This window comes from Pedobacter sp. 05T44 (genome assembly GCF_056395985.1).
Window position 1 is genome coordinate 272241 of the sequence record NZ_JBFTKO010000001.1, and the last position, 115343, is coordinate 387583.

At 37.8% G+C, this 115343-nt stretch carries 93 protein-coding genes and 4 tRNA genes (2 of these 97 cut by a window edge); 39 read left to right on the forward strand and 58 right to left on the reverse strand.

What is annotated here, in order from left to right; translation table 11 throughout:
- Positions 1-395, reverse strand: partial view of a glycoside hydrolase family 43 protein gene (locus AC1DDK_RS01075; RefSeq protein ID WP_172663828.1) — the start only. Its footprint begins 670 nt before the window's first position; the window shows 395 of its 1065 coding nt (coding positions 1-395); its start codon is at positions 393-395; its stop codon lies off the left edge, out of view.
- A 206-nt stretch (positions 396-601) separates the two neighbouring features.
- On the opposite strand from AC1DDK_RS01075, the gene AC1DDK_RS01080 reads away from it, so the two are divergent.
- Positions 602-3004, forward strand: a complete 2403-nt coding sequence (locus AC1DDK_RS01080; RefSeq protein ID WP_337715196.1) for an ABC transporter permease — start codon at positions 602-604, stop codon at positions 3002-3004.
- An 8-nt stretch (positions 3005-3012) separates the two neighbouring features.
- Here AC1DDK_RS01080 and AC1DDK_RS01085 read toward each other — a convergent pair whose 3' ends face one another.
- From AC1DDK_RS01085 to AC1DDK_RS01095, 3 genes are all read right to left on the reverse strand, one after another.
- Positions 3013-4212 (reverse strand): polysaccharide deacetylase family protein, encoded by a 1200-nt coding sequence (locus AC1DDK_RS01085; protein ID WP_288882315.1) that lies wholly within the window; start codon positions 4210-4212, stop codon positions 3013-3015.
- Positions 4213-4279: 67 nt separating this feature from the next.
- Positions 4280-5206 carry a metallophosphoesterase family protein gene (locus AC1DDK_RS01090; RefSeq protein ID WP_337715198.1) on the reverse strand — a complete coding sequence of 309 codons (927 nt, stop codon included), beginning with the start codon at positions 5204-5206 and terminating at the stop codon, positions 4280-4282.
- Between the two features lie 18 nt (positions 5207-5224).
- Positions 5225-6193 (reverse strand): metallophosphoesterase family protein, encoded by a 969-nt coding sequence (locus AC1DDK_RS01095; protein WP_477633758.1) that lies wholly within the window; start codon positions 6191-6193, stop codon positions 5225-5227.
- Between the two features lie 336 nt (positions 6194-6529).
- Between AC1DDK_RS01095 and AC1DDK_RS01100 the strand changes: the two genes are divergently transcribed.
- Positions 6530-7372 (forward strand): metallophosphoesterase family protein, encoded by an 843-nt coding sequence (locus AC1DDK_RS01100; protein WP_288882311.1) that lies wholly within the window; start codon positions 6530-6532, stop codon positions 7370-7372.
- A gap of 89 nt (positions 7373-7461) precedes the next feature.
- The gene (locus AC1DDK_RS01105; protein WP_288882310.1) at positions 7462-8052 is read left to right on the forward strand and encodes a 2OG-Fe(II) oxygenase; all 591 of its coding nucleotides are present in this window, start codon (positions 7462-7464) and stop codon (positions 8050-8052) included.
- A gap of 2 nt (positions 8053-8054) precedes the next feature.
- Here the strand turns inward: AC1DDK_RS01105 and AC1DDK_RS01110 are convergent, their stop codons facing one another.
- From AC1DDK_RS01110 to AC1DDK_RS01120, 3 genes are read right to left on the reverse strand one after another with little or no spacing between them, the layout of a single operon-like run.
- A complete protein-coding gene (locus tag AC1DDK_RS01110; protein WP_337715200.1) occupies positions 8055-10412 on the reverse strand; it encodes a GH92 family glycosyl hydrolase in 2358 nt (785 codons plus the stop codon).
- A gap of 1 nt (position 10413) precedes the next feature.
- Positions 10414-11778: a sugar porter family MFS transporter gene (locus tag AC1DDK_RS01115; protein WP_477633759.1), complete on the reverse strand. Its 1365-nt coding sequence runs from the start codon at positions 11776-11778 to the stop codon at positions 10414-10416.
- A gap of 45 nt (positions 11779-11823) precedes the next feature.
- On the reverse strand, positions 11824-13668 hold the full coding sequence (locus AC1DDK_RS01120; RefSeq protein WP_172663837.1) for a class I mannose-6-phosphate isomerase: 1845 nt from the start codon (positions 13666-13668) through the stop codon (positions 11824-11826).
- Between the two features lie 229 nt (positions 13669-13897).
- On the opposite strand from AC1DDK_RS01120, the gene AC1DDK_RS01125 reads away from it, so the two are divergent.
- On the forward strand, positions 13898-14629 hold the full coding sequence (locus AC1DDK_RS01125) for a GntR family transcriptional regulator (RefSeq protein WP_477633760.1): 732 nt from the start codon (positions 13898-13900) through the stop codon (positions 14627-14629).
- A gap of 2 nt (positions 14630-14631) precedes the next feature.
- Here AC1DDK_RS01125 and AC1DDK_RS01130 read toward each other — a convergent pair whose 3' ends face one another.
- From AC1DDK_RS01130 to AC1DDK_RS01155, 6 genes are all read right to left on the reverse strand, one after another.
- Complete coding sequence (locus tag AC1DDK_RS01130; RefSeq protein WP_477633761.1) at positions 14632-17775, reverse strand: GH92 family glycosyl hydrolase; 3144 nt, start codon at positions 17773-17775, stop codon at positions 14632-14634.
- Positions 17776-17787: 12 nt separating this feature from the next.
- On the reverse strand, positions 17788-19092 hold the full coding sequence (locus tag AC1DDK_RS01135) for a glucosidase family protein (RefSeq protein WP_288882306.1): 1305 nt from the start codon (positions 19090-19092) through the stop codon (positions 17788-17790).
- Between the two features lie 190 nt (positions 19093-19282).
- Entirely contained in the window at positions 19283-21289 is a 2007-nt protein-coding gene (locus AC1DDK_RS01140; protein ID WP_288882304.1) for a sialate O-acetylesterase, read from the reverse strand.
- A 115-nt stretch (positions 21290-21404) separates the two neighbouring features.
- A complete protein-coding gene (gene fbp, locus AC1DDK_RS01145; RefSeq protein ID WP_172663840.1) occupies positions 21405-22490 on the reverse strand; it encodes a class 1 fructose-bisphosphatase in 1086 nt (361 codons plus the stop codon).
- 21 nt (positions 22491-22511) lie between these two features.
- On the reverse strand, positions 22512-23003 hold the full coding sequence (locus AC1DDK_RS01150; protein WP_288882302.1) for a metallophosphoesterase family protein: 492 nt from the start codon (positions 23001-23003) through the stop codon (positions 22512-22514).
- A gap of 55 nt (positions 23004-23058) precedes the next feature.
- Positions 23059-23763: a tRNA1(Val) (adenine(37)-N6)-methyltransferase gene (locus tag AC1DDK_RS01155; RefSeq protein WP_172663842.1), complete on the reverse strand. Its 705-nt coding sequence runs from the start codon at positions 23761-23763 to the stop codon at positions 23059-23061.
- Positions 23764-23841: 78 nt separating this feature from the next.
- On the opposite strand from AC1DDK_RS01155, the gene purL reads away from it, so the two are divergent.
- The 8 genes from purL (at position 23842) to AC1DDK_RS01195 (ending at position 37549) form a co-directional block, all read left to right on the forward strand.
- Positions 23842-27507 carry a phosphoribosylformylglycinamidine synthase gene (gene purL / locus AC1DDK_RS01160; RefSeq protein ID WP_337715202.1) on the forward strand — a complete coding sequence of 1222 codons (3666 nt, stop codon included), beginning with the start codon at positions 23842-23844 and terminating at the stop codon, positions 27505-27507.
- A 118-nt stretch (positions 27508-27625) separates the two neighbouring features.
- Positions 27626-28216: an RNA polymerase sigma-70 factor gene (locus AC1DDK_RS01165; protein ID WP_477633762.1), complete on the forward strand. Its 591-nt coding sequence runs from the start codon at positions 27626-27628 to the stop codon at positions 28214-28216.
- 91 nt (positions 28217-28307) lie between these two features.
- Positions 28308-29462 (forward strand): FecR family protein, encoded by a 1155-nt coding sequence (locus AC1DDK_RS01170; protein ID WP_477633763.1) that lies wholly within the window; start codon positions 28308-28310, stop codon positions 29460-29462.
- A gap of 112 nt (positions 29463-29574) precedes the next feature.
- The gene (locus AC1DDK_RS01175) at positions 29575-33051 is read left to right on the forward strand and encodes a TonB-dependent receptor (protein ID WP_477633764.1); all 3477 of its coding nucleotides are present in this window, start codon (positions 29575-29577) and stop codon (positions 33049-33051) included.
- A gap of 29 nt (positions 33052-33080) precedes the next feature.
- A complete protein-coding gene (locus AC1DDK_RS01180) occupies positions 33081-34649 on the forward strand; it encodes a RagB/SusD family nutrient uptake outer membrane protein (protein WP_337715204.1) in 1569 nt (522 codons plus the stop codon).
- A 62-nt stretch (positions 34650-34711) separates the two neighbouring features.
- Positions 34712-35431, forward strand: a complete 720-nt coding sequence (locus AC1DDK_RS01185) for a 3-keto-disaccharide hydrolase (RefSeq protein ID WP_172663848.1) — start codon at positions 34712-34714, stop codon at positions 35429-35431.
- Positions 35432-35461: 30 nt separating this feature from the next.
- A complete protein-coding gene (locus tag AC1DDK_RS01190) occupies positions 35462-36829 on the forward strand; it encodes a Gfo/Idh/MocA family protein (RefSeq protein ID WP_337715206.1) in 1368 nt (455 codons plus the stop codon).
- A gap of 12 nt (positions 36830-36841) precedes the next feature.
- Positions 36842-37549: a 3-keto-disaccharide hydrolase gene (locus AC1DDK_RS01195; protein ID WP_288882294.1), complete on the forward strand. Its 708-nt coding sequence runs from the start codon at positions 36842-36844 to the stop codon at positions 37547-37549.
- On the opposite strand, the gene AC1DDK_RS01200 is transcribed toward AC1DDK_RS01195, so the two are convergent.
- A complete protein-coding gene (locus AC1DDK_RS01200) occupies positions 37546-38121 on the reverse strand; it encodes an acyl-CoA thioesterase (RefSeq protein ID WP_337715208.1) in 576 nt (191 codons plus the stop codon). The genes AC1DDK_RS01195 and AC1DDK_RS01200 overlap by 4 nt on opposite strands.
- Before the next feature lie 107 nt (positions 38122-38228).
- Positions 38229-39089 (reverse strand): energy transducer TonB, encoded by an 861-nt coding sequence (locus AC1DDK_RS01205; protein WP_337715210.1) that lies wholly within the window; start codon positions 39087-39089, stop codon positions 38229-38231.
- Between the two features lie 448 nt (positions 39090-39537).
- Between AC1DDK_RS01205 and AC1DDK_RS01210 the strand changes: the two genes are divergently transcribed.
- Together AC1DDK_RS01210 and AC1DDK_RS01215 are read left to right on the forward strand one after the other, a co-directional pair.
- Entirely contained in the window at positions 39538-41724 is a 2187-nt protein-coding gene (locus tag AC1DDK_RS01210) for a glutamine synthetase III family protein (protein ID WP_172663853.1), read from the forward strand.
- A gap of 140 nt (positions 41725-41864) precedes the next feature.
- Positions 41865-43046: an AIR synthase related protein gene (locus tag AC1DDK_RS01215; protein ID WP_172663854.1), complete on the forward strand. Its 1182-nt coding sequence runs from the start codon at positions 41865-41867 to the stop codon at positions 43044-43046.
- Positions 43047-43177: 131 nt separating this feature from the next.
- Here AC1DDK_RS01215 and AC1DDK_RS01220 read toward each other — a convergent pair whose 3' ends face one another.
- From AC1DDK_RS01220 to AC1DDK_RS01245, 6 genes are all read right to left on the reverse strand, one after another.
- Positions 43178-43873: an SGNH/GDSL hydrolase family protein gene (locus tag AC1DDK_RS01220; RefSeq protein WP_288882291.1), complete on the reverse strand. Its 696-nt coding sequence runs from the start codon at positions 43871-43873 to the stop codon at positions 43178-43180.
- A 26-nt stretch (positions 43874-43899) separates the two neighbouring features.
- Positions 43900-45138, reverse strand: a complete 1239-nt coding sequence (gene fucP / locus AC1DDK_RS01225; protein ID WP_172663856.1) for an L-fucose:H+ symporter permease — start codon at positions 45136-45138, stop codon at positions 43900-43902.
- A 49-nt stretch (positions 45139-45187) separates the two neighbouring features.
- Entirely contained in the window at positions 45188-47455 is a 2268-nt protein-coding gene (locus AC1DDK_RS01230; protein WP_477633765.1) for a GH92 family glycosyl hydrolase, read from the reverse strand.
- Positions 47456-47914: 459 nt separating this feature from the next.
- Entirely contained in the window at positions 47915-50077 is a 2163-nt protein-coding gene (locus tag AC1DDK_RS01235) for a S46 family peptidase (RefSeq protein WP_477633766.1), read from the reverse strand.
- 47 nt (positions 50078-50124) lie between these two features.
- Positions 50125-50916 carry a PhzF family phenazine biosynthesis protein gene (locus AC1DDK_RS01240; RefSeq protein WP_288882288.1) on the reverse strand — a complete coding sequence of 264 codons (792 nt, stop codon included), beginning with the start codon at positions 50914-50916 and terminating at the stop codon, positions 50125-50127.
- 15 nt (positions 50917-50931) lie between these two features.
- Positions 50932-51438, reverse strand: a complete 507-nt coding sequence (locus AC1DDK_RS01245; RefSeq protein WP_477633767.1) for a GNAT family N-acetyltransferase — start codon at positions 51436-51438, stop codon at positions 50932-50934.
- A 95-nt stretch (positions 51439-51533) separates the two neighbouring features.
- Between AC1DDK_RS01245 and AC1DDK_RS01250 the strand changes: the two genes are divergently transcribed.
- Positions 51534-52973 carry an aminotransferase-like domain-containing protein gene (locus tag AC1DDK_RS01250; protein WP_288882285.1) on the forward strand — a complete coding sequence of 480 codons (1440 nt, stop codon included), beginning with the start codon at positions 51534-51536 and terminating at the stop codon, positions 52971-52973.
- Positions 52974-52981: 8 nt separating this feature from the next.
- Here AC1DDK_RS01250 and AC1DDK_RS01255 read toward each other — a convergent pair whose 3' ends face one another.
- The 7 genes from AC1DDK_RS01255 to AC1DDK_RS01285 all read right to left on the reverse strand — a co-directional run bounded on the left by AC1DDK_RS01255 (position 52982) and on the right by AC1DDK_RS01285 (position 58354).
- Positions 52982-53749: a LytR/AlgR family response regulator transcription factor gene (locus AC1DDK_RS01255; RefSeq protein ID WP_172663861.1), complete on the reverse strand. Its 768-nt coding sequence runs from the start codon at positions 53747-53749 to the stop codon at positions 52982-52984.
- Positions 53730-54833, reverse strand: a complete 1104-nt coding sequence (locus tag AC1DDK_RS01260; protein ID WP_246269748.1) for a sensor histidine kinase — start codon at positions 54831-54833, stop codon at positions 53730-53732. The genes AC1DDK_RS01255 and AC1DDK_RS01260 overlap by 20 nt, the downstream gene beginning before the upstream one ends.
- 31 nt (positions 54834-54864) lie before the next feature.
- A complete protein-coding gene (locus tag AC1DDK_RS01265; RefSeq protein WP_477633768.1) occupies positions 54865-55848 on the reverse strand; it encodes an NAD-dependent epimerase/dehydratase family protein in 984 nt (327 codons plus the stop codon).
- Between the two features lie 14 nt (positions 55849-55862).
- Positions 55863-56657, reverse strand: coding sequence for an SDR family NAD(P)-dependent oxidoreductase (locus AC1DDK_RS01270; RefSeq protein WP_337715216.1), 795 nt, complete (start codon positions 56655-56657; stop codon positions 55863-55865).
- Positions 56644-57117: a hypothetical protein gene (locus AC1DDK_RS01275; RefSeq protein ID WP_288882279.1), complete on the reverse strand. Its 474-nt coding sequence runs from the start codon at positions 57115-57117 to the stop codon at positions 56644-56646. Before AC1DDK_RS01275 ends, AC1DDK_RS01270 begins: the two co-directional genes overlap by 14 nt.
- Before the next feature lie 97 nt (positions 57118-57214).
- Positions 57215-58009, reverse strand: coding sequence for a ThuA domain-containing protein (locus tag AC1DDK_RS01280; protein ID WP_172663866.1), 795 nt, complete (start codon positions 58007-58009; stop codon positions 57215-57217).
- Between the two features lie 162 nt (positions 58010-58171).
- A complete protein-coding gene (locus tag AC1DDK_RS01285) occupies positions 58172-58354 on the reverse strand; it encodes a hypothetical protein (RefSeq protein ID WP_172663867.1) in 183 nt (60 codons plus the stop codon).
- 494 nt (positions 58355-58848) lie between these two features.
- Between AC1DDK_RS01285 and AC1DDK_RS01290 the strand changes: the two genes are divergently transcribed.
- Both AC1DDK_RS01290 and AC1DDK_RS01295 read left to right on the forward strand, forming a co-directional pair.
- On the forward strand, positions 58849-59091 hold the full coding sequence (locus tag AC1DDK_RS01290) for a DUF6266 family protein (RefSeq protein ID WP_288882394.1): 243 nt from the start codon (positions 58849-58851) through the stop codon (positions 59089-59091).
- Positions 59092-59135: 44 nt separating this feature from the next.
- Positions 59136-59306 (forward strand): hypothetical protein, encoded by a 171-nt coding sequence (locus AC1DDK_RS01295; protein WP_288882277.1) that lies wholly within the window; start codon positions 59136-59138, stop codon positions 59304-59306.
- A gap of 160 nt (positions 59307-59466) precedes the next feature.
- Here the strand turns inward: AC1DDK_RS01295 and AC1DDK_RS01300 are convergent, their stop codons facing one another.
- Entirely contained in the window at positions 59467-62610 is a 3144-nt protein-coding gene (locus AC1DDK_RS01300; protein WP_172660482.1) for a TonB-dependent receptor, read from the reverse strand.
- Positions 62611-62935: 325 nt separating this feature from the next.
- On the opposite strand from AC1DDK_RS01300, the gene lpdA reads away from it, so the two are divergent.
- The 3 genes from lpdA (at position 62936) to AC1DDK_RS01315 (ending at position 65663) form a co-directional block, all read left to right on the forward strand.
- On the forward strand, positions 62936-64324 hold the full coding sequence (gene lpdA, locus AC1DDK_RS01305; protein ID WP_048904475.1) for a dihydrolipoyl dehydrogenase: 1389 nt from the start codon (positions 62936-62938) through the stop codon (positions 64322-64324).
- Positions 64325-64393: 69 nt separating this feature from the next.
- Entirely contained in the window at positions 64394-65242 is an 849-nt protein-coding gene (locus AC1DDK_RS01310) for an MBL fold metallo-hydrolase (RefSeq protein WP_288884411.1), read from the forward strand.
- Positions 65243-65333: 91 nt separating this feature from the next.
- Entirely contained in the window at positions 65334-65663 is a 330-nt protein-coding gene (locus AC1DDK_RS01315; protein ID WP_172660485.1) for a YegP family protein, read from the forward strand.
- A gap of 226 nt (positions 65664-65889) precedes the next feature.
- Here the strand turns inward: AC1DDK_RS01315 and AC1DDK_RS01320 are convergent, their stop codons facing one another.
- Entirely contained in the window at positions 65890-66093 is a 204-nt protein-coding gene (locus tag AC1DDK_RS01320; RefSeq protein WP_172660486.1) for a helix-turn-helix domain-containing protein, read from the reverse strand.
- 363 nt (positions 66094-66456) lie between these two features.
- On the opposite strand from AC1DDK_RS01320, the gene AC1DDK_RS01325 reads away from it, so the two are divergent.
- A complete protein-coding gene (locus AC1DDK_RS01325; protein WP_008242129.1) occupies positions 66457-67317 on the forward strand; it encodes a sigma-70 family RNA polymerase sigma factor in 861 nt (286 codons plus the stop codon).
- Positions 67318-67452: 135 nt separating this feature from the next.
- Positions 67453-68895, forward strand: coding sequence for a glyceraldehyde-3-phosphate dehydrogenase (locus tag AC1DDK_RS01330; protein ID WP_288884419.1), 1443 nt, complete (start codon positions 67453-67455; stop codon positions 68893-68895).
- On the opposite strand, the gene AC1DDK_RS01335 is transcribed toward AC1DDK_RS01330, so the two are convergent.
- Positions 68892-69158 (reverse strand): hypothetical protein, encoded by a 267-nt coding sequence (locus AC1DDK_RS01335; RefSeq protein WP_048904470.1) that lies wholly within the window; start codon positions 69156-69158, stop codon positions 68892-68894. The genes AC1DDK_RS01330 and AC1DDK_RS01335 overlap by 4 nt on opposite strands.
- Before the next feature lie 123 nt (positions 69159-69281).
- On the opposite strand from AC1DDK_RS01335, the gene AC1DDK_RS01340 reads away from it, so the two are divergent.
- Positions 69282-70214: a M20/M25/M40 family metallo-hydrolase gene (locus tag AC1DDK_RS01340; RefSeq protein ID WP_172660488.1), complete on the forward strand. Its 933-nt coding sequence runs from the start codon at positions 69282-69284 to the stop codon at positions 70212-70214.
- Between the two features lie 7 nt (positions 70215-70221).
- Here AC1DDK_RS01340 and AC1DDK_RS01345 read toward each other — a convergent pair whose 3' ends face one another.
- The 4 genes from AC1DDK_RS01345 to AC1DDK_RS01360 are packed head-to-tail and all read right to left on the reverse strand — an operon-like array spanning position 70222 to position 73434.
- The gene (locus AC1DDK_RS01345; protein WP_288880930.1) at positions 70222-71790 is read right to left on the reverse strand and encodes a S41 family peptidase; all 1569 of its coding nucleotides are present in this window, start codon (positions 71788-71790) and stop codon (positions 70222-70224) included.
- A 46-nt stretch (positions 71791-71836) separates the two neighbouring features.
- A complete protein-coding gene (locus AC1DDK_RS01350) occupies positions 71837-72451 on the reverse strand; it encodes an HAD family hydrolase (RefSeq protein ID WP_172660490.1) in 615 nt (204 codons plus the stop codon).
- Positions 72451-72780 carry an ATP-grasp domain-containing protein gene (locus AC1DDK_RS01355; protein ID WP_172660491.1) on the reverse strand — a complete coding sequence of 110 codons (330 nt, stop codon included), beginning with the start codon at positions 72778-72780 and terminating at the stop codon, positions 72451-72453. The genes AC1DDK_RS01350 and AC1DDK_RS01355 overlap by 1 nt, the downstream gene beginning before the upstream one ends.
- A 3-nt stretch (positions 72781-72783) precedes the next feature.
- Entirely contained in the window at positions 72784-73434 is a 651-nt protein-coding gene (locus AC1DDK_RS01360) for an ABC transporter ATP-binding protein (RefSeq protein WP_172660492.1), read from the reverse strand.
- A 121-nt stretch (positions 73435-73555) separates the two neighbouring features.
- Here AC1DDK_RS01360 and AC1DDK_RS01365 point away from each other — a divergent pair, with 121 nt between their 5' ends.
- From AC1DDK_RS01365 to asnS, 6 genes are all read left to right on the forward strand, one after another.
- Positions 73556-74185, forward strand: coding sequence for a hypothetical protein (locus tag AC1DDK_RS01365; protein ID WP_172660493.1), 630 nt, complete (start codon positions 73556-73558; stop codon positions 74183-74185).
- Positions 74185-74481, forward strand: coding sequence for a winged helix-turn-helix domain-containing protein (locus AC1DDK_RS01370; protein WP_172660494.1), 297 nt, complete (start codon positions 74185-74187; stop codon positions 74479-74481). Before AC1DDK_RS01365 ends, AC1DDK_RS01370 begins: the two co-directional genes overlap by 1 nt.
- Before the next feature lie 377 nt (positions 74482-74858).
- A complete protein-coding gene (locus AC1DDK_RS01375; RefSeq protein WP_288880927.1) occupies positions 74859-76478 on the forward strand; it encodes a DUF4153 domain-containing protein in 1620 nt (539 codons plus the stop codon).
- A gap of 16 nt (positions 76479-76494) precedes the next feature.
- On the forward strand, positions 76495-77250 hold the full coding sequence (locus AC1DDK_RS01380; protein ID WP_288880925.1) for a ferritin-like domain-containing protein: 756 nt from the start codon (positions 76495-76497) through the stop codon (positions 77248-77250).
- Positions 77251-77291: 41 nt separating this feature from the next.
- Positions 77292-78482, forward strand: a complete 1191-nt coding sequence (gene sucC / locus AC1DDK_RS01385) for an ADP-forming succinate--CoA ligase subunit beta (RefSeq protein ID WP_172660497.1) — start codon at positions 77292-77294, stop codon at positions 78480-78482.
- 589 nt (positions 78483-79071) lie between these two features.
- Positions 79072-80520: an asparagine--tRNA ligase gene (asnS, locus tag AC1DDK_RS01390; RefSeq protein ID WP_477633769.1), complete on the forward strand. Its 1449-nt coding sequence runs from the start codon at positions 79072-79074 to the stop codon at positions 80518-80520.
- A 62-nt stretch (positions 80521-80582) separates the two neighbouring features.
- Here the strand turns inward: asnS and AC1DDK_RS01395 are convergent, their stop codons facing one another.
- Positions 80583-82247, reverse strand: coding sequence for an FMN-binding glutamate synthase family protein (locus AC1DDK_RS01395; RefSeq protein WP_172660498.1), 1665 nt, complete (start codon positions 82245-82247; stop codon positions 80583-80585).
- A 76-nt stretch (positions 82248-82323) separates the two neighbouring features.
- On the opposite strand from AC1DDK_RS01395, the gene AC1DDK_RS01400 reads away from it, so the two are divergent.
- Both AC1DDK_RS01400 and nhaA read left to right on the forward strand, forming a co-directional pair.
- Positions 82324-82944 carry an L-threonylcarbamoyladenylate synthase gene (locus AC1DDK_RS01400; RefSeq protein WP_172660499.1) on the forward strand — a complete coding sequence of 207 codons (621 nt, stop codon included), beginning with the start codon at positions 82324-82326 and terminating at the stop codon, positions 82942-82944.
- Positions 82945-84126: a Na+/H+ antiporter NhaA gene (nhaA, locus tag AC1DDK_RS01405; RefSeq protein WP_477633770.1), complete on the forward strand. Its 1182-nt coding sequence runs from the start codon at positions 82945-82947 to the stop codon at positions 84124-84126.
- Here nhaA and trpA read toward each other — a convergent pair.
- The 6 genes from trpA to recR form a co-directional block, all read right to left on the reverse strand.
- Positions 84116-84883, reverse strand: a complete 768-nt coding sequence (gene trpA / locus AC1DDK_RS01410) for a tryptophan synthase subunit alpha (RefSeq protein WP_172660501.1) — start codon at positions 84881-84883, stop codon at positions 84116-84118. The genes nhaA and trpA overlap by 11 nt on opposite strands.
- 5 nt (positions 84884-84888) lie before the next feature.
- Positions 84889-86070, reverse strand: coding sequence for a tryptophan synthase subunit beta (gene trpB / locus AC1DDK_RS01415; protein WP_288880917.1), 1182 nt, complete (start codon positions 86068-86070; stop codon positions 84889-84891).
- Between the two features lie 32 nt (positions 86071-86102).
- Positions 86103-86732 carry a phosphoribosylanthranilate isomerase gene (locus AC1DDK_RS01420; RefSeq protein WP_288880914.1) on the reverse strand — a complete coding sequence of 210 codons (630 nt, stop codon included), beginning with the start codon at positions 86730-86732 and terminating at the stop codon, positions 86103-86105.
- A complete protein-coding gene (trpD, locus tag AC1DDK_RS01425) occupies positions 86732-87721 on the reverse strand; it encodes an anthranilate phosphoribosyltransferase (protein WP_172660504.1) in 990 nt (329 codons plus the stop codon). Before trpD ends, AC1DDK_RS01420 begins: the two co-directional genes overlap by 1 nt.
- 249 nt (positions 87722-87970) lie before the next feature.
- Positions 87971-88786, reverse strand: a complete 816-nt coding sequence (locus AC1DDK_RS01430; RefSeq protein ID WP_172660505.1) for an SDR family oxidoreductase — start codon at positions 88784-88786, stop codon at positions 87971-87973.
- A 5-nt stretch (positions 88787-88791) separates the two neighbouring features.
- Entirely contained in the window at positions 88792-89409 is a 618-nt protein-coding gene (recR, locus tag AC1DDK_RS01435) for a recombination mediator RecR (protein WP_172660506.1), read from the reverse strand.
- A gap of 117 nt (positions 89410-89526) precedes the next feature.
- On the opposite strand from recR, the gene AC1DDK_RS01440 reads away from it, so the two are divergent.
- Together AC1DDK_RS01440 and AC1DDK_RS01445 are read left to right on the forward strand one after the other, a co-directional pair.
- Positions 89527-91005 (forward strand): sodium:solute symporter, encoded by a 1479-nt coding sequence (locus AC1DDK_RS01440; protein WP_477633771.1) that lies wholly within the window; start codon positions 89527-89529, stop codon positions 91003-91005.
- A gap of 20 nt (positions 91006-91025) precedes the next feature.
- Complete coding sequence (locus tag AC1DDK_RS01445; RefSeq protein ID WP_288880910.1) at positions 91026-91733, forward strand: LOG family protein; 708 nt, start codon at positions 91026-91028, stop codon at positions 91731-91733.
- Here AC1DDK_RS01445 and arsC read toward each other — a convergent pair.
- From arsC to AC1DDK_RS01465, 4 genes are all read right to left on the reverse strand, one after another.
- Positions 91730-92083 carry an arsenate reductase (glutaredoxin) gene (gene arsC / locus AC1DDK_RS01450; protein WP_288880907.1) on the reverse strand — a complete coding sequence of 118 codons (354 nt, stop codon included), beginning with the start codon at positions 92081-92083 and terminating at the stop codon, positions 91730-91732. The genes AC1DDK_RS01445 and arsC overlap by 4 nt on opposite strands.
- Positions 92084-92089: 6 nt before the next feature.
- Entirely contained in the window at positions 92090-92680 is a 591-nt protein-coding gene (locus AC1DDK_RS01455) for a DUF502 domain-containing protein (protein ID WP_172660510.1), read from the reverse strand.
- A 19-nt stretch (positions 92681-92699) separates the two neighbouring features.
- On the reverse strand, positions 92700-95159 hold the full coding sequence (locus AC1DDK_RS01460; RefSeq protein ID WP_337715218.1) for a bifunctional UDP-N-acetylmuramoyl-tripeptide:D-alanyl-D-alanine ligase/alanine racemase: 2460 nt from the start codon (positions 95157-95159) through the stop codon (positions 92700-92702).
- A gap of 73 nt (positions 95160-95232) precedes the next feature.
- Positions 95233-95919, reverse strand: a complete 687-nt coding sequence (locus AC1DDK_RS01465; RefSeq protein WP_172660512.1) for a substrate-binding periplasmic protein — start codon at positions 95917-95919, stop codon at positions 95233-95235.
- A 238-nt stretch (positions 95920-96157) separates the two neighbouring features.
- Between AC1DDK_RS01465 and AC1DDK_RS01470 the strand changes: the two genes are divergently transcribed.
- From AC1DDK_RS01470 to AC1DDK_RS01490, 5 genes are all read left to right on the forward strand, one after another.
- Complete coding sequence (locus AC1DDK_RS01470; RefSeq protein WP_172660513.1) at positions 96158-96649, forward strand: regulatory protein RecX; 492 nt, start codon at positions 96158-96160, stop codon at positions 96647-96649.
- A 133-nt stretch (positions 96650-96782) separates the two neighbouring features.
- Positions 96783-96855, forward strand: a tRNA-Gly gene (locus tag AC1DDK_RS01475).
- 65 nt (positions 96856-96920) lie between these two features.
- A tRNA-Leu gene (locus AC1DDK_RS01480) sits at positions 96921-97005 on the forward strand.
- A gap of 21 nt (positions 97006-97026) precedes the next feature.
- Positions 97027-97099: transfer RNA gene (locus AC1DDK_RS01485), tRNA-Gly, on the forward strand.
- Between the two features lie 48 nt (positions 97100-97147).
- Positions 97148-97232: transfer RNA gene (locus AC1DDK_RS01490), tRNA-Leu, on the forward strand.
- A gap of 49 nt (positions 97233-97281) precedes the next feature.
- Here AC1DDK_RS01490 and gdhA read toward each other — a convergent pair.
- From gdhA to AC1DDK_RS01515, 5 genes are all read right to left on the reverse strand, one after another.
- Positions 97282-98622: an NADP-specific glutamate dehydrogenase gene (gdhA, locus tag AC1DDK_RS01495; RefSeq protein WP_172660514.1), complete on the reverse strand. Its 1341-nt coding sequence runs from the start codon at positions 98620-98622 to the stop codon at positions 97282-97284.
- A gap of 329 nt (positions 98623-98951) precedes the next feature.
- Complete coding sequence (locus AC1DDK_RS01500; protein ID WP_172660515.1) at positions 98952-100829, reverse strand: RagB/SusD family nutrient uptake outer membrane protein; 1878 nt, start codon at positions 100827-100829, stop codon at positions 98952-98954.
- 24 nt (positions 100830-100853) lie between these two features.
- Entirely contained in the window at positions 100854-104300 is a 3447-nt protein-coding gene (locus AC1DDK_RS01505; RefSeq protein ID WP_477633772.1) for a SusC/RagA family TonB-linked outer membrane protein, read from the reverse strand.
- 166 nt (positions 104301-104466) lie between these two features.
- Positions 104467-105534 (reverse strand): FecR family protein, encoded by a 1068-nt coding sequence (locus AC1DDK_RS01510; RefSeq protein ID WP_477633773.1) that lies wholly within the window; start codon positions 105532-105534, stop codon positions 104467-104469.
- 96 nt (positions 105535-105630) lie between these two features.
- Entirely contained in the window at positions 105631-106197 is a 567-nt protein-coding gene (locus tag AC1DDK_RS01515) for an RNA polymerase sigma factor (protein ID WP_172660517.1), read from the reverse strand.
- Positions 106198-106593: 396 nt separating this feature from the next.
- Between AC1DDK_RS01515 and AC1DDK_RS01520 the strand changes: the two genes are divergently transcribed.
- On the forward strand, positions 106594-107970 hold the full coding sequence (locus AC1DDK_RS01520; protein ID WP_172660518.1) for an aspartate kinase: 1377 nt from the start codon (positions 106594-106596) through the stop codon (positions 107968-107970).
- A gap of 9 nt (positions 107971-107979) precedes the next feature.
- Here the strand turns inward: AC1DDK_RS01520 and AC1DDK_RS01525 are convergent, their stop codons facing one another.
- From AC1DDK_RS01525 to kdpA, 7 genes are all read right to left on the reverse strand, one after another.
- A complete protein-coding gene (locus AC1DDK_RS01525; RefSeq protein ID WP_172660519.1) occupies positions 107980-109737 on the reverse strand; it encodes an ATP-binding protein in 1758 nt (585 codons plus the stop codon).
- A gap of 25 nt (positions 109738-109762) precedes the next feature.
- Positions 109763-110893, reverse strand: a complete 1131-nt coding sequence (locus AC1DDK_RS01530) for a sensor protein KdpD (RefSeq protein ID WP_172660520.1) — start codon at positions 110891-110893, stop codon at positions 109763-109765.
- Positions 110894-110905: 12 nt separating this feature from the next.
- Positions 110906-111037, reverse strand: coding sequence for a hypothetical protein (locus AC1DDK_RS01535; protein WP_337715220.1), 132 nt, complete (start codon positions 111035-111037; stop codon positions 110906-110908).
- An 81-nt stretch (positions 111038-111118) separates the two neighbouring features.
- The gene (locus AC1DDK_RS01540) at positions 111119-112189 is read right to left on the reverse strand and encodes a porin (RefSeq protein ID WP_477611738.1); all 1071 of its coding nucleotides are present in this window, start codon (positions 112187-112189) and stop codon (positions 111119-111121) included.
- 168 nt (positions 112190-112357) lie between these two features.
- Entirely contained in the window at positions 112358-112924 is a 567-nt protein-coding gene (locus AC1DDK_RS01545) for a K(+)-transporting ATPase subunit C (RefSeq protein ID WP_477633774.1), read from the reverse strand.
- Positions 112925-112936: 12 nt separating this feature from the next.
- On the reverse strand, positions 112937-114967 hold the full coding sequence (gene kdpB / locus AC1DDK_RS01550; protein WP_477633775.1) for a potassium-transporting ATPase subunit KdpB: 2031 nt from the start codon (positions 114965-114967) through the stop codon (positions 112937-112939).
- 6 nt (positions 114968-114973) lie between these two features.
- A protein-coding gene (gene kdpA / locus AC1DDK_RS01555) for a potassium-transporting ATPase subunit KdpA (RefSeq protein ID WP_172660524.1) crosses the window boundary here: on the reverse strand, positions 114974-115343 show its final stretch. The gene runs 1349 nt beyond the window's last position; only the last 370 of its 1719 coding nucleotides appear in the window; its start codon lies beyond the right edge, outside the window — the gene reads right to left on this strand; the stop codon is at positions 114974-114976.

Consider the following 115343-nt stretch of genomic DNA (forward strand, 5'->3'; position numbering starts at 1 on the left):
CCAAACGGGCTGTCGCTTTCCAGTACTCCTGCCCTTTGCGCATAATAAGGAGCTCCCTTATGCACAGAGCCTGCGTAATAAATGTACCATTTACCATCTATATGATGAATTTCCGGGGCCCAAAGATTATAGCTATTCCATTTGTCTTCTGGCGGAGTCCATACTACCTCTTTCTTTTCGAATTTTGTCAGATATCTTGATTCTGTAACGGCAAACCCACCCTTTTCATTGAAAATCGTATAGTATTTACCATCATGTTTTGTAATGTATGGGTCAGCTCCCTTACGAAGCGGATTCATAAACGTTTCAGAGACCTTACCCTTTTCGGTCTGTTGCGCGTTTAGGTTCAATGAAAATGCTGTTAGCAGAAAAACGATCGAAAAGACTTTGTTCATAGTAGAAATACTTTGGCTAAATATACAAAAAGAAGCCTCGATCATTTCACCAACTAAAAGTAACAGTATTGTTCACTTAAGAACACGTCTGTTCGCTTATGAACAGAGAAGGCAAAAAAATAATTTATAATTAATTAACAATCAACACATTAAGCTAAAATCTTAAATTGGCACATGCTTAGCTATTTACAGGAAAATGATTGGAGATGTTTTATATCAATATTAAAATTGCCTTACGAAATCTTTGGAAACACAGAGGTTATACCTTTATAAATACGGTTGGCCTGTCCATAGGTATGACTTGCGCACTGATCATATTCCTTTTTATACGACAATATCTGAGTGCCGATAATTTCCATCCAAATGCAGACAGGATTTTTAGGGTAGTTTCCCTCGGTAACGGTACAGAAGGAAAAGTCCCTATGATGGGTGTTCCTGTACCAATGGCCGGCGCATTACGCACAGACTTCCCTCAATTAGAGAAAGTTGCAAATCTTGTACAGGGTTATCATCTGGTAGAGGTTGTAGGAGAAGATAGGTCGACAAAACAATACTATAAAGAGTACGGAACTGCATTTTATACCGACCCAGCCATTTTTGATATCTTTAATTTCCCCTGGGTGTTGGGTGAACCAGCGTCATTAAATGCCCCCAATCATATCGCACTTACACAAAGTACGGCAACACAATACTTTGGCAACTGGCAAAATGCTATGGGTAAGAAGCTTAAGCTCAGCGGTGATGAAACTTTTTACGAGGTAACCGGAATCATAAAAGATCTGCCAAAAAATACTGATTTCCCTATCCATCTTGTCATCTCTTATCAAAACTTTGGAAATGCCACAAGTATGCGCTGGAACTCGGTAAACATGGGTCATAATTGCTATGTGATGGTAAAACCTAATACTGATATTAAGCAATTGCAAGTTCAGCTGGATGGGTATACCAAAAAATATTATGATGCAAAAGATCCGCTTTCGAATACACATCTCTTTCAACCCTTTTCTGACGTACATTTAGATAGCAAGTTTGGTAATTTTTCACCCAGGCGATACACCCCATTGCAGATTAATTCTTTGAGGATATTAGGATCGCTGATCTTGTTAATTGCCTGCATCAATTTTATTAACATGGCAACCGCACAGGCAATTGGCCGTTCAAAAGAGGTAGGAATCCGTAAGGTCTTAGGCAGCAATCGCAAACAACTTCTGTTTCGTTTTTTAGCCGAAACTTTTGTAATCACGTTTGTAGCTATCACAATAGCTTGTATTGCTACTGAGATTGCACTGCCAGCGGTAGGAAATTTTCTCGGTCAGCAAATTCCATTCAATATCCTTCAATACCCTGTTATCCTCGCCTTTATACTTATCCTTTGGCTGGCGGTTAGTTTCCTTGCGGGTCTGTATCCCGCCGTTTTCGTATCTGGATACAACCCAATAAATGCCCTCAAAAATAAAATCTCACAAGGAAATAAAGGGATCTGGAGTCTAAGAAGTGTCCTCTTAATTTTTCAATTTACAATAACATTGATTTTCATTATCGGAACTCTTGTAGTACTGAAACAGATCGATTACTTTAAAAATAAGTCACTTGGATTTAATAACAATGCCATTTTACAGGTGGATGTCCCGACAGACTCCATTAGCAAAACCAGGTTTGATACTTTTAAACAAAAGTTATTGCAACGTAGTGGAGTAGAAATGGTAACCTATGCCTATACGCCTCCAAGCACCTCTTCTAATAACTTTACCAGTTTCTACTTCAATAATTCTTCTCAGAAAACAGATTTCCTGCTTTGTAATAAACCGGCTGACGAGGATTACTTCAAAATATTTGGTTTGAAAATGATAGCAGGAAAACCTTTGTCCAAAAGCGATACGGTGAATGGCTATATATTAAACGAAACATTGCTGCACAAACTTCATCTTAAAGATCCTAAAGATGCGCTAGGAAAATATATCCAGCTAAACAAAAGGCCATTAGCCCAAATAATTGGAGTGGTAAAAGACTTTAACAACCTCAGTCTGCATGGAGATATCTCTCCAGTCATATTTTATACAAGTAAAGAAGAGTATGCAAGTGCATTTGTGAAGCTTAATCCTCTCCATATGCAAGAAACTGTTAAAGAAATAGGGGCAGATTTCAAATCAACTTTTCCTGATCAATTTTATGAGCCAAGCTATTATGATGAATACATTGCCAATTACTACATCGTCGAAGAAAAAACAGCTGTTTTATTGAGCTTTTTTACATCAGTGGTTATATTTATTTCTTGCTTTGGCCTGTTCGCACTCATCTCATTTGTAGCTGTTCAGCGCACCAAAGAGATGGCAATTAGAAAAGTATTGGGCGCTACTACAATTGAACTCATTAGCGTTCTCAATCAATCCTTCATGAAGATGATCGTCATAGCCAATCTTATAGCCTGGCCTTTAGCCTATATTTTGTTAAATCGCTGGCTACAGGGATTTGCCTATAAAATAGACCTGCCAATGTTACCATTCGTACTTGCGGCACTGGGTTCTATTGGAATCATTGTGCTCACTGTAGCACTAAGGACCTATAAAATGACTACTGCTAACCCGGTAGAAGCGCTAAAATATGATTAGAGTTGGTCTCACCACTTTATCTTCCTTTTATTTATGTTTATTAACTTGCTGGTTTTGTTAAATGCCAAAGCAAAATCTGCATTATTTATGCTTACAGAAGAAATTGCTTTGTCAGAATTAACCAGCAATGAAAGATCATACCATGATATATTCTTATTAAGAACCGCAGCGTAATCCAAGCTTATGGTAAGGGTTTTGCCTGCAATCGTCTCCTTTTTTATTACGTGATCTTTAATATATTGATATTCTAAAAACTCTCTCAAGCTACAAAATATCGCTACATCTTTAGCTTTTAAAACGATATTATCAATCCACTGATTAAAATTTTGCACGGCTTTAGGGTCTTTGATTCCGTGAGTACCTATCTCAAAGAAATCAAAAGTATTGCCTGTAAACAATGAATTAGCCAACTCCCACTGGGCACCATTATTTGACCAATCATCACTAAATGCTCTTCTTATAGCTAGATAATTAAATGGTTTTATATCACTTAACTTATTCTTAGGATTATACTTTCCAATTTGCACAAAATCATCAAATGTCCCTTGCGATGAACCACCAATATAACCATAAGCAGACGCCGCTTTATGAAACCCCACATAGTTACTTGGCACAACAAGTGTATTCATTTTATATCTCTCATTTAACAATATCATTTCATCCAGGTCACGGACGTTCTTCACACGATCACTACCGTTATTAAAATTTCCATCTTCATTGTGATAATAGGAATGGTTCATTATGTCCATACCTTTTTGTATCAATGGTAATCGTTGTGTATATGTAGCTGCAAAATCAGTGTACAGCCCAATTTCCTTATTATTATACTGATTTTTGCCATTCACGGCTAAGCCTAAACTATAATTCTTTTTATTACCACAGCCATCAGTGTAAAAGGCATTTGATAGTTTTTGATAAGCATTTGTAACGGTTAAGGCAGCATCATCAAACTCCATAAGTATTGCCTTACTTTTATTATATTTCAGTTTGGGGAAACTTGCACTTGCTGAAGTTGGATTGTCAGCAAACACAACTTTTATTTCAATTTTCCCATTAAAAGCAGGTATTACTGCACCTTCAGGAATTGAAGGTGGGAGTATTTCTTCTTTAACCGGGGCTTTCTCAGAAACGATCGGGACTTTGTTGTTACAACTGAAAACTAAAATTGAGCATATTGCAAATAGACCGAAGGCTGATACTTTTCCCATAACATGTTTTCGCAAAAATACATCTTTTTATCTATTTAAATGTCATATACAGATGTTTCATTCCAGCTTAAACCGCTTCATACTTAATATATTCATGCTCAAAACTTCCATCCGCATAAAGATTTAAAAGAGAATAGCCGGGAACGGTTTGCTTATAGGCACTTTTACCATCATCACCCGGTTCCCACCAAAAACCACTTGTAGCACCATTACACAAATAAGCCACATCATTATACCAAACTTTGTCAAGCAAATGAATATGTCCGCTTAAGCAAAGTTTAATGTTCTTATTCTTATTAAAAACTTCTATAAATTTCATAATATCCAGATGATTGTAGCTGCCGCTAACTTTAAACGGACCTCTAAAATCTGGTTTATTATCTACAATGCCTGTACAGCTCAATAAAGGATAATGCGACATGATCAGTGTAGACTTATCCTGACTGTTCTTCTGTACATCCTGTACAAACCAATTCCACTGCTGATCATCCAGCATTCCCGGATTTGTAGGATGATTACTGTCCAGCATAATAAAATGCCAGCCATTTTTATCAAAGCTGTAATAATTATGCTCCATTTGCAGCATCTTTAATACCCCTGCTTTACCTCCCAGCTCATCATCCTTACCCTGCCACCACATGTCATGATTTCCCAATACATGGTGCATAGGAATACCTTTAACCACTTGAACACTTTCATTCCAGCAAGCCCATTGTTGCTCTACCCTATCTTTGGTAATGTTGTCGTAATCCGCAGCATAAATAGAATCACCCCCATTAAGAATAAGATCAACCTTGTCTTTTTTGATCATTTCCAGACATTTCTTAAAACGGGCAACTGCATTATGTTCCGGTCTGATATGCACATCAGTGATGTGTGCGATTTTTAAAGCCTTATTCTTTATGGGAGCTGCAATTGATGCTTCTGCAACACTGCTCAATGCAATTGTTCCTGCTGCAACTCCAAGTGATTTAATTAAATCTCTTCTTTTCATTTATGTGTTTGAATTTATTTACCCCAATTTCCTGTCGGATATATATGGAACAATCGGATAAATGTAAGTCTCCATTTTTACGCCTAGTTTTTCGKGCGAGGAACCCACAAAAACAGTCTTTTTACCTTTTATCCTAATTCTGCCATTATGCTCTATTTCAATCATCGCCCATAGCGGATCTTTATAAGGCACCGTATATTTGATATAAGGCTTAGCCTTATCAATCTCTGCAGAATACCTTACCTCTTTGTAATCATCTCCAAGCCATTGGTAGGATGCACTATTGATCTGCACATAATGAATATCATTAATATGATTGTAATAGTCCTGATGGTGGTGTCCACTGACCACCAGAATAACCTTTTGTCTGCCTGCTTTTTCATTGGCTTGCTCAAAGGTGTAACGCAGTAAAGTTCCATTCTCTAATCCTCCGGAATCGTTGTCTATTCCCTGGTGGCAAAAGATAACAGTCGGAAAAGAAGTTGCATCCAAATCCTTTTTCAACCATTCCAATTGTGTCTGAGAAATATATCTTGCATATCCTTTTGGACGATCCGGACTTTCATTATGTTCATTGCCATCTAGTACCACGAAATGAAAGCCATTTTTGTCAAACGAATAATATTTTGATCTTGCTTTCCAGAATTCAACCACCTGATCGCGTGTATATCCACCATCATTGTCGTGATTACCAATAACATGAAACTTATCGCCTTTAAACTGATTCCAAACATCCAGCAATGGAGCATTGGCTTCCTTAGGTACGCAAAAATCGCCTCCTTGAATGATAAAATCGGGTGATTCAGCATTCATTTCTTTAATGAAGGCCGACAAGCGCTCAATACCATCATGCATAATATCATGATGCAAATCAGTGATCATTCCAATCCTGATTTTTTTATCTGCCGGACTTAATTCAGGATATCTTGCAAAAAGCAAAGTGCCACCTGCAAGACCAGTTGTTTTTAAAAATTCTTTTCTATCCATTTCTTATTTTGTAACTTAGAACTCATGCCTTTAGGCGCATTAAATATACAAATACTAAATAAATGTTTAATATTTGTATCCTTATTAATATATAAATAATATCAGAACAACCTATTGCCTATAACTGCGCCTCACATAGTTCACACATTCTACACATATTCTTCACAAAAAGGTACCCGTTTGTGGGTTTGGTGTGAAGGAGGCGTGAATAATATGTGAAGAAACACTAATCTTGTGAAGAACCATTTAACTTAATCATAACTTCAGGTAATAATTATTTAACCCGAATAACCTTATTATTGCTATTTTTAATATCATCATTTCTAAAGTTTCACCATGTCAAACAGAAGAATTTTCCTTAAAGGTGGCCTTGCAAGTATACTGTTAGCAGGTCTTTCAAAAAGTGTTTCGGCCTTAACGCCAAAAACCCATACTAATCTGCCTATGGGTGCAAAAGCAAAACTTCGCTTTGCAATCGCATCAGACGGCCATTATGGGCAGGCCGGAACAAACTACAAAGAAGACCACGAAAATATCGTTCAATGGATTAATGAAGCCCATAATACTAATGCACTTGATTTTGTAATCTTTAATGGAGATCTTGTTCATGACCGTCCCGAGTTACTTACTGAAGTAAAGGAAACCTATTTTAGCAAACTCCAAGTTCCATTTTATGCTATCCCCGGCAATCACGACCTTGCTGATGCAGCACTTTGGAAATCTGTTTTCGGTTATGAGGATAATTATTCCTTTAAAAAAAATGATGTTGGTTTTATCCTGGCAAACACCTCAGATACTAAAGGTAAATACATATGTCCCGACAATAATTTTATAAAACGAGAGCTCGAAAAGTTTAAAAACTTAAAGACCGTCCTGGTGGTTTTACACATACCTCCGCATTTCTGGGTACCAGAAAGTCCATTTGTTGATTGCCCTGAAACCATTACCCTACTGCATAGCTACAATAATGTTAAAGCAGTTTTTCATGGACATGACCATAGTTTGGATGCGGTATTTTACACCAATAAATTACCTCATTTTTTTGATGCACATTATGGTGGTAACTGGGGTACACAATATAAAGGCTATAGAATTGTTGAGGTTGATGAAGCCGGCAAAATAACTACGTATCAGGTTAATGCGAGTAAGAATCCAGTACTCAATGAAACTAAGTTTTAGGGTTACTGAAATTGCAATAGTGCTTTTTAACAGTTAAAAAGACTACCTTCACCAGCCTGCGGTTTTATTCCCGTATAAACCCGCTACTTTTGAAAAACACATTTGATTGCCTGATCGATTCTTTTATAGACCAACACGTAGGCATTGCCGATCACTTTTTAAGTGAGGGCCTTGCTGCCGATTTAAAGGAAAACCTGATTTCTCTTTACAGTAACAAAATGCTCCTTTCGGCCGGAACAGGAAACGACAAGGTAATAAGACATAATTCTGAAGTGCGTGGCGACCGTATATATTGGCTAGACCGCGACCATGATACTCCTTGTGAAAATGCCTTTTTTATCTTAATGGACAGGTTTGTAAAGTATTTAAATGAAACCTGTTATACCGGAATTACCGGATACGAGTTTCATTATACCTTATATGAAAAAGGTAGTTTTTATAAAAAGCATCTTGATCAGTTCCAAAATAACGATAGCAGAAAGTATTCAATGATCATCTATTTAAACACAAACTGGATACTAGCCGATGGGGGTGAATTGTGTATCCACCACGATGATCATTTGCAAAACATATCTCCTGAAAACAGAAAGGGCGTATTTTTTAAAAGCGATGAGCTTATGCACGAGGTTTTGCTCACACATCAACCTAGAATGAGCATCACTGGATGGTTAAAGATTTGAAATTACTGAGCTGAAGGAGGCGGAACATCTACCCCCCACTGCTGATTAGGCTTCGTTCCCATTATTAATACCATTTTCCCACCCTTCATCAACTCATCTCTGTATAACCAGCAATTGTTTAATGGTTTACCGTTGAACGTGGCCGACTGCACATAAACATTCTCTACTGAAGTATTTTTCGCTTCTATAATCAATTGTTTTTTATTACCCAGTGTAATTGTTGCCTTTTCAAAAAGAGGACTGCCCAATTCAATTATAGGTCGGAGATCGGTAAGTCCTTTCACATCAAACAAACCTAACGCTGCCATTACATACCATGACCCTAACTGCCCCTGGTCCTCATCTTGCCCATAGCCATAGCCATGAATGGTTTCTGTACCATAAAACTCATCACAGATCGCTCTTGTCCATTTTTGAGTAAGCCAGGGCTTACCAGAGAAATTAAATAACCAGCTGACATGTAAATTAGGCTGATTACCATGATTATAAATTGATTTCACCCCGGAAAAGGCATCAATCTCTTTACCACCTCCAAAACTGTTTTTTTGTGCAACCGTAAAAACACTATCTAAACGATTGTTAAATTCAGTTTTACCCATTTGAGCGATTAAGCCAGCAGGATTATGAGGTATATAAAAAGTATATTGAATGGCATTACCTTCCTGAAAACCCCTCCATGGCTGGTAAGGATCGAACTTATCTATAAAGGAACCATCTGCCCTTTTAGGATGTATCAATTTATTTTCAGGATTAAAAAGCAATTTCCAGCCATCAGATCTTTTAATCAGGTTCTGATAATCGTCTTTTTTACCTAAAGCTTTGGCCATTTGCGCTGCAGCAAAAGCACTAAAACTATATTCCAATGTGTGTGATGCAGAAAAATTTGATCCTAATGAATCTGTTTCCCCTTCGGCATAAGGTACAAAACCGCGCTCAATAAATTGCTTGGTGTCCATTTTTCCTGAACCTTCATTTCTGTTTACCCATTCCAGTTCATTTGCTTTTACAGCTTTATAAGCCAAATCTACATCGTAATCTCTGATTCCTGAATTATATGCACCGCCAATGGTAAGCCCTATAAAATTTGTTCCTACACCAGATGCAAACTGCCCATTTGCAATTCCATCGCCAAACCAACCTCTGTGTTTATAAACTTCTAAATGAGTTTGTACAAAATCTTTATATCTATCCGGATAAGAAAGTGCCCACAGCTGGGTAAGGTTCCAAAAGGCGCCCCAAATGGCATCCGTGTTGTAGAAATTATACTTGGGTTTCCCTTTTTCATCAAGGGGTAACTGCCCTATTGTTCCGCCGTATTGAGGGAATGTTCCGCTCACATCACTTGCAGTTCCCCGGCCCAATAAACCGTGAAACAGGCCGGTATAAAACTTTACTTTATTGTTTTTATCAGTTCCTTCAACATAAATTTTGCCCAGTTCCTGCTCCCACACTTTTTGAGCTCTTGCCTTAGCCTGGTCAAATGAAAGGCTTGTTGCCTCTGCCTCGAAGTTTCTTTTAGCATTTTCTGTTGAGGTATACGACAAACCTACTTTCATCTCCACAACAGCTCCTTCGGTCGTTTTATATTCCAAAAACAAACCTGCCCCCTTACCTTTTGCAGATGTGCTGTTCTGAGAAATACCTTCGGCATTAAAAGAACCTGTCTTTATTGGCTTCTGACTTGTTTCTCCCCAGAAATACATGGTAATCTGGCCTTTTGGATCATAAGTTTTAATGTATTTTGGGTATGTGGTTACAAAACCTTCAAAATGAGTATCATCAATCATGCGTACAGCTGCGTCTTTCACCTCATCACTTTCGCCCTGCTTATTCCCGATATCCAAAATAACCCTCGATTGATCATTTTTAGGAAAAGTATAGCGATGAAACCCAACATGTTCCGTTGCTGTAAGTTCAGCTGTAATATTGTAATCATCTAACACAACTTTGTAGTAACCAGGCTCGGCTACTTCATTTTTATGATCAAAATGAGAGCGATAACCATCCTCACTACCTTCCAAATCACCGGGCTTCACTTTTAAAGGACCATTTGCAGGCATAAAAGACACGCCCCCAATTTGCCATTCATGAAAATGGACAAATCCTTCTATAGAGCTATGCCTGGTATCATACCCCACCGCTTCCCATCCCGATTTATTGCCATAATGACCATTGGTTGATGGTGCAAGTTTTGCCATCCCATAAGGTAAAGCAGCTGGTGTAAAAAAGAACCAGCGACTATGGGCAGTACCAATACCAGAATCTACATACTTTAATACACCTTCCTTCTTTACCTTGCAGGAAGATAGTACTGCAACTGCTAAAAAAGCGGCTATTATGATATTACTATTTCTTCTCATCCTAAAATGATTCTATTTCTTCCAATGATTTACCCTTGGTTTCGGGCAATAACCTGTAAACAACAAAAAAGGCGATTAAACAGAAAAAGGCAAATACCCAGAAGGTTGCGGGTGTTCCGGCCTGTTTTAATAATATTGGTGTAACCTGTCCCATTATGGTATCGGCCACCCACATCACCATTATACTTACGCCCAAGGCTTTGCCTCTAATATTTGTTGGAAATATCTCAGATGCTACTACAAACTTTAAAGGGCCTATAGAGAACGCAAAACAAGCCAAAAAAAGCGTAACACTAATAATTAAGAATATACTCGAGGTAAGACCCAGATAAAACAGAAAACCTGTAACAAATAAACTTATTGTTGCCCCAATTGTACCAATTAAATAAAGTGGTCTCCTGCCCCAATCGTCAACTTTCCATATCGCAATAAAAGTAAATACCAGATTGGCCACCCCAAATATGATCTGTCCTAAAAAGGAATTACTTAGAGCAATACCTGCATCATTTAGTATGGATGGCCCATAATAAATGATGGCATTTATACCGCTTAATTGAGAAAACAAGGGCAGCAAAATACCAAGCAGCATGGCTTTCCTTAATTTAGGTGATAACAGTTCTTTATACGAGCCGTTATCATCATTTTTTTCTCCGCTTAGGGCTGCCTCAACAGCTTCCTCTTTACCGTTATTTATGCTTTTTAAAATGGCTAACCCTTCCAGGTTTCTGCCTTTTTTTATTAACCACCGTGGACTTTCGGGTACAAAAAACAATCCTACCAGAAACAGTGTGGCAAGCACCCCACCTATACTAAACATGCCACGCCATATTTCTTTAATGTAAACAAGATCAATTAACCCAGAGGTCGCTGTATGATGTTCAGAATAATTTAACAGCACTGAATTGGTTATATAGGCCATCAAAATCCCTACAGTAATTGCCAGCTGGTAAAAAGTAACCAGTCTCCCTCTAATAGCTGCCGGAGATATTTCTGAAAGATACAAGGGTACTACAATTGACGCAATACCAACACCTATACCACCCAATAATCTTGATGCAATTAACCAATCAAGAGATGTTACCAAAGAACAGCMAATGGCAGAGAAAAGGAATAAAATTGCAGAAATGAAGAGTAGTTTTTTACGTCCAAGTCTATCACTCAAATCTCCTGAAAATGCCACCCCCACAATACAGCCCACAAGAGCCGAAGAAACAAACCACCCTTCCTGTAATGGAGTTAAATTAAATTGTTTCTCTACAAAGGGCAATACTCCAGATATTACCGCCATATCAAAGCCAAAAAGCAAGCCTCCTAAAGATGCAACAAGGGTAATTAAGCCCAAATAAGTTTTATAATTATTATTCATACTTGCTCGGTTTATAAATGGTTAGGTATTAGGTTAGGTTATTCTTTACAATTCAATATCATGTTTAAGGAAAGCTTTAATCACTTTTGCTCTTCCTGTTCCATGATTTATCAGCTTATATTTCTGCGTTGCCGCTGGAATAATAAAGGTCTCGGCATAATGAAATTTATTGGTCTCATTCTCTTCAATCTCAACTGAAATGGAAGTGCCATCAACAAGCATCAACACATGACATCTGTCCTCAGTATCAATAATCAGTTCAGTATCAAATTCAATACGATGTACATCATAAAAATGATCCTTATGCGTTGGTAAGTGTAGTATTTCCCAATCATCACCTCTATCAAATAAGACTTGCTTAGCAATTAGCTCTTTCGGTACCTTTTCACCTTTTCTTTCAAACCTAAGGTTATTAAAGGCATGCTCTATATTAATCGGTCTGGGTTCGCCATTAAGATCAAGAGATAGCCAGTCGTACATTTTAAACGTAAAAATATATGGAGTAGCGCTAATCTCGAGCACCATGTTATTTATCCCGGAGCTATGAACAGTACCATTAGGAATTAAATATAGTTCATGCTTGCGCGAAGGAAAGCTACGTACATATCTCTCTACTAAAATCTCTTGTTTTTTAAGTTGGCTAAGTTCCAATGCTTTTCTGAATTCCTGAGGATCTATATTCTCCTGAAAACCCAGGTAAACCTTTGCACCTGGCTCGCAATCCAGGATGTAGTAGGTTTCATCCTGAGTAATGGTCTCTCCAAATTTTTCTCTGATATATGATTTTGATGGGTGACACTGAATGGACAGATTACCTCCTTTAAAAGTATCCAGAAAATCAAAACGAATAGGGAAATAGCTACCAAACTGTTTGGCATGTTCACCCAGTATGGCTTTATACTCAATCGTCATTAAAAGATCAAAAGGTATTTCCAGCAAGTTTCCGTCACTCTCCAACACAATACCATTCTCTGGCGTGATTAACTCAAATGACCATGCATAATTGACCTCTTTGATATTTAAGCCCTGCAGATGTTTCTTCATCCATTGCCCTCCCCACGAGCCACTTTCAAACCAGGGACGTGCACGCAAAACAGAGTGGCTAAGTTTATGTAATCCATCAACCAGATCTTTTTTGAACAACCAGTTTGGCCTACCTACTCTTTGCCCATCTGCAACTATAGCAATCTTTTCAAGCAATTCGGCCTTATGTTGGTTTAGTACTACCCAATCTACAAAGTAGAAGCGTTTATACATTTTAAAGGCTTTGTCTTTAAAATTATTCCCAAGATTCCCAATTGACCCAGCTCGCATGCGGTATTGTATTTCGTTCTTAGGGATATCAAAATACACCACCGGTGCATCCCAATTGAGTAAACCTGCACCAATACCAATTACAATATTGATGTCTGCCTGATCATCTTTTTCGAGTGCTAAAAATTCATCAATTTTAAAGAAATCTTTAAGATTAAGGTTGGTTTTAAATCCCCACACATCTTCGGCGCCACCTAAAAATGGCTTAACCATTTTCTCTACTTCGGATTCACTTTTAAAATAATCTGCTGTAAAATGCCATTTTACAGAAAAACCGTTCTCTTCAAGTTTCTTCTGAACCTCTTCTTGAATATCGCTAAAAAATACTCCTCCATATCCATCGATGAGCACGTTTTTCTGTTCAATGATCCAGGCTACTAAACTACCAAAGCCGCTATATATTTTACCTTTCCCTAATTTGTGATAGGGCATTGAGTTGTAACTATTGTCTTCTGTGGAACTCTCATATACGTGTTGCTGCAACAATGGTTGCGTGCTATTTCTCCATTTATACTCACTCATACTTTTGCCAGTTTGAATTTTTTCATTTTCTGTAGCCTCAGAAGCTTCTATCATAATTTCAACTACCCTTTATTTATTAATAACCAAACATATGTATAAACATAAAAAACCAACAAAAATAGCTTAATATCACCATAAAAGCCGAATAATGGTAAATCACATCCAACGTAAGAACCAAATATGTACAAACATAGTGATTTAATAATCCATTGCAAATATATTTTCATAATATTGCAATAGAGAAAAACAGATATAAAGGGCAACCTTAAAGCCGTATATAAATATGAAATTAGCACTCAACCATAAAAGTCCCATTCCTCTGCATATACAAGCAGAAGAGTTGTTGCGTAAAATGATAGCAGACCCTCAATTTCAAAACGGCAAATTATTGCCCAATGAAATTGACCTTGCCAATCAACTGGCTATTTCCCGTACCACACTTCGTCAGGCCTTAAACAAACTGGTATATGAAGGATTGTTAATCCGTAAAAAAGGAGTTGGAACAAAAGTAGCAGATGCCATGATCAGTTCTAAGTCTGCAAACTGGCTAAGTTTCTCTCAGGAAATGAAAGCCAGGGGCATTCCGATCAAGAACTTTGAATTACATGTAAGCTGGATTTATCCTGAAGAAGTAATTGCCAATTTCTTCAACATCAAAACCGATCAAAAAATATTAAAACTTGAACGTTTAAGAGGCAAACCTGAAGGCCCTTTTGTATATTTTGTTTCCTATTTTCACCCCCGCACAGGGTTAACAGGTGAAGAGGATTTCAAAAGACCTCTTTATGATATATTGCAAGCCGATTACAACATCATTTCGGAATTATCAAAAGAAGAGATCAGTGCAAAAGCAGCTGACAAGTTCATTGCCTCAAAGCTCGAAACAGAACCTGGGAGTCCTATCTTATTCCGTAAACKCTTTGTCTTTGATCAGGCAGATCGTCCTATAGAATACAACCTGGGATACTACAAGGCGGATAGCTTTATTTATACCGTAGAGAGCAGAAGAAGCTAAAATTATAGGCCCCAATTCTTATTGGGGCTTGCCCCCATCTTTAGTACTAACTTACCACCCTTAAGCAGTTCTGATGCTGGAAACTTAAATGAGTTTAATACTTTGCCATTAAGTGTTGCACTTTGTACATATTTATTGGATCTGGATACATTTGGCGCCTCTATACTAAAGGTTTTGCCTCTGCCGTATTGCTCACCCAACCCGATGGTTACTTTAGAAAAAAGCGGACTTCCAATTTCATATATAGGATCAGTGCTGCAGCCACCATCAGTCTGGAAAAGTCCCATAGATACCATAATAAACCAGGCACTCATCTGGCCCTGATCTTCATCACCAAGATATGCATTAGATACATCAAACCCGTAATAACGATCTATAATTGAGCGACTCCAGTATTGTGTAAGCCAGGGTTTCTTAACCCAATTAAACAGGAAGGCAAAATGCATAGACTGCTGATTACCCTGGATTACCGGATAATCCCAGTATTGATCGCCGGGGGCATTAAAGCGTAATTTATAGCTTTCCTTAAAACCCCACTCCAGGCGTTCTACAAACTTATCTTCTCCAATTTCCTTAGCCAGTCCGGGCACATCCTGTGGCACAAAATAGGTTAGCTGCCAGGCATTCCCCTCTACATACTGTTCATTGGCTCCTGACTTAAAAGGGTCAAAATCAGGAAACCACGAGCCGTCTGACTTACGTAAACGGGCATAACCTGTTTCCTTATCTATTGCATTTTTCCAATAGTTTGCCCGAAGCGTAAACTCTTCTGCAGCTTCTTTTTTACCCAATGCTTTTGCAAACTGTGATACAGTCCAGTCATCATAAGCATATTCGAGCGTATTAGAGAACCTTCCCTGATCGTATGGCACATATTTATGTTTTAAATAAGGTAAAAGGTCTCTGTTTCCTGCAAATCCCAATCCTACTTTTTGGGCAGGTGTAGTTTGCATTTTATACACGGCTTCAAAAGCTTTTTGGGCATCAAAATCTCGAATACCCATCTGATATGCGCCAACTATCAAAGGAATTTCATGCTCAGCAACCATTACAGGCACATAGTTCATTCCTGCCGGACCTTTTGCAAGCCAGCCATTGGCATCATACATCGCCAATTGTGATTTAACCCACCTGGATGACCACTCCGGAGTAACAAGATTCCAAAACTGATTGAGGTTCCAAAATGTATTCCAAAAAGCATCGCAGCCTAAAGCTAAAGCATTTGGATCCTTAAGTTGCTGAATCTTTTGTGTAGCATCAACCCACTTGCCATCCAGATCGCTCCAGGTATTACGACTAGCCAATGCGCGATACATGTTGCTATAAAACCTTACTTTTTCACGCCTGTCGTTAGTAGTAATTGCCAAACGCCCCATCAGCTTATTCCACGCATCACGCTGTCCATTGCGAACTTTGTCGAAACTCCAACCATAAGGCTCTGTAACTTCTTTCAATAAATTTTGAGAGGCATTCTCAATGCTTACAAGCGATATTCCTGTACGTGTTTGCACTACCTGGTTCTTTCTCGTATCAAATTCTACATACGCCCCTGCATCTTTAACCGTACCTGCATTTAGAATATCCTTTTCACTCAGATCGTCGTTTAACCAGGTACCGAATTTTTTAATTGGCTGATCAAACTCAATTACAAAGTGAATCTTATAATCCTGATTAACATCACCAGACCATGCATTAGGTGTAAATTGCCTTGTAAAACCTTCTATCCTATAATCGCTTACTTTTCTTAATGAAACATCCTTTAATTGATAAGAATATTCTGCAGGGATCTGGAGGTCGATCATTACCCTCGAATTCCCGGCCTTAGGATAGGTATACCGTTGAAAGCCGCATCTGGTTGTAGCCGTTAGCTCGGCCTTAATGTTATAGTCGGTAAGCATCACTTTGTAATAACCTAAAGGCGCTTCCTCTGTTGATTTATCAATTTGAGATCGATAACCATCTCCAGCCTTACGCTCATCTCCAACTTTAATTTTTAGCGGACCATTAACAGGCAACATCCCCAGGCCAGCCATAGTCCATTCATGAATGTGGCTAAAAACCCCAACACTTTCAAAAGACKGATCATAACCTGCTGTCCATCCGGCATTTTGATTATCAGGACTCAATTTAACCATACTAAACGGCATCCATGGACCTGGAGCAATCATCCATCGCGAATGGGCCGTACCCATCCTGGTATTTACATAATCAGCAGAAGTAAATTGTTGTTGTTTTGATCGCTTAACTGTCCCCTTTTCCAACAATACTCCATTGCTAAAAATCTCGTACCTGCTTTGCTTTGGAGTAATTACAGCAGGCATCGGAACCTCAAACTGATATCTGGAACTATCAAGTTTTTCTTTAAACAGAAGTTTCCCGTCTAGTTTAACAGTAAGTTCGGGGTTTCCTGAAAGGTGCTGTGCATCTACAAGCAATGGCTGAATCTGTTTACCATTCTTGGTTAACTCGTACTCAGCAGCTTTTACATTCCTTAAAAAGATAGCTTTATTATTAACCAACACTGCACTCTGAGGGCCTTCCAATCTCACCTGATCGAATACCATCCAGGAACCATCCAGTGAAGTAAGTACCATCTCGTTTCCTCCTTTACGGAGCATTCCAGATTGAACCGGAATTTCTATTTTATATTCCTTTGCGTCATTCAGATCACCTTCAACAACCCGACCTGATTTGTACTTTGGCAACTGTTTTACAAAAGCTTTACCGTTGATGATCACTTTAAGCAGCGGAGGAGAATCACCTTGATAGCCCAGTAAATCAATAACAAAATTCCATTCTCCCTGCACTGGAAAACTGGTTAGTCCAAACAATATGTTTGCAGTATGAGTTCTTAAACCAGAGGTACTGCCCGTGCCTCCCCAACCATCTTTTGGGCCAGGCAAAACATATGGCCAATCCTTTTCAGGTTTTGAAAACCCAATAAGAAAAAACCGGTCTTCCCATCCAAAATCATGATCTAAAAAATGCTTATACCCAGAAGGAGCAAGCGCCATATCTTCATCCTTATTATCCGAAGATCCTATCTCCCAGATCACTTTCTTCTGGGCACACAATGGTACTACCGCGAAGCTCAAAAGCATCGCTAACAATAATACCTTTAAATTGTCGCGGTAATTACTCATCATTTGCTGTCAAAATTATTTTTTAGTCTTCTGTTCAAGTTCCGTAATTGCACTCCACAAAACCCCCGCTTCTCCTCTAAAACTAGATGAGCCCTGAGGTTTGTTGTCTGGTGTGTACCACTCATAAAAGCCTTTGTTTTTTATCACACGATCTAACATTGGCGCCATGGCTTCACAAGCTTCCTCAAGAAGATCGTAACGGATAAGTTGAGACACCATTCTACCACCAAACCAAGTCCAGTCTCCACCATTCTGATACGAATAAGGCCCCATGCCAGTATTTTTAAAAAACCCTTTTGGATATACCGGATATATAGTTAAACCTATTGTTGCGGCATTGGCTTTCTTCACATTTTCCTTCATTTTATTGTAAGCAGCTTTCACTTCTTCTTTACTTAAAAGACCAGCCTCTATTGCAATTGCAGTTCCTCCGTGATAATAAATCTCCGATTCATTAAAAGATGCGGGAAATGGCGAACCATTTAAATATATATGCGGTACAAATTTCTGTTGGGTTTTATCCCAAAGGTGTTTACGAACATTTGCAGCTAAGCTTCCTTTGATGTCTTTCCAATATCTTTGTGATTTTGAAGATAAATCTGCCATGTCAAGAAAATCATTAATGGCAATTATGAACATTGCATTATCATAAATATCTATGGTTCTGTGCGAGTTAGAATCTAATACAACACCCCAGCTATGTTCTGGCTGAACATCTCCCCAGTCTACAGTTGTTGCACCCCATACCAATCCGTATTTCTTTTCGAAGCGCTTGGTAAGCAAAAACTCCATAGCTTGTTCCAGGTGTTTTTGTACAGATGCCCCAGCAACGGTATCCTTCAAAATGGTTTTATCGCCAGTACCTCTTATATACTTAGCAATGGCTTGTACAAGAGAAGTCTCCTGATCTGTTTCTACCGTATTTTTATGCCCGGCATAACCTGGTGCAAGTGCTGAATGATAAAAATCATATGAAACACCGCCTTTTTTTATCGGAATATAGCCGTCTAAAATTCCCCCGTCTGGTTGCTGAAATTGAAAGAAAGTAATCAAATGTTTTTTTATAAGATCTTTATCATTCACTTTACAGGCAACAGTCAAAAAGGTATTAAGATCTCTTATCCATACCTCACCATAACCATCTCCGGCTGTAAAACCTTTCTTTATTAATGTCTCTGCCATTTCCTTTACGGAATCTGCGGAAGGTTTAATAGATTCAACTTTTTTAGACACACTGGCGGATAAAACACTTTGTCCATTCGTACTTTTACTCAGGGCAAAAGCACTTAAACAAGTTATCATTAGTATTCTTATTCTCATATATGCTATTTATTAGACGTTTTAGGATTCGTTACAAGCAATGATTTATGCTATTTGTACATACATAGTTACATATTAATTTTATGCAATCAAATTTTTCAGTGTTAAATTTCAATTTATGCATAAAAACATCCCCCAGACCACATTTTTTAATGTAACCTGGGGGATTCAAACAACTTAAGTAAAAGCTTTATTTTTTTCCCAAAGTGATTTCGGGCCAGTTATCAGTTCTGAATGGCGACGCCGGCAGGCCTGCACCATTTACAAAATTACACTGTGGGTTATCGGCCCAGGCATACCTTACCGAAACAGGATTAGGCACTTCAGCGCTACTAACAATAACCTGATTTCCTTTTATTACAGCTTTAGCCCAATGAAATTTCTGATCGGAACCCGCAACCGAAAAGCCAATTAGCTCTCCACCATCACTAGCCTTTAAACCGCCATCGGTAGATCCAAAGGTTAATGCTATGGTATTACCGTCAATTTTTTGTGATTGGTATACCGGGCCGCTATAAGGAATTTTAACCCCATAATCTTTAGCTAGTGCTATAAAAGCTAGTCGCTTACCAACATCCTGTTTGTTTTTTGGATGAATATCAACTGCATCTCCTATGTCAATAGAAACGGCCATCCCGGTATTTGGAAGTGAAAGCGTTTCACGCTGCGCATCTCTTAACTCTGCCCACTCAGACGACTTTGGCTCCTTTACTGCTTGCATAAAATTAGCGAGCTGAACAAAGTAAAAAGGAAAGTTAGGTTGATTCCAGCTTTTTCTCCAATCTTTAATCATTGCAGGAAAGAGTTTGCGATATTGATTTGCCCGGCCGGCATTACTTTCTCCCTGGTACCAAATAGCTCCCTTAATCGGGAATTGCAAATACGGATTGATCATCGCATTATACAATACCGTTACTCTGTTAGGGCCATCATTTGAAGCAGGCATAGGCGCTACGTCTTTTAAATTTAACCCTACCTTGTATTGCCAATCTCCATCAAGCGATAAACGCTCGCCATTTGCAGACACCAGTGATAATATATTTTTATCTGCATAAAGACCACCATCACCGGCACCATCAAACACCCTTACTACCAGAGCAAATGTTCCTGCTTTTACTTTATTTGCAGGGATAGTATAAGCACGTGGCACATTAAATCCTTCTGTTTGACCTATTTTTTCGCCATCAAAAAAAGTAACGTCATTATCATCTATAGTACCCAAATTAACCTTTACCTCTTTACCTGCCCATGATTGAGGGATAGTTATATTTTTTCTAAACCAAACAACGCCATCAAAATCAGGCATCCCACTCTTCTCCCATAACGAAGGCAAAGCCATGCTTTTCCATGATGAAACGTCAAGTGAAGCATCCAACCATGCAGGTTTACCCTGAGCTATACCAGCATCTTTATCTAATACCAGCTTTTGCCAGGCTTCTAATTTCTGTTTAAAGCTAGAGGCGTCTTTATCTTTACCGGAAGTTTCAATTTTGTTAACTGCTTCCATAAAATCCGGTATAGTTTTAAGTGTACCTGCACTAGTCCACGCTTCCGCAATAGTTCCCCCCCATGAGGTATTTATCAATCCAATAGGAACTCCTGTTTTTTTATTGATCTCGCGGGCAAAAAAGTAGGCTACTGAAGAAAAATTCGCAACATATTTTGGTGTACATGCTTGCCACCCATCATTATATACCTTAGCATCTTTTAACGGCGAATTGCTGGTTACCTGAACAGTGTGCAACAATCTGATATTCGGATAATTCGCATCGCTTATTTCCTGCTCATAATTATTAACTTTCCCCCATCCTGCCAATGGCATTTCCATGTTAGATTGTCCTGAGCAAATCCAAACATCACCAATAAGCACATTGCTTAACTTAGTAACATCCCCATCAGAAATACTGATATTATATGGCCCACCATAGGAAGGAGTCGGTAATACAATCTTAAACTTTCCATCACTACCCGCTTTAGCAGTATAAGTTTTATTGTTCCAGGTAGCGGTAACCTTTACAGTTTTTCCTGCATCGGTATTTCCCCAGATGGCAACATTGGTTTTTTGTTGAAAAACCATGTTATCACTAAATACAGAAGGTAAAGTTACCTTTGCCTGCACAACGGCGCTTAAAAATAATGAGGCAAGCAATAAGCCGCCTTTAAAGAATTTAACGGAATTGAGGTTCAAGATGTTCATTGTTTAATTTGGTTACATAATGCAATACCAGATCGTTATAAACTATTAGAACCAGATATCGCTATGCACAAACATATTAAATATTAATATATTTTCATTAAACAAAAAGCATCTATTAATCTATACCGCCCACTACCCCCATCTGTTCTAGTTTAGCCTCAGTACCAGAAACATAACGGGAATCTGATTTTTTCTCTGAAGAGAATTCCATCATTAATGACTCCGCAACATGAACCATATGTTCTGACCCTATAAATATAGCTGTGCGCTGATGCAGTTCTGTTGGTTCTATTTCTAATATCCTGTTAAAACCATCCGAAGCAACTCCTCCGGCTTGTTCAACGATAAAAGCCATTGGATTACATTCATACAATAACCGCAGTTTTCCATTAGGAGATCTGGCAGTGGTAGGATAAATATATATGCCTCCCTTTATTAAATTTCGATGAATATCGCCTACCATCGACCCAATATACCTCGATGTATATGGTCTATTGGTGGCCGCATCTTCAACCTGAACATATTTTAGATATTTTTTTACTCCTTCCGGAAAATGGACATAGTTCCCTTCATTTAAGGAATAAATATTTCCATTTGGGGGTATCTTCATATTTGGATGAGATAAGCAAAACTCTCCGATGGAAGGATCTAAGGTAAAGCCGTTTACCCCTTTACCTGTGGTATACACCAACATGGTTGAGGATCCATAAATCACATAACCTGCTGCCACCTGCTCCGTTCCTTTTTGCAAAACATCCTGCAAAGTAGCCTCTCCGTTTGTTGATTTTCTTCTGTAAATCGAGAAAATAGTTCCTACGGCAACATTACAATCAATATTAGAAGAACCATCGAGCGGGTCAATGCACACTATGTATTTGGCATTTTTAGATACTGGTGAATCGATTTTCACAAACTCATCCTCCTCTTCTGTTGCAACAATACAACATTCACCACCACTGGTCAGTGCACTTATAAATTGCGTATTGGCATACACATCAAGCTTCTGTTGCCCCTCACCCTGAATATTCATGGTTCCGGCAGCTCCCAGTATATCAACCAGACCTGCTTTATTCACCTCCCGGTTAACTATTTTGGAGGCAATACCAATATCCCGAAGCAATCTTGAAAGCTCTCCTTTTGCATAAGGGAAATCGGCCTGTTTTTCTATTATAAATTGACCCAGTGTTTTTATACCTGACATATACTTAGTGTATTTAATACGTTATCTAACGCCTATTTCTATGACCTCTAAGTTATGTATTTTTTCTTCTGAAACAGAAAATCTAATTAAAGTTTTAACCTTATGCCAACCCGAATTTCCTGCTGCACCGGGATTTATATGTAAACAATCGATTTTCTTGTCGTACATCACCTTTAAAATATGTGAATGCCCGGCAATAAATAATTTCGGAGGCTTAGTGTACATTTCACCCTTTACCTGCGGAGCATATTTCCCCGGATAACCCCCAATATGTGTTATCCATACATCAAGGTTTTCGCAATTAAAACGCAAGTGTTCAGGGTAAAGGCTTCTAATCTCTTTACCATCAATATTTCCGTAAACGCCACGAAGTGGTTTAAAGGCGGCAAGCTCTTCGGCTACATTGGGTCCAAAATCTCCCGCATGCCATATTTCATCGCAATCGGCAAAGTGTTTAAAAACCGCTGGATCCAAAAATCCATGTGTATCAGAAATCAGGCCTATCTTAGTCAAAGTATATGTTCTTAATATGTATCAAACAAAGCTATGTATAATGACATTTATACAATTAAAAAGCCAGCAAGAAATCTTTAAGTAATCTCTTATAGGCTTCGGTATATATTTTTTCAGATTCGTAAATGAAGAAATTACTAATCTTTGGCGCAACCACTTTCCGCTGGAGGCAAATGATATGGCGAAAAACAGGTTTACTTTCATCAGAACAAACATTTATTCTTTCGCCCAGCGCCAGATTAAATGCTGCTGCCCCCGCAACCACAAACTCTGCTTGCTTAACCGGGAGTATTAACCAAATACATCCATCATCAGTTAATAGTTCTGAAGTTTTCATTAACAGCAACTCAAAAAAATCCTGATCAGCGTGCCTTGCAATCCCTTTTCTTTGTTCCGGATTTTTAAGGTCGTTAACAAAATAAGGAGGATTGGAAACAATTAAGTCATATTTAACATCAGTATTATACGATGCTATAGCACAATGGTGGGCTTTAACTCTTGCAGAAAAATTAGAATTGTTAAAATTAGCTGAAGCCGCTAATGCTGCCGATTCGTCTATCTCTACAGCATCAACTAGTGCCTCTGGAAAACGCTGCGCCAGCATTAAAGCAATAACGCCCGTACCGGTTCCAATATCGAGTATTTGTTTAGTGTCATTTTTTTGAACAATAGCGCCTAGTAACACTCCATCAGTATTAATTTTCATGGCACAACCCGACTGGTTTACCTCAAACTGCTTAAATTTAAAAATACTTCCCATACGCTTCTGCGAATATATTACATTCTAACCTCGCGGTTTTAAAATTTTAACGCTAAATTTGCGGCTCAAAACACTACAATGATTTATTTCTTCTCCAATCAATCCAATACAGTTTTCGCTTTACAAACCGCGCAAAACTTATCCGATACTGATATTACAAAACTAGAATGGCTGTTTGGCGGTGCAAAATTAAAGCAAGAAACCGTATTAACAGACTTTTTTGTCGGACCTCGAGCAGCAATGATAACTCCATGGAGTACAAATGCGGTAGAGATTACACAAAATATGGCCATCGAAGGAATCATCAGGATTGAAGAATTTCATAAAGTAGAAGAAGGTTTTTCTGACTTCGATCCAATGTTATCTCAAAAATATAAGGAACTTAATCAGGACATATATACTATTAATATACAACCGGAACCTATTATTGAGGTTAGCGATATTGCTGCCTATAATAAACAGGAAGGTTTATCACTAAGTGATGAAGAAGTAGAGTACTTAAATGGTCTTTCTCAAAGACTTGGAAGAGCACTTACTGACTCAGAAGTATTCGGTTTTTCTCAGGTAAACTCAGAACACTGTCGTCACAAAATCTTTAACGGTAAATTCGTTATTGACGGTGTGGAACAACCTACATCTCTTTTCAAGCTGATCCGTAAAACATCAGAAGAAAACCCCAATGATATTGTTTCTGCCTATAAAGACAATGTTGCCTTTATTAAAGGTCCGGTAGTTCAGCAGTTTGCACCTAAACGTGCTGATGAGCCCGACTATTATGCAATCAGCGATTTTGAATCCGTAATTTCCGTAAAAGCAGAAACACATAACTTCCCAACAACTGTAGAACCATTTAATGGTGCTGCAACCGGATCAGGTGGCGAAATTAGAGACAGACTTGCAGGTGGACAAGGCTCACTACCTTTGGCTGGTACTGCAGTTTATATGACTGCCTTATCAAGATTGGAAGAAAATCGCCCTTGGGAAAAAGGTGTTGAAGAAAGAAAATGGCTATACCAAACTCCAATGGATATCCTAATCAAAGCTTCTAATGGAGCAACTGATTTTGGAAATAAATTTGGCCAACCGCTAATCACCGGTTCGGTTCTTACATTCGAACATGAAGAAGGCGGACGCAAACTTGGTTTCGATAAAGTAATCATGCTTGCTGGTGGTGTTGGTTATGGTAAGGCCAGCCAGGCTAAAAAACAAAAACCTTCTGAAGGTGATAAAATTGTTGTCCTGGGTGGAGAAAATTATAGAATTGGTATGGGTGGTGCTGCAGTATCATCTGCAGATACCGGCGCCCTTGGGAGTGGAATTGAATTAAATGCCATTCAGAGATCTAATCCTGAAATGCAAAAAAGAGCAGCTAATGCTGTACGTGGCATGGTAGAGAGCGATCATAACAGCATCGTATCGATACATGATCATGGTGCCGGTGGTCACTTAAACTGCCTTTCTGAACTGGTTGAAGAAACCGGTGGAAAAATAGACCTTGATAAATTACCTGTCGGTGATCCTACCCTTTCAGCTAAAGAGATTATTGGTAACGAATCTCAGGAGCGTATGGGTCTGGTAATCGGACAAGAACATATAGAAACACTTCAAAAAATTGCAGATCGTGAGCGCTCTCCAATGTATACTGTAGGTACAGTTACAGGCGATCACCGCTTTACATTTGAATCTGCAACTACCGGCGCTAAACCTATGGATCTTGAACTGAAAGACATGTTCGGCAGTTCTCCAAAGGTAATCATGGAAGACAAAACCATTGATAGAAAATACGAGCCGGTTACTTATGATAAAGCCCAGTTAAATGTTTATCTGGAACAAGTATTACAACTTGAAGCTGTTGCCTCTAAAGACTGGTTAACCAATAAGGTTGACCGTTGTGTGGGTGGCCGCGTTGCCAAACAACAATGTGCCGGACCACTACAATTGCCACTTAACAACTGTGGTGTTATGGCGTTAGATTTTCAGGGAAAAGAAGGCATCGCAACTTCAGTAGGTCACGCTCCCCTATCTGCATTAATTGATCCGGCAGCCGGAAGTCGTATTGCTATTGCCGAATCTCTTTCTAATATTCTGTGGGCACCATTAAAAGATGGACTAAAAAGCGTTTCCCTTTCAGCCAACTGGATGTGGGCATGTAAAAACGAAGGTGAAGATGCCAGATTATACGAAGCTGTAAAAGCTTGTTCTGATTTTGCAATCAGCTTAGGAATCAATATCCCAACAGGTAAAGATTCCTTGTCGATGAAACAAAAATATAAGAGCGATGAGGTGATTGCACCGGGTACTGTGATTATTTCAGCTGCAGGAAATTGCAACGACATCACTAAAGTTGTTGAGCCCGTTTTACAAAAAGATGGCGGTTCAATTTACTACATCAACCTATCTAACGATACTTATAAACTTGGTGGTTCTTCCTTTGCACAAATCTTAAACAGAATTGGTAATGAAACACCTGATGTTAAAAATGCAGATCAACTTAAAAATGCTTTTAACACACTTCAGGAATTAATAAAAGCTGACAAAATACAAGCAGGACACGATATAGGTAGCGGTGGTTTAATAACTACTTTACTGGAACTTTGCTTTGCCGATCGTGATCTTGGTGCATCATTAGATCTTTCTTCTTTAGGTGAGCAAGACATTATAAAATTACTTTTTGCTGAAAACATCGGCATCGTATTCCAGGCAACTAGCGATGTTGAGGCTACCCTTTCTGCAAATGATGTTGCTTATCACAAAATTGGTGAAGTTACTTCAACCGCAAGCTTACAAGTAAAAAACAATTCAGATACCTTATCTTTTGACATTGATCACTTACGTGATGTATGGTTCAAAACTTCTTATCTGTTAGATAAAAAACAAAGTGGACCAGTAAAAGCAAAAGAACGCTTTGACAACTACAAAAACCACATACTTAAATACAACTTCCCTACTCAGTTTGACGGAAAGAAACCGGTTATTGATGCTTCAAAACCAAGACCAAAGGCAGCTGTTATTCGTGAAAAAGGAAGTAACTCTGAACGTGAACTTGCTAACGCCATGTACCTTGCAGGTTTTGACGTAAAAGATGTTCACATGACTGATCTTATTGCAGGCAGAGAGACTTTAGAAGACATACAGTTCATTGGTGCGGTTGGTGGCTTCTCTAACTCCGATGTTTTAGGATCAGCCAAAGGATGGGCAGGAGCTTTTATGTACAACGAAAAGGCTAAAGTTGCACTTGAAAACTTTTTTAGCAGACCAGATACATTATCTGTAGGAATCTGTAATGGTTGTCAGCTTTTTGTTGAGCTGGGCTTAATCAATAAAGACCATGCAGAAAAACCAAAAATGCTGCATAACGAAAGTGGTAAACACGAAAGTATATTCACCTCATTAACCCTACAAGAAAACAATTCAGTTATGCTTTCTACATTGGCAGGAACTACATTGGGTGTATGGGTTTCACATGGTGAAGGCAGGTTCCAATTACCTTACTCAGAAGATAAATATCAAATCATAGCAAAGTATGCTTATGAAACTTATCCTGCAAGCCCGAACGGTTCAGATTATAACACAGCAATGATGTGTGATGAGTCTGGTCGTCACCTGGTAATGATGCCACACATTGAGCGTTCATTATTCCAATGGCATTGGGCAAATTATCCGAAAGAACGTAAAGATGAAGTTACACCTTGGATGGAAGCCTTTGTAAACGCCCGTAAATGGGTTGAAACGCATAAAGGATAAGAGCTCAGCCTCTTCCATTATTGCATTTGTCTAAAAATTAATTAGATTTGGTTACAACAGATGTGTAGCAATAGCTCCCATCCTTCTTAACCAAATCTAATTCAATGTTTAGATAACTATGTTATCCTACCAATCTTATACTGATAATKAATTGGTTCTTTTGTTCAAAAAGGATGACCATGCTGCCTTCACAGAAATATATATTCGTTATTCCTCTGCTTTATATAATAGTGCATACAAAATACTGCAAGACAGAGATGAAGTTAAAGATTTAGTTCAGGAAGTATTTACCACACTCTGGAACAGGAGATCGGATTTCACTTTAAATACAAATCTTGCCGGATACTTGTATGTTGCAGTTCGTAACAAGGCACTAAAGACTATCTCCCACCAACAAGTTAAATCAAAATATTCAACGCTCTTACAACAGAACGCTACAACTGAAACGCAGATAGTTACAGACTATGCAATTAGAGAAAAACAACTTGTAGAAATCATTGATAGCCATATCAATGAGCTTCCTGCCAAAATGCGACAGATACTGAATATGAGCCGAAAATCTTACCTCACTCATAAAGAGATAGCCAATGAGCTAGACCTATCGGAGAGTACAGTAAAAAAACAGGTAAACAATGCTCTGAAAATTTTAAGACTTAAACTAGAGGCCTTTCTTGTGCTGTTTACATTGCTAATATTAATGCTTCTTTAAGCCTTCCCAAATAAATTTTCATTTTTTTCTACGCCCTGAACATTTCTTAAAGGTCTTTAGATTAATAAGGACAATTATACGATCCGTCAGCATGGAAAAAAAGAAAATAGAAGAGCTACTAAATAGATATCAGACAGGGGAATGCACTGAGGAAGAAATAGCCTGGATAGAATCTGTTTACAATAAAATTCAAAAAGAAACTAAAGTTGAACTGACAGAAGATATCATAAAAAAAGACCTTTATGATGTTTACCAAGCCTTACCACAGCCACATAAAACAAGAACTATATACCTATGGCAGCGGATTGCAGCCTCTGTGATCCTTGTATTATCAGCATCTGCTGCCATGTATTTCTATTTCAAAAAGCCTGCCCCTGCTAATTATGTAGTACAGGCTCCAGCAAAAACCGATCAAAAGAATTTCGCGACAGGTATCAATAAAACCTTCCTGACGTTAACAGATGGTTCTAAAATATATCTGGAAACTGCGCCAATTGGAAAAATAACCKATCAGGGAGGCGTGAGAATTACCAAAATCAAAGAGGGAGTAATTTCGTACGCTCAAATTTCTAATCAAGTCAACCTGGTAAATCCCAAAAACACAAATATCATAACAACTTCAAAAGGCGGACAATATCAAATTATCCTTCCTGATGGTTCGCATGTTTGGTTAAATGCACTTTCATCCTTAAAATTCCCAATCTCCTTTAACGGAAAAAAAAGAGAAGTAGAACTAAAAGGAGAAGGATATTTTGRGGTTGCAAAAAATAAAATCCACCCATTTAATGTATTAACCCAAGATCAGGAAGTAGAGGTACTCGGAACTCATTTCAATATCAATAGTTATGAAGACGAACCCACAACTGAAACAACACTATTAGAAGGAAGCGTAAGGATCCTACAGCTTAAAAGCAACAAATCAGCACTACTTAAACCAGGTCAACAGTCTCACCTAAAAGGCAACGGCGCTATACAAGTTAATAGTGTTAAAACTGAAAGCGTTATTGCCTGGAAAAACGGATTATTTCAATTTCAAAATTCCGATATCAGGAATGTGGTTCGCCAACTGGCACGTTGGTACGATGTTGATTTCGAGTTTAAAGGCCCAATACCAGTTATCAAACTTTGGGGTGAAATCCATAGAAACACAGATGTATTAAACGCCTTAGAAATCTTAAGTTACTTCGATCTGAAGTATACCATTGTAAACGCGCAAAACAGAAAAAAAATAATTATAACCAAATAGAAATCTTAAATAACCAATGAAAAGGTTTAACATATAAAAACCTTTAATTATCCCTTTTCCGAAAATCGGAACCGCAGTTTTTTACTACTAACCAAGTATTAACTTAATCCAAATGAAGCTAAACCAGTATGAAACGGTATTTACTATACCACTACTTAAATTTTCAGTAAATTTTAGTGCTACCTTAACAATTCTCTTTCTTTTACTCACTTGTTTGCAAGTATCTGCAAAACCAGTACAAAGAATTACTATATCCAAAAAGAACTCACCAATAGTACAGATTTTTGAGGCTATTAAACAACAATCTGGATATTCCGTAGTTTACAATAGCGATGATCTAAAAGAAAGAAATGTCAGTTTAAATGTAAAAAACTCTACAGTTGAAGAGACAATGGAGGAAAGTCTTAAGGACAGTCCGTTTGCATTTAAAATCTTAAATAAAAACATCCTTATCAAAAAGAAGGATGAGCCATCCGTATTTTCTCCTTCAACAACTAAACCTCAGGCTAAAGAAATAAAAGGAAAAGTTGTAGATAAGCAGAATATCTCTATACCGGGTGTAAGTATTAAATTAAAAGGAACGTCCATTGGAACAGTTACAAATGGAGAAGGACTATATGCCATTTCAATACCAGAAAATACTGGCACCCTTGTTTTTAGCATGGTTGGATATACGACCAAAGAAGTAACCATTGGCAGTGATCAGACTATAAACGTAATCCTGCTAGAAGAAACCTCGGCACTTAACGAAGTGGTGGTTATAGGATATGGCACCCAGAAAAAATCAGACGTTACTACCGCCGTATCATCTGTGTCAGCAGAAAGCATAAAAGAGCGACCTGCTTTAAACTTTGGCGAGGCCATTGCCGGTCAAATGGCCGGAGTTCAGGTTCAGCAAACTGGCGGTGCCCCTGGCGGGGAAGGACTAGCCATAAGAGTTAGAGGAGTTGGCTCAATTACCCAATCCAATGATCCTTTATATGTTGTAGATGGCTATCCAATGGAAGGTAATGCATTCAGACTATTGAACACCTCAGATATTGAAAGTATTCAGGTTTTAAAAGACGCCTCTTCTACAGCCATTTATGGTTCAAGAGGTGCAAACGGTGTTGTTATTGTAACCACTAAGAAGGGCAAAGTTGGCCCGCCAACAATAAATGCCAACACTTTTATAGGATTTCAGGAACTGGGCAAAGAAGTAGAAATGATGAACAGGGATCAATATATCCAGTGGTTTATTGATGGTAGAAACCAGGCTTGGTTAGATGCACAAATTATCACATCAGATCCAAACCAACAACCCCATTCCATTACAGACCCCAACTCACGTCGTAGTCTGTACTCTGGTGCAAGCACTCAATATATGATACCAGATGGTACGGGAGGATATAAATACAACTTTCTGGACCCAGCCTCTGTAGCACAAATGCCCGACAACAATTGGCAAGATCTTTTATACAGAAAAGCTTTAACTCAAAAAAGTGAACTATCGGTTTCTGGAGGAACAGAACATACTCAATATATGTTTTCCGGAAGTTATGCCAAGCAGGAAGGTATAGTTCTAGGCACAAACTATGACCGCTTTAATTTTCGCTCAGCCATCAACTCTAAGGTTACCAAGAGTCTGAGCCTTGGCATGAATATGTTGGCCTTCTCAGCAAAAGGCAGAGAGCAGGAAAGCGGCAAATACTCTCCGGTAATGTTTGCACTGCAATTGCCCCCAATCTTTCCGGTAAGGAATGATGATGGAACATACGGTTCGATGGTTCGAAATCCGGAAATACTTGCCGGCGATGTTGCAAGCCCAATCGGTGTAGCAGAGCAGGTTCAAAATTCCAGAAATCGATATGGTTGGCTGGGGACTGTTTTTGCTGAATGGGAAATCATTAAGGATCTAAAATATAAGATCAATATTAATGGTGGAATTCAGGACAACCAGCAAAAGATCTTTGAAGCTTCTTTTATAGATTTTGATGCTTCTAAAGGTCCGCGCCCAGCTAAAGGTATAAATCAGCGTGCATCAGATTTCGACTGGGTAATTGAAAACACCTTAAACTACTCCCGTACTTTTTCTGATAAGCACGTATTATCTGCCCTTGTAGGTTATACCACTCAAAAACATAATCTGAAAAATATGTACGGCGAAGCCCGTGGCTTTGCCAACGACCAGATTACAACCCTCAATGCAGGCACTATGTATGCCTTATCTAGTGATGAGTCAGAATATTCAATGATTTCTTATCTGGGCAGGATCAACTATGCATACGATAATAAATACTTATTTACAGCCACCTTTCGTGGTGATGGTTCTTCCCGTTTTGGTATGAACAAAAAATGGGGAACCTTCCCTTCTCTGTCTGCAGGGTGGAAAATTTCTGAAGAGAAATTTATGGAGAACATTAAAGCCATAAGCGATCTTAAGATTCGTGCAGGCTTTGGTATTTCAGGAAACAACAGAATTGGCGATTATTCTGCTATTGGTCTTCTAACTTCAGGCTTCTATCCAACCGGAGGAACACTTCAAAATACTACCAACCCAAGCACAATGTCGAACGTTGATCTTGGATGGGAAAAAACAAGACAATATAACCTTGGATTTGAACTTGGCTTAATAAATGACAGGATAAGAATTGAAGGTGATTTTTACGACAGCCAGTCTATTGACCTTTTATTAAATGTTCCTGTACCGGTAATTACAGGATATTCTACCCAAATTCAAAATATCGGAAAAGTGCAGAACAGGGGTATGGAATTCCTGGTTACGACCAGAAACCTTCTGGGTKACTTTAAGTGGAATACCAACTTTAACATTTCATTTAATAAAAACAAAGTATTGGAAGTTGGAGCAGATAACCGTCCTATTTATGGCAGCGCTCCTAATGCAAATAATGCGTTCATTACAACTGTTGGCTCTCCTATTGCAAGTTTTTATGGATACAAATATGAAGGCGTGTTCCTTACCCAGGATGAATTAAACAAATATCCGCACTTAAGTGCAGATAAAATAGGCGATGGCAGATACGCTGATATCAATAAGGATGGTATTCTAGACCAAAATGATAAAACGATTTTGGGCAACAATAATCCCGATTTTACCACCGGTCTAACCAATAACTTTTCATATAAAAACTTCTCTTTGGGAGTTCAGTTTACTGCATCATATGGAGCAGAATTATTTAGTTTCTATAAAAGAATGGTTGGAATATATCATGGTGATAGAAATGGGATGATAGAACAGATTGGTAGATGGAGATCTACAGACGATCCAGGAGATGGAATTCACTTCAAAGCAACGAGAACTCCTTCGGGTTGGCAAAGAGACCCTTCCTCGGCATGGGTTCAGGACGCATCATATTTAAGACTTAGGAATGTAAATTTTGCATATAATTTCAGTGAAAATTTTACCAAAAAAATAAAGGTAAAGGCTTTAAGTGTATATGTAACCGGAAGCAATTTATTTACAATAACCAATTATACAGGATATGATCCGGAAACGAGCAGCGAAGGTGCCGGACTTACAAAAGGTGGCGATTACTTGGGCTATCCAACTGCAAGGACGTTTATCCTTGGACTTAATTTGACGTTTTAAACATTCATTAATGCTTATATTTTAAATATATGAAAAAGATAAATCTATTATTCGTAGCAGTCTTCTTTCTGGCATCATGCAGTGATGACTTTATTGACCTGAACCCGAAATCAAATTTAAATGCCAATTCATTCTATAAAACACAACAGGACATTAATCAGGCAACCCTTTCTGCTTATGGCAATTTGCGTTCATTATACAATTCAACATATGTGAGGCTTGGCGAAATCCGTTCAGACAACACTACCTATTCCTGGCTGTCGGGAAACCCTGCAAATGAAAAAGGCATAGATGAATTTGCCTCTCCCTTACTTCCTGAAAACAACTTTATAACAGACATGTGGGATGACAGTTATAAAACAATACTAAGATGCAATATTGTTCTTGGTCGCAGCGATGCAGCTACCTTCACTGATGAAAAATTAAGAAGTCAGTATAAAGCAGAAGCCAGTTTCTTAAGAGCGCTTGTTTATTTCTGGCTCAATAGGGCATTTGGAGGGCCAGCTTTAAATGGCCAGCTTTTAGGGGTAATCAAAGCAGACAAAGAACTAAGTCAAACTGAAGCATATGCACTTGGGCGTGCACCATTGCAAGAAATGTATGATTTCATCATTGCAGACCTAAAATATGCCGAAGCTAATCTTCCTCAGTCATACGGAGGCACAGACAAAGGTAGAGTAACCAAGGCCGGAGCCTCAGCATTGCTTGGTAAAGTTTATTTAACCATGGCAGGCTATCCGCTTAATAAAGGAGGCGAATATTACAATCTTGCCAGTCAAAAACTTGCAGAAGTAGTAAATAATTCTGCGTATTCTCTGGTTCCAAGCTATAAAGACCTGTTTGATGTTTCTAAAAAGAACAGTACTGAATCTCTTTTTGAAGTTCAATACATGAAAGGCGCACCAAATGGAGCAACTGGTAGTCCATGGAATAACAATTTCGCTCCAAGATTTTCAGATAAAGAGGTTGTTTTGGTGGGCGACAAGGGTGGTGAGAACTCTCCTACCCAATACATGTCAAATGCTTATGAAACCGGAGATCCCAGGAAATTTGTATCCATGCGAGATGGCTGGATCAATGCTAAAACCGGAGCCTTGCAAACCGAGAAATATGTGCGTAAATACTATGATGTTTCAACAAGCGGTTCAGACAATGGCAACAATTGGATAGAATTACGTCTGGGAGACGTGTACTTACTTTATGCTGAGGCGCTGGCTCGTGGCGGGGGCGACAAGGGAATTGCCCTAACTTATCTAAACAAAATTCGGGAACGGGCAAGAAAAACTCCTGGCGACCCTAATATTCAACCAGCACCGAATTTATTACACGATTATCAATTGAGTGAATTCAGCGGTGATCAGGCTTTCCTGTTAGCAATTGAAAACGAGCGCCGTGTTGAGCTGGCTTTTGAGAATCACCGGTGGTTTGACCTTGTAAGAACAGGACGAGCCAAAGATGTGATGATTGCAGAACAACAGTTTGATGGTTACAATAGCTTTACCTGGAGTGATAATGCATTGACTTATCCTATTCCAATGACAGTGATGCAGTCAAATCCACAAAAAATAATACAAAACAAAGGATATACCCAGATGTAACATGTTTATACATGTTGCATTAATCAACTATCGTTAACAATTGTTTCGCTAAATTTATTTATATGAACTCAAAAATAACCCCGGTGTTACTAGTGATACTCCTTCTTACAGGAGTATCATATGCTCAAAACAAAGACAACTCCCTTACCAAACAGGAAATCAAACAAGGTTGGAAACTCCTTTTTGATGGTCAAAGTCTTAACGGATGGACATCTGTTGGGAAAGATACGCCACCAGCTACAGGATGGAAAATAGAAAATGGCATTTTATCTGCAAAAAAGGAAGGAGAAAAAGGAGGTGGTGATATTTTTACAAAAGATGAATATGCTGATTTTGATCTCTCTGTTGACTTTAAGCTTTCTGAAGGAGGAAATAGTGGAATAAAATATTTCTTCACTAAGTATACTAAAGGAGGTTGGCTCGGATTAGAATACCAGATATTAGATAATGTAAAACACCCTGATGCAAAATTGGGAAGGAATGGCAACCGTTTACAGGCTGGTTTGTATGACATGCTACCTTTAGATGTACCACAGGAGAATAAAACCGGTGAATGGAACCGAGCAAGAATCGTAGCCAAAGGCACTAAAGTAACTCATTACTTAAATGGAAAAAAGACGCTTTCCTTTGACCGCAGCAGTGATTCCTACAAAGAAGCATGGAAGCTAAGTAAGTTTAAAGATTCAGAACCACCGTTTGGTCAGGTAAAAAAAGGGCATATTCTACTTCAAGACCATGGGGATGAAGTTTCATTCAAAAATGTTAAAATCAGAGTTTTATAGAATTCCAAAACAATCAACCAAAAACCAATTATGAGCAACAATTCAAGAAGAGATTTCATAAAAAAAATAGGTATCGGAACAGCAGCTTTATCTGTTGGAAATAGTGTATTCGGAGGAACTGCCTCTGGGTTTAGTGCCAAAAGCTATAGAAATATTATTGGCGCAAATGACAGAATAAACATAGCAACTATCGGCGTTAATAGCCGTGGGAATAGCATGGGAGGTACAATTGCCAAACAAAAAAACACGCAAATAGTTACAGTTTGTGATGTAGATTCAAGAGCCATTCCTAAGGCAATAAACACTATTGTGAAAGCTGGTCAAACAACTCCACCAAAATCTGAAAAAGACCTGCGCAAGGTTCTGGAAGATAAATCTGTTGATGCAATATACACGGCAACTCCTGATCATTGGCATGCACCATTAACCATTATGGCTTGCCAGGCCGGAAAACATGTATATGTTGAAAAGCCATTAAGCCATAATCCAAGAGAGGGTGAAATTGCAGTAGCAGCAGCCAGAAAATACAACAGAATAGTGCAAATGGGCGCCCAACGTCGCTCTGCCCCTACGCTAACCAAAGGAATACAGCTACTCCATGAAGGGATAATTGGCCGCGTATATATGGCAAAAACATGGTATACGAATACCAGGAAAGAAACCTTTTTAAAGCCAGCAAATGTACCCGACTGGCTGGATTATGATTTATGGCAGGGACCAGCACCACGTGTTAATTACAAAGATGGTTTAATCCACTACAACTGGCACTGGTTCTGGAACTGGGGAACCGGCGAAGCGCTAAATAATGGAACGCACGAGGTAGATGTAGCCCGTTGGGGTCTGGGAGTAGATTTTCCGACCCGCGTTAGCTCTTCCGGCGGAAGATATCATTTTAATGATGACTGGGAAACCCCAGACACGCAGGTAGTAACGATAGATTATCCTGGTAAGGTTACCTTGCTTTGGGAAAACAGAAGCTGTAACGGAAGAAAAGTTGAAGGACAGGAAAGAGGAATTATCTTTTATGGTGAAAAAGGAAGCCTGGATACCGGAGATGATGCTTATAAAATATATGATCTTCAAGGAAAGCTAATTCAGGATGTGACACCAAAATCTGGCGGAGAATCTTTAGAGGGAAGAAATACAGCGAGTCCAAGTTTAGGGATGGATAGTTTGCATATGGCAGATTTTCTTGATGCCATCAGAAACAACAGGCGTCCGAACTGTGATGTTGAACTCGGTTACAAAAGCTGTGTAGCCATGCAGTTAGGCAATATATCATGGAGGGTTGGTCGCGACTTAAAAATTGATCCGAAAAACGGTCACATCGTTGGCGACAAAGAAGCTCAGAAACTATGGGGCCGTTCGTACGAAAAGGGATGGGAACCCAAAATCTAAAAATCAATCTTTATGAATATATCCAGGTTGTGCTTCAATATTATATTACTGCAGGGAATATGCATTTTTGGTGCCTTTGCTCAGCCTCCGAATACCTTAACCAGTCAAGAGAAAGCATTGGGATGGAGTTTGCTTTTTGATGGGAAAACATTTAACGGATGGAAAAAGATAGCTGAAGGAGGATGGGAAATTAAAAACGGAGAGCTGCTTGCTGTAAAACCCGAAAACGGCAAGCAAATGGATATTATAACCAATGCTCAATTCGACAACTTTGAACTTTTCTTTGAATTTAAAATCTCAAAAGAAACAAACAGTGGGGTTAAATATCTGGTAACAAATGATTATGAAGCACAAAAAGGTACTTTCTTAGGTCTTGAATATCAAATATTAGATGAAATGAACTTTAAATATCCAGAGCGCGGTGAACTTCGCTCACTGGCATCATTGTATGATCTGATATCTGCTGATAAGAAAAATCCCGCATTGCTTGAACACTGGAATATAGCCAGAATCATTGTAAACAAGAATCATATTCAGCATTGGTTAAATGGGCGCAAAGTTGTAGATTATGACAGGAGCACAGAATCTTTTAAATCATTAATAGAGAAAAGCAAGTATAAATCCCTTAAAAATTTCGGACAATCAAAAAAGGGACATATTCTTTTGCAGAATGAAGGTTCACCTATTGCGTTCCGTAGTATAAAGATCAAGTGGCTTTAACCAGATGTTAAAGCCACTTTACACCTTTCATTCTTAAGTGTAACCAAACAACTCTCATTATTGTAGCTTTCTCTTAAACTGGCTTCATTCTTTTTATATTCAGTTTTAAGATTCTTTCTATTTAACCCCTGTGCAAATCGCCTAACATCATCTTCACTTTTCAAGATCAATCCCGGTACCTGCTTAGGTTTATTGTCATCTCCTATTGCTACCATAGTAAAGTAGCTGGTATTGGTATGCTTAATTACATGCGTTCTCAAATTTTCTGAAACAACTCTTATTCCTATTATCATGGAGGTGTTACCAACGTAGTTTACTGATGCCATCAAAGAAACCAATTCTCCAACTTCAACTGGCGCCAAAAAATCAACCACATCAATTGATGCTGTGATACAGTAGCCATCAGAATGTTTTGCCGCACATACGTAAGCAACTTTATCCATTAAGCTTAAAATAATACCTCCATGTATTTTTCCTCCAAAATTAGAGTAAGAAGGAATCATAAGTTCAGTAAGAGTGGTTTGAGAGTATTCTACTGGTTTAAAATCTAACATAAATGGGTCTTTTGACACGCAATTTAGTTTTTTATCACAAAATAGCATCAAAAAAGGGGTTATAAACTTAATTACAACCCCTCACCCTATCCTTTACACTGAGAGCGCACCGAATATTTTTGAAATTATCTGTTTATGGTAAATGAAAGCGGCATATTATACCTAACTCTAACGTTTTGATCATTTTGTCGGCCCGGTTTCCATTTTGGGGACTTACTAATTACCCTTACCGCTTCTTCATCACATCCATATCCTATACCTTTTAAAACAGTAACGTTTGATACAGAACCATCTTTCTCTATTACAAAGCTGATAAAAACCTTACCCTGTGCATCAACTTCCTGCGCCGCATTCGGGTATCTTAAATTTCTTTGTATAAATTTAGCCCAGGCTTTCATTCCCCCTTCAAATTCAGGGTAGGCTTGGATATCTCCTATTTCATGAATCCCCGTATCTTCCTTCTCACCATTCCCTACACCATTACCTGGAGCTATTCCATTACCATTGCCCTCAACAGGAGCCGATCCAAGTGACGTCTCAACTCCCGATTGCGTAACAGGCCCTACTGCCGCATGATCTATTTGTTCTAGAGTTGGCGGATCGGTAATTAATGGCCTATCCACAACAATTGGATTTGAAACGGGCTTTACAGTTTTAATTTTTTCTTTTATTGGTTCAGTTTTGGGCATTTCTGTCTTTTCCTGAAGTTTTGGTTTCTCTATTGGTCGATCAGCAATATTTATATCAATAACACGATCAGGTTTTAAAGGTTCGATGAGTGCATCTGCGTCTTTACTAATAAAATGTTTGTAAATCATTGGGCCAGCAAAAAAAAGAACAAAAAGCGGGGCAGCAATAAATAAAGCGCGTGCTGTAGTGCCTGATGATTGAGATCTTAGTGCATAAGCACCATAGTTTTTATTTCTGTTTCTAAATACAAGGTCGAGCCACTCTGCCTTGTGTAAATTGGATGAGATGTTAAACATAATTTCAAGTATTAGTTTTAAACAGGATGTAGAATACCCGTATATTCCATAACACTTTAAAAAAAACTTAAATCACGATGTTTTTTCACCAAAACGCAGAAAAATATCTTCTCCGCTAAAAATCATAAAAAACGGCAGTTTTATAGATTTTTAGTGTTTTCCCAACAAAAACAAGAAATTTTTCAGACAAAAAACAGCAAAAACGAAAAAATAACACCAAAAAATATAAAAATAAATGAACAAACTGTATATTTACCCTTCGAGAGACAGACTTAACCTTCCAAATAAATAAGCCGCCTCTTCAACTTATTTTTCTTCTTAAAAACTGATTTTCATCTAAAAAGCGTAAATTTTATGTTAAAATTTGCTAACATTTGTATTTTTACACACAATTTGATGGAAATTATTAATTAATAATCCTATTTTTGATAAAATTTTAAACAAATAAATGAAAAGCTTAAGAACAATTGCATTAAAAGAAGCGCAGACAAGAATTTCACCAGAGGTAAAGTCACCTTCGACTAAAATTTCTGATTTTTTTGGCGTTAATGTTTTTGACAAAAGAAAAATGAAAGATTTCTTGTCAAAAGAGGTTTATCAGAAATTAGTGGCATCGATTGAATCGGGCGAACTAATTAATCATGAAGATGCCAACCACATCGCAACGGCTATGAAAGGCTGGGCAATGGCTAAAGGCGCTACTCACTATACCCACTGGTTTCAACCATTAACCGGCACTACAGCTGAGAAACATGATTCATTTTTTGAGCCTAGCAGCGATGGCGCAATTGAGAATTTCGCAGGTAGTGCGCTAGTTCAACAAGAACCAGATGCATCAAGCTTCCCTAATGGTGGTATCCGTAATACTTTCGAAGCACGCGGATATACTGCATGGGACCCTTCTTCTCCAGCATTCATTATGGAAAGCAAAGCTGGTAAAACACTTTGTATCCCAACTGTATTTGTTTCTTATACCGGTGAAGCACTAGATTACAAAGCTCCTTTATTAAAAGCACTTGCTGCTATGGATAAAGCTGCTGTTGACGTTTGTCAGTATTTCGATAAAAGCATCACTAAAGTAAATGCATCTTTAGGTATTGAACAAGAATATTTCCTTGTTGACCTTGCATTATATAATGCTCGTCCGGATTTAGCATTAACCGGACGTACTTTGTTCGGTCATATGTCTGCAAAAGGACAGCAATTAGAAGATCATTATTTCGGATCTATTCCTGAGCGTGTATTCACCTACATGGTTGATTTCGAAAATGAAGCTTTAAAATTAGGTATTCCTTTGAAAACCCGTCATAATGAGGTTGCTCCTTCTCAATTTGAGTGTGCTCCTATTTATGAAGAAATCAACCTTGCAATTGATCATAACCAATTGTTAATGGACTTAATGGAAAAAGTTGCTTTAAGACATAACTTTAAAGTTCTTTTACATGAAAAACCATATGCTGGTATCAACGGATCAGGTAAACACAACAACTGGTCATTAATTACTGACACTGGTAAAAACTTATTATCTCCAGGAAAAACTCCGAAAAACAACTTGATGTTCTTAACATTCTTTGTTAACACTATCAAAGCTGTTCATGAGCATGCTGATTTATTGAGAGCAAGTATTGCTTCAGTAAGCAACGATCACCGTTTAGGTGCTAATGAAGCTCCTCCTGCAATCATCTCTATCTTCCTTGGTTCTCAATTAGCTGAGGTATTAGACGAGATCGAATCATCAAGAAGCATCATTAAAAAAGTTAAAAATGAAGATTCTTTATGGTTAGGTATTCCTAAGATCCCTCAGATCTTGTTAGACAATACTGACCGTAACCGTACTTCTCCTTTTGCCTTTACAGGTAATAAATTTGAGTTAAGAGCTGTAGGTTCTTCTGCTAACTCTTCTGCTCCTATGACTGTGTTAAACACAATCGTAGCTGATCAATTGATCAAATTCAAAACTGAAGTTGATAAACTGATCAAAAAAGGCGAGAAAAAAGATGTTGCATTGTTAACTATTCTTAAAAAATACATCAAAGAATCTAAAGATATCCGTTTTGAAGGAAATGGTTACAGCGATGAGTGGGCTGAAGAAGCTGCTAAACGCGGTTTATCAAACATCAAAACTACTCCAGTTGCTTTAGATGCTTACGTAAGTGAAAAATCTACTGAGTTATTTACTAAACTCAACATCTTTAATGAGCGTGAGTTACATGCCCGTCATGAGATCTTGTTAGAAAGCTATTACAAAAAACTTCAAATCGAAGCAAGAGTAATGGGTGAAGTAACAAACAGTATGATCATTCCTGCCGCTATTGCTTACCAAAATTCGTTAATCGAAAATGCTAAAGGATTAAAAGAACTTGGCTTATCAGGTGATGCATTAGCAACTCCACTTTCTATCATCAACAAAGTATCTGAGCACTTAAATATCGTTAAAACCAGCATTGACGCAATGCTTGAGCAACGTAAAAAAGTAAATGCAATTGAAGATTCACGTGAGAAAGCGATCAGCTACGATGAGAAAGTAAAATCTTACTTCGATACTATTCGTTACCATACAGATAAATTAGAACAAATCGTAGATGACAGCGTATGGCCTCTACCTAAGTTCAGGGAATTATTGTTTATAAAATAAACCAAACTCCTAATAACCAACTATTTTTTAGTTTTATAACCTCTGCTTTAATTAGTAGGGGTTATTTTTTTATTAGTTAGTATGTTTTTTTTCTACATTAAAGTTTTAACATTAAGGGGTTTCCCTATCTTTGCAACAACATGAGTGATAACAGGTACAACCAGCGTGGCGTTTCTGCCTCGAAAGAAGATGTGCACCAAGCCATCAAAAACATAGATAAAGGTATTTTTCCGCAGGCTTTCTGTAAGATCATCCCTGATATTTTAGGCAACGACGAGGCTTTTTGCAACATAATGCATGCTGACGGTGCAGGTACAAAATCTTCATTGGCTTATGTTTACTGGAAAGAAACCGGTGATATTTCTGTTTGGAAAGGCATTGCTCAGGATGCAATCATTATGAATATTGATGATTTGATCTGTGTTGGGGCTACCGACAATATTTTATTGTCATCAACAATTGGTCGTAATAAAAACCTGATCCCTGGTGAAGTAATTGCTGCCATTATTAATGGCACTGAAGAGATTTTAGCTGAGCTTAGGTCTCAGGGCATCTCTATTTACTCAACTGGTGGCGAAACTGCCGATGTAGGTGATCTGGTACGTACAATCATTGTTGATTCAACAGTAACATGTCGTATTGAACGTGAAAAAATCATCAGCAACGACAAAATACAGGCCGGTGATGTAATCGTTGGCCTATCTTCATATGGACAAGCCAGCTATGAAACAGAATATAATGGCGGTATGGGATCTAACGGACTTACCTCTGCTCGTCATGATGTATTCGATAAATCTGTAGCAAACAGTTATCCTGAAAGTTTTGATCCTGCTGTTCCTTTTGATTTGGTATTTTCTGGTGGAAAGAAACTAACCGATCCGATTAAAATTGATGACCAAACGGAAGTAACTGCCGGCAAACTGGTATTATCACCTACACGCACTTATGCTCCTGTTATAAAAAAGGTATTAGAAAGTCACAGGCCTCAAATTCATGGTATCGTTCATTGCAGCGGTGGCGCACAAACTAAAGTGCTTCACTTTGTTAATAACAATGTTCATATCATAAAAGATAATTTATTTCCTATTCCTCCCCTGTTCCGTTTAATACAGGAAGAGTCTGGTACAGATTGGAAAGAAATGTATAAGGTATTTAATATGGGCCACCGCATGGAATTATATGTTCCGGCTGAAATAGCTGAAGACATCATTGCCATCTCTAAAAGCTTTAATATTGATGCTCAAATTATTGGTCGCGTAGAGGGTTCTACCCAAAAACAAGTAACAATTGTTTCGGAAAATGGCGAGTTTGTTTATAATTAACATATAAGCTTAGTAATAGACCTAAAAGGGTGTATCATAATCATGGTACACCCTTTTTAGTACATAAAGAATCAGCAATGAGATCACAATGTTCGAGATGGCGAAAGTTCAAACAAGTTATAAACAATGCTTTATTTCTTTTGCTTTAGCGCTTTTGCAATACCTTGCTCAACAAGCGGCTCCATAATTGCGTAACCAGCTTTATTAGGATGAATACCATCTTCAGCTAAGCTTTTCGGCAAGCCATTTCTTTCATCTTTCATCGCAGAGAAATAATCTACATAAATGAATTCATTTTTTTCAGCATAAGCTTTAATCCATTTATTTAATTCAATCACTTTATCAGCAGGTTCCACCCCCGGTTTCCATGGGAAGGCGAAAGCAGGTAACACAGAAGAAAGTACCACCTTAATCTTATTTGCTCTTGCAATTTCGGTCATAGCAGTGATGTTGTCTTCAATCATTTCCAGAGTCGAAGGACCTGTATTACCAGCAATATCATTGATTCCGCAGAGCATCACAACTACTTTAGGTTTTAGCGCAACCACATCCTGATGAAACCTGATGAGCATCTGTGGTGTAGTCTGCCCACTAATCCCACGACCAATATAAGGTCTGCTGGAAAAAAATTCAGGCCGATTGTTCTTCCATCCCTCAGTAATTGAATTACCCATAAAAACAACTCTATTTTCATTTTTAGCAGGTGCACTGAGCTTCGAATTCTCTTCCTGATATCTTTTTAGATTAGCCCAGTCCTGTGCCTGAGAAAATTGAATGGAGAGTAAAATGGCTGGAATGATCAGCCATTTTTTAGAAGTTATTTTCATACTATTCATTTGGTTAAAGTTATTTTCTAGTGTTTTACCTTATAGAATTTATAAGCAAACATAAAGATCACAATATAACAGATTATTGGTGTATAATATGCATGTGCAATTCCTGCACTGTCAGCCACCGCTCCCATTATAAAAGGGAAAAATGCGCCTCCAACAACTCCCATTGATATAAATGAAGAAGCTTGTTGTGTACGTGCACCAAGATTTTTAAGCCCAAGACTAAAAATAGTAGGAAACATGATACTAAAGAAAAAGTTGATCATAAGAAGCGCAACAAAAGATACCCATCCAAAGCTTTGAGCAACTATAACGCACATTAGAATATTACCAATAGCAAATATTGCCAGCAACTTATTAGGTGCGATTACTCGCATTAAGAAGGTACCCAAAATACGACCTGTAAGCATCATACCCATAAACACCACCATATAATACCCTGCTTCAGAATCGGTAAAGCCCATTTTTTCGTGTCCGTAATTAATAAAGAATGCCCATGTTCCGGCTTGGGCTGCAACATTAAAAAATTGAGCTATTACTGCCCATACAAAATGCTTATGATCAAATAGCTTCTTATCAGGAGCGGTATCAACATTTACGGCATTCTCATCTACTGCTGTAACATGTGGATCTATTAAAGCTGGTATTTTAACAAAAGAAAATGCAACTGCAACAAGTAGAATAACAGTTCCAATAACAGCATATAATATTTTTACTGAGGTAAGATCTGTACTACCCTCAACATTATTACTTAGTAAAAAATAACTTCCTATTGCGGGCCCCAACATAGTTCCAACCGCATTAAATGTTTGAGCAAAATTTATACGAAGATCACTAGTACGTTGGTCTCCTAAAGAGGCAACAAACGGATGGGCAACTGTTTCTAATGTTGATAAACCGCAGCCCACAATGAACAATGCAATACCAAAGAAAGCAAAGGAAGAGATATTAGCTGCTGGCACAAACAAGAAAGCTCCTGCCGCGAAAAGAGATAGTCCTAAAAGGACTCCTTTTTTGTATCCGAAGCGTTTCATAAACAATCCGGCAGGTATACCCATCACTGCATATGCACCAAATACTGCAAACTGCACAAAGGCAGACTGGAACTTGGAAAGACTCATTGTATGCTGAAAATGTTTATTCAACACATCAGCCATTGTAATTGCAATACCCCAGAACATAAAAAGGGAGGTTACAAATATTATCGTTACCAGGAATTTCTTCTCAGTAAAGGCTGCTTTAACTTTTAATTCGCTCATAATTTTGTTATAAATGGTTAATTTATTATTGGTTTAGGTTGTCTGTTACTTATTTTGATACTCCCCAGGTCTTGTTTGGCTTAGCTCCCATTTCAAGTTCCAATTTTCCTCCCGCAACTAACTGCTCATGAGTAAACCATGGTGTATTTAGCACTTGTCCGTTGAACTTGGCACTTTGAATATATTTATTTACAACTGAACAGTTGTTTGCTATCAGTTGAAATTTCTTTCCGTTAGAAAGCTCTATTGTAACATTCTGGAATACCGGACTTCCGATTGTATATACCGGAATACCTGGCGTAACGGGATAAAATCCCATCGACGAGAATACCACAAAAGCTGTCATACCACCACCGTCTTCATCACCAGGAATACCGAATACATTGTCTTTAAACCAGGTGTCCAAAAGAAATCTGATGCGTTTTTGAGTTTTCCATGGCGAAGCCGTGTAATTAAATAAATAAGGGATGTGAAAGCTCGGCTCATTCCCCATAGAGAACTGACCAACCATACCCGTTGCATCCGGGAACTTAGCCCAGTTTTCATATTTACTTCTACCAAGCGGCTCTCTATAAAGCTGATCTAATTTATTCTCGAAGCTTTTTGCACCACCAAACAATCCTATCAGGCCTTTAACATCCTGTTGCACTTGCCATAAATAAGTCCAGCCATTATTCTCATCATAATAGTCTCTGCCGCCCATACCGCCATCAAACTTAGGATCTATATCTACCCAGTTACCATCTTTATCTTTTGGTAAAAACATCTGAGTTTTGCTATCCCATAAATTCTTATAGTTACTACTTCTTGCTATAAACTTGGTGTAATCCTGATCCTTTCCAAGCTCTTTGGCCATTTGCGCAACAGCCCAGTCATCATAGCTATGCCCTAAAGTTACTGCTACAGCCTGGCGTTTTTCCCAACTATGCACATTAGTAACAGTTTCTTTTTCATCTTTTTTCAGGGATGGAAAATATCCTTTTTCATAGTAAAAATCCTCGAGTTCACCTTTTGGACCATTTTTCCATGGTAGCATTGTTGCTTCATTTGCATTTTTAAGCATCCCTTCATAAGCTTTATTAACATCAAAGCTTTTTATTCCTTTACGGTAAGCATCAAGAAAGGTAATTGATGAGTGAAATCCATTCATGCATGGATTATCGCCAAACAACAACGGAAATGTAGGTACCCATCCACTCTGCGTATACATGTTTACATAAGAGTTCATCATGTCACCTTCCTGTTCAGGGTTAAGGATTGTGCGAAGCGGGTGATGTGCAAGGTAAGTGTCCCACGACCAATCGTCTACATAAAACGGACGCGTAGTTTTATGAACCTGCTTATCATAACCACTATAATATTGGCCATCCTCAGTAATATCAACCATACGCTCATAACAACGATATAAAGCAGTATAGAACGAACGCTTTTGAGCTTCTGTTMCTCCTACTGTTTTAATTTGATTGATTACTTTCGACCATGCTTCTTCTCCCTTTTTAACTTGCTGCTMAAAGGTTGAGTTTTTCAACTCATTGTCGAAATTCTTCTTAGCCTGCTCTGCACTGACATAAGAAATGGCATATTTAAATTCAATATTTTTTGGTGCATTTTTCGGAAACCTAACCCATGCTTTTAAGTCCTTTTCATCTACCGAATTGGCCACTATAGCTTTACCATCCTTTAAACCACCCAATACAACATCCGTATTAAAAGCGCCATACATGTAAACTTTAATATTTCCATTGTAGGTTTCTATACCACTTATTTCTCTTTTTGAAATTGACTTATATTCATGTTCACCACCATTATATACACCAAGTAACAATCCTTTTTCACTGTTTTCAGGATATTCAAATTTGAATATACCCGTCTTTTTTCCTGGAGTAAACTCAACTTTTATTTCTTCATCAATCAACCAGGTAGTATAATACCAGGGGCGGTTTATCTCCAGATCATGATCATAAGTCATCTTTTTGTTCCAATCAGATGCCTCTATATCCTTTACAGTTGGTTTAATAGAAAAAACCTGCCCCATCCTATGTGAAACAACATTTAAAGGGAAACTGGAAATCTGATCCGACATATAATCAGGTCGTTGAGCAAACATCCTTATCATTTGGTTAGGAAGTTGTACGGTTGGTCTGGTAGGTTCTAAAAGCTGACCTACATTACCAATTATTGGATCCACATATTTTAGGTTACCAGTTCCCTCATACTGGTTCGTCTGGGCCATGGCAATACCCTGACCAAAAAGCAAAGCTGCCGAAAAAGCAATCTTGAGTTTGGACGTAATTGTTCTATTAAAGATTAAGGACATAATACTGATTAGTTTATAAGTTTGGTTCTTAAGTTTTCACAATGTGTGCAATGCTAAAGATATAAAACTCATTCCATAAAAAACAGCATTATTTATGTTACTAAACCCTTATAGCAAACCAATAAACCGCAATTAAAAAAGGGACGGTTTGCAAATGCAAGCCGTCCCTTTTTTAATATCAACAATAGCAGATTGTTTTTAAAGCTACCGTCATCTCGACCTGAGGAGAGATCTCTTGAATTAACATAACCAAGAGATCTCTCCTCAGGTCGAGATGGCGAACTTGTCTGTGAGAGATCCTGAGCTAAACTCAGGATGACGATCGATTCAGATAAAACTCCTTCCTTTCTGCTCCTTCCTATCCTCTTTTCCAGAAAAAATGATTCCTCTTTGAAGACATGCGAATTTTTGCTCTTCAGCAAATATTCGAGGATGAAAAGAGTGTGTCATTTTTTCCTCTTATTTTTTCAAATCTAATTCCTCAATCAAATTCTTAGCACCGCCGAGCACATCAATACACCATAACACATAGCGTACATCCACACATATGGTACGTTTAAACTGTTTATCAAAAGCGATATCACCGCTCATGGCTTCCCAGTTACCATCAAATGCTAAACCGATCAGTTCACCATTACCATTAATAACCGGCGACCCCGAATTACCTCCGGTGATGTCATTATTGGTAATAAAACCAACGGTTAAAGTTCCGTCATTGCCATACTGACCAAAGTTCTTTTTATTATAGTTTTCGATCAGGTTGGCTGGCAAATCAAACTCACTGTCGCCAGGAATATATTTTTGCATAACACCGTCAATGGTAGTTGTTGTCTTATAAACAATACCATCTTTTGGAGAATAGTCCTGCACATTACCATAGCTAAGGCGCATCGTTGAATTTGCATCAGGATACATTATTTTCCCTGCATTTTTCTCTAAAATCGCTTTCAGATATAGGTTGTCCAGTTCCTCCTTTTTACTTTCAAAATCAGCAACTATCGACCCAAAGTTGGCCTTAACATAGTCTGCAGGATAAAGATTTACTGCATACTTATACCCAGGATCATTTTTAATGGCATCAAGAGAAGGATTAGAAGCCATAAATGCCTTTAATTTCTCTGGCTTAATAAAATTACTATTCTCCCAAAGGTAATCTGCATACTTTTGGAAAGTAGCTTCCGAATTTCCTGCCCAGTATTTCTCAGCAATTTCGCTAAAGAACTTAGGCTGTGATTTTAYGGGAACATCATTATAAAAAGACGCAAGAATTTGTGCAAAAATCTTCCTGTCTGCAATTTCATTATATGTTTCCTGATAAGTTCCAATAGCTTTATCAACACCTCCCTTTACCTGAGTTGCAAAAGCATCATCACCTTTCTTTTGATCCATTGCATTCCATGCTCTGCCAATTGAAATGGCATTTGGAACCCATGCAGATGCTAAGAAACCCTCATTAATGTAAGTACGTTGAACAGATATCGGATCAATACTTTTATAGATCTGATCATACTGCTCCATTAAACCGGCAAATTCAGTTTTCTGAGCAGCCCATTCAGTAAATGCCTTTTCCTCTTTTCTTTTAGATTCAGAAACTTTTAAGCGCTTTAACTGCTCAGTCTGGCCGATATAATATTTCCAATAATTTGCAATATTGGCATATTTAGATGACAACTTTAAGCGTGTTTCAACACTTTTATCCATTTCTGCTTTCCATGCTTTCAAACGAATATCACGAAGCTTAACGATGGTAGGACTTACTTTTTCAGTAGCCAGATCAACTCCATAAGAAGTTAAGTACCTATCTGTACGACCAGGATATCCATAAACAATTGAAAAATCACCATTCTTTACCCCTTTAATAGATACCGGCAAGAATTTCTTTGGTTTAAAAGGAACATTTTCTGCTGAATATTTTGCAGGAGCATTATTTTTAGCAGCATATACTCTGAAAACAGAAAAGTCTCCTGTTTGGCGAGGCCATTCCCAATTGTCAGTATCACCACCATATTTACCAATATTTTGTGGCGGTGCACCTACTAAACGGACATCATCAAAACGTTCATAAACAAAAAGGATGAACTGATTAGATTTATAAAAATCCTTTACATTAGCTTCTATTGTTGGGCCAGTAACAGCCGCTTTTGAAATGGTATTAAATACCTCAAGCATTTTAGCAGCTTTCTCTGCTCCTTTTAAGCCTTTTGTTGCTTCGTTAACCTGAGGGGTTACATCTTCCATCCTTTGAAGAAAACGGACAAACAAACCATCAATTGGTTTCTCTTCACCATAGTTTTTGGCGTAAAACCCGTTATCAAGGATATTGTTTTGAGCGGTTGAATTCGATGCAATGGCATCATAACCACAGTGGTGATTAGTAAAGATCAAACCTTTATCAGATACGATCTCACCTGTACAGAAACCACCAAAATGAACAATGGCGTCCTTTAAACTCGATCCATTTGCATTATACAGGTCTTTTGCAGTCAATTTAAAGCCCTGTTTTTTCATTTGCTCATAGTTTTTACCTATCAGCATAGGGATCCACATCCCTTCATCTGMTTTTACTGTGTTTACAAAGGAAAATACCATTGCACACAACAGCAGATATACTGTTTTCTTCATGATGAAATAATTAGTTAGTTATGCTGTAAAGTTAATGAATAACTGGGTTAATCTATAAAGAAAAAACCCGCTGAGTAAGTTTTAGCCGTTCCGCTAATCAATACCCTATCCCCTGCATTTATACATTGAAGCTTCCCTATTCTGTCTGACAACTGCAGGGCACTCATCTCTGTTTTCGCCAATTTTTCTGCCCAATAAGGAATTAATGAACAATGCGCTGATCCGGTAACCGGATCTTCAAATATACTTGCCTGAGGAACGAAGAAACGGGATACAAAGTCTACCTTATCACCTTTTGCGGTTATAATAATACCACCTGGCTCAAGATTTATTTGATTCAGAATCTCTCTGTCGGGCACCAAATCTCTAATGTCTTGCTCATTATCATAAACCAGCATGTAGTCTCTTGACTTAAGTACTTCTTTGGGTTGTTTATTTAAGGATTTAGAAATGATTTCGGGCAACACTGCCGGCTCGGGCTTTCTTGATGGGAAATTTAAAGTGTACTGCTCATCAACTATCTTAACCTCTAATGGTCCGCTTTTAGAATTAAAGATAATCTTGTCGTTCGGATAATTTAGTAGCGTTTTTAAAACATGGGCAGTAGCCAGAGTTGCATGACCACACAAATCCATCTCATGCTCTGGGGTAAACCACCTTAAACTGAAAGCCTCTCCCTCTGGCACAAAAAAGGCAGTTTCAGGAACGGCATTTTCATTAGTAATCTTTAAAAGGAGGCTATCTGGTAGCCACGACTCAAGAGGAACCACACATGCAGGATTACCACCAAAAAGCTGGTCAGTAAATGCATCGATCTGATAAAGTTCTATTTTTTTCATCTTCTATGTTTAGATTTACAATTTAATTTCGAACAGGTTAAGGCTCCCACCCCTGTAGTGAACCGGCAGTTYCTCTTCAAACCCTATTAGTGTAACTCCCTTATCAGCAAAGCCACATTTAAAATAATAATTATTCAACTTGTCGTTACCACTGGTAGTATCCATTCTTATAAATTCCTTACCGGTCTCTTTTGCATGACCTTTGGCCCATTCTATAATTTGCTTCACAAAAGAACTACCCCTAAAAGCCGGATTGGTTGCAATGCGATGAATGTAAATAGATGGATCTGCATTTCTTTCTTTCCAGATTAGCGGGTCATCATAATTGATCACAAAAACACAGGCTATTTCACCATCCGCCATAATCTTGTACTGCCTCTTTTCATCAATCTCTTTTTTAACAAGCGATCTTTCAAAGCCTTTCCAATAATTAATGGTTTGTTTCTTTTGATACTCAGTAGCATCATCATAAATTTTAAAAATAGAATCTAAGTCTTCCTGGGTGCTATGTAAAATGGTCATATCGGTACTGTTAAAATAATAACACAAAATTCAACAATATAATTACACCAACACAGATACAATTTTATTAAATTTGACCAATACAGTTTTAAACTATGGAATTAAAGCAAGCCCCCAAATCAGAGCCATACTTATATCTTCAAATTGCTGCCCGCATCGAAAAGCAAATTATGAATGAGGTGTTAAAAGCAGGTGATAAGCTTCCATCCGTAAGAATGCTCTGCAGAGAACTAGGCCATAATATGAGTACCGTTACACAGGCTTATTATGAATTGGAGAGCAGATCGCTTATTGAAACCAGACCAAGATCAGGGTATTATGTTTGCGTACCTCCTAAAAAACGTTTAGCCGTACCCGAAACAAGTAAACCTTCGTCCGGATCTGTTCTGCATAGTCAGGACGATCTTATTACCCGCGTTCATCAAGACAGTGCAAACCCAAAAATAACACTGCTTTCGTTAGGTGTGCCTCACAAAAGCCTTCTCCCTATCGCAAAATTAAACAAGGGGATGATACAAGCCATGAGAACTCTTGATAGCAGCGGTACAGCTTACGACCAGGTACAAGGAAATGACAAGCTTAGAAGAGAGGTTGCCAAATGGTCTCTTTCATGGGGTGGCGATCTGGATGATACAGATATTATAACAACCGCAGGTTGTATTAACGCTGTTGCTTACTGTTTACTGGCCACAACAAAACCGGGAGATACGGTAGCAATTGAAAGCCCTGCTTATTTTGGCATCCTTCAGCTCACCCAAACCATGGGGCTAAATGTTCTGGAACTCCCTACAAATGCAACTACAGGCATAGAACTTGAAGCTTTAAAAAAAGCGCTAACGACGAACAAAATCAAGGTTTGCCTATTGGTTAGCAACTTTAATAACCCTTGCGGCTCTTCTATGCCTGCCGAGCATAAAAAAGAGGTAGTTAAATTACTGGAGCACTATAATGTACCTTTAATTGAAGACGATCTTTATGGCGATCTTTATTTTGGAGCCAACAGGCCAACCACCTGCAAAACATACGACGAAAGTGGATTAGTGCTTTATTGTAATTCTGTATCTAAAACACTTGCGCCCGGTTATAGAGTAGGCTGGGTTGCCCCAGGAAAGTTTAAAGACAAGGTGATGAAGTTAAAATCGAGTCACGCACTTTCGTCTACCACAATCACATCAGAAGTTGTTGCAGATTTTCTAAAGAATGGACGTTACGAGAATCATTTAAGAAAAATACGCCAGATACTTTATAACAACAGCCTGAAGTATAGCAGCGCTATAGCCAATTATTTCCCCGAAAACACACGGGTAAGCAGACCTGATGGAGGATATTTCTTATGGGTAGAGCTGAATAAAGATGTTAGTACACTTGATTTGTATGAACGTGCAATAAAACACAACGTAAGTATTGCTCCAGGCCGAATGTTTAGTTTAAAACAACAATTCGACAATTGCTTAAGGTTAGGTTTTAGTCTTCAATGGAGCGACGAAGTGGAAAAGAAAATTAAGCTGTTGGGGATGCTGGTTAATAAGGGCTAAATCGAATACTACGACGAAATGGTTTGTCCTTCAAGCCAGGCCTTAAAACCGTTTACCCTTTCCCTGCTTATAATGGCCTCAACCTCAACAGCGGGCGACAACTGCAAAATAAACCTGCTATTATAATAGGTAGTAATTTTTTTTATCGCATCAATATGAATAATCAGTTTCCTGTTGATTCTGAAAAACAGGTTCTTATCAAGTAATTTCTCAATCTGATCTAAAGAATAATCCAATGGAATCTTTTGATCAGTCATTGTAGTGGCCCAGGTTAACCCATCAGCAAAGTAAATATGGGCAATATCCTTAGCTTTCACATAAATAAGCTGATTGTTAATTTTACCTATAAAACGTGTATTCTCCCGCTTGGAAAACTCTTCTGCAATTTTAGAAATGTTAACCCCGGAATTAGCCGGAAGCTTAAAATATTCATACTTCTCCATTGCCCGCTTAAGGTCTTTTACATCAATTGGTTTCATCAAATAATCAACACTATAAACCTTAAATGCCTGCAATGCAAAACTGTCGTACGCCGTTGTAAAAATAATAGGGATTTGAACATCCCTCCTTTCAAAAAGTTCAAAGCAATTACCATCCGATAATTGTATATCCATAAATATCAGATCAGCAGTATTAGCCTGATCATCCAGCCATTTAACACCGTCTTCAACAGACTCAATAATAGCCACCACATCAATCACGGGCAAACATTTTTGCAGAAGTTGAATCAACCTTTCGGCATTATGCCTCTCATCCTCAAATATTATAATCTTCATAACTATGTATTATTGGTACGCGTACTGTAAATGTATTATCTGTTTCGGTTATGGTAATTCTTTTATCACTTGTTAGCTCGTACCTTTTACTGATATTATCCAAACCAACACCAATAGAATTCTGGACACTTGCACGTTTTCTCAGATCGTTTGCAATAATAAGATACTCACCTTCGTCTTTTATACAAATACGTAGCGGGTCATTGGCCGAAAAGCGATTATGTTTTACTGCATTTTCGACCAGCATTTGCAAAGTTGCCGGCGGTACCATACCTGTACATTTTACCTCTTCACTAATGTTTATATGGAATTCTATGCTGCTCTGATGCCTTATCCTGATCAGGAAAGAATAAGATTCTAAAAATTCCAGTTCTGTTTTAATGGTTACCAGATTTTCAAATTTCTTATCCAGTATATACCTGTAACTCTTAGCCAATTGTGTAATATACTCGGCCGATAAATCCGGACTTTTATATACCAGATTTGTAAGCACACTTAGTGAGTTAAAGAAAAAATGAGGATCTATCTGACTTTTCAACACATCGTACTTAGCCTGGATATTCTCGCGCATTAACCGTTCTGCATTCAGCTGCGATTCCTTCCAGTTCTTGTAATAAAGAACCACACCATTGTAAGCAAGTATTAAAAGGTAGAAAATGAAAGTACCAAAATTCAAATCATAGCTAAAAGCCACAAAATGATTCCAGGCTTCATATTGCTTAAATAATACAATATCGAATACAGAATAGCATAACCCAAACAAATAAGCTACAAGCAGACCATATAACAAAAGGCTAATGCATAAAAGCAACAGCTTAGACGAAACACTTTTATTAAAAATATTCCTATCTATATATTTCGATAGCCTGGCTGCTCCCTCCCATGAAAATAAGCCGAAAATGATATACAGCAAACTAAAAGCCTGCCCTCTTAATAAGAATGAACCAACTTCGTGCGGAAACGTAAGGTCAAAAGATTTAAATATCAGGCTAAAAACATACAGCACCAATACCCTTAAACCGTATTTAAAATATTTATTCTGAAAAATCTGTTCAACTTTGGCCGGATTCATCCTTATCAGCATTATTAAAAAACCAATCAACATAGTAGTAAGCTCAACAGTAATTATTTTCTTTGAACCATGTTAATGCACTACCTATAGCCTTATCTATCGGGGTGTATTTTACCAGTAGTTCCCGTTCAGATTTTTTGCCCGAATAGTAGTTATATAAACACAGCATATAGGCCGAAGAATACGTCAGCTTACCCGATGTTTTGCTAAATACTCCAACCAATGTACCCATTATTCCTATCATTTTTAAAACGAATTGAGGTATGCGTACCATGGCAGGATCCTGTCCAGCTACCTCATTCAGTAATTTAAAGAACTCTTTATAAGTTAAATTCTCCCCAGCCAGCAAGTAACAATCACCTATTTTACCTATCTCCAATGCATTAGCAATACCTGCGCATACATCATTAATGTGTACAAAATTTTTACCCCCTGGCGGATAAAAAACCAACCGTTTGTTTATACCATGCAGTATGATTTTACCAGAACTGGGTTTTACGTCAAATTGCCCGATCATAAATGTTGGGTTTACAATTATTGCCTGAAGGTTTTTACGTTYAACCTGTTCCAAAACATATTGCTGAGCAATGTATTTACTGTTGATATACCCTGAATTTACATGTAACAGTGTAAAGGAGTTCAATTCATTAGCCGGCTTAATTTTATTACCTGGCCCTATAGTGTTTGCAGTACTAATGTGGATTAGCTTTTTCACATTATGTTCCAGGCAAGCATTAACTACATTTATAGTGCCTCTAACATTAATTAATTCGTACTCTTTAAAAGTTACGGCCCATTGTTGGGTTATAGACGCCGTATGCACTACATAATCGCAGCCCTTTACAGCCATAGATACTTCATCCTGGTTACTGATATCACCATGATAGATTTCGCATGGCACATCAGAAATTACATTAGCATCCGAGGTACCTCTCATCATCAGCTTAACCTCATAACCTCGCCTGAACAATTCACGAGCGACATTTGAGCCTAAAAAGCCATTACCACCGGTTATTAAAACTTTCATTATTCTTTTGGATATTATTTAATTGCAATTTCTTTTTTGACTGCGCGCGATACGATTCTAAGTTTCATCTCCATAGGTAAAATCCCCATTAGCCTATGATTTATCTTATTCCATAAACCCGGAATTATTACCGCTTTTTTAAGTATGGTTTGTTTTAGCGCAATACGAACAATCTCGGCTGTAGTTAACAAACCAATCCGTCCTTTTGAACCCTGCCCCATTATCCTTATGGACACCCCTGAATTTGTCATTATCGGCCCCGGATAAACCACACTAACCGACAAATTGGTGTCGTGCAGTTCCTCTCTTAACCCCAATGAAAATGAAGAAATAAACGCTTTTGAGGCTGGATATACAGTTTTATAAGCTATTGGCGTAAAAGCAGCCATACTAGAGATATTCATGATATGGCTTTTCTGTTGTTTTAACAAATGAGGCAATAGCATTTGAGTGATAGAAACCATACTTCTGATGTTAACCTGCAAAATTCTATCCATAGCTTCTAAGGAGCTTTCTGTTATAGAAGCCGTACCACCAATGCCCGCGTTATTAATTAAAAAGTCGACCTCAAAATTTTCTATAATGTAATTCAACCTTTCTATGAGCAATATACTATCGGTTATATCAAATTCAAACACTTTAGCCTCTATTTGATATTCAAGCGCGAGGTTTTCGGCAATCGAGGTCATATTGCTTCCAGGAAGGGCAACCATAATAATATTCATTCCCACAGCCGCACACTGAATAGAAAACTCTTTTCCTAACCCTGAACTGGCACCGGTAATTAATGTATATCTAATGTTTTTCATAGGTGTGTTTTTTATTTATTATGCAGTCAAAACTTCTAATAAATTGTTTAATGTTTACGCATAAAAATTCCTGCTCTATATAATTATTAAGCCCTATGTACTCCTGCTCATTTGCAGGCGAGATCGTTTTTCCGATAATATATTCAAGGAGAAGCATATTGATTTCGTCCAGCTCATCCGTTACCACATAGCCAGATAATAGCCTTAACAACCGGCTAATCATTAGCAATTCTGTCCATGAACTTTCAAAGCCCTCAGAAACAGTCAGATTTTTATGAATTGCTTTTTCAATATTTTCTAAAAAATCTACCAGTAGATTAGAAACGCTGGTATCATTGAGTTCATAATCAACTATTACCACTGTTATTCTACGCACAGTTTTGTGCAATGAAATCAAATCCGAAGTATCGCCAAGTATCCTGACACTTACTCTATTTTCAAAAAGACATCCTGTTAACATATCACTATTAGCTTATTTCTTATACAAAGCTGTAGATCTGTTAATCAGGAAAAGACAAATAGTTGATGAAGCGTAGATATTTCGGTTTGAATTGTACTTATTTACTGCCGAGCCAAATTAAGCTGTTAAGAACCAGTTTATTTTGAACTTCGTTATCAAACGTAAATGATAAATCCTTGTTATGAGGTGTATGTTCATAATCAATATCGTTATGCCCCATATTCATATATACCATTTTATAGTTCTTATTTGTCCACGCTACAGGATAATAACCACTATGCCATATCTCGTAAGGTTTAGGCCCTGTACCCAGAGGAAAGCTGCTGCTGTCAATTGACAATAGTATTTTAATATTTGGGTTCTTTGTAAGGTCATTTGTCCATTTATACCACTCATTTGGGGCTGAGTTGAATGTATCAGGTAAGTTTTTTGTGGTAGGATGCTTTTTATCTTCGACCCGAAGAACAGCTGACGTTGGTCGCCAGGTATTGCTTCCATAAGATCCGGAGCCTAGAAATTCATTATGGTACCAATCCCAGTTTTGTGGAAAGTCTGACGGAGTTAATGCAAAGGCCGAAAAGTGAAAGCCCATCCACGCCCCTCCGTGTTTCATATAATTTTCAAATGCTTGTCGCTCCGCTGGTTTATCAGGCCGTGTATCTAAAAAAATAACCACCTGATATTTTGAAAGAAAGCTTGCATTAAGATTGTCCCAGTTATTGGTTGAATCATAAGTGAAATTACGCTCCTCTGCCATTCTTGGGAACCATTTATTGGCTTCATGAACAAAGCTTATGTGAGCCTGATCATTTTTACCGGTATAAAATGCAATTACTTTAAATTTACGATGCTTGTTTTGAGCATTAGCTGCCAAAAAAAGAAAACAAAACATGCTACATATTAGCACGTATTTTAACAAGACTTGGGTAAGTAAAAAGGAATGTATTCGATTCACAGTCTGGAGGCGTTTGTTCTTACCTTAATTGAAAAGAACTTAGCTTGTAAATCCAAATTACTAATTTTAATTACAAATAACTATTAGCGGATTATATCCCTAATTGCTTTCTTCTATTTTCTCGAAGAACTGTTTTAATTCATCGAAAAATATTAGTGTTTTAAGTCGCTCTTCAGTTTCAACCTGAACAGCTGCATGACCTGCCCATCCACTGTACAACTTATCTAGCATCTCATGTATTTCTTCAAAAGAATGTTCACTCAAAAACTCTTTTGTAGTCATTTGTAATTTTTCTGATTCTGTAATTTCTAAAGACATTATATAGCTCCTCCTAATAATTTACTGATCCCAATTGTAACTTATTCGTTGTAATAACGTAAAAAAAAAGAGAAATGGTATAGCTAAATGTCATTTGATTGAAATTTAACTATTAGCCCAAAATGGCTGTTATCTAAAAGCAAAAATTTAAATCATCTGTAAACCATGATGTTAAAGTACTAATTCCAGTATAAGATAAATTCTTGTTGACAGGGCAATGCTAGGGCTATTCCCCTATTAAGTCCCTAGCAACGCCCTACAAAAACATCCCAAACCACCTAATAGTTAACCACTTAAAGCAATATTATATTTATCTATATTTAACTCTGGGATATTTCCAAGCGTCCCTGCAACTAAACTTTAATCAGATATAAAAAAATGGGTAAACTTAAAAATGGCATCCTTGGGGGTGTATCGGAAAAAGTAGGTGCCGTAACATGCTATGACCTTAATGGCCAATAAATTATAAGGTCCAACGGAGAAACAACAATCCACCAACAATCAAACAACTTAACAATCGCCAGCAAATGAAAGTCATAAATGAGTTCTTTTCTGGAATGAAACAACTTCTTAAAACAGGTTTTGGCCCTGAAGCCAGGGGCACGACTAAAAATTATCAGAATCTGGCTATTGAATATAACAAACCAAATGCTTTAAAGGGTTATCTTCCTGATGTGGAAATCGACTATTCAAAATCATAATTAGCACAGAAGATCTATCACTGGCATTTAACCCTACAGTGGAAATGGTAGCTGAAGGATTAAAATTTAATTGGGATGTACAACATAACATCCCGCAGGAAAACTCTGATCGTGTAATGCTTTTGGCTTATGCCCCAAACAGTAAGGAAATGAGCTTTAATAATAGTGGTGCACAAAGAATAAAAGGATGCGATATCTTAAAAGTCATACCGTAAATGAGAAATGAACCGCTTGGGGTACTTTGTATCTGATGATAGGCTAAGTGCCTCGAACAGCCAATATTTGGGTTCGATAACGGCATTATAGTGCATAATTCATTGTTTAAACAAAAAAGGCTCCTAAATTGGGAGCCTTTTTTGTTTATGATTATAATTCTTAGTTAAACAAATATCTAACTCCAATTTGTCCTTGCCATCTTGAATCGAAAGATTCAGTAGACGTATTACCAGGAGTTGTAGGAGAGAAATTAAATCCTTTAAGGCCTGAGTTATACGAAATCAACTGATAAGCCTGGTTGCCATAGCTGTATTGACGACCCCATTTCTTATTCAATAAGTTGGTGAAGTTAAATACATCAAACGATAATTGTAAGCGGTTTTTAGTTGACCCAATCATGGTACCTATATCTTGCATTACGCGAAGATCTACCTGGTGTTGCCAAGGTAAACGAGCACCATTTCTTTTTGCATACTGGCCTCTTATTGTTTTAAGGTATGAATCGTTATTGATGTAGGTATTTAATGCATCCCATTGCTCTTGTGGAGTATAGGTTTTAACAACAACACCTTTTGCATCTTTGATTTCAAGTTTCACCATATTGATATCGTTCATTGTTCTTGGAACAAACAATAAATCATTACCAAAAGCACCATCACCATTTAAATCACCATTATACAAGTAGGTAAAAGGAACGCCTGAACTACCCGCATAGAATACTGAGAAAGTAGTTCCACTTGATTTTTGACGACCATAGTTAACAGCGTACGATAAGCTACCTAAAATTCTATGACGGATGTCTTGGTTTGAATAAACAAGATCAGGATTATTAGCGTCATTAACGATCTGAACAAACTCCCAGTTAGACTGAGCAGTACTGCTAGCACCAGAGTTTACATCTTTAGATTCGCCATAGTTATAAGCTACAGTTGCGAATAAACCGTTAGAAAAGTTTTTCTTTAACTCAGCAGTCAGACTGTAAGAATAGCCTCTACTGGTATTATCTAAAAGATAAGCACCTGTGTAGGTTGGATTTACTCTATTTGAGTAAGCAGGACGCAAGTCATTTCCATTGCTCAAGGCTGGATCTATAGTAGTCCCTTTTGCTTTAACATTTAAATCTTTATAAAGAATGTTGTTCACAGTTTTAGAGTAAATAGCCTCTAAAGTACCTAACATACCTCCAGGCAATTTAAAATCAGCAGCTAAGTTATTACGGAATACCTGAGGTACTCTGAATCTTGGGCTCATTAAGTTAACCTGATAAGTATTTCCAGCCGACCCAACTGTAGATTGTTTGTTTGGATCAGGCTCAAAACCAGCATTATTAGCAGCAGCTCCTGATAATGCAATAGATTTATAATCTAAACCAGTATTTCCATATTGGTTAGAGAACCATACAAATGGAGCACGCCCCGTAAATAATCCACTACCACCACGTATTTGAATTGTTCTGTCACCAGTTGCATCCCAGTTAAATCCGATACGAGGAGAAACTAAAATTTGTCCACTTGGTAAATTACTTGTTCCATAACCTGGGAATGCGGCAGAAACTGCTGGATTATCAGCGGGTTTATCAAAGAATAAAGGAACATCTAATCTTAAACCCGCAGTCAATCTGAAGGTAGGATCTACTTGGATTTCGTCCTGGAAGTAAAATCCTAATTGAGCTGCTTTAAATGCAGCAGCAGGAACAGTACCCGCAATCGCAGGATAAGTAACATCTATATTGTTCGGCTTATCATTGTAGAAATTGTCAAGATTACTGAAACGATAACGACCTCTGTAGTTATTTACGAACAAGTTGCTGAATTTGAAAAACTCGTTGTGCGTACCTAAAGTAAAAGTATGGTTACCAGCTAATAATTTCAAGTTATCCGTAAATTCAATCACATCCTGATCAAGTGAGTTAGCTGTAGAGCTTCTTTCTGAACCGAACTGAAGTGTGCTTCCTGCTTGTCCGCCCCAGTTCTGAATTTCTACCTGAGGGAATAAAGCACCATTTGTAGCACGTGAATCTCTGATTCTTGAGTAACCCACAATAAGATTATTTGATAGGCTTGAATTTATTTGAGACCTTAACTCCAATACACTGATGTTTTGAGTATTGGCAAACTTATATCCATTGTTTCCTAACCGGAAGAAAGAAGGGCTTCTGCTAAGGTTGTCATCAGATGCTTTAATATAATTGTGACGCAAAGTCAATTGGTTTTTGCTGTTGATATTCCAATCTAAGCGCGCAAAAATCTTATCACTTTTAGTTTCCTGATCAATTTTATCAAAGCTACCAATATCATAGCCATAAGTTTTTTTAACAAAATCAGCTAATGTATTGGCATCAGTTGCTGAAAGCATAGCATTTGCATCACCAACATTAAATGATGTAGGAACTTTATCTCTGGTTTGCTCAGCGTTTACAAAGAAGAATAATTTATTCTTAACAATTGGAGCACCTAAACGGAAACCGTATTGAGTTCTGTAAAAGTCGTTTGCTTTCTCGCCTGCAAAGTTTTTACCTACTAGTTTCTGGTTTCTACCAAAAAAGTAAGCTGATCCTTCTACATTGTTTGTTCCTGAACGGGTAATGGCATTAATGCCACCACCTGTAAAGTTACCATAGCTCACATCGTAAGGAGCTAAAACAACTTGAATCTCTTGTACAGCATCAAGTGAAATAGGCTGAGTTTTGGCTAAACCACCCGGTGCCGGTGAACCTGCGATACCAAAGATGTCATTGTTCATGGCACCATCGATGTTGATGCTGTTGTAACGAGTACTTGATCCAGAGAAAGAGTTACCATTTGCCTGAGGTGTTAAACGCGTAAAATCCTGAAGACTACGGCTCAAAGTAGGTAAATTTTGAATTTGCTCTTTTGAAATGGTTGTAGCAGCACCAGTTCTCTTGCTATTCATAGTTGCATCCTTTTTACCAGATACTACTACTTCTTCAAGATTTTTACTGTCATCACTTAATACTACATTTAAAGTATATGGATCACCTAACTTTAAATAAATATCAGTAGCACTTTCTTTTTGGAAGCCTACATAGTTTACTTCAATAGTATACGGACCACCAGGTCTCATATTTGCAATGCTAAATCTACCGTCGTTGTTGGTAGAAACAGAGTATACTGTACCCGTTGGTACATGTATAGCTTTAACGCTAGCACCAGGCAAAGCTCCTTTAGCGTCTTTGACTGTACCGTTCATAGCAGATGTAGTTACCTGTGCATTAACTGCAGAAATAGACCCCACAAATGCCAAAACGATTACTACGATTTTAAATAGTAAAGATTTCTTCATATTGTTTTGTTTTTTTATGAATAACATCAAAAATTGATGATAGCGGCAAATTTAAATATTAATTTAATGCTCACTTTAATTTTCATGTTAAATAATTATTAATAAAGTCAAAACTTATCAACATTTAACACAGGAATTAAATATATAACCAACAGTTTATCAGTCAATTGTTTTTATCCGGCAAACTGTCTTTTGTTTTAGTAAGGTCATATGTTAACATTCTGTTTAGGTAAATCATTTACTCAAAAATCTTAAAGGAAGTATTAACGAACATTTTTTTTTATTTTTGGGCGTTTACTAAAGTTAAATTCCTTTATAATAAGATATGAACTACGATGTAATTGTAATAGGCAGCGGTCCCGGAGGATACGTAGCTGCAATCAGAGCTTCTCAGTTAGGTTTGAAAACTGCAGTTGTAGAGCGCGAATCCTTAGGTGGGATATGCCTTAACTGGGGCTGTATACCTACTAAAGCATTACTAAAAAGTGCCCAGGTGTTTGAATACATTAACCATGCTTCAGAATATGGTATCAAAACTGCTGAAGCTGAGGCTGATTTTGCAGCAGTCATTAAGCGTAGCCGTGGCGTTGCTGATGGTATGAGCAAAGGGGTTCAGTTCTTAATGAAAAAGAACAAAATTGATGTAATAATGGGTTCAGGTAAAGTTAAACCTGGAAACAAGGTAGAAGTTAAAGCTGCTGATGGTTCTCAAAAAGAATACACTGCGACTAACATTATATTAGCTACAGGAGGAAGATCAAGAGAATTACCTAATTTAAAACAGGATGGTAAAAAAGTAATTGGCTACAGACAAGCTATGGTTTTACCTGAGCAGCCAAAATCTATGGTTGTTGTTGGTTCTGGTGCTATAGGTGTAGAATTTGCCTATTTCTACGCTACCTTAGGTACTAAGGTTACCGTTGTTGAGTTTATGGACAATGTTGTTCCTGTTGAAGATGAAGATGTATCTAAGCAATTATTACGCAGCTTTAAAAAAGCAGGTATAGAGGTGATGACCTCTTCAAGTGTTGAATCTGTTGACACTAGCGGTGCTGGCTGCAAAGTACAGGTTAAAACGGCATCAGGTATGCAAACGCTTGAATGTGATATCGTTCTTTCTGCTGCTGGTGTGGTTGCAAACATCGAAAACTTAGGTTTAGAAGAAACTGGCATCAAAACTGAAAAAGGTAAAGTAGTTGTTGATGAATTCTACAATACTTCTGTAAAAGGTTATTATGCTATTGGTGATATTGTTGGCGGACAAGCGCTGGCTCACGTTGCTTCGGCAGAAGGTATTATTTGTGTAGAAAAAATTGCCGGTCACAAACCTGAGCCTTTAGACTACAACAATATCCCGGGGTGTACTTATTGCAGTCCTGAAATTGCTTCGGTAGGTTATACTGAAAAAGCTGCCAAAGCTGCAGGATATGAATTGAAAATCGGGAAATTCCCATTCTCTGCTTCAGGTAAGGCAAGTGCCGCAGGTGCTAAAGATGGTTTCGTTAAATTAATATTTGACGCTAAATACGGAGAATTATTAGGCGCCCATATGATTGGTGCTAACGTTACAGAAATGATTGCTGAAATTGTTGTTGCCCGTAAACTGGAAACGACAGGTCATGAAATGATTAAATCTGTTCACCCTCACCCTACTATGAGTGAAGCGATTATGGAAGCCGCTGCTGATGCATATGGAGAAGTAATCCACTTATAAGAATCATTTTTGCATTAACATATTTGGAAAAAGGCCGCGCAATGCGGCCTTTTTCATTAATTTTAAAATATGAATCTACATACTATAAATACAGGCTTATTTAAACTTGATGGAGGCGCCATGTTTGGTGTGGTACCTAAATCCATCTGGCAAAAAACAACGCCATCTGATGCGAATAACATGTGCACCTGGGCAATGAGGTGCTTGTTAATTGAAGACGGTGATAGATTAATATTAATAGATAATGGTATCGGTGATAAACAGGATGAAAAATTTTTAGGTCATTATTACTTACATGGTGATGATACCTTAGACAAGTCTTTGGCTGCAAAAGGTTTTTCAAGAGACGATATAACTGATGTTTTTTTAACGCACCTGCATTTCGATCACTGTGGTGGTTCAATAATGCGTGTTGGCGACAAACTTAGACCAGCATTTAAAAATGCTTTCTATTGGAGCAACCAAAAACACTGGGACTGGGCCGTAAACCCAAACGAAAGAGAAAAGGCGTCTTTTTTAAAAGAAAACATCTTACCTATTCAGGACAGTGGTCAACTTCGGTTTATTGAAGATGTTGATGGAGTTCAATTTCACGATGGCATCAATATTCGATTTGCATACGGGCATACAGACGCAATGATGTTACCCCAAATCAAATATAAGGATAAGACAATTGTTTATATGGCTGACCTGCTTCCTTCTATTGGACACATCCCCTTACCTTATGTTATGGCGTACGACATGTTCCCACTGCAAACATTAAAGGAAAAGAAGTCTTTTTTACAGGAAGCAACTGATAATGGCTATATCCTTTATCTGGAACATGATGCCGTAAATGAATGCTGTACTTTACAGCAGACAGAAAAAGGCATAAGGCTAGATCAGACTTTTGATTTAAAAAGCATCACTAATCCTTAAACAAAAAAATAATAATTGTTTGGTTTTGTTTAGTTTTTTATAAATTGGTTTATTAAAACAGTCTACTTTAAAAATAAATTAAAAAAAGATTATGGGCAAATTTGAAATCACAACAAGAAAGAATGGAGAATTCCAATTTAATTTAAAGGCAGGAAATGGCCAGGTAATTTTAACTAGCGAAGGGTATTCAAGCAAAAGTGGATGTACCAACGGAATTGAGTCTGTAAAGAAAAACTCTCAGGACGATGGTAAATACGAGAAAAAAACATCATCAAATGGCAAACCTTATTTTAATTTAAAAGCAACTAACGGGCAAATTATTGGCAACAGCGAAATGTACGAAAGTGTTGCAAGCAGAGATAACGGCATTGAGTCGGTTAAAAAAAATGCCCCTGACGCAGAGATTTCAGATTTGACTTAAATATCTATTTATATATTTTGTAAGAGCCTGATTAACTTCAATGTTGATCAGGCTCTTGTTTTATAGGTTTATGCCATGGCCAACGCCGTCATTCTGCTTCGTAATCCCGAGAACCAAGGGATCTCTTGCTTATACAAACTTGCTTAGAAGCTATTTTATGGCCAGGAGATCTCTCCTATCGTCGAGATGACGAGTGAACTATAAGATGACGGTGGGCTCTCCAAAATCACCTGCGAAACTCCAGGATATCGCCAGGCTGGCAGTCCAGAACATTGCATATCGCATCCATAGTTTCCAATCTGATTGCTTTTGCCTTTCCAGTTTTTAATATAGAAAGGTTAGACATTGTTACTCCTACCCTCATGCTAAGCTCTGTTAAAGACATCTTTCTTTTAGCAAGCATTACGTCTAAGTTTATAATTATTGGCATGATATGTTTTTATTATAAGTCATTAATCAATGCAATTAATATTCCCCTATTTTCCCCATTTTTAAAGATGCTAATTATGTTTTATTTCCTGACATCATAAAGACAAACATTTATTTTGGCTTTAGACGGCCTCAATTATTGTTGTAAAACACAATATTAACATTGATATTCAATAACAACACTATGTTTTACAATATAACGACATTGATACTGACAAAAGTATTTTGGAATAATTTTTGCTGCTAAATTATTGTATAATTAATACGTGTAAAGTGTAACGTTTTCAGTAATTTATGTTTTCTAATTGCCTTAAAATTCTTACTTTTGCACGTTCAAACACATAAAGAGTACCAAAGCATATAAATGAGACAACTCAAAATCACGCAATCGATTACCAATCGCGAAAGTCAATCTCTAGACAAATACCTTCACGAAATTGGTAAAGTGGATTTAATTACCGCGGAAGAAGAAGTAATATTAGCAAGAAAAATACGTGAGGGCGATCAGGCTGCGTTAGAACGTTTAACTAAAACCAATTTGCGCTTCGTGGTTTCGGTAGCAAAACAATATCAAAACCAGGGTTTAACTTTAGGGGATTTAATTAACGAAGGAAATCTGGGCCTAATTAAGGCTGCCAAGCGTTTTGATGAGACAAAAGGTTTTAAATTTATCTCATATGCTGTTTGGTGGATTCGTCAGTCTATTTTGCAGGCAATTGCTGAGCAAAGCCGTATTGTTCGTTTACCGCTTAACCAGGTTGGATCTTTAAGTAAAATCAGTAAGGCCTTCTCTAAATTAGAGCAGGAATATGAGCGCGAACCGTCTCCTGAAGAATTGGCAGATATCCTGGAAACAACTGTTGATAAGATTTCTGACACATTAAGTAACTCAGGAAGACACGTATCAATGGATGCTCCATTTGTTCAGGGTGAAGAAAATACGCTACTGGACGTATTGGAAAATCATGAGCCTAATACAGATAGCAGTCTTATAAACGAATCTCTTTCTGAAGAAATTAAGCGTTCATTGTCTACTTTAACAGAAAGAGAACGTGAAATTATTGTTCTTTTCTTTGGATTAAGCACAAATCATCCACTATCTCTTGAAGAGATTGGAGAGAAGTTCAATTTAACACGTGAGCGTGTACGTCAGATAAAAGATAAGGCACTTCAGCGTTTGCGTCATACCTCAAGAAGCAAGATCTTAAAATCTTACTTGGGATAGAAAGTTATTTGTTTAATCGGCCTCATCCTGAAATAAATTCAGGATGACGTAGCATAAGAAATATATAAAGTAAAAAAGATCGGGTATATACCCGATCTTTTTTACTTTTGTGACGTTCTAACCAAATTTAACCGCATGCTAAATAAGTACCAATCGGAGTTTCAAAGCTGGATTGAAAAGGAAAAAAAGGCAATTCAATTAATCAATATCGTAGGACAGCTATGGTTCGATAAATCAATTGAACTGGTACTATTCAGAAAACCTTTGTTTGACATAGGTAGCAGCGAGATACTTTCCTACCATCAATACGCCAAGGAAGTTAGTGGGAAAGACATTAACATTTATGAAACACTGGAATTAGCTAAAACAATAGCAAACAGTAACCTGGCACCTTCCAGGATTGACATTGGAAGATTAGCTGCAGAATGGCTTGAGGACAATAACACCAATATCCAGGATTTCGTAATTGGCAAGCTAAGCAAGCACATCGGCAAAGATAAGATCAACTTAAAACCTAAGGACGTAATATTGTTTGGATTTGGCCGTATTGGGCGCATCGCTGCAAGAGAATTAGTTTTGCAGGCCGGAAAAGGAGAACAATTACGGCTACGTGCAATCGTAACCAGAGGTCACAGCGACGAAGAGCTCATTAAAAGAGCTGAACTAATGCGCACAGATTCTGTTCATGGCCCATTTAATGGTACTATAATCGAGGATTTTGAAAACCATGCACTAATTATAAATGGGCAAACCATTTATTTCGTTGAAGCTGAACAGCCGGAAGACATAGATTACACTGTTTATGGGATTCAGGATGCCCTGCTAATTGACAACACAGGAATTTTCCGTGAACGGGAAGACTTAAGCAGACACTTGCGGGCAAAAGGAATAGCAAAAGTGTTGCTTACTGCCCCAGCAAAGGGTAATGTACCCAATATTGTTGCTGGCATTAATGATTTAGAGATTGATTTTGATAAAGAAACTATCTTTTCTAACGCATCGTGCACTACCAATGCCATAGTCCCCGTATTAAAATTAATAGACGATTGTTTTGGAATTGAAAAGGGGCATATAGAAACGATACATTCCTATACAAACGACCAAAATCTACTAGATAATTACCATAAAAAATACCGGAGAGGTCGCGCCGCAGCATTAAATCTAGTAATTACCGAAACCGGTGCAGATAGGGCTGTAGCGAAAGTACTTCCTCATTTAGGAGGCAAATTAACAGGGAATGCAGTACGTGTTCCTACGCCCAACGTATCACTAGCCATATTAAATCTGTCACTAAACAAAGTATCATCAAAAGAAGAAATCAGTGAGATATTGAAACAGGCCTCCCTTTTTGGGAATCTGTCTGAACAAATCGAATATTCAATTTCCAATGAATTAGTAAGTACAGACCTAATCGGCAATAGCCATTCGGCTATTATAGACGGGCCTGCAACCATTATGGCCAAGGACAACAAGTCTGTAGTAATATATGTATGGTACGACAATGAGTATGGTTATACCAGACAGGTTATCCGTCTCGCCAAAAAAGTTGCAGGCGTAGTTAGGCTAACTTATTACTAGAAATCTATATCAATAAGGCTGCTTAGTGGGATATGAACCCCGCTCTTTAATTGAAGGTATCTTTCTGTAACAGACCAAACGGTAGTACTAACTGTTTTTGGCCCCTCTGTAGTGTTAAATGTAATATCCGCTTTTGATTTAAATTCGTTTCCCAGTCGTTGCGCGGAGTTTAACTTATCTCTTAATTCTTCTGTGTGATTCTGATCGGCTGAAACGATTTTACTGATATCTATTGATTCTTTTTCTATTAATTCCCCTAACATAGTATTATGACTTATTCTTACTTAAATATGCATTTAATCTATTTAAATAACAATAGGACATKAAAAGAGTTACAAATATCATTCTATATCTTTACTTTAGTATTATATACCAATCATAGCAAAATGAGACTCTACCCTTTAATATTCCTTAGCTTATTGTTAAGCTGTAGTTCTGTAAAAAAAACAGATGCTCAAGCTGGAAGTCAGCTACTTAAAGATGTAGAAGTATTATCTTCCGATGCTTATGAAGGGAGAAAAACGGGAACAAAAGGTGGCGAAAAGGCACGCGTTTATATAGCATCCCGATTTAAAGAAATTGGTTTAAAAACTTTACCAACATTTTCTGGTTATGAGATGCCATTTACCTATACAGGCAAAAAAGGAACTGCCATTGAAGGCAAAAACATGCTTGCATATGTAGAAGGAAAGAGTAAAAATATAATAGTTATATCTGCCCATTATGATCATATCGGCATTATAAACAATGAAATTTACAACGGTGCCGACGATAATGCTTCGGGAATTGCGACATTATTGAAACTCGCCTCGCACTATACAAAGAATAAACCCGACCATACTTTAATTTTTGCTGCATTTGATGCTGAAGAAGCCGGTTTACAAGGAGCCAAAGCCTTTATAAAAAATCCGCCCGTTCAACTTGAGAATATCAAACTCAATATAAATATGGATATGGTAAGTCACAACGACAAAGGCGAGCTTTATGCTTGTGGTACATTTAAATACCCTCAGCTAAAACCATCTGTTTTTAGCAAGAATTCTAAAGTAAAAATAATTTTAGGTCATGACGACCCAAAGTTGGGTAGCAACGACTGGACAAATCAAAGTGATCATTCGGCTTTTAACGACAAGGATATACCTTTTATTTATTTCGGAGTGGAAGATCATAAGGATTATCATAAGGCTACTGACGAGTTTAAAAACATCAATCCTGCATTTTTCACCAATGCAAGTGAGGCAATACTTGAAATAACCCAAAGGCTAGACCATCAGCTCTATTTGAAGTCTGTAATTAACGAAAAGAAAACAATAAATTAAGTGAGGGTTATTTTCGATTTTCAATCATCCCAACAAATTCACCACTTGATTTACCTCCAAGTGCCTGCAAACGTGTTGATTTAGTTCTATCTGCAGTGGTAGCTACTTTTGCCTGACTGGTGACTGCTATGCCTGGAGCCAGGATATTAATGGCTTCTGCAGTACAATCATCTTTAGGATTACCAAAATCATACATCACATCTCCAGAAGCAAACTCATATCCTTTAACATCAGGAACCATTCCAGTATAATAACCACCGCCACCCGCAGAGTTTTTAGTTTCAAACATTGAAAAGTAAACATCATACTTGTTCTCCAGGGTTATAGGAAAAAAGCCAACTGGTTTTCCATAAGAAGTCTCTCCTACCAACTTAACAGTCATATGAGGTTTAAGACTGTTTATTACAAGTTCACTAGCAGAAGCGGTATACTGTTCAACAATAAACACCACATTCTTCACTCCGGTTAAATTTCCTGTTTTCTGGAATGTAGTGGTATTGCCGCTTACGGTATAATCATCATCAAAATATGTCCCAACGGCTTGCCCATCATCATTAACAGCTGGCTGATTCTTTAATATCGTAGCTTTTTTATTCTGCATTGTGGCATTAAAGTGCTCGGTAAACATTACACCTGAGGTACCGGTAGGCGCAATAAGATTAATAAGGTGTTGTGCTGTACTTATATAACCACCACCATTATACCTCAGATCAACAATAAGATCGGTTACTCCTTTAGCAGCGAAATTATTGAACACTGTGGTTAATGCACTTTCAGAATTTTCTTTATTTGAGAACCTTGCATAGGCCAAATAACCTATCTTTTTACTACTGGCTGTAAAAACAGTGTCTTTATATATAGGACTGCTCTTATATACGCTCTTATTTAATGTTTTAGTGAAACTTACATTCCCCTTTTTTCCAGCAAGAGTTACCGTAGCTCCCTCAATTGCACTTTGGATTTTATCTATTTCTCCATTAAAGTTAGTTCCATAGGTAACTCCATTTACAGATGTAATTTCATCACCTCTTTTAAAACCAGCTTTGGCTGCAGGAGAATTTGGATAAACTGCGGTCACGAAGATATCATAGTCTGAATTAGACGGCCCAAAATAGCCGAACCTTAATCCAACATCATTACCGTTTCCTTCTAAGTCAACAGATAACATTATACCAGGTATACTTGCAGTAGGATTTTTATCGGCTTTGTCAAAAATATAGGAATACTTTGGATCCGTGCTATTTGTTAAATAATCCGGAGATTTTGATGCCTTAACTATATTAAACAAGTTAGCTTCGTACTTTTCAAGGTTTGTTCCGCCTGTAGCACTATATTGTCGAGGCTCAAAAGCATCGTATGTAGGCAAGGATTCATTCCAGAAATAAACTTCTTTAGCATATAGAAATAAGGAATCATTTGTTAGATCTACCCTATTTGTTGTAGGAGTTTGCTTGGTATTTTGCGAAACCTGCGGTTCCGGATCAGGTGTAGTTTTATTTTTTTTACATGCACTGAATACAATGCAAATCCCCAACACCGAACCAATTACGTAATTTTTTACAAGGCTATTTTTCATTTAAATCATTTTATCACCAACACCCGGTTCGGAGGTATAAACGTAATCAAGATACTAATAGTTTATCAACATTCAAATAATCAACACCTACATTTATAGCACAATCTTCATCTGGTTTTATCTTACCAATCATTAGCACATCTTCTTTCTTCAAACTATGCTTATCTAAAATCAGTTGAATCCCTTCTGGAGAAGGTTTAAGCGCGGTTTCAGCAGCAAAATAAACAGTAAGATAGTTTTCTAATCCATGCCATTCCATTTGCTTAATCTTATTAAGCTGCATCATAGGATCGCCATTTGTGAATATAAATATTTGCTTACGTTCAACAGTGATTTCCTGCAGCAAGCTAAGCATCTCATTAAACATCAACAGCTTTAAGGGCAAACGCGCGCTTAAGAAAAGCAAATCAAAATTTACTTTATACTTTAATGGTATATCAAATTGGGTTGCTGTTTTCTCAAAAATATCCTCATTACCTGTTGCAAGATAAGTTTGCTGCATACTTTTAAGGATTTCATCGGCGCTTATTTGCTCTGCATATTCTATAAATTGAGCAAATAAATAATAAACCTGTAACAAGTAATCCTTTTGTGGATAAAGGACATCATCCAGCTCAAAAACAAATGCTTGCTTGTTGTTTAAATAACGTTCAAATGCCATTAAATATTAGTTAAATGGATGATCTGATCTTTTTCGGGCATTAGCACCTGAATATTAAACTCCTCAAAAAGGATTTTCGATTTTAGTATATCGGCAATCTCAAATTCATGCAAAGGTAAAACAGCATCTACCCCCTCGTTGAGGCAATGATTTAACAAATTATGAGCTATAATTTCATCATTTCGCTCCCCTAAAGAAATGAAATAGTATCGTGCAGATGGAAAAGAAGGCACATCCCCATAATCAGCCAGTACAATATGATCATCTGCAAAAGTTTTAATCAGTTTTAGCGACTGAGCAGATTTCCCTCCCGTTATTAATATCTTCAAAACTTAAATAATTAAACCATCTTTCATTGTAACCACCCTATCGCTAATCTTAGCCAGATCTTCATTATGTGTAACAATCACAAAAGTCTGTTTAAAATTATCTCTAAGGGTAATAAAAAATTGATGTAGTGAGTTGGCGTTTGCCGAATCCAAATTACCGGATGGCTCATCAGCAAGAATAATTGCCGGATTATTTATCAGTGCTCTTGCTACAGCAATACGTTGTTGTTCGCCACCAGATAATTGATTAGGCTTATGGTCTGCCCTATCCTTTAAACCCAAAAGATCAAGGAGCTCAGTTGCCCTTGCTATTGCTTGTTTTGTAGGCACCTTAGCTATAAATGCAGGGATACAGATGTTCTCAAGTGCAGTGAACTCAGGTAAAAGATGATGAAACTGAAAAACAAAACCGATATTCTTATTTCTAAAAACACTTAACAATTCGCCTGAAAGCTTGTTGACCTTAGAACCATTAAGTTCTACCGTGCCATCGTCGGGCTTGTCCAGTGTACCTAGAATATGGAGTAAGGTACTTTTCCCTGCACCCGAAGCACCTATAATACTTACAATTTCGCCTTTTTTGACCTCAAAATCTACTCCTTTTAATATGGGTAGATTTCCATAAGCTTTTTTTATACCTGTGGCTTTTAGCATAAGTGCAAACTTACAAAAACATAGCACAAGGTTAAACAAATATGATGCAACAAAAAAAACCTAAATTTTTCTTGGAAGTTCAGATTTATCATTTAACTTTGAAAAACAAAGTACTTTTAAAATGAGTAACAAGGAAGAACAGCTAAATGCATTGAACGACATCAAAAAAATGATGGATCGTTCATCAAGATTTATTTCTTTAAGTGGGCTATCAGGAGTTTTCGCTGGTTTTACTGCGCTGGTGGGTGCTTACCTTGCTCATTTAGAAATAGCAAATAGTGTAAATGGCACTTATGAATATGGTTTTACTGAGGATGATCTGGAAGCCAATTTAATTAAAATTGGTCTGGGGGTACTCGTTGTTGCGCTTATAGGTGGTTTTCTTCTTACACTTAGACAAACCAGAATAAAAAAGCTTCCATTCTGGGACAGAACCTCTAAAAATCTATTGATCAATTTAGCAATTCCATTATTTGCTGGAGGTTTATTTATTATTGGCCTTCTTCTGGCCCACCCCGGGACATATGGCTTAATAGCACCTTCTTGTTTATTATTTTATGGGTTGGCTTTAATTAATGCCAGTAAGTATACTTATACCGACATTCGCTTTCTCGGTTTCTGCGAAGTTGTACTAGGATTGGTAGCGATGTTTAATATTGGATACGGACTCTATTTCTGGGCTTTTGGTTTTGGTGTACTTCATATTTTTTATGGATTGCTGATGTATTTTAAGTACGAAAGGACTAAATAATGAAGAACCCGATTGGAGCCCTTAACAAGATATTTGATAGTCGGATAAGACTAGGCGTGATGTCTATTTTGATTGTAAACGACAGTATCAGTTTTAATGAACTGAAACAAATGCTGGAACTTACAGATGGCAACCTCGCCTCTCACCTGAACACTTTGGAACAAGCAGAATATTTAAAAGTTCAAAAGTCATTTATTGGAAAAAAAACAAACACTACATATATACTTACAGATCTGGGTAGGCAAGCATTTAAAACTCATTTAGATGCTTTAGAGAAGATGATTAAAAGTCTTTAATTTTTTTTATCTACTTACTTTGAAATGCAAAGCACTTTTGAAAAATAAAAAAATGGAAACAACGTCAATTAATCAAATTACAACCATTGCCAAAGAATGCACTAAATATTCATTTGTTGCAGGATCTGCACTCTTCTTATTGTATTGTCTTACAAAATTCAGCCCCTTAGTTCCAGTAGGTCTCTTATACATCATACTTGCCCTAGTGATCAACTCAATTATCTTTATGAGTTTATTGATTACAATAATCGTTCACCCTGAGCATTGCCTTACACTCTTAAAAACAGCAGTTGTTATGCTATTTAACCTCCCTGTAGCTTTTGCATACATGTGGATAGTTACAAATCATCTTTAATCTAAAAACAATCTACACTCACATGAAACAGCGGATAGACCTACAGCTCCTTGCAGCAATTGGCGGCGGCATTCTTTTCAACTTTCTTTTCTGGATGGAGAAACAAGCCCTTAACCTACTTATTTACACACTTTTTTTAATCATCATAACTTTACTGGATCGGGAAAAGTCTAAAACTAAAAAGTACTACATTTTTGCTGGCAGTCATCTTCTGGCTGCAATAATGGTAGTTGTCAATCAATCAGATCTTAATATCATCACCTGGTATATCACTTTTGCGGTTATGATAGGCTTAATTCATTTCCCTTTATTACGGAATATTTTTACCGTATTGCTCGCCGCATTTTTACAGATTATTACGGCCCCGATAAATCTTTTAAAAAAAATAATGGCCATTCACTTTGGGGACCTTTCTTTTAAGCCTGTCTTAAAAATCGTGAAGTACACTATTATCCCCTTTTTCGCCATCATGCTGTTTAGCATACTTTATAGTGAGGCTAATACTGTTTTTGCCAATTACCTTAATCGGATTACTTCTGGTATAACCACATTTATAAACAACATGGTTGTTTTCCTATTTCCAGAATTAAGCTTTGAACGCTTCATACACATTGTTCTGGGAATTGTGTTGAGCGCAGGAGCTTTTATCAGTTTAAAAAGGCTTGAACTTGAAAAAATTGAAGCTGGTTTTGGTGAGCAGTTAGTACGAGAACACAGGAATAAAACAAGCAACTCAATTGCCTATATGTTGATCGAAGTTTTTGCCGAAGGTTTGTTGAAACGGATGATGGCTTTAAAAACTGAGAATATCATCGGTATTATTTCATTTACAGCCTTAAACCTTCTATTGCTTTCATTAAACACCATCGACATAACTACATTATGGCTGGGTAAAAATATTGAATCGAATGGGGCTAAATATTCAGATGCGCTTCATGATGGCACAAATGTATTAATAGTAAGTATTGTGATAGCTATGATGATTATTGTATATTTTTTTAGAGGAAATCTAAATTTCTACAGTAAAAACAAAACGATCAGATTACTGACCTATTTATGGATATTTCAGAATATTTTTCTGGTATGTTCTGTCTTACTCAGAGATTACCAGTACGTAAGTGCTCTTGGATTAACCTACAAACGAATTGGTGTATTCGTTTTCTTATTGCTTTGCACAATAGGTCTGGTTACTGTTTACATCAAGGTCGCTCAGCAAAAAACCTTCTTTTATCTGTGTAAAATAAATGGTCGCATTTGGTATATCTTACTACTTGTTTTTGGATTTGTAAACTGGGATGTTTTGATTGTGAACTACAACATTAACAACAGAGCCTCCATTAACTTAGATCTTGATCATTTAACCGATTTGTCTGACAAGACCCTCCCCCTTTTAAATACGAATAAGATTATACTTAGAAAATATTTGAGCACCTCAAATTATGCTTATAAATGGAGCAACGACACAACTGACCTCAGTAACAAACGAATAACTCCAACGAATACAGAACAGATCCTGGCCTTTGAAAAGGATTTAGCTCAACGAAACAACACATTCAAAACAAAATACAACGAGACATCCTGGTTGTCATGGAACTACCGTGATTGGCAAACAATGCAATTTTTACTTAAAAACCATTTATAATCTTAAAACCTGGTGTATGCACAACTCATCGTATTGGATAAACTATTTTAACCAAAACCTAAAGAACAAAAGAATTGACTGGAGTATCAGTCCGAATTTAAGCCAACTGGAAAAAAACAACATTTTAAGCTCTTTACAGGCCTGGCAACTGGGAGAAACATCTGAGGGAACGAATCTGGTAAATGCTGCAACCAAACATGCAAAAAAGCTAAATGATCCTTATTATACAGATGCCATTAAGCTATTTATTAAAGAAGAGCAAAAGCATGGTAATAATTTGGGTCGTTATATTGATCTAATTGGCGAGCAAAGAATAAAAAAGGATTGGGGTGATAGCTTATTTAGAAAAATAAGGGGACTAAATACAGACATGGAGTTTTGGACCATAGCAGTAATTACCGTAGAAAGCGCGGCCCAGATATTTTACCAATGTTTAAAGGATGCAACGAACTGCAAATTACTTAAACAAATAAGTACAGATATTTTAATCGACGAAGCGGCTCATATCACTTTTCAAATCGAGAGGCTAAGTTTGATATATAGACAAAAGAGCTTTTTTATGAGAACTATTACGTACTATTTTTACACAGTTTTCTATTTTTCAACAGCGATGGTAGTCTGGCTGGCGCATAGAAGATTATTTAATGCCGGCGGGGTTCACTTTGGCACTTATTGGATCAAGATGAAACTCAAATTTAAAAAGACCATTAAAAAATTAAAACCCGAAAGAGAAAATATAAACGCTGAAAATACCTTTAGCCATTTGTTATAAAGCTTTTGAAATTGTAGATTTGAACAAATTTTTTCAGCATAATGAATATCCACGAATATCAAGGTAAAGAAATACTTAAAAGTTTTGGAGTAGCCGTACAAGAAGGTGTAGTAGCCGACACGGTAGAGCAGGCTGTAGAAGCTGCTAAAAAAATGAAAACTGACTACAATTCTGACTGGGTTGTAATTAAAGCTCAGATCCACGCTGGTGGTAGAGGTAAAGGCGGTGGTGTAAAGCTTGCCAAAAACCTTGATGAGGTTAAGGAAAGAGCTTCTGCTATCTTAGGTATGCAGTTAGTAACTCCACAAACTGGTCCGGAAGGAAAGAAAGTTAACAAAATTTTAGTTGCTCAGGATGTTTACTACCCAGGTGCATCTGAAACCAAAGAATTCTATATCAGCGTATTGTTAAACCGCGCTAACGGAAGAAACATAATTATGTATTCTACTGAAGGTGGAATGGATATCGAGGAAGTTGCTGAGCATACTCCTCATTTGATCTTCAAAGAAGAAATTGACCCTAAAGTTGGTCTTCAAGGATTTCAAGCTCGCAAAATAGCTTTTAACCTTGGTCTAAGCGGTCAGGCTTTTAAAGAAATGGTAAAATTTGTTACCGCACTTTACAAAGCTTACGATAGCACTGATTCTTCAATGTTTGAAATCAACCCTGTTCTAAAAACATCTGATGATAAAATTATCGCAGTTGACGCGAAAGTAGATTTAGACGAGAATGCCTTATTCCGTCATCCGGATTACGCGGCAATGCGTGATAAACTGGAAGAAGATCCTACTGATGTTGAAGCAAGCGAATCAAACCTTAACTATGTTAAACTTGACGGGAACGTTGGCTGTATGGTTAATGGAGCAGGCTTAGCAATGGCTACTATGGATATCATCAAAATTGCAGGTGGAGAACCGGCTAACTTTTTAGATGTTGGTGGTACTGCAAATGCACAAACGGTTAAAGCTGGTTTTAACATCATCCTTAAAGATCCGAATGTAAAAGCAATTTTAATTAACATATTTGGTGGTATTGTTCGTTGTGATCGTGTTGCCCAAGGTGTTATTGATGCATATAAAGAAATTGGAGATGTTCCGGTTCCTATTATTTGCCGTTTACAAGGAACAAATGCTGTTGAAGCTAAGCAATTAATAGATGACTCAGGATTAAAAGTTTTCTCGGCGATAGCATTAAAAGATGCAGCTGATTTAGTTACGAAAGTATTAGCTTAATCTATAGCTATTCAAATAAATCTTTATTAAAGGAAAAAGCCAATTGTTAACTCAATTGGCTTTTTTCATTTACAAAAAAATAAACAGGCTTGATTTCTGTTTAAAACACAAAAAAAATGAGAATTCTACTTTTAAAATAAGAAGAGGCATACAATCATCCAATTGTATGCCTCTCTAACCAAATATAAATTAAACGAGCATTACAAATATAGGGTTTTAAATTTAAAAACAATAAAAAATTGATTTTATTTAAATAAAAATCTAAAAATACACCATAAAAACAAAACAAAACCTAACAAAACACACAAACAACTAAAAAAACACAATAGAAAAGCAATAAAAACACAAAATAACCAATAAAACATAATTATAAATACCAACAAACAACACTAAAGCAATAAAAAAACAACAAAACACCATCCAAAAAACAGAATAATACCAAGAAAAATACATTAAATACCAAAATCACTCAAAATAAACCTAAAAATACAATCAAAATAAACCTAGGTAATTTAAAATAGGCTACTAAAATATTCCCTCCCATTTATTAAAGGAAATCCTTATTTTTGACGCTCTCCACAAAAAAATCATGATTAAAAGAGAAAAAGTAAAAAGTTTGTTAGATACAAACGAATTCGACAGAGAAGTTACGGTTATGGGATGGGTGCGAACATTTCGCAACAACCAGTTTATTGCAATAAATGATGGCTCCTGCATTGGGAACATCCAAGTCGTAGTGGATTTTAATAATACTCCGGAAGAACTTTTAAAGCGTATTACTACAGGAGCTGCAATTTCTGTAAAAGGAAAAATTGTAGAATCATTAGGAAAAGGTCAGAKAGTAGATATTAAAGCTGAAACTATAGAAATATTAGGCGATAGTGATCCTGAAAAATTCCCTCTTCAACCCAAAAAACATAGCCTGGAGTTTCTGCGGGAAATTGCCCACCTGCGTTTCCGCACCAATACTTTCAATGCAGTCTTTAAATTACGTCATGCATTAGCCTTTGCTATACATCAATTTTATAACGAAAGAGGTTTTGTTTATATGCACACACCTGTTATTACTGCATCAGACGCAGAAGGTGCCGGTGAAATGTTTAAAGTTACCACTCTTGATTTCGACAACACACCTCGTACAGATGATGGGAAAGTAGATTACTCACAGGATTTCTTTGCGCGCGCAACCAACCTGACCGTATCTGGTCAGCTGGAAGGTGAGCTTGCTGCAATGGCCTTTGGACAGATATATACATTCGGACCTACTTTTAGAGCAGAAAACTCAAACACAACACGTCACCTTGCTGAATTTTGGATGGTTGAGCCTGAAATTGCCTTCGCTGATCTTGAAGACAATATGCAGCTTGCAGAAGACATGTTGAAATATGTGATTAGCTATGCGCTAGAACACTGCAAGGAAGAGATTGACTTTTTAAACAACCGTTTACTAGAAGAAGAAAAAACAAAACCTCAGAATGAGCGCAGTGAGCTATCTTTAATAGAAAAGCTAAACTTCTGCCTAAACAATGATTTTGAACGCCTAACATACACAGAAGCTATTGCGATCTTAAAATCTTCCAAACCTAATCAGAAAAAGCAGTTTAAATATCTTATTGATGAATGGGGAGCAGATTTACAATCAGAACATGAGCGCTTCCTTGTTGAAAAGCACTTTAAAAAGCCAGTTATCTTAACTGATTATCCGGCCGATATTAAGTCCTTCTATATGCGTCAAAACGAACCTGATGCTCAAGGCAGAAAAACAGTAGCTGCAATGGACATCCTTTTCCCAGGCATTGGCGAAATCATCGGAGGATCTCAAAGAGAGGAGCGCCTTGATAAGCTAACCCGAAGAATGGAAGAGCTTGATATTCCACAAGACGAAATGTGGTGGTATCTGGACACCAGACGCTTTGGATCGGCACCACACTCTGGTTTTGGACTAGGATTTGAACGACTGATATTATTTGTAAGTGGAATGACAAACATCAGAGATGTAATCGCTTTCCCTCGTTTCCCTAAAAATGCAGAGTTTTAATAGACTCATAAAATAGCAAAAGGGGTGTATCAATCATGATTGATACACCCCTTTTATATTTATTACCTATTCTGATTTTGATTCAAATCATCTGCAAATGAGTTTGCATGTGTATAATCAACCAGTGAAACTTTATAATCAGAAGGCACAAAACTTGTTGATACACTCAGTGCCATTCCCAACTCAAACCTTAAAGGGTAAGGTGACTGCAACAAACTTCCTTCAGGGATGTATGGGAAACTTTCCATATATGATTGCATTACATTGGGCGCAATCCTCCTGTTGATATATGCCCTGGTCAATTGATAAGGATGATGTAAACCCGCAGCACCTAATAACTCTACAGCACTACCAACAGTTAGCTTATGGAAATTATAAACCCTAACTGTTTTATCTCCCACTACAAGACCTTTCATTAAACTTGGGTCCTGTGTTGCCACCCCTGTTGGGCAAGTATTACTGTTGCACTCTAAGGCCTGTATACAGCCCAACGCAAACATCATTCCTCTCGCCGAATTACATAGATCAGCACCAAGCGCTATATTCTTTACCAAATCAAATCCAGATGCTACTTTACCCGATGCAATAATTTTAATGTGCTTTTTAAGGTTAAAACCTACCAAAACATCGTAAACAAAAGCCACACCTTCTCTTAATGGCATGCCAACCGCATTAGAAAATTCCTGTGGAGAAGCTCCTGTACCACCTTCGCCCCCATCAACAGTAATGAAATCTACATAAATACCTGTTTCAACCATTGCTTTACAAATGGCAAAAAATTCACTTCTTCTTCCAATACAGAGTTTAATACCAATTGGCTTACCACCAGAAAGCTCTCTCAGTTTCTTTACAAAACCCATTAATTCTAACGGCGTTTTAAAGGCAGCGTGAGCTGGAGGCGAGATCACATCAAACCCCTCTTTTACCAACCTTATCCTTGCAATTTCAGGAGTAACCTTTTTAGCCGGCAATATACCTCCATGTCCTGGTTTAGCGCCCTGAGAAAGCTTAATCTCAATCATTTTTACCTGATCTGTACTTGCCCTCTCGGCAAAGGCCTCATAGTTAAATGTACCATCGTGATGACGACAGCCAAAATACCCAGTACCAATTTGCCAGATTAAATCCCCTCCGGGATTAGCATGGTAATCGCTTATACCACCTTCACCTGTATTATGCGCAAAATTACCCATCTTGGCTCCACCATTTAAAGCCAGAATAGCATTCTGACTTAATGAACCGAAGCTCATAGCAGAGATATTATAAATACTTGCAGAATACGGCTTTAAACACTCCGGACCCCCTACTAACACACGCGGATCTTCATTAAGTTCAGTATGGCTGATTGCTGAAATACTGTGGCTTAGCCATTCATAACCATTTTCATATACATCCAATTGTGTCCCGAATGGAATAGTATCATTTTCTCTTTTTGCGCGCTGATAAATCAATGAACGACTAAGTCTGCTAAATGGCTTACCATTGGTATCACTTTCTACAAAGTATTGATACACCTTTGGCCTTAAATCTTCCATAAAGTACCTTAATCTGCCCACTACTGGGTAGTTCCTTACTATACTGTGTTTTGGTTGATACAGGTCATAAATACCCAATAAAACAACTGGTCCTGTAAAAATGAATAACCACCATAAAGGCGGATAAGTAAGGCCCAACATTACAGTGAGTGCCACCAAAAACGCCGCAATTGCGATAAATGCTTTTCTCATATTCCTTAATTTAATAAAAACATGCCAATAGAACAATTATAATCTGATTTCGGATCAATATTTTGTAAATTTACACATGCTTATTAAAATCTATCCTGAAAACCCAAATCCCAAGGCGATTGAGCAAGTTGTTGAAGTATTGAAAAAGGGAGGAATAATCATCTACCCAACCGATACCGTATATGGAATGGGTTGCGATATCACTAATCATAAAGCCATTGAAAAAATTTGCCGGTTAAGAGGTATTAAACCTGAAAAGGCCAATTTCTCTTTCATCTGCTCGGATTTAAGGCACATTTCAGACTATATAAAACCTATCGACACCACCACATTCAGGCTACTAAAAAAAGCTCTACCTGGCCCTTTTACGTTTATACTGAATGCAAACGGAAATGTACCAAAACTACTAAGTTCCAACAAGAAAACTGTTGGTATAAGGGTACCTGATAATGATATTGCAAGAGAAATTGTTTTGCAGCTTGGAAATCCAATTCTATCTACTTCTATATATGATGATGATGAAGTAATTGAATACTCTACAGATCCTGAACTGATCCACGAAAAATATGAAGACACTATAGACATCGTAATTGATGGTGGATATGGAGACAATGAACCATCTACGGTTGTAGACTGTACATCAGGAGATTTTGAAATCATCCGTCAAGGAAAAGGAAACCTGGAAAACTACCTATAAATGGCCAAAATAATAAATTTACAAGCATTTAAAGACTTTTTAAGATCAGGACAAATTGGAGGCATACTCCTTATGGTATGTGTTGCGATCTCTCTGTTTATTGCAAACTCTAGTTATAAGAATGGCTTTTCTGCACTACTATCAACAGATTTAGGCTTMACATTTGGCTCTGGCTCTTATGTATTTACTGTTTCTGCCTGGATAAATGATGCGCTAATGGCTGTATTTTTTCTTCTTGTGGGCTTAGAGATCAAGAGAGAGCTGGTAGAAGGCGAGCTTTCATCTATTAAAAAGGCTTCCTTGCCTGTAGTTGCTGCTCTTGGAGGAATGTTGGTACCCGCATTTATTTATTTCATTTTAAATAAAGATACCGCTACGGCATCTGGATGGGGAATTCCAATGGCTACCGACATTGCCTTTGCCTTAGCTATCATATCCATGCTGGGTAAAAGTGTTCCGGCCTCATTAAAAATATTTCTTGCTGCCCTGGCCATTGTTGATGACCTTGGCGCCATCCTGGTTATTGCTATTTTTTATACAAATGAGGTACATTTTCATTACCTCCTGATGGCAGGAGGTGTACTTGCGCTATTGCTGGTATTTAACTTCTTTAAGATAAAACCGCTTTATTTTTATCTTATACCCGGAGTGTTCTTATGGTACTTCATTCACCACTCAGGCATACACGCAACAATTGCAGGGGTGTTGCTTGCCCTTACCATACCAACCAATTCAGATAACACAGAATCTCCTTTAGAAAAGCTTGAGCATTTATTAAATGGTCCTGTAAATTATTTTATCATGCCGATCTTTGCACTGGCCAATACCAACATCACCTTTCAAAAAGAAATGCTTGACGGTTTAGTATCGCCGCTGGGGCTTGGAATTGTGGCTGGTCTTTTTGCCGGAAAAACAATAGGTGTTACACTGTTCTCCTGGCTTGCAGTAAAGCTAAAACTGGGAACACTTCCGTCGCAATCAGGCTGGAAACACATTATTGGCTTAGGTATGTTGGCTGGTATAGGATTTACCATGTCCATATTTATATCCTTACTTTCATTTAGTGATGAAATGCATGTAACCGAAGCAAAATTTGCGATTCTTTGTGCTTCGGTTATTGCAGGATTAGTTGGTTTTGTTTTCCTAAAATCTATTAAAGGAAAAGCGTCGGTTAAGGCTTAAATTCTTTCATGAAGTTTTTAACACTGCCCTGAACATCATCAGCAGACAAGCTTTTCACAAAGGCAGTACCTATAATTGCACCGTTAGCATATTTACATGCTTTATCAAAGGTTTCTTTGCTACTTATACCAAAACCTATCATGGTTGGGTTTTTAAGTTTTAATGATGCAATTCTTGAAAAATATGTTTCGGTTGTATCAGATACCTGAAGATTTTTTCCTGTAGTTGCCGACGAGGATAGCAAGTAGATAAATCCATTACTTAAACCGTCGATTTTACGGATCCTTTCTTCAGAAGTTTGAGGAGTAACCAAGAATATATTACTTAAACCATATTTAGCAAAAACTGGTTCATATAACTCCTCATGTTCAACCATTGGGAGATCCGGAACTATACAACCATCAACGCCTACCTCTGCACAAGCTTTACAGAAATTCTCTACACCAAATTGAAGCATTGGGTTTACATACCCCATTAACAAAACCGGGATAGTTACCGTTTTACGTAAATCTTTAAGCTGCTCAAACAGCAGTCTTAAATCCATACCATTATCAAGCGCCAGCTTACTGCTCGCCTGTATAACCGGGCCATCAGCAACAGGATCAGAATATGGGAACCCTATTTCTAATAAGTCTGCACCTGAACGCTCTAGCTCTTCTGCAATTGCCACTGTATCTCCAAGATTAGGATAACCAGCTGTATAGTAAATTGATAATATATCTTTCTTTTCCTGAAATAACTTTTTAATTCTATTCATTTCTTTTATAATCCAAAATATCTCATGTAAGTATCCATATCCTTGTCACCGCGGCCCGACAAGCAAACCACTACATTCTCCCCACCTTTAAAATTCATTTTCTCCAGATAAGCCAGTGCATGAGCACTTTCTATTGCAGGGATAATACCCTCCATTTGAGTAAGCAATAAACCAGCTTCCAAAGACTCATCATCAGTTATGGAAACATACTGACCACGACGAGTTTTAAACAAATGTGCATGCTGAGGGCCAATGCCGGGATAATCTAATCCTGCTGACACAGAATGAGGTTCAACAACCTGACCATCTTCAGTTTGCATCAAAATACTTCTGCTGCCATGCAACACACCCTCCTTACCCAGTGTAGTTGTAGCTGCCGAGAACCCGCTATCAACCCCTTTACCTGCAGCCTCTACAGCGATTAGTTTTACCTTTTCATCATCAATAAAATGGTAAAACATGCCCATGGCATTACTACCACCGCCAACACAGGCCAACACATAATCCGGCTGGTCATTACCAGTTTGTTCTATCAATTGCTTCTTAGTCTCTTCTGAAATGATAGATTGAAAAAGTGCCACCATATCCGGGTACGGGTGTGGCCCAACAACAGAACCTATTATATAATGGGTATCTACCGGATTATTAATCCAATCGCGCATGGCTTCGTTGGTAGCATCTTTTAACGTTTTACTTCCTGAAGTTGCAGGAACTACCTTAGCACCCAGCATTTTCATTCGTGCAACATTGGGAGCCTGTCTTTGAATATCAATCTCTCCCATATATACTACACATTCTAATCCGCGTAATGCACACACTGTAGCAGTAGCCACACCATGTTGTCCGGCACCAGTTTCGGCAATAATACGTTTCTTACCTAAACGTTCTGCAAGCAATATTTGACCAATGGTGTTATTGATCTTATGTGCACCCGTATGATTCAGATCCTCACGTTTCAGAAAAATATTTGCGTTATATTTTTGCGATAATCGTTTAGCTAGATATAGTGGCGAGGGCCTGCCGACATAATCTTTAAGTAACTGATGAAATTCCTTCTGAAAGTCTTTATCCTCAATAATTTTAAGATAATTCTGTCGTAATTCTTCTACATTCGGATATAGCATTTCCGGAATATAAGCTCCGCCAAAATCTCCGTAGTATCCTTTTTCATTTACAAAATAGTTCATAGTCTTGTTCTTAAATCCTTGGTTGAGTAAACTCAATAGGACAACATATTTTTAAAGTCAATCAATTTATCTATATCCTTTAGCCCAGGCTCCAATTCAAACTTGCTATTAATATCAATAGCATAAAAACGCACATCTTTTATTCTGTTTATTTCATCAATACTTTCCAAATCAATTCCCCCACTTAAAAAGTATGGTTTATCTAACACATATTTTTGAAGCAACTCCCAGTTAAAAGTCCTTCCTGAACCTCCATGATCGGGAGTCTGGGTATCAAATAAAAAGTAATCAACTGAATCAGCATATGCTTCCAACTGCTCAAAATCAAATTGTTCATCAATTCCAAACGCCTTTATTACTTCTATATCTAATAATGCTTTTAGCTGGCTACAATAATTAGCAGATTCGTTTCCGTGTAATTGAACAGCATATAGTCCATATTCCAAAACCCGTTCAACCACTGTTCTAAGCTCTTCATTTACAAAAACACCTGTTTTTTTGATATTAGAAGGCAGATCCTTAACAAACTGAGCTGAAAGATCCGCAATAAATCTTTTTGAGCCATTATAGAAAATAAATCCCATATAATCAGGCTGCAAGTCTGCCACCATTTCGATGTTTGATGGCACCTTCATTCCACATACTTTCAGTCTCTTATCCATTACCTTGATATTAAGTTTTTAAAACTATTCAAAGCATTCTTGCTCATTAAAGAAGCCTCTGCTTCATAAAAACAATCCGCAAAAGATTTAGTGTTATCTATTGTCTGAATAGCAAGTGCAGCATTGCAAAGCACAACATTTCGTTGAGCATCGGTACATTCATCATTAAGCACACTCATAAAAATCTTTGCTGATGATTCAACCGTATCCCCTCCTTTTATTTCCTGCTCATCAATCTGTGCAAACCCAAGATCAGCAACGGTTACCAACGATTCTCCATTTTTACTAAAAGTTTTAAAATCGCAAGTCAGCGAAACCTCATCAAAACCGTCCACCGCGTGCAGTATCGTATAGTTTTTATCAGTATCCTGATATAAATAAGCATACAACCTGGCTAGTTCGAGACTAAACACGCCTACAATTTGATTTTTAGGTTGTGCTGGATTAACCATTGGTCCAAGCATGTTAAAAAAGGTTTTAACTCCTAATTCTTTACGTATAGGCGCAACAATTTTCATGGCCGGATTAAACAACGGGGCATGGATAAAGCATATCCCTGCTGTATCTAAACTGCGTTTTAAAATATCCTGTTCGTTAGTAAATGTATAACCCAGGTACTCCATAACATTTGAAGAACCGCAGCCAGATGACACACCATAGTTACCATGCTTAGCCACTTTGTGACCTGCGCCAGCCACAACAAAAGAAGCAAGTGTAGATATGTTAAAGGTGTCTTTACCATCACCTCCTGTTCCACAAAGATCTACAAGCTCATAATCTGAAAAGTTCAGTTTCACACAAAGATCAAGCATAGCATCACGAAAGCCTTGAAGCTCAGCAACAGTAATGTTCCGCATCCCATACGCCGTAATAAAAGCGGCAATCTGCGAAGTATTAAATTCGCCTAAGGCAATAGAAGTAAGTATCTTTTGTGCCTCTGCTCTACTGAAGGTTTTGTTTTCAAATAGGTGGTTAAGTATTTTCTTCATGTTATTTTCTTCTTAAAGAAGTTTTTCAAAATGTCGTAAAACAAAAAAGGTTGCCTTAAGCAACCCTCAAAATATTTTTATATAAAATAAAACGTTCAAAACGGGGTTACACTACGCTATTGCGTTGTGCCACCACCAGTTGTTAAGTCCGTTTGTAAGTATCATTAAAGCAAATATGGAATTGTTTTTGCAAAGCAGCAAATCTTTTATCAAAAAAAATAAAATTTATTACTTCTTTGCAGGGCGGGTTTACTTAATCAGGGCGTTCTTTTCCTTGGTAAAATGGTTAAAAACCAGTTTATCTGCCAATGCAGGCAATAACTTATTAATCCATACGGTTAGTTTGCCCTGCCCTGTCATAACTAAAGTGCGCTTTCTTGCAGCAATGCCATCAACGATACGAGTAGCCACTTCTTCAGCGGTCATCATTTTACCTTCTTCCATACTTGTTTCGCCATGAGCAGCACCATCTTTAGCCAATGCTGTAACCCGAATATTAGAAGCCGTAAAACCAGGGCAGGCTACCATCACATGAACACCGGTTTTAAGTAATTCGGTCCGCAGTGACTCCATAAAACCATTCATGGCAAACTTGGAAGCAGAATAACCGGTACGACCAGGCAAACCACGATACCCCGCGATTGATGATACCCCTATTACACTGCCTTGTGTTTTTAAAATCTCGGGCAGCGCATATTTAGTGCAATAAACCGTACCCCAGAAATTCACATCCATCAGGTTTTTCAATACAGACAAGTCCAGATCATTGAACAATGCACGCATAGATAAGCCCGCATTATTAATTAATATATCTATCTTACTGAAAGTGACTAAGGCCTGCTTAACAAGCACTTCACATTCTTCTTCTTTACTCACATCTACCTGAACTGCAATAGCTCTTATGCCATATCTTGCCTCCAGATCGGCGGTAATTTCGCAAAGTGTAACATATTGTCTGGCACCAAGAACCAGGCTAGCACCGCGTTTAGCAAACTCTTCAGCACATGCTTTTCCAATACCAGATGATGCACCCGTAATTATGACTACTTTATTCTTAAAATCCATTCTAATTATTTAATTAATGAGTTTTCATAAGGTACTCTGGTAATAATAGACCTTCCCAGTGTGATCTCATCAGCATACTCCAACTCACCTCCAAAGGCAATTCCTCTGGCAATCGTGGTAATTGGTATTTGAAAATCTTTAAGCCGTTTATACAAATAAAAGAGTGTAGTATCACCTTCCATTGTGGCGCTAAGTGCCAGTATTATTTCTTTTACGGGAGTTGTAGCGACCCGCTGTACCAATGAATCAATAAACAGATCAGATGGTCCTACTCCATCCATTGGAGATATTAAACCGCCAAGCACATGATAAACGCCAAAATATTGAGAAGTGTTTTCCACAGCCATAACATCTCTGGTATCTTCTACTACACAAATCACTTCCTTTTCGCGCTTAGGTGCTGAGCATATTTCGCAAATATGGTTATCAGAAATATTATGACAAATGCCGCAGTGCTTAATTTCTTTTCTAAGCCTTACAATTGCATTTCCAAAATGCTCCACTTCCTCCTGCTCTTTATTTAATAAATGCAGAACCAACCTTAAAGCTGTCTTTTGTCCAACGCCAGGTAACTTCGAAAATTCGTTAACAGCGTCCTCAAGCAATTTAGAAGAAAAGTTCATCTTACAAACTTAGATAAATTGTGAATGTAAATTTATATTTATCTCCTGATATTTAATTTTTATAAGTAGAAACTCATGAGGGTTTCTTACATTTAGAATCTTAACTAATCATAAAAAATGAGTCCAATTATACTTTTGTCTTTTCTGCTCGGTTACTTTGCACTGCTAATAGGTGTATCCTATTTTACATCCCGAAACAACTCCGACAACGCTTCATTTTTTATAGCAAACAGAAATTCAAAATGGTACCTGGTAGCGTTTGGAATGATTGGAACGGCTCTTTCCGGCGTTACTTTCATTTCCGTACCCGGAGCGGTAGGTAAAAGCGAGTTTGGCTATTTCCAGTTTATACTGGGTAATGCTGTCGGTTTTGTCATTATCGCCACGGTACTATTGCCTTTATATTATAGGTTAAACATCATTTCTATATATACCTATCTTGAAAGGCGTTTAGGCTTTTGGAGTTATAAGAGTGGTGCTGTTATCTTCTTAGTTTCGCGTACTATTGGCTCATCTTTCAGACTCTACCTTGTTGCTATCGTATTGCAAAAATTCATATTCGATGCCTGGAATGTCCCTTTTTGGCTCACCATCGTTATCTGTCTGGTGCTTATCTGGCTTTATACCCATAAGGGAGGATTAAAAACCATTATCATTACCGATACCTTACAAACCGTATTCTTACTCCTGTCTGTGGTGCTATCTATCATTTTTATTGCAAGGTCTTTAAACCTGGATATTGCCGGCACTTTTGAAGYGGTAAAAAACAGCAGCTATTCAAAAATCTTCTTTTGGGAAGATTTTATGGGCAGTAAAACGCACTTTATTAAACAATTCCTTGGGGGTATTTTTGTAACCATTGCCATGACTGGGCTTGATCAGGACTTAATGCAAAAGAACCTGAGCATGAAAACAATAGGTGAAGCGCAAAAAAACATGTTCACCTTTACTGCGGTTTTTGTTGTAATGAACATCTTCTTTTTAAGTGTAGGCGCTTTATTGTACCTATTTGCAGCAAAAAATGGAATTGATGTGGCTGCATTAAAAACGCCAGATCACCTTTACCCTGAAATTGCGTTAAATTACCTGAATGTTATTCCCGGCATTATTTTCATGCTCGGATTAACCGCTGCAACATTTGCGACAACGGACTCGGCATTGACTGCTTTAACCACTTCATTTTGCGTAGATTTCTTACATTTCGATAAAAAGGCTGATCAAAACGACCCAAAACTGGTAAGTAAAAGACATTATGTGCATGTTGGCTTTTCAATATTAATGGTTCTTGTGATCATGGTTTTTAAACTCATTAATGACGATTCTGTTGTGAACGCGATATTCAAAGCAGCCGGATATACTTATGGTCCATTGGTAGGATTATTCGGTTTTGGTATGCTGACTAAAAAAGCTGTAACAGATAAGCTTGTACCTTATATCTGTATCGTCTCGCCAATACTATGCTATATAATAGATATAAATTCTTTAAACTGGTTTAATTACGCCCTGGGTTTTGAGCTTATCATATTAAATGGCCTGATTACGTTTATACTTCTTTGGATAACTGGGAAACAAACTACAACCCAGACCAAATTTTAAATATTATAATACCTATTAGAATGACAAGTGAAGAGAAAATAAGAAGCGCATTTGAGAACAAGAACTGGCAGGAAATAAAAGTTACCGACTCCTGGCAGATTTTTAAAATAATGGCCGAATTTGTTGACGGTTTTGAAAAGTTGGCAAAAATAGGCCCATGCGTAACCATTTTTGGATCGGCAAGAACTGCTGAAACAAATAAGTATTACCAAATAGCTGTTGAGTGTGGCAAACTGCTAACAGACCGTGGCTACGGAGTTGTTACTGGCGGCGGACCCGGTATCATGGAAGCAGGGAATAAAGGTGCACATACAAATGGTGGCAAGTCAGTTGGTCTAAATATAGAATTGCCTTTTGAACAATTCCACAATAAGTACATTGACCATAACAAGCTCCTTGAATTTGATTATTTCTTTGTAAGAAAGGTAATGTTCATGAAATACTCGCAAGGCTTTATTGTTTTACCCGGCGGTATGGGTACCATGGATGAGCTTTTTGAAGCAATAACACTTATACAAACAGGTAAAATTGCAAGATTTCCTATTGTGCTTATAGGTAAGGATTATTGGAGTGGATTAGTGGACTGGATAACCAGCACTATGCTAAACAAGGAGCATAACATTCATGCAGAGGATTTAAACCTATTCAGACTAGTTGATACGGCCGAAGAGGCTACCGAGCATATTTTCAGATTCTATGAGAAGTATGTTCTAAAACCGAATTTCTAGACAGGCTGTTGAAGAAAGTCATAAATTTTTTCTGATGGTCTTGCTATAACGGCGAGATCATCAGAAACTAATATCGGACGTTCTATCAATATTGGATTTTCAACCATTGCTGCGATCCATTCGTCATCAGAAAGATCTTTCCCTTTATAATTCTCCTTATAAAGAGCTTCTGATTTACGCACGAGCTCAGGAGGAGCAATTCCTAATTTACCGACAATAGTCTGCAATTCTTCAACAGTAGGAACGGTTTCCAGGTAATTGACCACTTCAAATTCCTTTCCGCTATCTTCCAAAATAGTTAACGCACACCTGCTTTTACTACATCTATTATTATGATAAATTTTGATCATATTATTTTAGAAATGGCTAACTCCGCCAGATACAACCAACTTCATGGCATCCGCAGCACTCATATTTAACGACTTAATCTTTTCGTTTTTAACAACGTAAACCTGACCGGCAAAAGAGTACGAAAATGGGAAATAAACAATTGCCTCTCCAGGAAGTCCTATTGATTTAAGATCAGCCTGAGTAAGAAAGCCTATCCTCTTTAAATCTCCTTCAACCTCTACAAGCACCGGGTGATTAAACTTCTTCTCATCGCCTACAAATGCTTCAGTAAGATCTTTAATAGATGAGTAAATAAACTTTACCACAGGAAGCCTGTCTAAAGCTTTTTGAAACCAGTTGTACATTGGTTCAGTAACAAAGTTAGTTACAAAAATTCCTGCAGCCAGGATAATGGAAATTACCAATGCTAAGCCTAGTCCGGGAATATTTCTGCTTGCCCCGGTTCTTGGATCTACTCCGAGAATATTGTTTACATTTAACCAGCTGTCTACCGTAGTAACAGCCCAAATCACAATAAAAATACTTAGTGCAATAGGCAGCACAATCAACAACCCTTTAATAAGGTAATTTAACAACGCCCTACCAATTCTATTCATGATGCAAACTTAGATAAAACTACTCATAAAAATACACTCGTTTTACCCTTTGAGATACATTTGTTAATATTTCGTAGGGTATGGTATCTATTTGTTTTGCTAACTCAGAGATGGTAAGCTTTCCATTAAAAACGATCACCTCATCGCCCGTTTTCACGTCTAAACCAGTTACATCCAACATGCACATATCCATGCATATCACACCAACAGTAGGTACAAGCTGACCGTTAATCAGCATTTTACCAACGCCATTTCCAAATTTACGGTTATATCCATCGGCATAACCAATTTTAACGGTTGCGATCATGCCTCCATTGGGCAGAGCACCCCTTCTGCTATAACCAACCGTTTCATTAGGTTTTATAGGCTTTACCTGAGTTACTGTAGTTTTTAAAACTGCTACAGTTTGGAGCCCTTTATTATGAAATAACCCTCCGTCAAAACCATACAGTCCAATTCCAAGTCTAACCATGTCCAATTGGGCCTCGGGGTGACGGGAAATCCCTGATGTATTAGAAATATGCCTGATAAATGAGTAGCCTATTCCATCCTTAATCTTATCTGCCGCGGCCGTAAATCTTTCCAATTGATGTGCCGTAAATTCATCATGTTGGGGGTCATCGCTTCCAACCAGATGAGAAAATACAGAAATCACTTTTACTTTCTCGGTTTCATTTAATTGTTGTAAAAGATCTGCCAATTCCGGTTCTTCAAAACCTAGCCTGTGCATTCCTGTTTCTATTTTGAGGTGGACGGGATAATTTTTCACATTTTCACTTAGAAAACTGATAAAGCTTTTTAGAATATCCAGATTATAAATTTCAGGTTCCAGCTTGTGCTTAACTATAGCGTCGAAAGCAGAAGGTTCAGGACTCATTACCATAATAGGCATAGAAATACCTCCTTTTCTAAGCGCCACTCCCTCATCTGTATAAGCTACAGCCAGATAATCAACCTTATGGTATTGTAACAGGTTGGCAATTTCAAAACTACCACTACCATAAGAAAAAGCTTTTACCATTGCCATAACTTTAACGCCAGGTTTTACTTTATTTCTATAGAACTGCAGATTGCCTGCCAACGCATTTAAATCGATCTCCAGAACCGTATCGTGTATCTTTTGGGTAATCAGTTTACTGATCCGGGCAAACTCGAACCTGCGGGCTCCTTTAACTAAAATAGTTTCGTTACTAAAATGAAGAGATGGAAAGTTCTCGATAAAAGCTAATGTGCTATCAAAAAAGGAAGTTTCCATATCAAATAGCTTTGCAGCGGCAGAAATATGGGGTCCAACCCCTATCAGCCTGTTTACATTCTTTTGCTTAAGCAGGGCGGATATCTCTGCATACAGGTCCTCATCACTTTTCCCCGTCTCATACAAATCAGAAAGTATAAGAGTCTTTTTAGGGTGCTGGTTCTGCAGGTTTAAAAAATCAAGTGCAATGGCCAATGAGGAAATATCGGCACTATAAGAATCATCAATAACTGAACATTGATTGATTCCATTTTTCAGTTCCAAACGCATGCTAACAAGTGTCAGCTTTTCTAACAAAGCATCTGTTTGCTGAGGTGTGTAATTCAATGCAAGCAAGGTGGCCCAGCAAATAACACCATTCTCAAGAGAAGCTTTGTCGCTGAACGGAATTAAGCACTCTATTTCTTCGCCTTTAAACTTCGCTCTTATATAATTCCTGCCATCTATTGGCTCTATAAATAAAATCTGTAGATCTGCTTTTTGTTTAAAGCTCCAGGAGAATTTTGATTTGCCTGGTAAATCATCTAAACTTAATCCCTCAGTATATTCCGGAGAATAAATAAACAACTCAGCATTTTTAAAGAGCTTTAACTTTTCGAGCAGCTTTTCTTTAACGGAAGAAAAACCTTCTGCATGTGCTTCACCAATATTGGTTAAAATACCTATTGTTGGTTGTATAATTTCGGCAAGGCTATCCATTTCACCAGATTTGGAGATACCTGCTTCAAATATCCCCATGGTATGGTTCTCTTCAATTTCCCATACAGAAAGAGGCACACCAATTTGAGAATTAAAACTTTTCGGACTTCGAACTATATTAAAATCAGCTGCAAGCAATTGATACAACCACTCTTTAACTATAGTTTTACCATTGCTTCCGGTAATCGCAATTGTTTTTAGTGTATGATGTTCACGGTTGTATTTTGCTAAAGTTTGAAGCGCAACTAATACATCAGCAACCAACAGGACATTAGCATCAGGAAAACTACCAATGTAATCCTCATCACTGATTACAAAATTCTTAATTCCATTTGCATAAGCATCTTTAAGGTACTCATGCCCATTTCTTTTTGCATTCAAAGCAAAAAATAAAGACTCATCCGGATCAATTACGCTTCGGCTATCAATTACCAATTTGGTAATTATAGCCTGATCATTGGCTATGTATGATTTTGCACTTAAAATGCCGGCAATAAGAGAAATGGAATAATTGGGATTGCTCATGCCTCAAAATTAAACTTTTTTAAAGAAATGAATGAGAGCTCGTTCTAAAAGTATGGTCTTTATATGAGCTTTTCTAAAACTGAATATCAGTGAACCATTTCTTATAAATCGTCTGATAGGTTCCATTCTCCTTTAAAAGACCCAGAACTTCGTTAAACTGATCACGAAGCTGAGTATCCCCTTTTTTCATGGCAATCGCATATTGAGAATCTGTTTTAGGCAGATACATCCCTACTTTTAGTTTTTTGTTTTTTTGTAAAAACCCGCCTGCAATTGGTGAATCATCGATAAGCAGGTCTATTTTTCCTGCTTGTAACTTTCTGTATAATTCTTTGTTTGTTTCGGCATGTACCATATTGTTGCCCGGGAAATTAACATGAACATATCGCTCTGCCTCGGTTGCTTCTCTGATACCGATTGTTTTATTTCTAAGGTCATTTATGTCCTTTATGTCATCATCATTATTAACTACAGCACATAATCTAAAATGCAGATAGGGATTACTGAATTCAAGGATATGCCTCCGCGAGGGTGTAACCGTTACTGCAGAGCAGATGAGATCCAGCTCCCCTTTAAACAGCTTTTCGAGAATGGTTGCCCATAATGAAACTTCGTACTCTACCTCCAGATCAAGATGTTCGGTTATGGCTTTCATTAAGTCGACTTCGAAACCTTCAAAATTTTCAGAATTGTAATCTGAATGCATAGGAAATGGCGCTGCAGAATCTAATCCGACTTTCAATATTTTTTTTGGTTCCATAGAAGGAGAGTTAACTAAATGACATCCGAACGAAGCTAAAATACGCCTTTTCAGCAATAATTTAATAAAAAAACCCTAAAACAAACAAAATGTTTGAGATAATTAGCGCTTTTTACTCATTTACAAGACATTAAAACCCAGCCCAATGAAGATTTTGATAAAAACACCGCACTTAAATAAGAAATTCTTGTTTAAACATAAATCACACTAATGACAAGCACATTTTGTAATATTGTAAATGCTCGATTCATCAAAAAAACAAACCGTAAAGTTAGATAAGAAAGCGGCTTTGGCAAAAGCTGAGCACTACTGTGCTTATCAGGAAAGATCTCAGCAGGAAATCAGAAACAAACTTTATGAATGGGGGCTTTGGAAAAATGAGGTTGAAGAAATTATTTCCGAACTTATACAGACAAACTTTTTGAACGAGGAGCGCTTTACGATGGCTTACGTTTCTGGTAAATTTAAGATAAAGAAATGGGGAAAGATGAAAATCAAACAGGGCCTTAAATTGAAAGGGGTAACTGAAAAGATGATTTTGAACGCGCTGAAAACAATAGATTATGATGAGTATTTAGAAACTATACTCGTTTTAGCGAATAAAAAGTTACCCTCCATTAAAGAAAAAGACGATTACAAGAGGAAATATAAGCTTACTTCTTACTTAATGGGGAAGGGTTTTGAAAGCGATTTAATCTCGGAAGTACTAAAGACCAATGGCTTAGCTTAACCGCAGCATTTTTTATAAAAAATAACTTGACGGTAATACAAAAGTATTTATATTTGCAATCCCAAACGGAAACAAGGTTATTAATTATTGTTTTAAAAAGGGAATCATTGGATAATGATTTAATGAAACCAATGCGAAAGTAGCTCAGTTGGTAGAGCACGACCTTGCCAAGGTCGGGGTCGCGAGTTCGAATCTCGTCTTTCGCTCTAAAAACCTTTACAGGTTTTTAAGTAAACAGTCATCATTTCAACAGATATTGAAATAAGACTATGCTCAGATGGTGGAACTGGTAGACACGCAGGACTTAAAATCCTGTGACCTTAAAAGTCGTGCGGGTTCGATTCCCGCTCTGAGTACAATAAAACAACAATACCAACGCGAAAGTAGCTCAGTTGGTAGAGCACGACCTTGCCAAGGTCGGGGTCGCGAGTTCGAATCTCGTCTTTCGCTCAAAATGCCTTCAGTAGAAGGCATTTCATTTTAAAAGGTTATTCACCTGCTCAGATGGTGGAACTGGTAGACACGCAGGACTTAAAATCCTGTGACCTTAAAAGTCGTGCGGGTTCGATTCCCGCTCTGAGTACAAAGCCTCTTTACTAAATGTAAAGAGGCTTTTTTATTGGCTCAGTGTATTATACAATGCCTTGCGCTATCATTGCATCAGCAACCTTAACGAAACCTGCTATATTTGCTCCTTTACCATAATTTACATAGCCATCTTCTTCTTTGCCATATTTAACACAATTCTGATGAATCTGAGCTATAATTATTTTTAGTTTAATATCAATTTTTTCGCGATCCCATGAATAACGAAGTGAGTTCTGCGACATTTCAAGCCCTGAAACGGCAACACCACCGGCATTGGCAGCTTTACCGGGAGCATACAAGATCTTAGCTTTTTCGAACACATGAATAGCGTCTGGTGTAGATGGCATATTTGCACCTTCTGCAACACAAAGACAACCATTTTCTACCAGAATCTTAGCGTCGTTCTCATTCACCTCATTTTGAGTAGCATTAGGAAAAGCCACATCACATTTTATACCCCATGGTTTCTCGCCAGCAAAGAATTGGCAGTTAAATTTATCTGCGTACTCTTTAATTCTTCCTCTGCGACTGTTTTTAAGTTCCATGATGTACTTAAGCTTTTCTGTGTCTATTCCATCAGGATCATAAACAAAACCTTCCGAATCTGACAAGGTCAATACCTTTGCCCCTACTTCTATACATTTCTCTGCTGTATATTGAGCAACATTTCCAGAACCTGAAATGACAACGTTTTTTCCTTTTAAAGAATCACCTTTCAGCTTCAGCATCTCTTCAACGAAGTATACCACACCGTAGCCAGTTGCTTCAGGACGAATTAAACTTCCTCCCCACTCAAACCCTTTTCCTGTTAAAACCCCTGTAAATTCGCCTCTGATGCGCTTATACTGACCAAACAGAAATCCTATTTCTCTTGCCCCTACACCAATATCTCCGGCAGGAACATCAATATCAGCACCAACATGGCGATATAATTCGGTCATAAAACTTTGGCAGAATTTCATCACCTCAGCATCAGATTTCCCTTTTGGGTCAAAATCTGAACCTCCTTTACCCCCACCCATAGGCAACCCGGTAAGGCTGTTCTTAAATACTTGTTCAAACGCAAGGAACTTAAGTACACTTAAGTTTACAGATGGGTGAAAGCGCAAACCTCCTTTATATGGACCAATTGCGCTGTTCATTTGAACCCTAAACCCACGATTAATTTCAACTTCACCTTTATCATTCAACCAAGGCACTCTAAAAATGATAACCCTTTCCGGCTCCGCAATTCTTTCTAAAATCTTGTTTATTTTATACTTAGAATTCTTTTCACTAAAGGGTATTATTGATTCTGCTACTTCATATACTGCCTGCAAAAATTCCGGTTCATGTGCGTTCCGAAATTCTATTTTACTCATAAATGTCTTGATCGATGAATCCATTGATAGTTTAAATGTTATAAAAATGATGAATTTGGCCTAAACATATAAAAATGCACTAAGCCTGGAAGTCGTAAGTAACCGGAAAATTCTTTATAGAAAAGTACAATCAATATTGAATTATTGATTGTGTTATAACATGCTGCATTTCCTTTATTATTTGATTCCTGGATAAAAATATGTTTTTTTCAATTAAGGTCAAGCAATTTTTATATTCTCGCCGCTAATGTTACAGAAATAATCAACGAAGAGAGAGTAAAAGCGCCGATTCAAAATAAAATCAAAAAAAGGGCTGCTCTGGATGAACAGCCCTCACGATATTGAGTGCGTTATTAGTAACCTGGATTTTGTTTCAACTCACTATTTCTGTTGATCTCATCACGGCTAAATGGTCTGAAATAAATTTTATCTTCCCATTTGCGATTTTCCTGTGCGGTCTCTACAGTTGGTGTGTATGTATAATCATAAACTGAAGTATCATAATGATAAGGCTCAGACATAGTTTTACCTGCTTTAAAAGTACCGGACACTTTAATGTAAGTCGCTTTCCTACCCAAGGTTGCAGGTGCTATCATCCATCTGCGCGTATCATGATAACGTTGTTCTTCATATACCATTTCAATTCTGCGCTCATGGCGATAAATTTCGGTTAAAACTTCCTTCGAACTACCTGCAATTGCAGGCATTCCTGAACGGAAACGAATACGATTTAACCACAATACAGCCGGAGCGAAATCGCCTAGCTCTATACTGGCTTCAATATAATTCATTACCGCCTCAGTATATCTGAAGAATGGCCATGGCACAAATTGAGGCATAGAAGCATCTACAATATTCGGATCCGGATCTATAAATTTATGTGTATAATAGCCAGTCCAGCTTCCGTTCCAGTTTTCAATGGAGCTACCTCTTGTATCGAGCCCTTTAAAACGGATCTTTTTCCCGTCCTCCATAAGGTCATATTCACCGGTTTGTATCTGGTTAGCAGGATCTACTGATCCTGAAACTTTATCTCTTGGTTTCCAGCCAGCACCATCATATAAAACAGTTGCGTAGAAACGTGGATCACGATTTTGATAAGGAGCAGATTGCTGCGCAGTATTTGTCCAGCTAAATTTTGTTCCATCAATCATCTCATAATCATCAACAAGCAAGCCTATTGGGGTGTTACCAGCCCAGTTATGATAACCATTTGGTCCATTTGCTCTTCCATAGCGCAAGTCACTGCGATCTATAAAGTATCTGGCAAAAATTAACTCAGAAGCAGCAGCGATATCTATGCCCGGCGCTTTACTACCACCACCCATAGCTATACTTTTATAGTTATTACGTCCTTCAGCAACAGATACTTTTGCATCCAGGTTCAACTTATACCCTGTTCCGGCATCCATTACAGCTTTTGCTGCATCTTGTGCTGCTTTCCAGCGTGCATTGCGATCACCAGTTAGATATCCTAAAAATTCTGGGTTAGCATAACTTGAAATCACTGTAGATTTTGATTTTGCCGTAGGAACATCATGCAGATCACTTGCGGCATATAACAAAACTCGTGATTTCAACGCTAAAGCAGCCAAAGAATTAGTTTGCCCCTTTACCATTGTTTGATCTTTTAATAGATTAAAAGACTCCTCACAATCTTTAACAATGAAGTTTACACACTCTTCATAAGTGGCTCTTTTTACTTTATAATCATCATTAAGTCCATAGCTTTTTGTAATAAGCGGCACAGCACCGTAGTATCGCAACAACTGCTGATAAAAATAAGCTCTTAAAAAATAAGCCTGTCCCAACAACTTCGATTTTACAGCTTCGTCAGTAATTGCATTATCGGTACCTGTTAACTTTTCTACCGTGATATTACAAGCACGGATGCGATTATACATCTGATCGTAACCCCAGGTTACATGAACCCACCCTAATGTTGTTGGATTAATGGTACTTGCATTAACGAGATCGATTCCCCTGTTTGGATGCGTAAAAAGTGACTCGTCGGAAACTGACGACAACATTTGCTCATCAAATCCCCCCACATTTAATCCATTGTATATCTCGGTAACAAAAGCTTGTGCCAATGCAGGATCCTTCCATACCAAATCAGCATTAATTGCCGTCGGCGGATCTACTGCAAGAAAATCCTTTTTACAACCTGATCCGAACAGCGTTATAAGAGCGATGGAAAATATGTATGTATTTCTATTTATAGGTTTCATATAAAATATTTTAATTCTTTGAACTTAAAAAGTGGCTTTAATTCCTGTATTGATAACCCTTGCCTGTGGATAATATTGGGCACTAGAGTTTGTTGATTCAGGATCCCAAATTTTAATTTTATCCAGAGTTACAAGGTTTAGCCCATTTACATATACCCTAAGCGCTGTTAATCCGATTCGTTTTACCAATTCCGGAGCAAACGTATAGCCCAGTTCAACATTTTTTAACCTTATATAGTTGTTGCTACGCATCCAATAGGTATTACGTGCTGCATTATTAAAATCCGTATAATAGGTTTTACCACGGTTAGATAACCTAGGGAATTCACTACTCGGATTTTCGATGCTCCAACGGTTTTTGTATGACCATTCAAGGAAGTTACCTATGTCACCAGATTCTGTTAATCCTACAATCTGCAGACCTCCTGAAGCTCCCTGAATTAATGCCGAAAGGTCAAAACCTTTATAAGCCAGATTCAAATTAAAACCACCTGTAAAAGTAGGTGTGTTTGTTTTGTCCATTCTAATCTGATCATCGCCATTGATTTTACCATCGCCATTGATGTCTTTAAACTTCATATCACCTGGCAATAGATTACCGGTAAAGGCGCTATAATCGATTTTGTTGGCATTAATTTCGGTCTGATCTCTAAAAACTCCATCATATTGGTACACAAGTTCTGTTCCTGTAGGCATTCCAGTTGATCGCTGCCACTCTGGTGCGCCTGGTGTTTCATCCCAGAATATGATCTTGTTTTTAGAATATCCTCCGTTAACACTTACTCCGTAATTAAGTTCACCTACATTGTCGTTATAGCTCAACTTAAATTCAAAACCTTTATTGTTTACTTTTCCAAGATTCACAGGAGGTAATTTATCGGTAATACCCGAGCTGCCAGGTATAGAGTTACCTCTTGCAATAAGAATTTTTGTACGCTTGTTATAAAAGGCGTCAAACTCAAAGCTTAATTTATTATCCAAGAACGATGCATCCAAACCTACGTTGGAATTGTTTGCTACTTCCCATCCGAAATCCAAATTAGGAACTCGGTTTTCAACTAATGTTTGGCTTAACTGATCATTGATCACATAACTTCCAAAGCCCATTGTACTCAGGTATTGATATTCGGCCAGTGCATCCCCAAAGTATGCCTCTGCACCCATCTGACCCCATGAAGCTCTGATTTTCAAATTATTAACAAATCTGACGTTATCTTTAAAGAAAGGCTCTTCAGATACCCTCCAACCCAGTGAAAAGCCAGGGAAGAAACCAAAGCGCTTATCTTCAGGGAAGATGTACGAACCGTCAGCTCTCCACAAGAATTCAGCAAGATATTTTTCTTTATAGTTATAACCTACCCTTCCAAAATAACTCAAACGAGCTCTTTTGTATAAGTTGTTAGGGTCACCTGGATTACTGATCGACTGCTCTTTATCGCTACCTGCTAACAGTTCCTGCAAAGCAGTAGAAATGAAATATCTTCTGAAAGCTGAAAATCCATCATTATCAACCTTTTCTCTGGTTACACCAGCCATTAAACCAATAGTATGATCTCCTATTTTTTTATCATAATTGATCATTCCCATTAAATTTGTTGCCAATTGCGCTCCAGCGGTTTCAGTTAAACTAGGATCTGTACGTTCAGAACGCACCGAACCTGTCAGTACAGGTGTTACACCATCGGCTTCAAAAGATTTTTTGTCCCAATAATAAAGCGTCCATGGCGTCTGCCATCTTTTTTGCCTGCCTGCAAACTTATCTATAGAGGCAGTTCCTGTTACTTTTAACCCATCAACCCATGGAATTCTGATTTCTACTTTACCAGTAGTTTGTAAGTAATCCCTGCGATCCCTGTTATAACCTGTAAGATCTGTAGTTGTCACATATGGGTTATATCCATATTCAATATCAGGTCCTGGTAAACCATTTGGCCAAACCTCTATTTCTGTTGGTTTTCCGCGCATCAGCATCCTGAATACATCAGAGGCACTTACAGTAGGGAAATTACGAACTTCCTCTCTACCAGTAACACCTAATGTAGCAGTTACATATTTGTTGATGTTCGCTTCGAGGTTAATCCTCAGATCGTACTGCTGATATCCTGTTGCAGATTTTTTGTAATAACCATCCTGATCTAAATATCCCAAAGACACAAGATATTTGATGTTATCTCCTCCTCCATTAATTTGTAAGTTGTGTTTTTGTTGTGGAGACCAGTTTTTAAGTGTGGTATTAAACCAATCTGTATTAGGGTATCTTAACGGGTCTGAACCATCACGTAGCTTCTGCATCTCATCGGGACGATAAGCTGCGCTGATTGTACTATTGTTATCAGTTCGTTTGTACGACCCTGTTTCCTTAAACGCCTGCCACGCAGCACTCCATTGGTCCTGAGGCAAGTCGGCACCGAATATGTTTAATTCATTCAATATTTCAGCATACTGGGATGAATTTGACATTTTAGGCGTTCTGGTCGGTTGCTGCAAGCCATAACCATAATCATAAGATAATTGTGGTTTTCCTGATTTACCTTGTTTAGTGGTTATAAGGATAACACCATTTGCCGCCCTGGAACCATAAATTGCAGCAGAAGCATCTTTTAGTACTGATACACTTTCTACATCATTTGGATTTAAGCGTTCTAGACCGCCTGCCCTGTTAGGCACCCCATCGATAACGATTAAGGCATTGTTATTTCCTAAGGAATTAACTCCACGGATGCGGATAGTTGATCCATCATAACCCGGCTCACCACTTGCTTGAACAGCTGTTACACCCGGCAAACGACCAGCCAGTGAGTTAGAAAGGTTTACCGTTGGTGTTTTTGCCAGCTCGGCTCCTTTAACTGAAGTTACAGCTCCGGAAACGACAGCTTTTTTCTGTGTTCCATAACCAACAACCACAATTTCAGATAGTGCCTGTGCACTTTCGACCAGCTTCACATTAATTGTTTCTTGCTTATTAACCGGAATTTCTTGCGTCTGATATCCCATATAAGAGAACACCAATGTGCCATTGTCCGGCACCCTGATGCTGTATTTACCTGTTGCATCAGTAGTTGAACCAGCCGTACCTTCTTTTAATTTAACACTTACCCCGGGGATGCCAGTTCCATTGGCATCTGTAACCAGACCTTTCACCAAAATGTCAGCCGCCGATGCATTTCTTAGTCTTATCACTACCAGGTTATCTTCCAATTCCTGGAACTCCAGATTAGTGTTTTTCAAAAGTAGCATCAGGGCATCAGAAACAAATATCTGACTCTTTACCAATGTAACATCTTTACTACCAGAAAGGTCGTCCTCGCTATATAGAAAGCGTATATTCCCTTTCTTCTCAAGCACATTAAGCGCTTCTTTTAATTTGACTCTATGCAGCTCTAAATCAACCTTTGTACCTTGGGAGAAGGTGGAAGCTGATACCTGCAAACATAAGACAAACGATGAAACAAAGATCCAGTTTAGCATCATTATTAGTTTTTTGTTGGGAAAGTTGGCAMATAGAACTTTATTGCACAGTTCTTTTTTTTTCATAGATTTGTGAATTTCAAAGTTAAAAATCTGTAATAGTAGCATTTAGCTACTCATGAAGGTTTAGGGGGAGAGAAATGTTAGCCGCATTTAGCTCCCTTTTTTGTTAGTAAATGATCACGTCATGTTCTTTAAGTTTAAAGTTAAATGGTTTGATTAATTGCATTGCTTTCAGGGTTTCTTCGATTGTTTCATTTTTAAATACACCTGTAAAGCGATAAGATTTTGCTTGCTCGGTTTCAAAGTTGATTTGCACATTGAACCAGCGTTCCAGCTTTGGTTTCAGATCTTCTAATGATTCATTCTGAAAAACAAGCTGGCTATCACGCCACGAAGTTTCTTCGATATATTCGTTGTTACCAATTCGCACCGGCACCACGTGTTGTATCGTTAACGTTATGTCCTTTGGCACATCTGGCGAGGKACTAGACTTAACATGAATAACTTTTTTATCTTCAACCAATGCAAATTTTTCTGACGGACTTAAAAGGATCTTTTGTTCCGATCTGTCGTTTACAGAAAGCTCAATAGACCCGCGGATCAAGGTAGCCTCTGACTTTTTATCAATGGGATAAGCTTTTATGTTAAATGCAGTTCCCAAAACTTTTACACAAATTTTATCAGTACGTACAATAAAGGGGTGAGATTTATGGTGAGCCACATCAAAAAAAGCCTCACCTACCAGATAAACAATACGTTTCTTCTTTTGATTGATACTGCTTTCATATGAAAGTTTACTATCAGAATTAAGCCAAACTATTGTACCATCCGGAAGCTTAATTTTTTTTCGGATCCCTTTCCCTGCAACAATTTGAGTATCCGGGGAAAATTTATCGGACCTATTGTAGTAAAGTAGAGCAGCAGAAACAATAACAAGTAATATTGCAGCAATGCCAATTAGATTTTTATATTTTTTGAAGCCGGTTATTTTTTGTGTTTCCTCTTTATGTCCAAACTCATCACGGAATTTAAGCCTATGCAACAGGTACGCCTGATCTACGTCTGGCAGATCGGTTTGTCCTTCTGAACTTAACCAGAGTTGTTCTAGAAATTCTTCATAATAAACGGAATCAGGATATCCTGTTATGAGGTCATTCAGCTCTTCCAATTCGCTTTTCGTGGCTTCACCAGCTAATTTACGAGCTAACAGTTCTATAATTCTGTTTTTATACATACAGATAATCCGGGTAAGTTTATATTGGTTTGTATGTATAGGACAAACCTTTTTGGAAAACTCCCTAGTCTTTCATGAAAAAAAATAAAAGTTTTTTTACATGAGGTTAAATTCTGCTTTTAAAACAGTGCTCATTTTTTTAATTGCCGTTACCAGATGCGCATCTACTGTTTTAGGAGAAATATTTAAAATGGATGCCGTTTCCTTATAACTTAAACCGTCTTCTTTTATTAATTTAAATACCAGCTTGCACTGAGAAGGCAGTTTTTCGGTGGCAACCTCGAGCTTTCTCTTCAATTCATCATTAATCAATATCTGCTCCGGATTCAGGTTGTCAAGAATAATTTCGAATTCAATATCATCTAGAGAGACCCACTCCTGCTTTGAATGTTTATTAAGCACATTTAAGGATAAATTACGGGCAATTACAAAAGCATAAACTTTGATATTTCTCACCTCCGATAATTTTTCTCTATTCCGCCAAATGGTAATCATAACATCACTGGCCACTTCTTCTGCAAGTTCTCTTGACTTTAATAAACAAAAGCAAAAGCGATATAAAGAAGGAAACAAAGATTTGAAAAGCTTCTCGTATGCGTTCTCATTATTATACAAAGCAATATGACTTATCAGACTGTTTAGGTCGGGTAAATGTTTAGGCATAGGGTCTATATTTGATTAATTCAAATGTATGAATTAAACCATACCATCCAAATCCTAAAACAATTCTCTTGAAATTTAACTGAATATAAGTACATATTCCTTACTTCTAAGCCCTTTAACCCAAAACATGTTAAAATGAAAAAACCTCACCCATTTTGAAAAACGCTTATTTAATCTGGATTTTAGTTAAAAAAATTAAAAACAGCTAACACAATGTGTAACTGACCTTTAGCATCAATCTCATCTTTTAGGCCACGAATTTGCATCTCTATTCACATCTTAGGTTCTCTATGCAAGGTCTAATCCCATTCGGATTTTGGCTTAGAATGGATTAGTCCTAACGTAGAATAGAAAAAATCCTTTAATTTTAAACCGAAACTGAAAGTAAAATCATACATGTTAACAGTAGAAAAAATTGGGGGGACTTCGATGAGTGCCCTTGCAGATGTTATTAATAACATCGTTTTATTTGAAAGAAGCGGTGAGGCATTATACAACAGAGTTTTTGTAGTCTCTGCATTTTCCGGTGTGACCGACCTGTTGTTGGAGAACAAAAAAACAGGAAAGCCAGGTGTTTATCATCGCATTGCTAAATATCAGGATTTTCACAGGCCGTTAATGAGTCTGATCGTTCAGTTAAAATCCATCAACAAAAAGTATAAGAGTATAGGCCTTGATTTAACTCTGGCCGATCAGTTCATAGAAAATCATATTACAGAGGCACAAAAATATCTTGAAAATCTAGCAAATATCCTGGCCTCAGGTTATGTGAGCAAAGCAGGTATTTTACAGGCGGCACGTGAGATACTAGCCTCAATTGGAGAAAGCCACTCTGCTTTTAACTTTACTAATATCTTAAAGAACATGGGTATTAATGCTATTCTTATAGATTTGAGTGGTTTTAATGACCATAGGGCATTTACTATTGACCAGCGGATAAAGCATGCCTTTAAAAATATCGACTTCGAAAACACAGTGTGTATAGTTACAGGATATGCTAAAGGAACCGAAGGTATTATGCGTGAATTTGACCGGGGATATTCTGAAGTAACTTTTAGCAAAATTGCTGAATTCTTAAAACCTCAGGAAGCAATTATTCATAAAGAATATCATCTATCAACAGCAGATCCGGCGTTAGTGGGGATAGAAAATTGTACCCCGGTTGGTTACACCAATTATGACATTGCCGATCAGCTGGCAGATGTAGGCATGGAGGCAATCCATCCCAAGGCTTCAAAACCTCTGGAAATCAACGGGATTCATCTACGAATAAAAAACACTTTTGAACCTGCCCACCCTGGCACATTGATCACCAGGAATTTTATTTGTGAGCATAAACGGGTGGAAGTAATTACAGGAACAGACAAATTGCTATTGATTGATGTTTATGATCCATTAATGGTAGGTAGTGTGGGTAGCGATCTGCACATCATGCAAATTTTCTATAAACACCACATTAGTTATACCTTTAAGGCAACCAGTGCCAACAGCATATCTATTGCAATTTGGGAACGAGATTTTGTTAAAAAACTAATTAGTGATCTGGAAGATGACTTTGAAAAGGTAACTATTGAAGAAGTTGCTATGGTATGCCTCTTAGGATCTAACATAGACCAACCGGGTTTGTTGGCAAAAAGTGCCTACGCTCTAACCGAAAAAGGGATAAACATTAAGAGCGCAGGCTTTGCATTAAGAAAAGTAAATATTCAGTTTTTAGTTGCACGCGAACACTTTAAAACTGCCATCATTGCACTTAACTCTGCAATGAATTAATAACGCATTTTATACTGCTATTGGTAGCTGAAAGCAAAATCTGCTTCCTTCTCCAATAGCACTTTCCACCCAAATCTTTCCGCTTTCTGCCTCTATGAAGTCTTTGGATATTGCCAATCCTAATCCAGACCCTGATTTATTATTTCCGTCGGTAGGAACCTGAAAATAACGGTCAAACAACCTTTTCTGATACTGCTCATCAATTCCTTTTCCAAAATCCCTCACAGAAAATTCTATGTTTCCATCCTTTTCAATTATCTGAATAATCACTTTAGATTTTTCTGAGCTGTACCTCAAAGCATTAGATAAAAAATTAACCAGCACCCATGCGGTCTTTTCAGTATCCACAAATACTTTAGCCAAATTATTTTTGCTGATCAATTCCAATTCTATCGACTTCTGCTCTGCCTGAAACCTTACAGCATCCATAGCATAAATAGCGATCTTACGTGGGTCAGATTTCACAAAATTTAATTGCAGGTTACCTGTTTCTACCTGAGCAAGATCAAGTAGCTCCGTTGTAATCTTTAATAAACGTCCGCAATCCTCCTTAATATGCTGAACAAGTTCCTTCTGCTCGGCATTCATTGTACCAACGCGCTCATCATCCATTAATTTTAAACTCATTTTAATAGATGATATCGGCGTTTTTAATTCATGAGATACAGTAGCAATAAAATTTGTCTTTGCTTCGTCTAATTCCTTATACTGTGTTATGTTTTTTAGTATATATACTTCACCAGCAGTTCTTCTGGTCTCAGTAATTATCTGTTCGTCCTGATCTTCATAGGCTACCGGAACTGTGATCTCCCTACGCTCCAACTGGAAGTAAGACTCTTTATTATCAGCATAGATCTTCATTGGTTTGTCTACACTATTGATTTGCAATATTCTATTTAAAAGATCATTTCTTTTCATTAGCTCTAAAGCATTTAATCCGATAATATCTTTTTCGCTCAGGTTTAACAACTGTCCGGCTACTTTATTCAAAAATAAGATCTCTTTTTTCTCGTTCAGACCAATAATTGCATCCTGCATTTGTTCAATAATGGCTTCTATCCTTAGCTTTTCGGATTGAAGTTTGGCCAGATTACTGTTTTCCCATTTGTTGAGCTGAGCAGCCATAGCATTAAACTCTGTTGCGAGCTCCGAAAACTCATCAGTTCCATTGAATTCCAAACGCTGTTTATAATTTTTCCGACTGATTTCTTTAATCGCTTCAGAGAATTCCTTTAGGGGATTGGCTACAAAGCCCGGGAAATTTACAACAAAAGAAAACAAGATTAGAAAGCACATTGAAGCCGCAAAGATCAGATAAGTTGCTGCCTTTTCGACGCCCCTTTGGGCAGCAGCATTTTTTCTGACAATAGCATTCATATTCACCTCATCAATGATCCTCAACTGCAATCGGGCATTATTTAATGCCAACTGCTTGGCTGATATATTTTTTGCCGGGTCTACAATAATCTTATAGGCTTCAGCAAGTCTAAGTACAGACTCATGCTCTCCTTTTTCAGTAATGTTATTTCTTTCTTTTGCCAAATGGATTCCAAACTGTTCAGCCTCTTTCTGCGAAAGTGGTATTACGCTTTCATCAAGTATCTTTCGCATCTCGCCAGAAAAATTTAAGCTCTCGTAGTTGTCCTTTAAGATTACCTTGGAGCTTACAGAAATTTTGTTCATATAGTAGAGCGAGATCGCTCCGAAGAATATCACGACCACGAATAAGAACCCGAATCCGAGGCGTAGTTTAGTTTTTATCTTCATGGTTTATAATATTAAATTTTTAACGTCATGATAATATAACAAGATCAGTTTCGGTAGCAGAAATACTTCGCAAAAGTTGGTTAAAAACAGCAGTTCTCATAATGATCTGAAATAAATTTAAGTGTGGCTTTCCTATACATATTGTGGTAATTTCTTTTTCTTCAGCAACCTTCAATATAGCGCTGGTGATATGATTGCTTTTAACTTTTATAACCTCTGCACCTAGCTCGGTTGCCATTTTAAAGTTGTTAATCAGATGTCGCTGCACGTCTAATTTAATCCGATCTCCACTTTCATTATCGTTTTGTACATATAGCACTATCCATGGTGAACGGTAATAGGAAGCAAGTCTTGCGGTTTTTCTGATTACTATTTTAGCTGTTGTATTATTAGTAGATATACAAGCTAAAAAACGCTCAGGCCGAAGCTTGATCTGCTTAGGAATTTCGATATTGATTTTCCTTTCCAGGTGATGGGCAACTTCTTTTAAAGCAAGTTCACGAAGTTGGAGTATACGCTCTGGTTGAAAAAAATTTCCGAGGGCCCGTTCGATCTTACTTTTATCATAAATTTTCCCGGCTTTTAACCGCTCTATCAACTCATCTGCGGTTAGGTCTATGTTAACGATCTCGTCCGCTGTTTCTAAAATCTTATCTGGTATTCTCTCTGTGATAGGGATCCCGGTAATGGTTTCAATATCCTCATTCATACTTTCAAGATGTTGAATATTTACAGCAGAGATCACGCTAATTCCCGCTTCAAGAATATCAGCAACATCCTGCCAGCGCTTAACGTTTTTACTCCCTTCAACATTTGTGTGCGCTAATTCATCAACAATAACAACCTCTGGGTGTGTATTAATAATTGCGTTTACATCCATCTCCTCCAGCTCTTTACCCTTATAAAAGAGTTTTCTTCGGGGAATAATCGGGATACCGTCTAATAATGCATGTGTTTCAGCTCTGTTATGGGTTTCTATATAGCCAATCCGAATATCAATACCATTCTTTAATAAAGCATGGGCTTCCTGCAACATTCTGTACGTTTTCCCCACGCCCGCACTCATGCCAATATATACCTTAAATTTCCCTCTTCTGGACTTCTTTACCAGATCAAGAAATTTCCTTACCGAGTCTGCTTTATTATCTTCTTCCATGGCTCAATAAAATTACCATTTAATAATGATGTAATTATTAGTCATCAAATACCATAATCCACCAATAATCAACCCAATACCAAAACACAGAATCAGTTTACCAAAGGGATTACTCACAAAACCCCGAAATGTCCATTTTTTCATAGTAAATATTTGATTTTAACAATTACGGAATCCGCCTGGTTTTAGGTGAATTCCGTAATTCTAAACTATATTAATCTAAGTCTAAAAAGCAACAGCAATACTTGCTGTAACTGCAGCATTGTTGTCTACAGCATTTAAATTACGCACAAATATTTTGTCTTTACTGCTATACATTTTACCTTCCAATCTAATTACTGCATTACTCACAGGCGCGTAATCCACATTAAGGGAATATCCGGTTGTTTTAAAGCCATTAGGTGTTCCGGTAGCAATAAAAACACCATTCTTATCCTGGTAATATTCTCCTCTTGCGGCAACCGCCCAGTTGCTGTTGATCTTGTATTGTGCAATGGCAACAGGCGAAAGAACTTCATTTTTGTCGCTGCTTCCTTTTGTTTTCTGCTGTGTTCCGTAATCAAAGCCAAGAGTCAATCCAAACTGATCAGTTACCTGGAATATTCCATAAACATTATGATAGAACCGTGTTACCCTTATAGAGTCAGCACCTTCTGTTTCCAGGTAATTACTATAGTTGACAGTAATTTTATCTGTTGGTTTCCATGTTAACTGTACACCACCGGCCGGCTGGCTGTTTCCGCTCTGACGGGTAATTCTTTGCCATCCGTTCAAATAAAATGCGGCAGCAGTAAACTTTCCATCACTAGTACCATAGGTAATTTTTGCACCCGATTCATAATAAGGTGTATTTTCTGATGAGATGTTTCTTGTTAATACCCAGCAATCTTTAGAAACGGCACTTTCAAAACCAATATGTGAAGAGAAAATTCCGGCATCCAACCATAAATTAGCTGTTTTGGAAAGTTTAACCCCAGCATTTGCTTCATAGATGTTTTTTAACACCCCAGGCTCTGCCGCTAGATTTGCATTGGCATAACTTCCCGCCATTACAGCTACATTTGCCCTGATGGTTCCATTATCGTAATTCCCTTTGATGAAACCCAAATTTAAGTTCATTTCGTTATGACGGTTATGAGAATAGATAAATCCAGGTCTGTTGTTATCCGTCGGTTTATTAAAATCGTAACCGAAATAAGTTTCCAGGTAACCACTCACTTTGATTTTTGATGTTTCCTGGCCGTATGCTAAAGATCCCGTAGTTAATGCTGTTGCTAATATTAAAAGTTTTTTCATTTATAGTTTTGTTTTTTCTAGATATGGTCATCTCTGATGGCCACGTTATTGTATTATTTGTTGTTTTTGGATTAAAATTTAGGCCATACTTCCCCTGCCGCTGCCTGATCCGGGGTTTGGCAAACGCATTATGGATCAGGCAGGAGTTTCAGAGCGAGAGTCGTAAGATTATTTTTTTAACTCATCCAGGGCAAGGTTAAGCTTAAGTACATTTACGGATGACGGGCCAAACAGTCCTAACAATGGCCCCTGAGTATTTTTAACTACCAGTTCAGCTACTGTCTTTTCATTTATTTTACGATAAGCAGCAATTCTTTTGATCTGGATAATGGCACCCTGTTCGGAAATGTTTGGATCTAAACCACTACCTGAAGCAGTGACCATATCGGCTGGAATATCAGCCTTTTTCAAAGATGGGTTGTATTTTAGCAAAGTGTCGATTCTGCTCGAAACMTCTTTTAGGTAATCAGGATTTGAAGGCCCCTTATTGGAGCCGGCCGAGCCTGCAGCATTATAACCAACCGCAGAAGGTCTTCCCCAGAAATACTCCGGTTTGGTAAACGATTGGCCAATTGCGGCATAACCAACAACTTTACCATTTTTGCTGATCTTTTCGCCGCCACCATTTCCTTTTGAGAAGCCACCGGCAAAAGCAACAATCAATGGATAAATAACGCACAGTAATACCATAAGTACTAGTGTTAAGCGTAAGGATTGTATGATATATTTTTTCATGATTTCTATTTTTTAAACAAATAAGCCTACAACAATATCAATAAGTTTGATGCCTATAAAAGGGGCTATCACACCGCCAAGTCCATAGATCAGTAGATTTCTACGCAACAACGCACTGGCACCGATTGGTTTATATTCAACACCTTTTAAGGCCAGAGGGATCAGGATAGGGATAATGATTGCATTGAAAATTACAGCAGATAAAATCGCACTCTCAGGACTATGCAATCCCATAATATTTAAACTCTGTAATGCAGGAATCGAAGCAATAAACAATGCCGGTACAATCGCAAAGTACTTCGCTACGTCATTGGCAATAGAGAAGGTAGTAAGTGTTCCGCGGGTGATCAGCAATTGTTTACCGATTTCCACAATCTCTATGAGCTTGGTCGGATCATTATCCAGATCCACCATGTTACCTGCTTCTTTGGCTGCCTGCGTACCACTGTTCATAGCCACACCTACGTCTGCTTGTGCAAGTGCAGGGGCATCATTGGTACCGTCACCCATCATGGCTACAAGTTTACCCAAGGCTTGTTCTTCTTTGATGTAATTCATTTTATCCTCAGGTTTAGCCTCAGCAATAAAATCATCCACACCGGCTTTCTCTGCAATGAATTTTGCGGTAAGGGGGTTGTCTCCGGTAACCATTACCGTTTTTACACCCATTTTACRCAGGCGCTCAAAACGCTCACTAATGCCGGGTTTAATGATATCCTGTAATTCAATTACTCCAAGTGCTTTTTCATTCTCAGAAACAACAAGCGGTGTTCCCCCATTATTGGCAATTATTTTCACCTGCTCCTCAATGTCTATTGGAAAAGGATTTCCAGCCGTTAAAACAATGTTACGGATAGAATCAAATGCGCCTTTACGGATTCTTTTTCCATCCGGAGTATCCAAACCACTTGACCTGGTTTCAGCAGTAAATTTGATGAATTTAGATCCTTCAGGTGCAGTAAGTAATTTATGATCTTGCAATACCGCAAGCTCTATAATAGATTTACCTTCGGGGGTTTCATCAGCTAGAGAACTTAACATACAGGCATCAACGAATTGCTTCTTATCCATCCCCGAAGTAGGGTAGAAATTGGTGGCCTTACGGTTACCAATAGTAATGGTACCTGTTTTGTCCAGTAATAAAACGTCAATATCGCCTGCTGTTTCCACAGCTTTACCTGATTTGGTAATTACGTTGGCACGCAGCGCCCTGTCCATCCCGGCTATACCAATTGCAGACAGCAGTCCGCCGATAGTGGTCGGAATCAAGCAAACAAACAAGGAGATCAATGCAGCAATAGTAATCGGAGTATTTGCATAATCAGCAAATGGCTTTAAGGTAACGCAAACAATAATAAACACCAAGGTAAAACTGGCGAGCAATATGGTCAATGCAATCTCATTGGGTGTTTTTTGTCTTGATGCACCTTCAACAAGGGCAATCATTTTATCCAGAAAACTTTCACCCGGCTGGGTATTTACCTGAACTTTGATATGGTCTGAAAGCACTTTTGTACCCCCGGTAACAGAAGATTTATCGCCTCCCGACTCACGGATTACCGGAGCCGACTCACCGGTAATGGCGGATTCATCAATGGTAGCAATACCTTCAATAATCTCTCCATCGGTTGGAATGGTATCTCCCGACTCGCAGAAAAATATGTCTCCTTTTTTTAATTGGTTCGAAGAACGGATCTCGATCTTTCCATTTGCCAGAACAACCTTAGCTGGTGTTTCTTCACGTGTTTTCCTTAAACTATCCGCTTGTGCTTTTCCTCTGGCCTCGGCAATGGCTTCAGCAAAATTTGCAAAAAGAACAGTAAGCAGTAATATTAAAAAGATAAAAAAATTGTATAGTGGTGATCCCTGACCTGCGTTACTCATGGAGTATACAGTTACGTAAGCCATGATTACGGTACCGATTTCTACGGTAAACATAACCGGATTACGAACCATTACTCTGGGGTCAAGTTTGATGAAGGACTGCTTAAGTGCAGTTTGCACTAAAGCGGGTTCAAATAATTTATTAGATGAGTGTTTCATTATAATCTATTTAAGCATGGTAAAGTATTCTGCCAATGGGCCTAAAGCCAGAGCAGGGAAATAAGAAAGCGCATTCAGTACAATGATCACTGCAAAAGTCATCAGACTGAAAGTCAAAGTATCTGTTTTCAAGGTACCAGCAGACTCCGGGATGTATTTTTTAGAACCTAGTAAACCTGCAATGGCAACAGGGCCTATAATCGGTAGGAAACGACCAAGGAATAGAACGAAGCCACTGGCTACGTTCCAGAAAACATTATTGTCACCCAGACCTTCAAAACCAGAACCGTTATTGGCATTGGATGAGGTCATTTCGTACAACATCTCCGAGAAACCGTGGAAGCCGGGATTGTTTAACCAGTTCTTAGGTTGTACT

Coding starts and splice junctions, on each gene's coding strand:
- AC1DDK_RS01505 (WP_477633772.1), bottom strand. CDS start 104,300: ATGATGCTAAACTGGATCTTTGTTTCATCGTTTGTCTTATGTTTGCAG.
- AC1DDK_RS01080 (WP_337715196.1), top strand. CDS start 602: ATGTTTTATATCAATATTAAAATTGCCTTACGAAATCTTTGGAAACAC.
- AC1DDK_RS01515 (WP_172660517.1), bottom strand. CDS start 106,197: ATGCCTAAACATTTACCCGACCTAAACAGTCTGATAAGTCATATTGCT.
- AC1DDK_RS01375 (WP_288880927.1), top strand. CDS start 74,859: ATGAAACAGCGGATAGACCTACAGCTCCTTGCAGCAATTGGCGGCGGC.
- AC1DDK_RS01330 (WP_288884419.1), top strand. CDS start 67,453: ATGCTAAATAAGTACCAATCGGAGTTTCAAAGCTGGATTGAAAAGGAA.
- AC1DDK_RS01215 (WP_172663854.1), top strand. CDS start 41,865: ATGAGTGATAACAGGTACAACCAGCGTGGCGTTTCTGCCTCGAAAGAA.
- AC1DDK_RS01285 (WP_172663867.1), bottom strand. CDS start 58,354: ATGACTACAAAAGAGTTTTTGAGTGAACATTCTTTTGAAGAAATACAT.
- AC1DDK_RS01420 (WP_288880914.1), bottom strand. CDS start 86,732: ATGGATAAGAGACTGAAAGTATGTGGAATGAAGGTGCCATCAAACATC.
- AC1DDK_RS01380 (WP_288880925.1), top strand. CDS start 76,495: ATGCACAACTCATCGTATTGGATAAACTATTTTAACCAAAACCTAAAG.
- AC1DDK_RS01400 (WP_172660499.1), top strand. CDS start 82,324: ATGCTTATTAAAATCTATCCTGAAAACCCAAATCCCAAGGCGATTGAG.
- AC1DDK_RS01320 (WP_172660486.1), bottom strand. CDS start 66,093: ATGCCAATAATTATAAACTTAGACGTAATGCTTGCTAAAAGAAAGATG.
- fbp (WP_172663840.1), bottom strand. CDS start 22,490: ATGTCAGGTATAAAAACACTGGGTCAATTTATAATAGAAAAACAGGCC.
- AC1DDK_RS01365 (WP_172660493.1), top strand. CDS start 73,556: ATGAGTAACAAGGAAGAACAGCTAAATGCATTGAACGACATCAAAAAA.
- AC1DDK_RS01270 (WP_337715216.1), bottom strand. CDS start 56,657: ATGAAAAACATTAGATATACATTAATTACCGGTGCCAGTTCAGGGTTA.
- AC1DDK_RS01465 (WP_172660512.1), bottom strand. CDS start 95,919: ATGGAACCAAAAAAAATATTGAAAGTCGGATTAGATTCTGCAGCGCCA.
- gdhA (WP_172660514.1), bottom strand. CDS start 98,622: ATGGATTCATCGATCAAGACATTTATGAGTAAAATAGAATTTCGGAAC.
- AC1DDK_RS01345 (WP_288880930.1), bottom strand. CDS start 71,790: ATGAAAAATAGCCTTGTAAAAAATTACGTAATTGGTTCGGTGTTGGGG.
- AC1DDK_RS01340 (WP_172660488.1), top strand. CDS start 69,282: ATGAGACTCTACCCTTTAATATTCCTTAGCTTATTGTTAAGCTGTAGT.
- AC1DDK_RS01195 (WP_288882294.1), top strand. CDS start 36,842: ATGAATATATCCAGGTTGTGCTTCAATATTATATTACTGCAGGGAATA.
- AC1DDK_RS01540 (WP_477611738.1), bottom strand. CDS start 112,189: ATGAAAAAACTTTTAATATTAGCAACAGCATTAACTACGGGATCTTTA.
- AC1DDK_RS01190 (WP_337715206.1), top strand. CDS start 35,462: ATGAGCAACAATTCAAGAAGAGATTTCATAAAAAAAATAGGTATCGGA.
- AC1DDK_RS01525 (WP_172660519.1), bottom strand. CDS start 109,737: ATGAAGATAAAAACTAAACTACGCCTCGGATTCGGGTTCTTATTCGTG.
- AC1DDK_RS01395 (WP_172660498.1), bottom strand. CDS start 82,247: ATGAGAAAAGCATTTATCGCAATTGCGGCGTTTTTGGTGGCACTCACT.
- purL (WP_337715202.1), top strand. CDS start 23,842: ATGATTTATTTCTTCTCCAATCAATCCAATACAGTTTTCGCTTTACAA.
- recR (WP_172660506.1), bottom strand. CDS start 89,409: ATGAACTTTTCTTCTAAATTGCTTGAGGACGCTGTTAACGAATTTTCG.
- AC1DDK_RS01535 (WP_337715220.1), bottom strand. CDS start 111,037: ATGAAAAAATGGACATTTCGGGGTTTTGTGAGTAATCCCTTTGGTAAA.
- AC1DDK_RS01180 (WP_337715204.1), top strand. CDS start 33,081: ATGAAAAAGATAAATCTATTATTCGTAGCAGTCTTCTTTCTGGCATCA.
- AC1DDK_RS01085 (WP_288882315.1), bottom strand. CDS start 4,212: ATGGGAAAAGTATCAGCCTTCGGTCTATTTGCAATATGCTCAATTTTA.
- AC1DDK_RS01520 (WP_172660518.1), top strand. CDS start 106,594: ATGTTAACAGTAGAAAAAATTGGGGGGACTTCGATGAGTGCCCTTGCA.
- AC1DDK_RS01500 (WP_172660515.1), bottom strand. CDS start 100,829: ATGAAACCTATAAATAGAAATACATACATATTTTCCATCGCTCTTATA.
- AC1DDK_RS01250 (WP_288882285.1), top strand. CDS start 51,534: ATGGAATTAAAGCAAGCCCCCAAATCAGAGCCATACTTATATCTTCAA.
- trpA (WP_172660501.1), bottom strand. CDS start 84,883: ATGAATAGAATTAAAAAGTTATTTCAGGAAAAGAAAGATATATTATCA.
- AC1DDK_RS01470 (WP_172660513.1), top strand. CDS start 96,158: ATGCTCGATTCATCAAAAAAACAAACCGTAAAGTTAGATAAGAAAGCG.
- AC1DDK_RS01335 (WP_048904470.1), bottom strand. CDS start 69,158: ATGTTAGGGGAATTAATAGAAAAAGAATCAATAGATATCAGTAAAATC.
- AC1DDK_RS01090 (WP_337715198.1), bottom strand. CDS start 5,206: ATGAAAAGAAGAGATTTAATTAAATCACTTGGAGTTGCAGCAGGAACA.
- AC1DDK_RS01460 (WP_337715218.1), bottom strand. CDS start 95,159: ATGAGCAATCCCAATTATTCCATTTCTCTTATTGCCGGCATTTTAAGT.
- AC1DDK_RS01205 (WP_337715210.1), bottom strand. CDS start 39,089: ATGTTTAACATCTCATCCAATTTACACAAGGCAGAGTGGCTCGACCTT.
- AC1DDK_RS01155 (WP_172663842.1), bottom strand. CDS start 23,763: ATGGGAAGTATTTTTAAATTTAAGCAGTTTGAGGTAAACCAGTCGGGT.
- AC1DDK_RS01530 (WP_172660520.1), bottom strand. CDS start 110,893: ATGGAAGAAGATAATAAAGCAGACTCGGTAAGGAAATTTCTTGATCTG.
- AC1DDK_RS01210 (WP_172663853.1), top strand. CDS start 39,538: ATGAAAAGCTTAAGAACAATTGCATTAAAAGAAGCGCAGACAAGAATT.
- AC1DDK_RS01240 (WP_288882288.1), bottom strand. CDS start 50,916: ATGAAAAAAATAGAACTTTATCAGATCGATGCATTTACTGACCAGCTT.
- arsC (WP_288880907.1), bottom strand. CDS start 92,083: ATGATCAAAATTTATCATAATAATAGATGTAGTAAAAGCAGGTGTGCG.
- AC1DDK_RS01455 (WP_172660510.1), bottom strand. CDS start 92,680: ATGAATAGAATTGGTAGGGCGTTGTTAAATTACCTTATTAAAGGGTTG.
- AC1DDK_RS01300 (WP_172660482.1), bottom strand. CDS start 62,610: ATGAAGAAATCTTTACTATTTAAAATCGTAGTAATCGTTTTGGCATTT.
- AC1DDK_RS01185 (WP_172663848.1), top strand. CDS start 34,712: ATGAACTCAAAAATAACCCCGGTGTTACTAGTGATACTCCTTCTTACA.
- AC1DDK_RS01360 (WP_172660492.1), bottom strand. CDS start 73,434: ATGCTAAAAGCCACAGGTATAAAAAAAGCTTATGGAAATCTACCCATA.
- sucC (WP_172660497.1), top strand. CDS start 77,292: ATGAATATCCACGAATATCAAGGTAAAGAAATACTTAAAAGTTTTGGA.
- AC1DDK_RS01120 (WP_172663837.1), bottom strand. CDS start 13,668: ATGATAGAAGCTTCTGAGGCTACAGAAAATGAAAAAATTCAAACTGGC.
- AC1DDK_RS01220 (WP_288882291.1), bottom strand. CDS start 43,873: ATGAAAATAACTTCTAAAAAATGGCTGATCATTCCAGCCATTTTACTC.
- fucP (WP_172663856.1), bottom strand. CDS start 45,138: ATGAGCGAATTAAAAGTTAAAGCAGCCTTTACTGAGAAGAAATTCCTG.
- AC1DDK_RS01315 (WP_172660485.1), top strand. CDS start 65,334: ATGGGCAAATTTGAAATCACAACAAGAAAGAATGGAGAATTCCAATTT.
- AC1DDK_RS01275 (WP_288882279.1), bottom strand. CDS start 57,117: ATGTTAACAGGATGTCTTTTTGAAAATAGAGTAAGTGTCAGGATACTT.
- AC1DDK_RS01310 (WP_288884411.1), top strand. CDS start 64,394: ATGAATCTACATACTATAAATACAGGCTTATTTAAACTTGATGGAGGC.
- AC1DDK_RS01100 (WP_288882311.1), top strand. CDS start 6,530: ATGTCAAACAGAAGAATTTTCCTTAAAGGTGGCCTTGCAAGTATACTG.
- AC1DDK_RS01280 (WP_172663866.1), bottom strand. CDS start 58,009: ATGTTTTGTTTTCTTTTTTTGGCAGCTAATGCTCAAAACAAGCATCGT.
- lpdA (WP_048904475.1), top strand. CDS start 62,936: ATGAACTACGATGTAATTGTAATAGGCAGCGGTCCCGGAGGATACGTA.
- AC1DDK_RS01350 (WP_172660490.1), bottom strand. CDS start 72,451: ATGGCATTTGAACGTTATTTAAACAACAAGCAAGCATTTGTTTTTGAG.
- trpD (WP_172660504.1), bottom strand. CDS start 87,721: ATGAAGAAAATACTTAACCACCTATTTGAAAACAAAACCTTCAGTAGA.
- AC1DDK_RS01325 (WP_008242129.1), top strand. CDS start 66,457: ATGAGACAACTCAAAATCACGCAATCGATTACCAATCGCGAAAGTCAA.
- AC1DDK_RS01295 (WP_288882277.1), top strand. CDS start 59,136: ATGGTAGCTGAAGGATTAAAATTTAATTGGGATGTACAACATAACATC.
- AC1DDK_RS01260 (WP_246269748.1), bottom strand. CDS start 54,833: ATGCTGATAAGGATGAATCCGGCCAAAGTTGAACAGATTTTTCAGAAT.
- AC1DDK_RS01140 (WP_288882304.1), bottom strand. CDS start 21,289: ATGAACATCTTGAACCTCAATTCCGTTAAATTCTTTAAAGGCGGCTTA.
- trpB (WP_288880917.1), bottom strand. CDS start 86,070: ATGAACTATTTTGTAAATGAAAAAGGATACTACGGAGATTTTGGCGGA.
- AC1DDK_RS01430 (WP_172660505.1), bottom strand. CDS start 88,786: ATGGATTTTAAGAATAAAGTAGTCATAATTACGGGTGCATCATCTGGT.
- AC1DDK_RS01135 (WP_288882306.1), bottom strand. CDS start 19,092: ATGAGAATAAGAATACTAATGATAACTTGTTTAAGTGCTTTTGCCCTG.
- AC1DDK_RS01255 (WP_172663861.1), bottom strand. CDS start 53,749: ATGAAGATTATAATATTTGAGGATGAGAGGCATAATGCCGAAAGGTTG.
- AC1DDK_RS01445 (WP_288880910.1), top strand. CDS start 91,026: ATGACAAGTGAAGAGAAAATAAGAAGCGCATTTGAGAACAAGAACTGG.
- AC1DDK_RS01110 (WP_337715200.1), bottom strand. CDS start 10,412: ATGAGAAGAAATAGTAATATCATAATAGCCGCTTTTTTAGCAGTTGCA.
- AC1DDK_RS01370 (WP_172660494.1), top strand. CDS start 74,185: ATGAAGAACCCGATTGGAGCCCTTAACAAGATATTTGATAGTCGGATA.